Annotated in this window: 109 protein-coding genes, 4 tRNA genes and 3 pseudogenes (2 of these 116 running past the window's edge); 58 read left to right on the top strand and 58 right to left on the bottom strand. The window is 74.1% G+C overall.

Features of this window, described 5'->3' with window-relative positions; translation table 11 throughout:
• A protein-coding gene (locus COO58_RS01095) for a LuxR C-terminal-related transcriptional regulator (protein ID WP_098743473.1) crosses the window boundary here: on the bottom strand, positions 1 to 2462 show its 5' portion. The gene continues 211 nt to the left of window position 1, outside the view; only the first 2462 of its 2673 coding nucleotides appear in the window; it begins with the start codon at positions 2460 to 2462; its stop codon lies beyond the left edge, outside the window.
• 194 nt (positions 2463 to 2656) lie between these two features.
• On the opposite strand from COO58_RS01095, the gene COO58_RS01090 reads away from it, so the two are divergent.
• The 10 genes from COO58_RS01090 to COO58_RS01045 all read left to right on the top strand — a co-directional run bounded on the left by COO58_RS01090 (position 2657) and on the right by COO58_RS01045 (position 11293).
• Entirely contained in the window at positions 2657 to 4219 is a 1563-nt protein-coding gene (locus COO58_RS01090; protein ID WP_091581029.1) for a hypothetical protein, read from the top strand.
• A gap of 115 nt (positions 4220 to 4334) precedes the next feature.
• Entirely contained in the window at positions 4335 to 4625 is a 291-nt protein-coding gene (gene clpS, locus COO58_RS01085; RefSeq protein ID WP_091269570.1) for an ATP-dependent Clp protease adapter ClpS, read from the top strand.
• The gene (locus COO58_RS01080) at positions 4622 to 5125 is read left to right on the top strand and encodes a DUF2017 domain-containing protein (RefSeq protein WP_091584094.1); all 504 of its coding nucleotides are present in this window, start codon (positions 4622 to 4624) and stop codon (positions 5123 to 5125) included. The genes clpS and COO58_RS01080 overlap by 4 nt, the downstream gene beginning before the upstream one ends.
• A gap of 55 nt (positions 5126 to 5180) precedes the next feature.
• Positions 5181 to 5669, top strand: coding sequence for a Mov34/MPN/PAD-1 family protein (locus tag COO58_RS01075; RefSeq protein ID WP_091581027.1), 489 nt, complete (start codon positions 5181 to 5183; stop codon positions 5667 to 5669).
• A gap of 66 nt (positions 5670 to 5735) precedes the next feature.
• Entirely contained in the window at positions 5736 to 6080 is a 345-nt protein-coding gene (locus COO58_RS01070; protein WP_091581023.1) for a MoaD/ThiS family protein, read from the top strand.
• Positions 6081 to 6089: 9 nt separating this feature from the next.
• Positions 6090 to 7055, top strand: coding sequence for a PLP-dependent cysteine synthase family protein (locus COO58_RS01065; RefSeq protein ID WP_091581018.1), 966 nt, complete (start codon positions 6090 to 6092; stop codon positions 7053 to 7055).
• A gap of 224 nt (positions 7056 to 7279) precedes the next feature.
• The gene (locus tag COO58_RS01060; protein ID WP_091581013.1) at positions 7280 to 8026 is read left to right on the top strand and encodes an MBL fold metallo-hydrolase; all 747 of its coding nucleotides are present in this window, start codon (positions 7280 to 7282) and stop codon (positions 8024 to 8026) included.
• A 54-nt stretch (positions 8027 to 8080) separates the two neighbouring features.
• On the top strand, positions 8081 to 8809 hold the full coding sequence (gene rph, locus COO58_RS01055) for a ribonuclease PH (protein ID WP_091581009.1): 729 nt from the start codon (positions 8081 to 8083) through the stop codon (positions 8807 to 8809).
• Complete coding sequence (gene rdgB, locus COO58_RS01050; RefSeq protein ID WP_091581005.1) at positions 8806 to 9429, top strand: RdgB/HAM1 family non-canonical purine NTP pyrophosphatase; 624 nt, start codon at positions 8806 to 8808, stop codon at positions 9427 to 9429. Before rph ends, rdgB begins: the two co-directional genes overlap by 4 nt.
• A 124-nt stretch (positions 9430 to 9553) precedes the next feature.
• Positions 9554 to 11293 (top strand): hypothetical protein, encoded by a 1740-nt coding sequence (locus COO58_RS01045; protein ID WP_141561837.1) that lies wholly within the window; start codon positions 9554 to 9556, stop codon positions 11291 to 11293.
• Positions 11294 to 11297: 4 nt separating this feature from the next.
• Here the strand turns inward: COO58_RS01045 and hutH are convergent, their stop codons facing one another.
• From hutH to COO58_RS01015, 6 genes are read right to left on the bottom strand one after another with little or no spacing between them, the layout of a single operon-like run.
• Positions 11298 to 12836, bottom strand: coding sequence for a histidine ammonia-lyase (gene hutH / locus COO58_RS01040; protein WP_098743470.1), 1539 nt, complete (start codon positions 12834 to 12836; stop codon positions 11298 to 11300).
• Positions 12833 to 14029, bottom strand: a complete 1197-nt coding sequence (hutI, locus tag COO58_RS01035; RefSeq protein ID WP_098746013.1) for an imidazolonepropionase — start codon at positions 14027 to 14029, stop codon at positions 12833 to 12835. Before hutI ends, hutH begins: the two co-directional genes overlap by 4 nt.
• Entirely contained in the window at positions 14029 to 15381 is a 1353-nt protein-coding gene (locus COO58_RS01030; protein ID WP_176558844.1) for a formimidoylglutamate deiminase, read from the bottom strand. Before COO58_RS01030 ends, hutI begins: the two co-directional genes overlap by 1 nt.
• On the bottom strand, positions 15378 to 16598 hold the full coding sequence (locus tag COO58_RS01025) for an allantoate amidohydrolase (RefSeq protein ID WP_098743467.1): 1221 nt from the start codon (positions 16596 to 16598) through the stop codon (positions 15378 to 15380). Before COO58_RS01025 ends, COO58_RS01030 begins: the two co-directional genes overlap by 4 nt.
• Positions 16599 to 16609: 11 nt before the next feature.
• Positions 16610 to 18259 (bottom strand): urocanate hydratase, encoded by a 1650-nt coding sequence (gene hutU, locus COO58_RS01020; RefSeq protein WP_098743465.1) that lies wholly within the window; start codon positions 18257 to 18259, stop codon positions 16610 to 16612.
• A 12-nt stretch (positions 18260 to 18271) separates the two neighbouring features.
• A complete protein-coding gene (locus COO58_RS01015; protein ID WP_098743464.1) occupies positions 18272 to 19117 on the bottom strand; it encodes a MurR/RpiR family transcriptional regulator in 846 nt (281 codons plus the stop codon).
• Positions 19118 to 19242: 125 nt separating this feature from the next.
• Between COO58_RS01015 and COO58_RS01010 the strand changes: the two genes are divergently transcribed.
• Positions 19243 to 20424, top strand: coding sequence for a hypothetical protein (locus COO58_RS01010; protein WP_091580978.1), 1182 nt, complete (start codon positions 19243 to 19245; stop codon positions 20422 to 20424).
• Here COO58_RS01010 and COO58_RS01005 read toward each other — a convergent pair.
• Genes COO58_RS01005 through COO58_RS00975 form a run of 7 tightly spaced genes read right to left on the bottom strand, consistent with a single transcriptional unit; the run spans position 20421 to position 28376 of the window.
• Complete coding sequence (locus COO58_RS01005) at positions 20421 to 22106, bottom strand: glycosyltransferase family 39 protein (protein WP_176558713.1); 1686 nt, start codon at positions 22104 to 22106, stop codon at positions 20421 to 20423. The two genes, COO58_RS01010 and COO58_RS01005, sit on opposite strands and share 4 nt — an antisense overlap.
• Positions 22107 to 22135: 29 nt before the next feature.
• Complete coding sequence (locus COO58_RS01000; RefSeq protein WP_098743462.1) at positions 22136 to 22993, bottom strand: glycosyltransferase; 858 nt, start codon at positions 22991 to 22993, stop codon at positions 22136 to 22138.
• On the bottom strand, positions 22993 to 23919 hold the full coding sequence (locus COO58_RS00995) for a glycosyltransferase family 2 protein (protein ID WP_255292496.1): 927 nt from the start codon (positions 23917 to 23919) through the stop codon (positions 22993 to 22995). The genes COO58_RS01000 and COO58_RS00995 overlap by 1 nt, the downstream gene beginning before the upstream one ends.
• Positions 23916 to 25250: a hypothetical protein gene (locus COO58_RS00990; protein ID WP_098743461.1), complete on the bottom strand. Its 1335-nt coding sequence runs from the start codon at positions 25248 to 25250 to the stop codon at positions 23916 to 23918. The genes COO58_RS00995 and COO58_RS00990 overlap by 4 nt, the downstream gene beginning before the upstream one ends.
• A complete protein-coding gene (locus COO58_RS00985) occupies positions 25237 to 26331 on the bottom strand; it encodes a glycosyltransferase family 4 protein (RefSeq protein ID WP_098743459.1) in 1095 nt (364 codons plus the stop codon). The genes COO58_RS00990 and COO58_RS00985 overlap by 14 nt, the downstream gene beginning before the upstream one ends.
• Positions 26328 to 27179, bottom strand: coding sequence for a glycosyltransferase (locus COO58_RS00980; RefSeq protein WP_098743457.1), 852 nt, complete (start codon positions 27177 to 27179; stop codon positions 26328 to 26330). Before COO58_RS00980 ends, COO58_RS00985 begins: the two co-directional genes overlap by 4 nt.
• Positions 27180 to 27182: 3 nt before the next feature.
• Complete coding sequence (locus COO58_RS00975; RefSeq protein ID WP_245666849.1) at positions 27183 to 28376, bottom strand: hypothetical protein; 1194 nt, start codon at positions 28374 to 28376, stop codon at positions 27183 to 27185.
• Positions 28377 to 28529: 153 nt separating this feature from the next.
• Between COO58_RS00975 and COO58_RS00970 the strand changes: the two genes are divergently transcribed.
• On the top strand, positions 28530 to 29510 hold the full coding sequence (locus COO58_RS00970) for a YveK family protein (RefSeq protein WP_098743456.1): 981 nt from the start codon (positions 28530 to 28532) through the stop codon (positions 29508 to 29510).
• Here the strand turns inward: COO58_RS00970 and COO58_RS00965 are convergent.
• Positions 29456 to 30063: pseudogene (locus COO58_RS00965) on the bottom strand (dTDP-4-dehydrorhamnose 3,5-epimerase family protein). The gene COO58_RS00970 and the pseudogene COO58_RS00965 overlap by 55 nt on opposite strands.
• Positions 30060 to 30947, bottom strand: a complete 888-nt coding sequence (rfbA, locus tag COO58_RS00960; RefSeq protein ID WP_098743454.1) for a glucose-1-phosphate thymidylyltransferase RfbA — start codon at positions 30945 to 30947, stop codon at positions 30060 to 30062. The pseudogene COO58_RS00965 and the gene rfbA overlap by 4 nt, the downstream one beginning before the upstream one ends.
• 88 nt (positions 30948 to 31035) lie before the next feature.
• On the opposite strand from rfbA, the gene rfbB reads away from it, so the two are divergent.
• A complete protein-coding gene (gene rfbB, locus COO58_RS00955; RefSeq protein ID WP_098743453.1) occupies positions 31036 to 32037 on the top strand; it encodes a dTDP-glucose 4,6-dehydratase in 1002 nt (333 codons plus the stop codon).
• Positions 32034 to 32891, top strand: a complete 858-nt coding sequence (gene rfbD, locus COO58_RS00950) for a dTDP-4-dehydrorhamnose reductase (protein WP_098743451.1) — start codon at positions 32034 to 32036, stop codon at positions 32889 to 32891. The genes rfbB and rfbD overlap by 4 nt, the downstream gene beginning before the upstream one ends.
• Positions 32892 to 32904: 13 nt before the next feature.
• Here the strand turns inward: rfbD and COO58_RS00945 are convergent, their stop codons facing one another.
• Complete coding sequence (locus tag COO58_RS00945; RefSeq protein ID WP_091580942.1) at positions 32905 to 34350, bottom strand: sugar transferase; 1446 nt, start codon at positions 34348 to 34350, stop codon at positions 32905 to 32907.
• Between the two features lie 109 nt (positions 34351 to 34459).
• Positions 34460 to 35524, bottom strand: a complete 1065-nt coding sequence (locus COO58_RS00940) for an LCP family protein (RefSeq protein WP_091580939.1) — start codon at positions 35522 to 35524, stop codon at positions 34460 to 34462.
• A 177-nt stretch (positions 35525 to 35701) separates the two neighbouring features.
• On the opposite strand from COO58_RS00940, the gene COO58_RS00935 reads away from it, so the two are divergent.
• Both COO58_RS00935 and COO58_RS00930 read left to right on the top strand, forming a co-directional pair.
• The gene (locus COO58_RS00935) at positions 35702 to 35998 is read left to right on the top strand and encodes a hypothetical protein (RefSeq protein ID WP_091580936.1); all 297 of its coding nucleotides are present in this window, start codon (positions 35702 to 35704) and stop codon (positions 35996 to 35998) included.
• Positions 35999 to 36052: 54 nt separating this feature from the next.
• Entirely contained in the window at positions 36053 to 37009 is a 957-nt protein-coding gene (locus tag COO58_RS00930; RefSeq protein ID WP_098743450.1) for an expansin EXLX1 family cellulose-binding protein, read from the top strand.
• A gap of 40 nt (positions 37010 to 37049) precedes the next feature.
• On the opposite strand, the gene COO58_RS00925 is transcribed toward COO58_RS00930, so the two are convergent.
• The 6 genes from COO58_RS00925 to COO58_RS00900 all read right to left on the bottom strand — a co-directional run bounded on the left by COO58_RS00925 (position 37050) and on the right by COO58_RS00900 (position 41069).
• Complete coding sequence (locus COO58_RS00925; RefSeq protein WP_098743448.1) at positions 37050 to 37619, bottom strand: GNAT family N-acetyltransferase; 570 nt, start codon at positions 37617 to 37619, stop codon at positions 37050 to 37052.
• Between the two features lie 77 nt (positions 37620 to 37696).
• On the bottom strand, positions 37697 to 38377 hold the full coding sequence (locus tag COO58_RS00920) for a phosphotransferase (RefSeq protein ID WP_176558712.1): 681 nt from the start codon (positions 38375 to 38377) through the stop codon (positions 37697 to 37699).
• 146 nt (positions 38378 to 38523) lie between these two features.
• Positions 38524 to 38916, bottom strand: coding sequence for a type II toxin-antitoxin system VapC family toxin (locus tag COO58_RS00915; RefSeq protein ID WP_098743445.1), 393 nt, complete (start codon positions 38914 to 38916; stop codon positions 38524 to 38526).
• Positions 38913 to 39179 carry a hypothetical protein gene (locus tag COO58_RS00910; protein ID WP_091580914.1) on the bottom strand — a complete coding sequence of 89 codons (267 nt, stop codon included), beginning with the start codon at positions 39177 to 39179 and terminating at the stop codon, positions 38913 to 38915. Before COO58_RS00910 ends, COO58_RS00915 begins: the two co-directional genes overlap by 4 nt.
• An 86-nt stretch (positions 39180 to 39265) precedes the next feature.
• Positions 39266 to 40252, bottom strand: a complete 987-nt coding sequence (locus COO58_RS00905) for a zinc-dependent alcohol dehydrogenase family protein (RefSeq protein WP_098743444.1) — start codon at positions 40250 to 40252, stop codon at positions 39266 to 39268.
• A 235-nt stretch (positions 40253 to 40487) separates the two neighbouring features.
• The gene (locus COO58_RS00900) at positions 40488 to 41069 is read right to left on the bottom strand and encodes a TetR/AcrR family transcriptional regulator (protein ID WP_091580906.1); all 582 of its coding nucleotides are present in this window, start codon (positions 41067 to 41069) and stop codon (positions 40488 to 40490) included.
• 123 nt (positions 41070 to 41192) lie between these two features.
• On the opposite strand from COO58_RS00900, the gene COO58_RS00895 reads away from it, so the two are divergent.
• A complete protein-coding gene (locus tag COO58_RS00895; protein WP_091580902.1) occupies positions 41193 to 41945 on the top strand; it encodes an SDR family oxidoreductase in 753 nt (250 codons plus the stop codon).
• A gap of 70 nt (positions 41946 to 42015) precedes the next feature.
• Here the strand turns inward: COO58_RS00895 and COO58_RS00890 are convergent.
• Together COO58_RS00890 and bcp are read right to left on the bottom strand one after the other, a co-directional pair.
• A tRNA-Leu gene (locus COO58_RS00890) sits at positions 42016 to 42090 on the bottom strand.
• 91 nt (positions 42091 to 42181) lie between these two features.
• Positions 42182 to 42652 carry a thioredoxin-dependent thiol peroxidase gene (bcp, locus tag COO58_RS00885; RefSeq protein ID WP_098743442.1) on the bottom strand — a complete coding sequence of 157 codons (471 nt, stop codon included), beginning with the start codon at positions 42650 to 42652 and terminating at the stop codon, positions 42182 to 42184.
• 123 nt (positions 42653 to 42775) lie between these two features.
• Here bcp and COO58_RS00880 point away from each other — a divergent pair, with 123 nt between their 5' ends.
• The 4 genes from COO58_RS00880 to COO58_RS00865 are packed head-to-tail and all read left to right on the top strand — an operon-like array spanning position 42776 to position 45475.
• On the top strand, positions 42776 to 43495 hold the full coding sequence (locus COO58_RS00880) for an energy-coupling factor ABC transporter permease (RefSeq protein WP_091580891.1): 720 nt from the start codon (positions 42776 to 42778) through the stop codon (positions 43493 to 43495).
• On the top strand, positions 43492 to 43920 hold the full coding sequence (locus tag COO58_RS00875; RefSeq protein WP_245666847.1) for a PDGLE domain-containing protein: 429 nt from the start codon (positions 43492 to 43494) through the stop codon (positions 43918 to 43920). The genes COO58_RS00880 and COO58_RS00875 overlap by 4 nt, the downstream gene beginning before the upstream one ends.
• A 17-nt stretch (positions 43921 to 43937) precedes the next feature.
• Entirely contained in the window at positions 43938 to 44708 is a 771-nt protein-coding gene (gene cbiQ / locus COO58_RS00870) for a cobalt ECF transporter T component CbiQ (RefSeq protein WP_091580888.1), read from the top strand.
• On the top strand, positions 44705 to 45475 hold the full coding sequence (locus COO58_RS00865; RefSeq protein WP_098743440.1) for an energy-coupling factor ABC transporter ATP-binding protein: 771 nt from the start codon (positions 44705 to 44707) through the stop codon (positions 45473 to 45475). Before cbiQ ends, COO58_RS00865 begins: the two co-directional genes overlap by 4 nt.
• Positions 45476 to 45593: 118 nt before the next feature.
• Here COO58_RS00865 and COO58_RS00860 read toward each other — a convergent pair whose 3' ends face one another.
• Genes COO58_RS00860 through COO58_RS00845 form a run of 4 tightly spaced genes read right to left on the bottom strand, consistent with a single transcriptional unit; the run spans position 45594 to position 48527 of the window.
• Positions 45594 to 46682: a hypothetical protein gene (locus COO58_RS00860; protein WP_369700165.1), complete on the bottom strand. Its 1089-nt coding sequence runs from the start codon at positions 46680 to 46682 to the stop codon at positions 45594 to 45596.
• Positions 46679 to 47395 (bottom strand): thioredoxin domain-containing protein, encoded by a 717-nt coding sequence (locus tag COO58_RS00855; RefSeq protein WP_091580877.1) that lies wholly within the window; start codon positions 47393 to 47395, stop codon positions 46679 to 46681. Before COO58_RS00855 ends, COO58_RS00860 begins: the two co-directional genes overlap by 4 nt.
• Entirely contained in the window at positions 47388 to 47909 is a 522-nt protein-coding gene (locus COO58_RS00850) for a MauE/DoxX family redox-associated membrane protein (RefSeq protein WP_091580872.1), read from the bottom strand. Before COO58_RS00850 ends, COO58_RS00855 begins: the two co-directional genes overlap by 8 nt.
• A 30-nt stretch (positions 47910 to 47939) precedes the next feature.
• Complete coding sequence (locus COO58_RS00845) at positions 47940 to 48527, bottom strand: sigma-70 family RNA polymerase sigma factor (RefSeq protein ID WP_091580869.1); 588 nt, start codon at positions 48525 to 48527, stop codon at positions 47940 to 47942.
• A 221-nt stretch (positions 48528 to 48748) separates the two neighbouring features.
• Here COO58_RS00845 and COO58_RS00840 point away from each other — a divergent pair, with 221 nt between their 5' ends.
• The 3 genes and pseudogenes from COO58_RS00840 to COO58_RS30555 form a co-directional block, all read left to right on the top strand.
• Complete coding sequence (locus COO58_RS00840; RefSeq protein WP_091584073.1) at positions 48749 to 50416, top strand: copper resistance CopC/CopD family protein; 1668 nt, start codon at positions 48749 to 48751, stop codon at positions 50414 to 50416.
• 16 nt (positions 50417 to 50432) lie between these two features.
• Positions 50433 to 51161, top strand: a complete 729-nt coding sequence (locus tag COO58_RS00835) for a YcnI family protein (protein ID WP_098743439.1) — start codon at positions 50433 to 50435, stop codon at positions 51159 to 51161.
• Positions 51162 to 51817: 656 nt separating this feature from the next.
• Positions 51818 to 52090: pseudogene (locus tag COO58_RS30555) on the top strand (hypothetical protein); the annotation flags it as partial.
• A gap of 155 nt (positions 52091 to 52245) precedes the next feature.
• On the opposite strand, the gene COO58_RS00825 reads toward COO58_RS30555, so the two are convergent.
• Positions 52246 to 53505, bottom strand: coding sequence for a glycosyltransferase 87 family protein (locus COO58_RS00825; protein ID WP_098743435.1), 1260 nt, complete (start codon positions 53503 to 53505; stop codon positions 52246 to 52248).
• A gap of 73 nt (positions 53506 to 53578) precedes the next feature.
• Here COO58_RS00825 and orn point away from each other — a divergent pair, with 73 nt between their 5' ends.
• The gene (gene orn / locus COO58_RS00820; protein WP_091580855.1) at positions 53579 to 54169 is read left to right on the top strand and encodes an oligoribonuclease; all 591 of its coding nucleotides are present in this window, start codon (positions 53579 to 53581) and stop codon (positions 54167 to 54169) included.
• A gap of 90 nt (positions 54170 to 54259) precedes the next feature.
• Positions 54260 to 54335: transfer RNA gene (locus COO58_RS00815), tRNA-His, on the top strand.
• Positions 54336 to 54455: 120 nt separating this feature from the next.
• On the opposite strand, the gene COO58_RS00810 is transcribed toward COO58_RS00815, so the two are convergent.
• Both COO58_RS00810 and COO58_RS00805 read right to left on the bottom strand, forming a co-directional pair.
• Positions 54456 to 55760, bottom strand: a complete 1305-nt coding sequence (locus COO58_RS00810) for an Ig-like domain-containing protein (protein WP_091580850.1) — start codon at positions 55758 to 55760, stop codon at positions 54456 to 54458.
• Positions 55761 to 55951: 191 nt separating this feature from the next.
• Complete coding sequence (locus COO58_RS00805) at positions 55952 to 57223, bottom strand: Ig-like domain-containing protein (protein WP_091580846.1); 1272 nt, start codon at positions 57221 to 57223, stop codon at positions 55952 to 55954.
• A gap of 187 nt (positions 57224 to 57410) precedes the next feature.
• On the opposite strand from COO58_RS00805, the gene COO58_RS00800 reads away from it, so the two are divergent.
• From COO58_RS00800 to COO58_RS00790, 3 genes are all read left to right on the top strand, one after another.
• Positions 57411 to 57486 (top strand) — tRNA-Lys (locus COO58_RS00800).
• 119 nt (positions 57487 to 57605) lie between these two features.
• A complete protein-coding gene (locus COO58_RS00795) occupies positions 57606 to 60671 on the top strand; it encodes a VWD domain-containing protein (RefSeq protein WP_098743433.1) in 3066 nt (1021 codons plus the stop codon).
• A gap of 63 nt (positions 60672 to 60734) precedes the next feature.
• Positions 60735 to 60810 (top strand) — tRNA-Lys (locus COO58_RS00790).
• A 72-nt stretch (positions 60811 to 60882) separates the two neighbouring features.
• Here the strand turns inward: COO58_RS00790 and COO58_RS00785 are convergent.
• Positions 60883 to 61827, bottom strand: coding sequence for a phosphotransferase enzyme family protein (locus COO58_RS00785; protein WP_098743431.1), 945 nt, complete (start codon positions 61825 to 61827; stop codon positions 60883 to 60885).
• A gap of 239 nt (positions 61828 to 62066) precedes the next feature.
• Between COO58_RS00785 and COO58_RS00780 the strand changes: the two genes are divergently transcribed.
• Both COO58_RS00780 and COO58_RS00775 read left to right on the top strand, forming a co-directional pair.
• Positions 62067 to 62729: a pentapeptide repeat-containing protein gene (locus COO58_RS00780; RefSeq protein WP_098743429.1), complete on the top strand. Its 663-nt coding sequence runs from the start codon at positions 62067 to 62069 to the stop codon at positions 62727 to 62729.
• Positions 62730 to 62744: 15 nt separating this feature from the next.
• Positions 62745 to 63311, top strand: a pseudogene (locus COO58_RS00775) (kinase); the annotation flags it as partial.
• A gap of 93 nt (positions 63312 to 63404) precedes the next feature.
• Here COO58_RS00775 and COO58_RS00770 read toward each other — a convergent pair.
• The 3 genes from COO58_RS00770 to COO58_RS00760 all read right to left on the bottom strand — a co-directional run bounded on the left by COO58_RS00770 (position 63405) and on the right by COO58_RS00760 (position 65369).
• Positions 63405 to 64451, bottom strand: coding sequence for a hypothetical protein (locus COO58_RS00770; protein ID WP_098743426.1), 1047 nt, complete (start codon positions 64449 to 64451; stop codon positions 63405 to 63407).
• The gene (locus COO58_RS00765) at positions 64451 to 64948 is read right to left on the bottom strand and encodes a SigE family RNA polymerase sigma factor (protein WP_091580825.1); all 498 of its coding nucleotides are present in this window, start codon (positions 64946 to 64948) and stop codon (positions 64451 to 64453) included. The genes COO58_RS00770 and COO58_RS00765 overlap by 1 nt, the downstream gene beginning before the upstream one ends.
• A 64-nt stretch (positions 64949 to 65012) precedes the next feature.
• Positions 65013 to 65369 carry a VOC family protein gene (locus COO58_RS00760; protein WP_091584068.1) on the bottom strand — a complete coding sequence of 119 codons (357 nt, stop codon included), beginning with the start codon at positions 65367 to 65369 and terminating at the stop codon, positions 65013 to 65015.
• A 219-nt stretch (positions 65370 to 65588) separates the two neighbouring features.
• On the opposite strand from COO58_RS00760, the gene COO58_RS00755 reads away from it, so the two are divergent.
• Positions 65589 to 67994, top strand: coding sequence for a ricin-type beta-trefoil lectin domain protein (locus tag COO58_RS00755; protein ID WP_369700164.1), 2406 nt, complete (start codon positions 65589 to 65591; stop codon positions 67992 to 67994).
• A gap of 114 nt (positions 67995 to 68108) precedes the next feature.
• Entirely contained in the window at positions 68109 to 68846 is a 738-nt protein-coding gene (locus COO58_RS00750; RefSeq protein WP_098743424.1) for a Clp protease N-terminal domain-containing protein, read from the top strand.
• A gap of 49 nt (positions 68847 to 68895) precedes the next feature.
• On the opposite strand, the gene COO58_RS00745 is transcribed toward COO58_RS00750, so the two are convergent.
• The 4 genes from COO58_RS00745 to COO58_RS00730 all read right to left on the bottom strand — a co-directional run bounded on the left by COO58_RS00745 (position 68896) and on the right by COO58_RS00730 (position 71492).
• Positions 68896 to 69414, bottom strand: coding sequence for a hypothetical protein (locus tag COO58_RS00745; protein WP_091580819.1), 519 nt, complete (start codon positions 69412 to 69414; stop codon positions 68896 to 68898).
• Between the two features lie 102 nt (positions 69415 to 69516).
• Entirely contained in the window at positions 69517 to 69702 is a 186-nt protein-coding gene (locus COO58_RS00740; protein WP_098746004.1) for a DNA repair protein, read from the bottom strand.
• 82 nt (positions 69703 to 69784) lie between these two features.
• Positions 69785 to 70804 (bottom strand): sensor histidine kinase KdpD, encoded by a 1020-nt coding sequence (locus COO58_RS00735; RefSeq protein WP_091580816.1) that lies wholly within the window; start codon positions 70802 to 70804, stop codon positions 69785 to 69787.
• The gene (locus tag COO58_RS00730; RefSeq protein ID WP_091580812.1) at positions 70797 to 71492 is read right to left on the bottom strand and encodes a response regulator transcription factor; all 696 of its coding nucleotides are present in this window, start codon (positions 71490 to 71492) and stop codon (positions 70797 to 70799) included. Before COO58_RS00730 ends, COO58_RS00735 begins: the two co-directional genes overlap by 8 nt.
• A 116-nt stretch (positions 71493 to 71608) precedes the next feature.
• Here COO58_RS00730 and COO58_RS00725 point away from each other — a divergent pair, with 116 nt between their 5' ends.
• Complete coding sequence (locus tag COO58_RS00725) at positions 71609 to 72274, top strand: GNAT family N-acetyltransferase (RefSeq protein WP_091580808.1); 666 nt, start codon at positions 71609 to 71611, stop codon at positions 72272 to 72274.
• 193 nt (positions 72275 to 72467) lie between these two features.
• Here COO58_RS00725 and COO58_RS00720 read toward each other — a convergent pair whose 3' ends face one another.
• From COO58_RS00720 to COO58_RS00705, 4 genes are all read right to left on the bottom strand, one after another.
• Positions 72468 to 73175 carry a TetR/AcrR family transcriptional regulator gene (locus tag COO58_RS00720; protein ID WP_091580804.1) on the bottom strand — a complete coding sequence of 236 codons (708 nt, stop codon included), beginning with the start codon at positions 73173 to 73175 and terminating at the stop codon, positions 72468 to 72470.
• Positions 73108 to 73596 carry a thiol-disulfide oxidoreductase DCC family protein gene (locus tag COO58_RS00715; RefSeq protein ID WP_091580799.1) on the bottom strand — a complete coding sequence of 163 codons (489 nt, stop codon included), beginning with the start codon at positions 73594 to 73596 and terminating at the stop codon, positions 73108 to 73110. The genes COO58_RS00720 and COO58_RS00715 overlap by 68 nt, the downstream gene beginning before the upstream one ends.
• Positions 73593 to 74036 carry a hypothetical protein gene (locus COO58_RS00710; RefSeq protein WP_091580796.1) on the bottom strand — a complete coding sequence of 148 codons (444 nt, stop codon included), beginning with the start codon at positions 74034 to 74036 and terminating at the stop codon, positions 73593 to 73595. The genes COO58_RS00715 and COO58_RS00710 overlap by 4 nt, the downstream gene beginning before the upstream one ends.
• Before the next feature lie 131 nt (positions 74037 to 74167).
• Positions 74168 to 75622, bottom strand: a complete 1455-nt coding sequence (locus COO58_RS00705; RefSeq protein WP_098743422.1) for a glycoside hydrolase family 3 N-terminal domain-containing protein — start codon at positions 75620 to 75622, stop codon at positions 74168 to 74170.
• Positions 75623 to 75746: 124 nt separating this feature from the next.
• Here COO58_RS00705 and COO58_RS00700 point away from each other — a divergent pair, with 124 nt between their 5' ends.
• Positions 75747 to 76952 carry an ROK family transcriptional regulator gene (locus COO58_RS00700; protein WP_091580788.1) on the top strand — a complete coding sequence of 402 codons (1206 nt, stop codon included), beginning with the start codon at positions 75747 to 75749 and terminating at the stop codon, positions 76950 to 76952.
• An 82-nt stretch (positions 76953 to 77034) separates the two neighbouring features.
• On the opposite strand, the gene COO58_RS00695 is transcribed toward COO58_RS00700, so the two are convergent.
• Positions 77035 to 78045, bottom strand: coding sequence for an ABC transporter permease subunit (locus COO58_RS00695; protein WP_091580783.1), 1011 nt, complete (start codon positions 78043 to 78045; stop codon positions 77035 to 77037).
• Positions 78042 to 79046, bottom strand: a complete 1005-nt coding sequence (locus tag COO58_RS00690; RefSeq protein WP_091580779.1) for an ATP-binding cassette domain-containing protein — start codon at positions 79044 to 79046, stop codon at positions 78042 to 78044. Before COO58_RS00690 ends, COO58_RS00695 begins: the two co-directional genes overlap by 4 nt.
• Positions 79047 to 79179: 133 nt before the next feature.
• Here COO58_RS00690 and COO58_RS00685 point away from each other — a divergent pair, with 133 nt between their 5' ends.
• Together COO58_RS00685 and COO58_RS00680 are read left to right on the top strand one after the other, a co-directional pair.
• Complete coding sequence (locus COO58_RS00685) at positions 79180 to 80019, top strand: ABC transporter ATP-binding protein (RefSeq protein ID WP_091580776.1); 840 nt, start codon at positions 79180 to 79182, stop codon at positions 80017 to 80019.
• Positions 80020 to 80036: 17 nt separating this feature from the next.
• The gene (locus tag COO58_RS00680) at positions 80037 to 80933 is read left to right on the top strand and encodes a ribokinase (protein WP_091580774.1); all 897 of its coding nucleotides are present in this window, start codon (positions 80037 to 80039) and stop codon (positions 80931 to 80933) included.
• A gap of 45 nt (positions 80934 to 80978) precedes the next feature.
• Here COO58_RS00680 and COO58_RS00675 read toward each other — a convergent pair whose 3' ends face one another.
• Positions 80979 to 81740, bottom strand: coding sequence for a hypothetical protein (locus COO58_RS00675; RefSeq protein WP_098743420.1), 762 nt, complete (start codon positions 81738 to 81740; stop codon positions 80979 to 80981).
• A 106-nt stretch (positions 81741 to 81846) separates the two neighbouring features.
• Between COO58_RS00675 and COO58_RS31090 the strand changes: the two genes are divergently transcribed.
• Positions 81847 to 83397: an alpha/beta fold hydrolase gene (locus COO58_RS31090; RefSeq protein ID WP_098743418.1), complete on the top strand. Its 1551-nt coding sequence runs from the start codon at positions 81847 to 81849 to the stop codon at positions 83395 to 83397.
• Positions 83398 to 83431: 34 nt separating this feature from the next.
• On the opposite strand, the gene COO58_RS00665 is transcribed toward COO58_RS31090, so the two are convergent.
• From COO58_RS00665 to COO58_RS00655, 3 genes are all read right to left on the bottom strand, one after another.
• The gene (locus tag COO58_RS00665) at positions 83432 to 84343 is read right to left on the bottom strand and encodes a dienelactone hydrolase family protein (RefSeq protein WP_098743417.1); all 912 of its coding nucleotides are present in this window, start codon (positions 84341 to 84343) and stop codon (positions 83432 to 83434) included.
• A 95-nt stretch (positions 84344 to 84438) separates the two neighbouring features.
• Positions 84439 to 84804: a hypothetical protein gene (locus COO58_RS00660; protein ID WP_091580757.1), complete on the bottom strand. Its 366-nt coding sequence runs from the start codon at positions 84802 to 84804 to the stop codon at positions 84439 to 84441.
• On the bottom strand, positions 84801 to 85283 hold the full coding sequence (locus COO58_RS00655) for a DUF6232 family protein (RefSeq protein WP_091580754.1): 483 nt from the start codon (positions 85281 to 85283) through the stop codon (positions 84801 to 84803). Before COO58_RS00655 ends, COO58_RS00660 begins: the two co-directional genes overlap by 4 nt.
• Positions 85284 to 85439: 156 nt before the next feature.
• Between COO58_RS00655 and COO58_RS00650 the strand changes: the two genes are divergently transcribed.
• Entirely contained in the window at positions 85440 to 85850 is a 411-nt protein-coding gene (locus tag COO58_RS00650) for a nuclear transport factor 2 family protein (RefSeq protein ID WP_098743415.1), read from the top strand.
• Here COO58_RS00650 and COO58_RS00645 read toward each other — a convergent pair.
• On the bottom strand, positions 85796 to 86344 hold the full coding sequence (locus tag COO58_RS00645) for a DUF6232 family protein (protein WP_098743414.1): 549 nt from the start codon (positions 86342 to 86344) through the stop codon (positions 85796 to 85798). The genes COO58_RS00650 and COO58_RS00645 overlap by 55 nt on opposite strands.
• A 110-nt stretch (positions 86345 to 86454) precedes the next feature.
• Between COO58_RS00645 and COO58_RS00640 the strand changes: the two genes are divergently transcribed.
• Both COO58_RS00640 and COO58_RS00635 read left to right on the top strand, forming a co-directional pair.
• Positions 86455 to 87228, top strand: a complete 774-nt coding sequence (locus tag COO58_RS00640; protein WP_091580741.1) for an enoyl-CoA hydratase/isomerase family protein — start codon at positions 86455 to 86457, stop codon at positions 87226 to 87228.
• Between the two features lie 72 nt (positions 87229 to 87300).
• The gene (locus COO58_RS00635; RefSeq protein ID WP_098743412.1) at positions 87301 to 88923 is read left to right on the top strand and encodes an acetolactate synthase; all 1623 of its coding nucleotides are present in this window, start codon (positions 87301 to 87303) and stop codon (positions 88921 to 88923) included.
• A 46-nt stretch (positions 88924 to 88969) separates the two neighbouring features.
• Here the strand turns inward: COO58_RS00635 and COO58_RS00630 are convergent, their stop codons facing one another.
• Genes COO58_RS00630 through COO58_RS00620 form a run of 3 tightly spaced genes read right to left on the bottom strand, consistent with a single transcriptional unit; the run spans position 88970 to position 90077 of the window.
• Positions 88970 to 89368: a PLD nuclease N-terminal domain-containing protein gene (locus tag COO58_RS00630; RefSeq protein ID WP_091580732.1), complete on the bottom strand. Its 399-nt coding sequence runs from the start codon at positions 89366 to 89368 to the stop codon at positions 88970 to 88972.
• Between the two features lie 26 nt (positions 89369 to 89394).
• Positions 89395 to 89694, bottom strand: a complete 300-nt coding sequence (locus COO58_RS00625) for a DUF202 domain-containing protein (RefSeq protein WP_098743410.1) — start codon at positions 89692 to 89694, stop codon at positions 89395 to 89397.
• Positions 89691 to 90077, bottom strand: coding sequence for a YidH family protein (locus tag COO58_RS00620; RefSeq protein ID WP_098743409.1), 387 nt, complete (start codon positions 90075 to 90077; stop codon positions 89691 to 89693). Before COO58_RS00620 ends, COO58_RS00625 begins: the two co-directional genes overlap by 4 nt.
• Positions 90078 to 90118: 41 nt before the next feature.
• Here COO58_RS00620 and COO58_RS00615 point away from each other — a divergent pair, with 41 nt between their 5' ends.
• The 4 genes from COO58_RS00615 to COO58_RS00600 all read left to right on the top strand — a co-directional run bounded on the left by COO58_RS00615 (position 90119) and on the right by COO58_RS00600 (position 93264).
• A complete protein-coding gene (locus COO58_RS00615) occupies positions 90119 to 90916 on the top strand; it encodes a GNAT family N-acetyltransferase (RefSeq protein ID WP_098743407.1) in 798 nt (265 codons plus the stop codon).
• 2 nt (positions 90917 to 90918) lie between these two features.
• On the top strand, positions 90919 to 91323 hold the full coding sequence (locus COO58_RS00610) for a hypothetical protein (protein ID WP_091584054.1): 405 nt from the start codon (positions 90919 to 90921) through the stop codon (positions 91321 to 91323).
• 190 nt (positions 91324 to 91513) lie between these two features.
• Positions 91514 to 92293 carry an electron transfer flavoprotein subunit beta/FixA family protein gene (locus COO58_RS00605; RefSeq protein ID WP_091580717.1) on the top strand — a complete coding sequence of 260 codons (780 nt, stop codon included), beginning with the start codon at positions 91514 to 91516 and terminating at the stop codon, positions 92291 to 92293.
• A gap of 11 nt (positions 92294 to 92304) precedes the next feature.
• Positions 92305 to 93264, top strand: coding sequence for an electron transfer flavoprotein subunit alpha/FixB family protein (locus COO58_RS00600; protein ID WP_091580710.1), 960 nt, complete (start codon positions 92305 to 92307; stop codon positions 93262 to 93264).
• Positions 93265 to 93364: 100 nt separating this feature from the next.
• Here the strand turns inward: COO58_RS00600 and COO58_RS00595 are convergent, their stop codons facing one another.
• Together COO58_RS00595 and COO58_RS00590 are read right to left on the bottom strand one after the other, a co-directional pair.
• A complete protein-coding gene (locus COO58_RS00595) occupies positions 93365 to 94135 on the bottom strand; it encodes an anti-sigma factor (RefSeq protein WP_098743406.1) in 771 nt (256 codons plus the stop codon).
• On the bottom strand, positions 94089 to 94694 hold the full coding sequence (locus COO58_RS00590) for an RNA polymerase sigma factor (RefSeq protein ID WP_091580702.1): 606 nt from the start codon (positions 94692 to 94694) through the stop codon (positions 94089 to 94091). Before COO58_RS00590 ends, COO58_RS00595 begins: the two co-directional genes overlap by 47 nt.
• 240 nt (positions 94695 to 94934) lie before the next feature.
• On the opposite strand from COO58_RS00590, the gene COO58_RS00585 reads away from it, so the two are divergent.
• The 7 genes from COO58_RS00585 to COO58_RS00555 all read left to right on the top strand — a co-directional run bounded on the left by COO58_RS00585 (position 94935) and on the right by COO58_RS00555 (position 101792).
• Complete coding sequence (locus COO58_RS00585) at positions 94935 to 95765, top strand: DUF4397 domain-containing protein (protein WP_091580697.1); 831 nt, start codon at positions 94935 to 94937, stop codon at positions 95763 to 95765.
• A complete protein-coding gene (locus tag COO58_RS00580) occupies positions 95762 to 96433 on the top strand; it encodes a class F sortase (protein WP_098743404.1) in 672 nt (223 codons plus the stop codon). The genes COO58_RS00585 and COO58_RS00580 overlap by 4 nt, the downstream gene beginning before the upstream one ends.
• A gap of 86 nt (positions 96434 to 96519) precedes the next feature.
• A complete protein-coding gene (locus COO58_RS00575; RefSeq protein ID WP_091580688.1) occupies positions 96520 to 97695 on the top strand; it encodes a cysteine desulfurase family protein in 1176 nt (391 codons plus the stop codon).
• Positions 97696 to 97732: 37 nt separating this feature from the next.
• Entirely contained in the window at positions 97733 to 98806 is a 1074-nt protein-coding gene (mnmA, locus tag COO58_RS00570) for a tRNA 2-thiouridine(34) synthase MnmA (protein ID WP_218012331.1), read from the top strand.
• A 536-nt stretch (positions 98807 to 99342) separates the two neighbouring features.
• Entirely contained in the window at positions 99343 to 100347 is a 1005-nt protein-coding gene (locus COO58_RS00565; protein WP_098743402.1) for a methionine synthase, read from the top strand.
• Positions 100348 to 100383: 36 nt separating this feature from the next.
• On the top strand, positions 100384 to 100752 hold the full coding sequence (locus COO58_RS00560; RefSeq protein WP_172967842.1) for a VOC family protein: 369 nt from the start codon (positions 100384 to 100386) through the stop codon (positions 100750 to 100752).
• Between the two features lie 26 nt (positions 100753 to 100778).
• Positions 100779 to 101792 carry an ADP-ribosylglycohydrolase family protein gene (locus COO58_RS00555; RefSeq protein WP_098743401.1) on the top strand — a complete coding sequence of 338 codons (1014 nt, stop codon included), beginning with the start codon at positions 100779 to 100781 and terminating at the stop codon, positions 101790 to 101792.
• Positions 101793 to 101811: 19 nt separating this feature from the next.
• Here COO58_RS00555 and COO58_RS00550 read toward each other — a convergent pair whose 3' ends face one another.
• Complete coding sequence (locus COO58_RS00550) at positions 101812 to 102345, bottom strand: type II toxin-antitoxin system PemK/MazF family toxin (RefSeq protein ID WP_098743400.1); 534 nt, start codon at positions 102343 to 102345, stop codon at positions 101812 to 101814.
• A 191-nt stretch (positions 102346 to 102536) separates the two neighbouring features.
• On the opposite strand from COO58_RS00550, the gene ligA reads away from it, so the two are divergent.
• From ligA to COO58_RS00520, 6 genes are all read left to right on the top strand, one after another.
• Entirely contained in the window at positions 102537 to 104690 is a 2154-nt protein-coding gene (gene ligA, locus COO58_RS00545) for an NAD-dependent DNA ligase LigA (RefSeq protein WP_369700163.1), read from the top strand.
• A gap of 150 nt (positions 104691 to 104840) precedes the next feature.
• Positions 104841 to 107423: a bifunctional diguanylate cyclase/phosphodiesterase gene (locus COO58_RS00540; protein WP_098743398.1), complete on the top strand. Its 2583-nt coding sequence runs from the start codon at positions 104841 to 104843 to the stop codon at positions 107421 to 107423.
• A gap of 104 nt (positions 107424 to 107527) precedes the next feature.
• The gene (gene gatC / locus COO58_RS00535) at positions 107528 to 107833 is read left to right on the top strand and encodes an Asp-tRNA(Asn)/Glu-tRNA(Gln) amidotransferase subunit GatC (protein WP_091580658.1); all 306 of its coding nucleotides are present in this window, start codon (positions 107528 to 107530) and stop codon (positions 107831 to 107833) included.
• A complete protein-coding gene (gatA, locus tag COO58_RS00530; RefSeq protein ID WP_098743397.1) occupies positions 107830 to 109305 on the top strand; it encodes an Asp-tRNA(Asn)/Glu-tRNA(Gln) amidotransferase subunit GatA in 1476 nt (491 codons plus the stop codon). Before gatC ends, gatA begins: the two co-directional genes overlap by 4 nt.
• 11 nt (positions 109306 to 109316) lie before the next feature.
• On the top strand, positions 109317 to 110813 hold the full coding sequence (gene gatB, locus COO58_RS00525) for an Asp-tRNA(Asn)/Glu-tRNA(Gln) amidotransferase subunit GatB (protein WP_091580649.1): 1497 nt from the start codon (positions 109317 to 109319) through the stop codon (positions 110811 to 110813).
• 111 nt (positions 110814 to 110924) lie between these two features.
• Positions 110925 to 111289 carry the 5' portion of a pyruvate dehydrogenase gene (locus tag COO58_RS00520; RefSeq protein ID WP_098743395.1) on the top strand. The gene runs 1993 nt beyond the window's last position, so the window shows 365 of its 2358 coding nt (coding positions 1-365); the start codon lies at positions 110925 to 110927; the stop codon falls past the right edge of the window.

The raw sequence follows: 111289 nt of genomic DNA, 5'->3' as shown, positions 1-111289 counted from the left end.
CGGAGCATGCGCAGCGCCGGGGTGGAGATCTCGTCGCAGCGGCGCAGCAGGTCGGCGAGGCGCTCCCGGACCGGCCCGGTCGCTCCGGCGCGCCCGTCCCGCATCCGGTGCAGCGCCATCGCGGTCGCCTCGGCGGCGTAGACGACCAGATCGCGGGCGGCGAAGCCGTCGGCCACCGCGAGCAGGTCGTCGGGGGAGCCGTCGAGCGCGGCCCGGCCGTAGCGGGCGACCAGCGGCGGCAGCACGCCGTCCACCTGTTCGGAGAGCTCCGCGAGGCGCTGCGCCACGGTGCGCTGGCCGCCGTCGGTGCAGGTCGGTCCGACCGGCGCGGCGGCCTGGTCGAACCGGACCAGGTCGAGCAGGACGAGCAGCTCGTGCCCGGCCAGCCCGTCCTCGCGCAGCCGGTCGGCCAGCGCGCAGAGGTGCTTGGTGGCCGCCGGCAGGTCGCCGACCGCCGCCTGCGCCGCGCCCCGGGCCTGCTCCAGCCACGGGTAGAGGACGGCCATCCCGGGCGCGTGCGTCCGGTCCGCCTCGGCCATCGCCTCGGCCGCGTGCGCCGCGTCCCCGCGCAACGCCGCCGCCTGGGCGCGTTCGGCGTGCGCCAGGCCGGCGTACACCCGGCTGGTGGCGAGCACCGCGCAGGCGCCCAGGCTGGTCTTGAGCGCGTCGTCGCCGCGTCCGCGCAGGCGGGCCGCGTACGCCTGGAGGATGGCCAGGTAGCCGGTGCCGAGCCGGAAGTCGCCGGCACCGGCCAGGTCGGCGAACTCGTCCGCGACGATCGCGTCGATGCCGGCCAGGTCGCCGGAGAGCGCCAGCCGGGTGCCCCGGGCCAGCTCCATGGCGAGTTGGAGGTAGGGCATGTCGGACCGCCAGCACGCGGCCTCGGCCTGCACCCGGGCGATCGCGGTGGCGCTGCGGCGGTACTGCCCCTGGGCCGCCTGAAGGTGGGCGAGCGTGCAGCGGGCCAGCTCGCGGGCCGCCATCGGGGCGGCCGGACGGTCGAGCACCTCCTGGGCCAGCCGCACCGCGACGTCGACGTCGAGCCGGTGCAGCCGCATGATGGCCTCGAAGGCGCGGACCCGGGCCCGGTCGGCCGGGTCGGACAGCTCCTCGCCGCGGGCGGCGATCTCCTCCACCGTGGACTCCCGGTTGAGGCCCCAGTAGCTGACCATGCCCCGGACGGTCAGCCAACGGCTCCGTCGGCGATCGTCGTGGATCTCGCCGGCGACCTGGTCGAGCACCCCGATCGCCTCGTCCGGCCGGTCGCCGAACATGAGGATGGTGGCGAGCAGCTCGGCGGCGTCGGTGCCGCCGCCGGCCTCCAGCGCGGCGCGGGCCAGCCGGGTGGCCAGCGGCACGTCGTACCGGCCGAAGGCCTGCACGGCCGCGTCGAGGAGCAGCGCCACGTCCTGGGCCGTGCCCGAGTCGAGCCGCCACACCGCGACCCGCAGCAGGTCGTCCCGTCGGCGCTTGCCGACCCGCTCCAGCAGCCCGGCCAGGGTGGCCTGGAGCCGCCGGGTGCGGCTGACCGGGCACTGCCGGCGCATCACCTCGCCGTAGAGCGGGTGGGCCAGGCGGACGTTGAGCCGCCGGTCGTCGCGGACCATGGTGATGAGCCCGCGTTCCTCGGCCGTCTCCACGTCGGTCGGATCGACCGCCTGCTCGAGCAGGTGCAGGCCGAGCGGCTCGCCGAACGCGACCAGCTCGACCACGGCCCGGACGCCGGGGGTGAGCTGACCGATCCGGGTGTCGATCAGGTCGGTGAGGCTGGGGGCCAGCTCCAGCCGGCCGGTCCACTTCCAGATCCCGTACGTGCTCTTCAGCTCGTCATCGGCGGCCAGCACCAGCTCGCGCAGCAGCAGCGGGTTGCCGGCGGAGAGCCGGAACAGGCGCTCGGAGGAGCCGGCGTCGACCGGGCCGCCCAGGATCGCGGCGAGCAGCCCGGTGGTCTCGCTCGGGCCGAGCGGCCCCAGCTCGACCAGGTCGACCAGGTCGTCGGTCCACAGGGCGCGGATCGGCAGCGGGATCTGCTCCCCGTTGCGCAGCGTCCCGATCACGGTGGCGTTCTCGGACCGGGCGACCAGGTGCACCAGCGCCGCCGAGGGCGGGTCGAGCAGGTGCGCGTCGTCGATGGCCAGCACGATGGGCCGGCCGGCGGCCTGTTCCTGGAGCACGTCCACGGCCCAGCGCAGGATCCCGGCGGGGGAGAGGCCCTGCGGTTGCGCGGCCGGGAGCACCTGGACCAGCCCGCCGAACGGCAGCGCGGCGGTGGTCGCGCTGGCCGCGACGGACCAGATGGCGTGACGTTCGGGCGAGAGCGCGGCCACCCCCTCCCGCAGCAACCGGCTCTTGCCGACGCCGGCGTCGCCGCTGAAGAGCAGTCCGCGCCCCTCCGGGCCACCGACCGCCGACAACAGACGGTTGAGTTCATCCGTTCGGCCGACGAACTCCCACCTACTCATCGGTGCAGCATATCGATGGTGTTCCGTCCGCGCGCAGACCGTCACGCAGTGAAGTTGAGTAATCTGTTCATTACCCGTGAGTACCGGATGTGTTCGGTGTCGGATCCCTGACACACGTACTCTTCCGGCATCCCCTGCGACCAGGGGATTCGACCGCGACCGGCCCCCCGGTCGCCTGACCGGGAGGCCGCCTGATGAAGCCGGGTCCACTCCCCTCGGTCGACGTGCCCGAAACAGGAGGCCCGGCCGAGCCGCCCCGGTGCGCCCCGCTGCCGACCCGGGTCGGGGTGACCGAGCCGGGGCCGGACGAGCCGATGGCGGTGGTCGTCGCCGGTCCGGCGGGCGCCGGACGACGCGAGCTGATCGCCGGCCTGCTCGGGCTGGACGCCGGGACGCTCACCGTGCCCGCCGGCAGCCACCTGCTGGTCAACCACGCCAAGGTCGCCACCCGGGCCGCGTACGTCCCGGGCTACCGCCAGCCGCACTCCTACGGCGCCGACCCGCTCGCCGCCGGCCCGGCGCTCGCCCGGCCGCCGCGCCGGGTCGAGCTGAGCCTGCCCGACCCGCTGCTGCGGCACTTCTCGGTGCTCGACACGCCGGACACCGGCGCCCTCGGCGTGGCCGGTGGCCGGGTGCTGCTGGACGCCGTGGGCCGGGCCGGCGCGCTGCTCTTCACGATCTCCGCCGACCAGGCGTTCAGTGCGGCCGAGCTGCACCTGCTGGCCGAGGTGGCGCGGGCCCGGGTCGCGGTCTTCTTCGCGGTCACCCCCGGCGTGACCGGCTGGGCGGCGCCGGCGGACGGCGCGGCGGTGGAGGACACGGGGGCGTCCGTCCCGTCGGCCGGCCGGACCGGCCCGCCCGGCCCCGCCGGTCGGCTCGACCCGGTGGCGGTCTCGATCGCGGCCCACCGCGCCGCGCTGCTGGCCGCGGTGCCCGCTCTCGCCCCGGCCCGGTGGTTCCCGGCCCGCCGGGCGGAGCTGCCGAACCTGCGCCGGGCCCTGGTCGGCTGGGCCGCCGACGAGGGGCTGCGCCGGGCCAGCGCCCGGCCGCCGGAGCCGCCCGGCGCGCACGGCCGGGTGCCGGTGGTGGCCGGGGTCGAGCCCGCCGAGCTGACCGACCGGATCGACCGCCAGGCCCGCTCCTGCGCCCAGCGGATCCGCCAGCACCTCGCCCTGGAGCTGGCCAACATCCACCTGCGGGTGGTGCAGGAGATCGTCTTCGGGGTCGGCTGCGCCGGTCTGCCGCAGCTGCTCGACCGCGAGCTGGAGGCGCTGTCGCTGCTCGCCACGGCCCAGTGCGACGAGGCGGTGCGGGGCATCGTCGACGACGCCGCCGCCCGGGTCTTCGGCGCGCCACTCGCCGAGGGCGTGCGCCGGCGGATCGACCACGCCGTGCGCTGGGGCCTGGCCGACCACCCGGACAGCCGGGAGCTGGACCGGGTGCTCCTGGTCACCAGCACGGCCGGGGTGGCCGGGCTGACCGGCACCGGCGCGCTCGACGCGCTGGCCGGCCTGCCCGGGGCGGAGCGCGACGAGGTGCTGCCGCCGATCGGCGTGGCGCTCAACGGCGGCTGTTGGCAGCACTGGCGGTCACCGGGCAACGACGACCCGGGCGCCGCCCGCTCCTGGGCCCAGCGGGCCCTGCGCGAGGTCGAGCTGGAACTGTCCCGCGAGGTGTCCCGCCGCTTCGAGGTGATCCGTCTCTCGCTGAGCGCGGTGCTCACCGATGCTGTCGACCACGGCATCCTGCTTGCCTGAGAACAGGGGCGCCGCGGGGGCGGCCGGGCCGACGTTCGCGGCCCGGGCGGGTGATCCCGACCGCCGCGCCGTTCCAGTTCATCGGTTCCCCGGATCCGGTGGCACGATGGGGGGCATGGCGGCTCCACAGGTTGCGCCGGTCGAGACGCCGGACACCGAAGAGGTGCCGGTCTCCGACCGGCCGTGGGTGACCATCGTCTGGGACGATCCGGTCAACCTGATGACGTACGTGACCTGGGTTTTCCAGAAGCTCTTCGGGTACAGCAGGGAGAAGGCGGAGCAGCTCATGCTGGACGTGCACCACAAGGGCAAGGCGGTGGTCTCCAGCGGGGCCCGGGAGCGGATGGAGCACGACGCGTCGCAGTTGCACGCGTACGGGTTGTGGGCGACGGTGGACCGCTCATGAGCATGTTCCGCCGCCGGGGCGACCGCTACGTGGCGACGTTCGCCGTCGACGAGGTGCGCGTGCTGCGCAAGGTCGCCTCCGAGGTGGTCGGGCTGCTGACCGACGGCTTCGACCACGGTGACCCGGTGGTCGGCCGGCTGTTCCCCGAGGTCTATCCGGAGGACGCGGCCGGCACGGCCGAGTTCCGCCGCTACACCGAGGGCGACCTCAAGACCGCCAAGATCGACCAGGCCGGCGCGATCCTGGCCGCGTTGCCCGACGGCGACGCCGGGGGCGAGGTGCGGCTGGACGCGGAGGCGGCCGAGGCGTGGCTGCGCGCGCTCAACGACGCCCGGCTGGCGATGGGCGTCCGGCTGGAGATCAAGGACGGCACCGACCTGGGCGAGGAGCTCGACGACGCGGTCGCGGCGGACCCGGCCTCGTCCCGGGTGTTCCAACTGTCGGTCTACGCCTATCTCGGATATCTGCAGGAGTCCCTGCTCAACGCGCTCATCGACTGAGCCGTGACGGTCGCCACCTCGCCGCCCGGGACGGCCAGGCGCTAGGCTGGGCAGCGTGCTGAGCATCGACCGGTCGATCATCGACGCGATCGTCGCCCACGCGCGTCGGGACCACCCGGACGAGGCGTGCGGCGTGGTCGCCGGTCCCGCCGGCAGCGACACCCCGACCCGGCACATCCCGATGGACAACGCCGCCCGCTCGATGACCTTCTACGAGTTCGACTCGATGGAGCAGTTGCGGGTCTGGCGCGAGATGGACGACCGCGACGAGGAGCCGGTCGTCATCTACCACTCGCACACCGCCACGGAGGCCTACCCGTCCCGCACGGACGTCTCCTTCGCCGGTGAGCCGGGAGCGCACTACCTGCTCGTCTCGACCCGTGAGTCCGACACCGAGGAGATCCGCTCCTTCCGGATCGTCGACGGCGTGGTCACCGAGGAGCCGGTCGAGATCGTGGATGCCGCCGTGGACCCGCACGCCGTCCAGTCCTACATGTTCGGGCAGAGCCCGGCGACGGTCGACTACGAGTGTTCCGGCCGCTGACCCCAGCGCCGGCACATCTTCCCTGTCCGTCACCTGGCACGACCCGAACGAGGAGCACGAGACACCATGGCCATCGAGGTTCGCATCCCCACCATCCTGCGCAGCTACACCGGCGGCGCGAAGGTCGTCGAGGGCAGCGGTGACACGCTCGCCGACCTGCTCACCGACCTGGACTCCCGGCACGCCGGCCTGCGGGCCCGGCTGGTCACCGACGCCGGGGCGCTGCACCGGTTCGTCAACGTCTACGTCAACGACGAGGACGTCCGCTTCCTGGGCGCGCTCGACGCCAAGCTCAACGACGGCGACAGCGTGACCATCCTGCCGGCCGTGGCCGGCGGCGCGTTCGGCTTCGCCGCGGCGGCGGCCATCGCCTCGCACGCGGTCGCGGCGCGCGCCACCGCCGCCCGCTAGGGGGTCGGCATGGCGCGGTACGACAGTCTGCTCGACGCCTCCGGCGGCACGCCGCTGGTCGGGCTGCCGCGGCTCTCGCCGACGGTGCCCGACGGCGCGCCGCCGGTGCGGCTCTGGGCCAAGCTGGAGGACCGGAACCCGACCGGCAGCATCAAGGACCGCGCGGCCCTGTTCATGGTCCGCGCGGCCGAGGAGGCCGGCCGGCTCCGCCCCGGCGACACCATCCTGGAGCCGACCAGCGGCAACACCGGCATCTCGCTGGCCATGGTGGCGAAGCTGCGGGGCTACCGGCTGGTGTGCGTGATGCCGGAGAACGTCTCGACCGAGCGGGTGCAACTGCTCCGGATGTACGGCGCGGAGATCATCTTCTCGCCGGCCGCCGGCGGCTCGAACCAGGCCGTCGCCACCGCCAAGCAGATCGCGTCCGACCACCCGGACTGGGTGATGCTCTACCAGTACGGCAACGAGGCGAACGCCCGGGCGCACTACGAGACGACCGGGCCGGAGCTGCTGCACGACCTGCCGGGCATCACCCACTTCGTGGCCGGGCTGGGCACCACCGGCACGCTCATGGGCACCGGCCGCTACCTGCGGGAGAAGGTCGACGGGATCCAGGTCGTGGCGGCCGAGCCGCGCTACGGCGAGCTGGTCTACGGCCTGCGCAACATCGACGAGGGCTACGTGCCCGAGCTGTACGACGCCGGGGTGCTGTCCCGGCGGTTCTCGGTCGGCACCCGGGACGCGGTGCTGCGGACCCGTCAGCTGGTCGAGGTCGAGGGGATCTTCGCCGGGTTCTCGACCGGCGCGATCCTGCACGCCGCGCTCGCCGTGGCGCACGAGGCGGTCCGCGACGGCCGCCGTGCCGACGTGGCCTTCGTGGTCTGCGACGGCGGCTGGAAATACCTGTCGACCGGGGCGTACGGCGGCACCCTCGCGGACGCCGAGGACGCCCTGGAGGGTCAGCTCTGGGCCTGACGGCCCGACGATCGGTCCGGTCGGCGACTGTCGCCGGCCGGACCGTCGTCATCTCCCGGGACCAGACGTGTACGGGTGTCACGTTGATGACAACTTCCGGCAGATGATTCTTGCCCGACCGGGCCGACGCGTAGGCTGCGCAGCGTGGCGAGCGCGTCGGTAGAGATCAACGGCGGGGCGACTTCCGACGCGTCGACTACCCACCGTGAGATCGAGGCAACCGGATGCGACTGACCGTCCTCGGCTGCGCGGGCAGCTTCCCCGGGCCCGAGTCCCCCTGCTCCGCCTACCTCCTGGAGGCCGACGGTTTCCGGCTCCTGATCGACTTCGGGGTGGGTTCGCTCTCCACGCTCCAGCGCTACGTCGGGCTGCACGCCCCGGACGCCGTCCTCCTCACCCACCTGCACTGCGACCACATGTTCGACGCGGTGTCCTACGTGGTGGTGCGCCGGTACGCGCCGGACGGCCCGTACCCGCCTCTGCCGATGTACGCCCCCTCCGGCGCGCCGGACCGGCTGGCCAGCGCGTACGGGCAGGAGGAGGGCTCGGTGGAGGACGTCTACCAGTTCTACGGCCTGCAGCCGGGCACGTTCCCGATCGGCCCGTTCACCGTCACCGTCGACCGGATGAACCACCCGGTCGAGACGTACGGGGTGCGGCTGGAGCACGGTGGCCGGGTGTTCTGCTACTCCGCCGACACCGCGCCCTGCGAGGCGCTGCTGCGGCTGGCCCAGGACGCCGACGTGTTCCTCTGCGAGGCCAGCTACATGGACGGCGTGGACAACCCGCCGGACCTGCACCTGACCGGCCGGGAGGCCGGCGAGGCGGCCACCAAGGCGGGGGTGGGCCGGCTGCTGCTCACCCACCTCGTCCCCGCGTGGGGCAGCGAGTCGCACACGGTGGAGTCGGCGGCCGGGGCGTTCGCCGGGCCGCTCGAGGTGGTCCGGGCGGGCGCCAGCTACGACATCTGACCGGCCGGCGGCACCCGCGGGCGGGGCGGTCACCGCACCGCATAGGGTGCAGGCATGGCGCGACCTGACGGGCGGCGGCCCGACCAACTCCGACCGGTGACGCTGACCCGGGGCTGGAGCACCCACCCGGAGGGCTCGGTGCTCGTCGAGTTCGGCGCGACCCGGGTGCTCTGCACGGCCAGCGTCACCGAGGGCGTGCCGCGCTGGCGCAAGGGCTCCGGGCTGGGTTGGGTGACCGCCGAGTACGCGATGCTGCCCCGCGCCACCAACACCCGCTCCGACCGGGAGAGCGTCCGGGGGAAGGTCGGCGGGCGCACCCACGAGATCTCCCGGTTGATCGGCCGCAGCCTGCGTGCCTGCGTCGACCTGAAGGCGTTGGGCGAGAACTCCGTGGTGCTCGACTGCGACGTGCTCCAGGCCGACGGCGGCACCCGCACCGCCGCGATCACCGGCGCGTACGTCGCCCTGTACGACGCGGTGACCTGGCTGGCCGAGCGCAAGGCGCTCACCGGCAAGGTGGAGAAGGTGATGCACCGCTCGGTGTCCGCGGTGAGCGTCGGTGTGATCGGCGGCGAGCCGATGCTCGACCTCTGCTATGCCGAGGACGTGACCGCCGAGGTCGACATGAACGTGGTCTGCACCGGCGCCGGCGACTTCGTCGAGGTGCAGGGCACGGGCGAGGCCGGCGTCTTCGCCCGCGACCAGCTCGACGCGCTGCTCGACCTGGGCGTGGCGGGCTGCCTGGAACTGGCCGACGCGCAGCGGAAGGCGCTGAACCTGTGACCGACAACAAGGTGCTCCTGGCCACCCGTAACCGCAAGAAGCTCGTCGAGTTGCAGCGGATCCTGGACGGCGCGCTCGGCGCCCACCGGATCGCCCTGCTCGGCCTCGACGACGTGGAGGAATATCCGGAGCTGCCGGAGACCGGCCTGACGTTCGGCGAGAACGCGCTGATCAAGGCCCGGGAGGGCTGCCGGCGCACCGGCCTGCCGACCATCGCCGACGACTCCGGCATCGCGGTGGACGCGCTCAACGGCATGCCCGGGGTGTTCAGCGCCCGCTGGTCCGGCGGGCACGGCGACGACCGCGCCAACCTCCAGCTCCTGCTGGACCAGGTGGCCGACGTGCCGGACGAGCACCGGGGCGCGGCCTTCGTCTGCACGGTGGCGCTGGTGCTGCCGGGCGGCAAGGAGCACCTGGTCGACGGCCGGCAGCCGGGCCGGCTGCTGCGCGCGCCGCGCGGCGAGGGCGGGTTCGGCTACGACCCGATCTTCCTGGGTGACGGGCAGGAGCGGACCAACGCCGAGCTGACGCCCGAGGAGAAGGACGCGGTCAGCCACCGCGGCAAGGCGCTGCGCGAGCTGGCCAAGCTGGTCGCCAAGGTGCTCCCCGCAACCGGCTGAGGGCGGCGACGGCGGCGGAATCGACGGCCGTCGGGCCGCGTCCGGTTGCGGACGGGTGACCCCGGCCATACCGTCGGTGCAGGCCCGTCCCGAGCGTCGGGCCCTTCTCGACGGGGGAAGCGCCATGCTCGTTCGTCCACTGTGTCGTGTCCTGCCGGTGGTCCTGGTGGTGGGGGCGTCGGTCGCCGTCGGCGCCGCGCCGGCCGCCGCGACCACGTCGCCCGCGCTCGGCGTCGGCGACATTCGGCTGATGGAGCCGATCGGCGGTGCGCCCGACGCCCGCGCCGCGGTGCCGGTGGTGCTGGACCGGCCGGCGACCGCGCCGGTCACCTTCGCCTGGGCGGTCCGGGCCGGCACGGCGGACGGCGCCGACCTGGTGCTCGGGTCCGGCACCGGCACGATCGCGGCCGGCCAGCAGGCCACGTCCGTCCCGGTGCAGGTGCGCGGGGACGGCGTGACGGAGACGCTCGACCAGGTCGCCACCGTCGAGGTCAGCGCCGTCGCGGGCGCCGGCGTCGAGCGTGCGGTGGGGCGGGTCGTGATCCGGGACGCCGTCTTCGACGGCGTGCCCGCCGGGTTCGTGATCGGCGACGTCACGGTTCCCGAACCGGACTCCGGATCCGTCCGGGTCGCGGTGCCGGTCACGCTTCCGGTGCCGGCGAAGAAGTCCACCTCCCTCACCTGGGAGCTGCGCTCGCAGTACACCGCGCGGACCGGCGAGGACGTGGCCGCTGCCGGCGGCACGCTCACCCTCCCGGGCAGCACCACCTCCGGTTCCATCCCGCTGACCGTCCAGGGTGACGTGTCGCCGGAGCCGCTGGAGACCCTGCTGCTCAAACCGCTGTCGGCGGGCAACGCGCAGATCGGCGACCCGTGGGGTCAGGTCCGGATCCTCCGGGACGACGCCGACGACATACCGCTGCCGTGGACGGCACCGGAGCCGGTGCTGTCCGGGCCGGCCACCGCCGTCTACCTGGAGAGCAGCATCGGCGACTGGGCCGGCCAGGGGATCAGCACGTACGACACCCTGGCCACCGCCGGGGTCAAGGTCGTGGAGAGCGACGGGGAGCTACGGGTGGATCTCGACGGCGACCGGGACGCCTCCCTGCGCCTGACCACCAGTGGTGACCGGGTCAGCCCGATCGTCGCCGGCGCCTGGACGGTGCACGGCTACCAGTACGGCGTGCCGGGCTTCGACGCCGGGCGTGCGGGGACCAGTTGCAGCAGCCCGGACGCGACTGCCACCTTCGTGCTGGAGGACGTGGCCCGGGGCGGGGACGGCACGCTGGACCGGTTCGTCCTGCGCTTCGAGCAGTTCTGCCCCGACTCGCTGGACCCGACGCGGGGCTTCGTCCGCTACCAGCGGGACGATGCCACCGTGCCGGCTCCCGCGAAGGATCCCTCGACCTATCCGTGGCAGCCGCCCGCCGGTGCGGTGCCGGCCGCCGGCAACTGGCTCTATCTGGCCTCCGCCCCGGGCGAGTTCGTCGGGCAGGGCCAGACGCGGCTGCTGGCGGTGGACACCGCCGCCCGGGCGGACTGGTCGGCGGCCGGGGTGCGGTTGAGCTTCGGCGACGGTTACAGCGAGACCTGGAACTTCCTCGCGGGTCAGCCCGGATGGGCTCCCGTCTGGCAGCCGGGTTGGTACCCCGTCGGCTACGGCGCCGCCGGCAACCCCGTCAAGGCCGCCCTGTCGGTGAGCGGAAACGGTCGCGCCTGCAACAAGGTCACCGGCGACCTGGTGGTGGACACCGCCACCCACGACGCCGACGGTGCCCTCACCGCACTGACTCTGCGCTTCACGCAGCTCTGTGACGACGACCCGGATCCGCTGCGCGGGATGCTGCGGTGGAGCCGGGCCTGACCGGTCAGCCGAGCGGGCCGACCTCGCGTTCGATCGCGGCCCGCAGCGCCGGCCCGCGCACCACCTCGCGCGCCGCCTCCATCAGCGGGGCGAGGAACACGTCCGGCCCCGGCTCGCCGATCGCCCCGCCGAGCGCGGCCAGCGCCGCCCGGCCCGCCGGCGACGGCTCCAGCGGCGCCCGCAGCTGAAGTCCGCGTACGGCGGCCAGCAGCTCCACCGCGAGCAGGCTGGTCAGGTTGTCCAGCACGGTGCGCAGCTTCTTGGTGGCCGCCCAGCCCATCGAGACGTGGTCCTCCTGCATGCCGCTGGTGGGCAGCGAGTCGACCGAGGCGGGGGCGGCCAGCCGGCGGTTCTCCGCCACGATGCCGGCGGCGGTGTACTGGGCGATCATCAGCCCGGAGTTCACCCCTGCGTCGGGGGAGAGGAACGCCGGCAGGTCCCGGTTGCGGGCCACGTCGAGCAGCCGGTCCACCCGCCGTTCGGCGATCGCGCCCACCTCGGCGGCGGCGATGGCCAGGTAGTCGGCGGCGAAGCCGAGCGGCGCGCCGTGGAAGTTGCCCGTCGACTCGACCCGCCCGTCGGGCAGCACGACCGGGTTGTCCACCACGGACAGCAGCTCCCGGCCGGCGACCACCTCGACGAAGTCGAGCGTGTCCCGGGCCGCGCCGGCCACCTGCGGGGCACAGCGCATCGAGTACGCGTCCTGCACCGCGTGGGCCAGGTCGTCGCGGTGCGAGTCCATCACCGCCGAACCCTGCAGCAGCCGGTGGATGTTCGCCGCCGACGCGGCCTGCCCGGGGTGCGGGCGGATGGCGTGCAGCTCGGGCAGGAACGGCCGCTCCGAGCCGAGCATCGCCTCGATGGCCAGCGCGGCGGTGACGTCGGCCATGGCGAACAGGTGCCGGGCGTCGCGGACGGCCAGCAGCAGCATGCCGAGCATACCGTCGGTGCCGTTGATCAGCGCCAGTCCCTCCTTGGCGGCCAGCGACACCGGCGCCAGCCCGACCCGGCGCAGCGCGTCCGCGGCGGGGATCCGGTCGCCGGCCGGACCGAGCACCCAGCCCTCGCCGAGCAGCACCAGCGCGCAGTGCGCCAGCGGCGCGAGGTCACCCGACGCGCCGAGCGAGCCGTGCTCCGGCACCCAGGGCGTGACCTCGTGGTTGAGCAGGTCCACCAGCGCCTCGGCGACCAGCGGGCGGACGCCGGAGCGGCCCAGCGCGAGCGAGCGCACCCGCAGCAGCATCATGGCCCGCACCACCTCGCGGGGCATCGGCGCGCCCACGCCGGCCGCGTGCGAGCGGATCAGCGCGTGCTGCAACTCGGCCCGCCGCTCCGGGGCGACGAACGTGTTGGCCAGCGCCCCGAACCCGGTGGAGACGCCGTACACCGGGCGGCCGGCGGCCTCGATGCCGTCCACGATGGACCGGCTGGTCGCCATGGCCTCGGTGGCGGCCGGGTCGAGCACGACCTTGGCGGTGCCGCGGGCGACCGCGAGCACGTCGGCGGGGGTGATCCCGGTGGACAGGATGGTCACGGTGGTCATCGCGGCACTCCGTTGTGCAGAACCTGGCGGATCAGTGGCACACCCGGCCGGTAGGCCAGGTGCAGGTGGGTGGGGGCGTCGAGGATCATCAGGTCGGCCCGGGCCCCGGGGGTCAGCCGGCCCACGTCGGTGCGGCGCAGCGCCGCCGCCCCACCGGCGGTCGCGGCCCACACCGCCTCCGCCGGGGTCATCCGCATCTCGCGTACGGCGAGCGCGACGCAGAACGGCATCGACGAGGTGTACGACGAGCCGGGGTTGCAGTCGGTGGCCAGCGCCACGGTGACGCCGGCGTCGAGCAGCCGGCGCGCGTCCGGGTAGGGCGAGCGGGTGGAGAACTCCGCCCCGGGCAGCAGCGTGGCGACCGTGTTGGTCGGCGGCCCGGAGAGCCACTCGACGGTGGTCGAACCGGCGAGCGCGTCGATGTCGGCGTCGGTCAGGTGGGTGCAGTGGTCCACGCTGGCCGCGCCCAGTTCCACCCCGAGTTGGACGCCCGGCCCCGGGCCGAGCTGGTTGGCGTGCAGCCGCACGCCCAGACCGGCCGCCTGCCCGCAGGCGAGGATCGCCCGGGCGTGGTCGGCGTCGAACGCGCCCCGTTCGCAGAACACGTCGATCCAGCGGGCGTACGGCGCGGCGGCGGCCAGCATCGGGCCGCAGACCAGGCCCACGTAGTCGTCCGGGCGGTCGGCGTACTCGGCGGGGACCACGTGCGCGCCGAGGAACGTGGTGTCCTCGGTGAACTCGGCGGCGATCCGCAGCGAGCGGGCCTCCTCGGCGACGCTCAGGCCGTACCCGCTCTTGATCTCGACGGTGGTGGTGCCCTGCCGCAGCATCTCCGCGCGCAGCCGGCGCACGGTGGCGCGCAGGTCGTCGTCGGAGGCGGCGCGGGTGGCGCCGACGGTGGTCCGGATGCCGCCGCCGGTGTAGGGCTCGCCGGCCATCCGGGCGGCGAACTCGGCGGCCCGGTCACCGGCGAAGACCAGGTGGGCGTGGCTGTCCACGAAGCCGGGCAGCACGGCCGCGCCGTCGGCGTCGATCCGCCGGTCGGCGGCGGGCGCGTAGCGGGCCGGCCCGACCCAGGCCACCTCGCCGTCCTCGATCAGCAGGGCGGCGTCGCGGCGGACGCCCAGCGGGTCGCCGCCCCGCCCGTCGTTGGTGACCAGTTCGCCGATGTGGTCCACCAGCAGGCTGCCGATCACGACAACACCGCCGCGATCGAGTCGCGCAACTCGGTGGGGACGTCGACGGTCAGGTGCCGGCCGTCGGCCACCACGGTCCGGCCGTCCACCACGACGTGCGTCACGTCGGCGGCGGTGGCGGCGAAGAACACGCCGACCGGCGGCACGCCGGCCGTGCGGGCGCTGTCCAGCCGTACCGTCACCAGGTCGGCCCGGTCGCCGACGGCGAGCCGGCCGGCGTCGCCCCAGCCGAGCGCGGCGTGCCCGCCCACGGTGGCGGCGGTGACCAGGTCGGCGGCGCTGAAGTGCCCCCGTTTCCGGGTGCGCAGCCGCTCGTCCAGCTCCACCGCGCGGGCCTCCTCGAACAGGTCCACCACGGCGTGGCTGTCGCTGCCCAGGCTGAGCGGGCTGCCCGCCTCGGCCATCCGGCGGGCCGGGCCGATCCCGTCGGCCAGGTCCCGCTCGGTGGTGGGGCAGAGGCAGACGCCGGTGCGACTGTCGCCGAGCAGCGCCACGTCGGCGGCGGTCGGGTGGGTGGCGTGCACGGCGGTGGTGTGCCGGCCGAGCACGCCGTGTTCGGCGAGCAGCCGGGTCGGGGTGCAGCCGTGCACGGCCCGGCAGGCGTCGTTCTCGGCCGGCTGCTCGGACAGGTGCACGTGCAGCGGCAGCCCGTGCCGGTCGGCCCAGCCGGCCACGGTGGCGAGCTGCTCGGCGGGCACCGCGCGGACCGAGTGGATCGCCGCGCCGAGCCGGACGTGCTCGTCGGCCGGGCGGAACGCGTCGACCCGCTCCGCCCAGCGCAACGCGTCGCCGTCGCCGAACCGGCGCTGCGGGCCGACCAGCTCCGCGCCGTCCACCCCGGCGGTCAGGTACGCGGCGTCGAGCACGGTGAGCCGGATGCCGGCGTGCGCGGCGGCCTCGACCAGCGCGGCGGACATCGCGTTCGGGTCGTCGTACGGGGTGCCGCCGGGGCCGTGGTGCAGGTAGTGGAACTCGCCCACGCAGGTGATCCCGGCGAGCGCCATCTCCGCGTACGCGGCCCGGGCCAACGCGAGGTAGGAGTCGGGGTCGAGCCGGGCGGCGACCGAGTACATGAGGTCCCGCCAGGACCAGAAGTCGCCGCGCCCGTCGTGGGTGCGCCCGCGCAGCGCCCGGTGGAACGCGTGCGAGTGGGCGTCGGCCAGCCCGGGCAGGGTCAGCCCGGGCAGCCGGGTGGCGTCGCCGAGCACCTCCACCCCGGCGGCCGGCGACCCGCCGCCGGTCAGCGGGGTGACGGCGGTGAGCCGCCCGTCCGTCGCCTCGATCAGCACGTCCGGGGTGGGCTCGGCGTGGTCGGGCAGCCAGGCGTACTCGGCCAGCCAGCGGGTCAACGGCATGCCAGCTCCTCCAGCACCCGGGCCAGGGCGGCGACCCCGGCGGCGCAGTCGGCGTCGGTGGCGGACTCGGCGGGGGAGTGCGACACCCCGGTCGGGTTGCGCACGAACAACATCGCGGTGGGCAGGTGCGCCGCCAGCACCCCCGCGTCGTGGCCGGCGCCGGTGGGCAGCACCGGCGCGTCGAGCAGCGTGACCAGCCGCCCGGCCAGCCCACCGTCGAACGCCACGAGCGGGGTCGCCGACTCCTGTGTGCAGGTCAGCGCGGTGCCGTCCCGGCCGGCCCGCTCGGCGGCCTTGGTCCGTACCGCCTCGACCAGACCGTACAGCGTGTCCGCCTCGGCCGCCCGGGCGTCCAGCCAGCCGGTGACCCGCGACGGGACGGCGTTGGTGGCGTTCGGCTCGACCGACACCCGGCCGACGGTGGCGTGCGCGCCGCGCAGCCGGGCCTCCTTGTTCGCGGCGAGCACGGTGAACGCGTAGGTGAGCATCGGGTCGCGGCGGTCGGCCATCCGGGTCGTACCCGCGTGGTTGCCCTCGCCGGTGAAGTCGAACCGCCACCGGCCGTGCGGCCAGATCGCGGAGGCCACCGCGACCGGCGTGTCCGCGTCGACCAGGGCGCGGCCCTGCTCGACGTGCAGCTCGACGAAGGCCGCGAAGCGGCCGAGCAGCGCCGGGTCGGCGCCCGCCGGCCGGTCGCCCAGCGCGTCGGCGAAGCTCACCCCGGCGTGGTCGCGCAGCCCGGCCGCGCGGTCGACGTCGATCTCGCCGGTGAGCAGCCTCGACCCCAGGCAGGGTACGCCGAACCGCGCGCCCTCCTCCTCGACGAACGCGGCCACCACCACCGGCCGGACCGGGGTGACGCCGGCGGCCCGCAGCTCGTCCACGGCGAGCAACGCGCTGACGATGCCGAGCGGCCCGTCGTACGCCCCGCCGTGCGGCACCGAGTCGAAGTGGCTGCCGGTGAGCACCGCGTCGCCGGCCGTCGGGTCGCCCCACCAGGCGAACATGTTGCCGTTGCCGTCCTCGGACACGGGCATGCCGCGCCGGTCGGCCTGGTCCCGGAACCAGGCGCGCAGGGTGAGTTCCGGCTCGGTCAGCGCGTAGCGCAGGTAGCCGCCGCTGCCGGCGTCCCGCCCGATCGGCGCGATCTCGTCCCACAGCTCCCGGAACCGGTGAGGAAGGGACCCTTTCCATGCAGGATGCGTTAACAAGGGGCCCCTCCTTACGCCTCGGCCATGGGGACGCGCACGCCGGTGCGCGCGGCGACCTCGCGGGCGTCGTCGTAGCCGGCGTCGACGTGCCGGATCACGCCCATCGCCGGGTCGTTGGTGAGCACCCGCTCGATCTTCTGCCCGGCCAGCTCGGTGCCGTCGGCCACGCAGACCTGGCCGGCGTGGATGGAGCGGCCGATCCCCACGCCGCCGCCGTGGTGGATGGACACCCAGGACGCGCCGCTGGCGGTGTTGACCAGCGCGTTGAGCAGCGGCCAGTCGGCGATCGCGTCGGAGCCGTCGGCCATCGCCTCGGTCTCCCGGTAGGGGCTGGCCACGCTGCCGCAGTCCAGGTGGTCCCGGCCGATCACCACCGGCGCGCTCAGCTCACCGGACGCGACCATCTCGTTGAACCGCACCCCGGCCCGGTCCCGTTCGCCGTAGCCGAGCCAGCAGATCCGCGCCGGCAGGCCCTGGAACGCGACCCGCTCGCCGGCCATCCGGATCCACCGGGCCAGGGAGTCGTTCTCCGGGAACAGGTCGAGGATGGCCCGGTCGGTGGCGGCGATGTCCTTCGGGTCGCCGGAGAGCGCGGCCCAGCGGAACGGGCCCTTGCCCTCGCAGAACAGCGGCCGGATGTACGCCGGCACGAAGCCGGGGAAGTCGAACGCCCGCTCGTACCCGCCGAGCTTCGCCTCGCCCCGGATCGAGTTGCCGTAGTCGAAGACCTCCGCGCCGGCGTCGAGGAAGCCGACCATCGCCTCGACGTGCCGGGCCATGGAGGCCCGCGCCCGGTCGGTGAACTCGGCCGGCTTGGCCGCCGCGTAGTCCCGCGCGTCGGCCAGATCCACCCCCTCCGGCACGTACGACAGCGGGTCGTGCGCGCTGGTCTGGTCGGTCACGACGTCGATCGCGACGCCCCGGCGCAGCAGTTCGGGGAAGACGGTGGCGGCGTTGCCGACCACACCGACGCTCAGCGCCCGCCGGTCCCGCTTCGCGGCGAGGGCCCGCTCGACCGCGTCGTCCAGCGAGTCGGCGATCTCGTCCAGGTAGCGGTCGTGCGCCCGCCGCTCCAACCGGGTCCGGTCCACGTCCACGACCAGGCAGGCGCCGCCGTTCATGGTGACCGCGAGCGGCTGCGCCCCGCCCATCCCGCCGCAGCCGGCGGTGAGCGTCAGCGTGCCGGCGAGCGACCCGCCGAACCGCTTGGCGGCGACCGCGGCGAACGTCTCGTAGGTGCCCTGGAGGATGCCCTGGGTGCCGATGTAGATCCAGGAGCCGGCGGTCATCTGCCCGTACATGGTCAGGCCGAGCGATTCGAGGCGGCGGAACTCCGGCCAGGTGGCCCAGTCGCCGACCAGGTTGGAGTTGGCCAGCAGCACCCGGGGCGCCCACTCGTGCGTGCGCATCACCCCGACCGGGCGTCCCGACTGCACCAGCATGGTCTCGTCCTCGCGCAGCTCGGTGAGCGTCCGCACCAGCGCGTGGTACGACGGCCAGTCCCGGGCCGCCTTCCCGGTGCCGCCGTAGACGACCAGGTCCTCCGGGCGCTCGGCCACCTCCGGGTCGAGGTTGTTCATCAGCATCCGCAGGGCGGCCTCCTGCGGCCACCCCTTCGCGGTGCGCGTGGTGCCCCGGGCGGCGCGGACGGGCTGGTGCATCTCGTACTCCTCTCAGCCGAGGAACAACTGGCGGCGGGCGGCGGACGACTCGAACGCCTCGAGTCGGGTCTGGGTCTCGGCCGGTGCGGCGTCGCAGATCGCCTGGAGCACCACCATGGCCAGGGTCATCGGTGCGGTGTGCAGGTCGAAGACCAGATCGGCGCCGACGGCGGCCGGCAGCACCACGTCGGCGTGGTCGGCCGCGGGGCTCACCGGGGAGTCGGTGATCGCCATCACGGTCAGCCCGGCGTCGGCGGCCTCGCGGAGCGCGTCCAGCGTCTCCCGGGGGTAGCGGGGCAGCACGAAGGCGAGCAGCGCGGTGGCGCCGGCCGCGACCGCCTGGTCGAGGCGGTCGGCGAGCAGGCTGCCGCCGTCGTCGAGGACCCGCACGTCCGGGTGCACCTTGGCGGCGAAGTACGCGAAGTACGCGGCCAGCGGCGCGCCGGCGCGCAGCCCGAGCACCGGCAGCGGGCGGCTGGCGGCGAGCATCCGGCCCACCCCGGCGATCCGGTCGGCGTCGGCCAGTTGGGCGGCGAGTCGGTCGAGGTTCTCCATCTCGGCGTGCACGGCCCGTTGCAGGGCGTTCCCGGCGGCCGGGTCCGTCGCGCCGGCGGCGGTCAGCTCCCGCAGCCGGCGGCGCAGCGCCGGATAGCCGTCGTGCCCGAGCGCCATGGCGAACCGGGTGACCGAGGGCTGGCTGACCCCGGCCAGCTCGGCCACCTCCGCCGCGGACAGGTACGCCGCCGCGCCCGCGTGCCGCACCAGGCAGTGCGCGATGCGGCGCTGGGTCGGGGTGAGGCGGACGCCGTGGAAGAGGTCGAGCAGGCGGTCGGGGCTGGACGCGCCGCTTTCATTCACGGGCTGACTCTATGCATGAAAACTTTCACCGCGCAAGGCCGCGCCGCCCACCATCCGACCGCAGGGCGGACCCGCGAGCGTGCTCTCTGTACTATCCGCACGGCGGGTGAGCAGAGGAGTGGGGCATGCAGCCGGAAGGTCCGTACAGGTTCACCGAGGTGCTGGGCGAGTGCCAGGTCGGCAGGGCCTGGGCTGCGCTCGACGGGCAGGACCGGCCGGTGACCGTGGCGACGCTCGACGGGGCGGCGGCCGGCGACCAGCGGTGGCGTGAGGCCTTCACCAACGCCGCCAACGTGCTGGCGCAGACGCCGGGCGGTCACCGCTACGTCAACGCCGACTTCACCGCGGGCCAGCCCTGGGTGGCCTATCCGTCCGAGGAGGACGGCGCCGCCGAGCGGCTGTTCGGCTCCCTCGGTATGGACTACCAGCGCACCGCCACGGCCGAGATCCTCCCGCCGCCGCCCCCGGTCTCGGCGCCGCCGCAGCCGGTCTCGTCCCCGCCCCAGCTGCCGTGGAGCCCGCAGCCGTGGGCGATGGCGCCCCAGCAGCCGGTCTCCGGTGCGCCGTCGTCCGGCGCGCCGGTGTCACCCGGCATGCCGGTCCCGGTCATCCCCGCCCAGGCCACCGCTCCCGACCCGCTCGCCTCGACCGGCGGCCCCCGGATCGCCCCGGTGGCGCGTCCGCCGCGCAGCCGGACCGGTCTCTGGATCGGCGGCGTGGTGATGGCCGCGGTGCTGGCCGGCGGCGCCGGGCTGCTCGCCGGCGGGGCGCTGGCCGACGGCGACGAGCCGTCCACCCCCTCGGCGAGTGCCTCCCCGGCGCTCTACGAGGCCACCCAGCTCTCGCTGAACAAGGCGAAGTTCGACGCCGAGCTGATGCCGCTCGCCGAGCCCTGGCTCGGCGAGGTGGGTGGGTGCGCGATCAACACCGAGAAGAGCGGCCCGGCGCTCGCCGACGGCGAGAAGCAGCACGTCTTCTGCCGCTACCTGGGCGTGTCACTGCACTTCGCGGCGTATGAGTCGGCCGAGAAGAAGGAGGCCGCCCGGGCCTTCCGCCAGCAGATGGGCATCATCGGCCGTGCGCTCGCCCCGGGCATGCGGGAGGCCGCGCAGGCCACCGGCGGGGTCAGCGGCGCCACCGGCAACTACGTCGAGTACGCCGGCAACGGCCAGGACGGCCGCCCGGTCTGCGGCATCTGGTGGGGCCGGGACGACAAGGTCGCCGCGATCTACATGGAGACCCCGTGCGGGGCGGGCCTCGGCGGCAACTGGGACGCGCTCCGCGACCTCTGGCAGCGGCACAGCTAACGGACGGCCGCGCCGTTCGGCGGCGGCACCAGGCACACGTCGGTCCCCTTGGTGGCGCCGGCGACCAGGTCGAAGCGGACCACCCGGGCACCGCCGAACGGCCGCTCGGCGACGGCGACGCCACCGCCGCCGAGCCGGACGATGACGTCCCGGTTCGCCACGTCGGCCCAGTCGGTCGCCTGGAAGAGCCAGACCCGCGAGCGTCCCGCCAGCAGTGTCGACACCGTCCTCCCCGGACAGCCGCCGGGGCCGGCCGCCACCACGTACGCGTCCGCCGGGGGCCCGTACCAGGACTGGGCGTTCCACGAGACGGTGGTGGCCAGCACCAGGTCGCCCGGACGCCGTTGGGCGTCCAGATAGTCGAGCGCGGTGCGGTAGTCGGCCGCGTTGGCGCCGCCGCCCTGGGCGAAGGCCCGCGCCGGATGCACCGTCGCCACCAACACGGTGGCCAGCTGCGGCACCGCCAGGGCCAGCAGCAGCACCACCCCGACCACCCAGCGGACGCGAGCTGGCATCCCGGCCCGGACCTCCGGCGGCGCGGCGGCCAGCGCGGCGAGCACCAGGCAGGCCGGCACCGCGTAGAGCGCCAGGCGGCCGTTGAACGGGTAGACCGACACCGCCGCCCCGGCGAGCCCGGCCGCGAGCGGAGTGAGCAGGACCAGCACCGCGACGGCGGAGAGCCGGCGCAGGCCCGCGGCCGCGCCGAGCACCAGCAGCGGTACGACGACGAACGCGGACCAGGCCACGAACGGCACCGTCGCCAGGCTGCGGTAGGTCGCGACGATCCAGTCCACGGTGGCCGGCAGGTCGGTCAAGGGGTGGGCCGGATAGATCGACTTACCCTGCCAGTAGGCGGCGAGCTGCTGGTCCGCCAGCCCGGGCGCCAGGAACAGGACGTAGACCACCAGCGCCACCGCGGCCCAGGCCGGCGCCGGGGCGAGGAACCGACCCAGGTCCCGCCACCGCTGGGCCGGCAGTCGGCCCGGCCGGGTCAGCGTCCGCGCGACCAGCAGCACGCCGAGCGTGCCGGCGACCGGGATGGACAGCGTGCTGAAGACGGCCGCGACCGCCGCGACGGACCAGAACAGGGCCGCACCGGCCCAGCTCGGCACACCCTGGGACAGCAGCAGCGCCAGCCCGACCACCAGCGTCACGAAGAAGGCCTCGGCGCTGTACTGCTTCAGCTCGTTCGAGTAGCCGATCAGGAACGGGGCGACCGCGACGAGCAGCAGCGCCGTCAGTCCGGCCAGCGGCGGCAGGAGTCGTCGCCCGATCCCGGCCACCAGCGGCAGCAGCGCCAGCCCGAACAGCAGCGGGACGAGCCGCAGGGACCGTTCGGAGTCGCCGAGGTGCTCGAGGGAGAACCGTTCCAGCCACAGCCAACCGGGCGGCGCCGACTGGCTGAACGCCAGCGGCTGCAACAGGTCCAGGTAGCCACGCTCGCGCACGTTGTGCGCCACGTACAGCTCGTCGCTCCAGAAACTGCGCGCGAAGCCCCACTGCCGGATCCGCAGCCCGGCGCCGAAGGCCACGAGCAGGCCGGCGACCGGCCAGTAGGGCGACCGGCTGACCCGGTCCCACCCGGAGGCGGCGAACGCCGCCGGTCGGGGCGCCGTCGCCGGCGCCGGTGACCCGGGCGCCACCGCGGGGGGGAACGCCGGCAGCGGGCGTGTCACGGACACGGCGAGACCGTATCAAAGCAGCGTTCGCGTCAGCGGCCCCGCGCGCCCGGCCCCGCGCCCTCCGGCGGATCGGCCACGGTGGACGGCACCAGCGACCCGATCATCCGTGCCGCCCGCTGGTGCCGGCGGGCCGGACGCGGTAGGCCCACCAGGAACTCGGGGAACATGCCGAAGAAGGTCCGGGCGCTGCGCAGCTCCAGCGTGTGTGCCCGCGACCAGCGCAACGAGTTCGTCGCCCGGGCCCAGTGGTGGGTCCACCGCACGTCGCCGAGCAGCGCGACCGGCAGCCCGTGCCGCCAGGCGCGCAGACCCAGCTCGTGGTCCTCGTAGTAGAGGAAGAACCGCTCGTTCCACCCGCCCAGCGCGGTCACGTCCGTGGTCCGGCCCGCCACCGCGGCCCCCATCAGCCAGGCGACGTGGACCACCTCGCCGGGACCGGCCGCCATCCGGTAGGACGCGTGCAGGCGGGACAGCGGCCACACCCTGCGGTTGCCCAGCTTCGCGGTGGCGTACGGGAATCCGCGACCGTTCGCCTGCGGCGTGCCGTCGGCGCCGAGCAGTTGCGGCCCGACCAGTCCGCCGTGCGTGTCCAGGTGCCGGGCCAGCGCGTCCAGGCCAGCCGGGCGCACCTCCAGGTCCGGGTTGGCGAACAACACGTAGCGGCCCGCCGCCTGGCGCAGCGCCACGTTGTTGGCACGGGAGAAGCCGACGTTCTCCGGCAACCGGATCACCCGCGCGCCCAGCTCCTCGGCGACGGCCGCCGAGTCGTCGGCGGAGGCGTTGTCGACCACCAGCCACTCGTACGGCTTCCCGCCGGACCAGCAGCGACGCAGCGTCTCCGCCGAGTTGTAGGTGACCGTCACCACGGTCCACACCGGTCCCGCCATCACGCCCTCCGAGCGGTCAGGTAGCCGAGCAGCGACCCGAAACCGAACCGGCGGCCGGTCCACCGCCGCCGCGCCCCCGGCCCTTCGACCAGTCCGCGCCCGACGCCCCGCAGGAACGGCCGCAGCAGGCCCTGTCGGACCCGGCGGGCGGCCAACGCGACGTGCGCCAGCGCGAGCACCGGCACCGCGACCAGCAGCAACGGCCAGGTGAACGTGCGCGCCGCCACCAGCAGCCGGTTGCGTGCCAGCAGGAAGGCCCGGAACCCCTGCAACCGGTCGTCGCCGTCCACGCTGTGCCCGCCGGCGTGCCGCAGCACCAGGTCCAGCCCGCGCGTGCGCAGACCGGCGGCGTAGAGCCGGAACGCCAGGTCGGCGTCCTCACCCCAGGCGAACAGGTGCTCGCAGAATCCGCCGAACCGGCGGTACAGCGCGGTCGGGAAGACCGCCGCCCCGCCGGACGGGCCCAGCGGCGCCCGGGCCACCGTCGCCGGGCGGTCGATGAAGAGCGACACCGGGTTCAGGTCGATGCCGACGTACTCGCCGCCGTGCATGGCGAGGCCGACCGCGAGCGGGGTGTCCGGGTGCTCGGCCGCGGCGGCACAGATCCGGGCCAGCGCGTCGTCGGATAGCCACACGTCCGGGTTCAGCAGCAGGACGTGGCTCGTGCCGACCGCCTCCACCGCCCGGTTGCACCCGGCGGCGAAGCCCGGGTTGCCGTCGTCGGGCAGGTGGGCGTAGCGGTCGGCGGGCAGCTGGGCGGCGACGACGTCGGCGCACCCGTCGGTCGGCCAGTTGTCCGCGAAGACGAATCGCACCGGCAGGTCGCCGGCACTGCGTACCCAGGTCGGCAGCGTCTCGGCCAGCATGCCGGCGGACCGGTACAGGACCGTGACCACCGTCAGCCCGTCGAACGACGTCCCGCTCACGCCGCGGTCCTCCCCAGCCGGTGCAGGATCCACAGACCGGGCACCAGGCTCAGCCAGGTCGGATAGATCAACGGATACAGCTCGTAGACGCCGAACAGGGCGAAGTAGACGACGAAGGCCCTGGCCAACTGCCCGGCCGGAGCCGCCGAGAACTCGAACCACCGTTCCGTCGCGCCGACCGCCAGGCCGAGCGCGAGCAGGAAGAACACCGCGCCGAGCGGCCCGTAGTCGAGCAGCGGGATGGCCACGAAAGTCGCGGTGTTCATCAGGTACGGCTGGCTGAGCTGTGAGGTCAACCCGTACAGGTCCGCCTTGCCGACGATCGGTTCGACCCGGGAGCCGAGGAACGTCAGCGAGTATGTGCCGTACCGGGGGTCCAGGTGCTCCCGCTGCGACCAGACCCGGCCGAACGTCTCGGTGGAGGAACTGAGGGACAGGTCGAGCGAGCCGGCGCTGCTGGTCAACGCGTTGCTGCCGTAACGGGCCCGGAACTCGGTCTCGAACGCGCCGGTGCCGGCCATGGTGCGCTGCCCACCGAGGAACACCGCCGCGCCGAGCGCCACGGCGCCGATCAGGAGCACCACCGGCGTCCGCGCGGCCAGGAACCTCGCGGCCCGCCCCCGGGTACGCCGCACCGACAGCGCGGCGATCAGCGCCGGCGCGATGCCCACCAGCACCGAGTTCTTGCTCGCGCCGAGCGCGGCGCCGACGGTGAAGACCGCCGTGAGCGCGTAGTAGACCGGCAGCGCCCGCCGCTGCCCGGACAGCGCCCGCAGCAGCGAGATGCCCATCCCGAGCGTCCACGCCTCGGAGAGCAGACCGATGACCAGGTTGGACTGTTCGCGGAGTACCTGCCGGGCAGCGTCCGGGTTGTCGGCGAGCAGCGGCGGCACGGTGCCCCGGAAACGGACCGCCGCGGTCGCCGCCGCGACACCGAGCAGCACGAGCAGGTAGGTCAGCAGGCGCCGCTCGGACGGCCAGGTCAGCTCCGGCCGGGCCCGCGCGCCGACGTCGTCCTGCCGATCGACCAACCGCCGCCCGGCCGCCCAGGCCAGCAGGAAGACGGTCACGTAGCCGGCCAGCACCGGCAGCACCCCGCGACCGGCCCAGGAGTCGTACGGGCCGGGCAGCACGCGCACGGCGGTCAGCGCGGCGGTCCAGACGGCGGCGCACGCGGCCAACGCCCACATCCGGCTACGCGCGGCCAGCAGCGCGCCGACGGCCAGCGCGATCGTGACCGCGATCCCGGCGTCCCAGGTCGACACGAGCAGGACCACCCCGAGCGCGAACGGGATCCCGACCGACCAGAGCCGTCGCTCAGCGGGTGTCATGGGCCACCGCTCGGTAGAGGTCGATCCAGGTGTCCACACAGCCGGCGAAGGAGTGCCGGGCGGTGTACTCCCGGGCCAGTGCGTGGCGTCGCTCGTCCCACGCGCCCGGCTGGGTGGCCGTGCGTACCGCGGAGGCCAACGCCGGCGCGGTCAGCTCGGCCCGGTAGGCGAGCACGCCGTCGCCGGCCGCGGTGACCTCGGCCAGACCGCCGACCCCGGAGTGCACCACGGGCACGCCGAGCGACATCGCCTCCAGCGCGCTGCGCCCGAACGCCTCCACCCGGGACGGCACCAGCAGGCAGTGCACCCTCCGGAGGAAGTCGGCCGCGTCCACCCGGCCGATCAGGTGCAGGTTGGGCCGTGCGGCCAGCCGCGTGGTGCCGGCGCCGGCGACGAGGAACTCGACGTCGGGCAGTGCGGTCGCCACGTCGGGGAGCAGGTCGGCCCCCTTCTCCCGTTCCAGCCGGCCGAGGAAGCCGACGCGGACCGGACCGTCCGGCGCGGGGTCCGGTCCGTCGGCCGCGTCCGGCCAGATCGCGGGGAGCGGGTTCGGGATCACGTGCACATCCCGGACCTTCCCGCGTACCCGAAGTTCCCGCGCCTCGAAGGCGGAGACCGCCACGGTCGCGTGCGGCCGGAGCCGACGCAGCATCAGGTCGGTGCTGATGTTGGCCTGCACCGCGGCCCTGGCCCGCAGCGACCCGGCCGCGTCGCGGTACTGCCAGAGGCTGTTGTGCAACGTCACCACCAGCGGGGTGCGCCGGCCGCGCAGACCCAGCCCGGCGCGGGCGTGCATCGCGGCGGAGAGGAGGTGCGCGCTCACCACGTCCGGCCGCAGCTCGTCGACGAGCGCCCGGATCCGTCGCGCGTAGTCGAGGTCGACCCGCCTGGCGGCGCCGAGCGGCAGCCACCGCACGCCCGCCGCCCGCAACGCCTCCGCCACCTCGTCGTCCGGGGTGGCGGCCACCACCTCGACACCCCGGGCGGCCAGCGCCGGCAGCATCTCGACCAGGAAGCGCTCCGCGCCGCCGAGCTGCCGCCGGCCGGAACCCCCCGTGGTGCAGACGAACAGCACCCTCATCGGGCACCCATGCCCTCGAGGGCGCCCCGCGCGACCGCCCGCCGGGCCGCGCCGCCGCCGACGGCGGCGCGCGCGAGCACCCCGACGGTGTACGCGGAACAGGCGACCGTGCCACGCCAGCCGGCCAGTTCGCGGCTGGCCCGGATGAACTCCCGGGTCTGCCGTCGGGCGATCTCCTCCGCGGCCCACCGGCGCTTCGCGCTCGCGTCGTCCTCGTGCGTGACCACGGCCTCCGGCAGGTACGCCAGGCGCAGCCCCAGCCGACGCACGGCCCAGCACAGTCGCAGGTCCTCGGAGTAGAAGAACGACGACTCGTCCACCCCGCCGATCCGGTCCAGCGTCTCCCGCCGGATCGCCACGAACGGCCCGGAGAGCCAGTCCCCCCGCTCCGGCGGGGCCACGATCCGCAGCTTCGGGAAGACGAGGCTGAGCCCGGTGGCGTGGGCCATCCCGGTGCCCACGGTCAGGAACCGGCCGGCGGCGGTCTGGTCCCGACCGGTGGCGTCCAGCACCTTCGGGAACGCCGCGCCGACCGTCGGGTCGTCGAGCGAGGCGGTCAACCGCTCGATCGCGCCCGGCCGTACCAGGATGTCGTTGTTGGACAGGACCACCCGGGAGCGGGTGCTGTGCCGGACGCCGAGGTTCATGCCCCGGGCGTAGCCGAGGTTCGTCTCCGACCGGACGTACCGGGCGCCGGTCTCGGCGCACATGGCCCGCAGCGCTTCGCTGATCGCGGTGGCGCTGCCGTTGTCGACGACGACGGCTTCCACGCCGGCCGGCAACGAACGGACACAGCCGTCGGTGCGCTCGAAGTCTTCCCAGGTCAGAACAACGATTGAGACGTCCACCGCTTAGGCCATCCGATTGACGAGTGCCGGCGTGGACCGGTGCAGGCGCTGTCGTGTCCGGAGCGCGTACACGAAGTAGGCGACCGACGAGGCGACCGCCGCGCCGACGGCGCCGGCCCACGGGATGAGGAGAACGTACAGCACGACCGACACGGACATGGTGACGAGGGCGACGGCCGTGGTCGCCCCCTCGCCGCTGCGCTTGAGCAGCGCCGCGCTCCACGTCTTGCCGGCCGACAGCGCCAGTGTCCCGGGCAGCAGGAGCAGCCCGAAGACCCATGCGTTCCGGTAGTCCGGGGACAGCACCCCGAGGACCGCCAGGCCGACGACGGCGAGCGCGGCGATCGGGAACGCACCCTTGACGACCTCGCGACCGTGGTCACCGACGGCGGCCGGGTCGCGTTCGGCCAGGATCCGCTGCGCCCGCACCACGGCGCCCGACTGCGCGAACTCCAGCGCCGCCACGGCCAGCGCGAACACGCCGAGCGGACCCGCGCCGGCGAACCGGGCCACCAGCACCTGACCCAACCGGTACGTCAGCATCTGCGCGCACACTCCGACATGCAGGCGGCCCACCGCGAGCAGGTCCGCCCGGTACTCCTGTCGCCCGGCCGTTGCCGCCGCCACCGGCCCGGACCGCCGCGCCCAGGCCAGTACCGCCACGCCCAGCACGGCCGCGGTGCCGACCTGCACCCCCAGCCACAGCTCGCTCCACAGTCCACCGTCGAGCCGCCGGCCCAGCCAGAGCAGCCCGTAGCCCGCCACCAGCACCGCGCCGCCGAGGGCACGCATGGCGTAGACGAACCAGAACCGGCGCAGCCGCAGACCCAGCGAGGCGGCGGTGTTGAAGACGGTGAGGGCGCAGCCGGCCGCGATGGCCACCGGGTGGCTGCCCAGACCGGCCGCCGTGGTCAGCGCCGCCGCCGCGAGCGCCGTGAGACCGAGTGACACGGCGAGAATGCCGGCGATCCACCCCCGGCCCCGGGACATGATCCAGCCGGCCGGGCGGGAGAGCAGGAAGGTGTCGACGGAGAGACCGCCGAGCGCGGCACCCACCGTGGCGCTCACCATGTTCGCGGCGAGTTCCCCCCGCTCCGCCGCCGGCAGGGTCACCGACACCAGCGCGGCGAGCCCGGTCAGGCCGAGGGCGACGAGGTAGAGACGCTCGGGGGAGACGAGACGCCGCGCCAGGTCCACCACGGTCCTCCCCCAGGATGCGCGGATGTGCGGGCACGACGAGTCCACGTCGCCGGCCTGTTCTACCCGACCGGAGCGGCCCTCCGCAATCGCCGGCGACCGGGGTACGGCTCGGGCCGGCCGGTTCCGGGCCGACCGGTAGGCTCACGCCTCGTGGACCTGGCCCGCTACCGCGACGTGATCGGCCGGCGGTGGACGATCGTGGTGGCGCTCGCGTTGCTGGGCGGCGTCGTCACCGGAGTTCCGGCCGCGCGCCGGGACCCCGTCTACCGCGCCGAGACGCAGCTGCTCGTCACGTTCGCGGCCGAGGGAGCCGCCCCGCCGCAGCCCCGCCCGTCCGCGCCGGAGGCCGGCCGGCTCATGCAACGGCGGGTGAAGACGTACGCCACCATGATGAACACGCCCCGGCTCACCCGCCCGGTGATCGACTCACTCCGCCTGCCGTACACCACCGACGACCTCGCCACGCGCGTCGTGGCGTCGTCCACGGTGGACGCGCTGGCGATCGACGTGGCCGTCACCGACCGGTCGGGTACGACGGCCGCGGCGATCGCCGACGCGCTCGCCACCGAGCTGCAACGGATCGCCCGGCGTGACCTGCCCCCCGCCGGGCTGGGGCTGAAGGCCCAGGTCGCCGTGGTCCGGCCCGCCGTCGCGCCGCAGCGCCCGGAACCGGTGTGGTGGCCGCTGCACACGCTCGGCGGCGCGTTCGGCGGGCTCGCGATCGGCCTCGGGGTCGCGCTGGTGCTCGGCTACCGCCGCGCCGGCACGCCGGTCGGCGCGGATCTGCGTACCGTCTGGGCGGCGGTGCGGCGGCGTCCGGTCGCTTCCGGGCCGGACGTGCACGGGCCGGACGTGGACGGACCGGACGTGGACGGACCGGACGTGAACGGGCCGGACGTGAACGGGCCGGACGTGAACGGGCCGGAGTCGGACGGGCCGGAGCCGGACGGCGATGCCGACGACTTCCCGCCCGGCGTCGACCCGTCGGCGTCCGACGGCGACCGGCCCGACCCGGTTCGGCCGACGCCCGGCGGAGCGTCCGTGGCCACCTCGCCGCCGCCCGGCGAGGAGCCGGATCAGGACGACGGGCGGGTGGCCAGCCCGGCGGTGAAGGCGCGGCAGGTGCCGTAGTCGGGCAGCAGGCCCGCGTCGCGTGCCTCGGCCAGGCTGGGCGCGGCCGCGTCCCGGTCGGAGAGCAGCGGTGTCCCCGCCGGCCAGTCGATCGCCAGTTCCGGGTCGAGGGGGTGCACGGCACGCTCGATGGTCGGGTTGTAGGTGGTGGAGCAGAGATAGCTCAGCGTGGCGTCGTCGGTCAGCGCGCAGAAGCCGTGCCCCAGGCCCTCGCCGAGATAGACCGCCCGCCGGTCGACGTCGTCCAGGCGCACCGCCTCCCACCGGCCGAAGGTCGGCGAGCCCACCCGGACGTCCACGATCACGTCGACGACGGCCCCGCGTACGCAGGTCACGTACTTCGCCTGGCCGGGCGGTACGTCGGCGAAGTGGATGCCGCGCACCACCCCCGCGCGGAGACCGAGAGGTTGCCCTGCGCCAGCCGCAGCGGGTGCCCGACCGCGTCGGCGAGGTGGTCGAACCGGTACCACTCCAGGAACAATCCGCGGGAGTCGCCGTGTTGCCGGGGCGTGATCTCCCAGGCGCCCTCGATGCCCAACGGCCGGACCTTCACGAGCCGCTCCCCACGGTCGACCCCTCGGCCAGCAGCCCGAGCAGGTATTCGCCGTATCCACTGCGGGTCAGCGGGTGGGCCAGCGTCCGCAGCCGGTCGTCGTCGATCAGGCCGGACCGCCAGACCACCTCCTCGACGCAGCCGATCTTCATGCCCTGCCGTTCCTCGATCACCCGGACGAACTCGGCGGCCTGCATCATCGAGGTGAACGTGCCGGTGTCCAGCCAGGCCGTGCCCCGGTCCAGCACGGTTACCGACAGCTCGCCCCACTCGCGGTAGGTCTCGTTCACCGCCGTGATCTCCAACTCGCCCCGGGTGCTGGGGGTGAGCTTGCGGGCGATGTCGACCACCCGGTTGTCGTAGAAGTAGAGGCCGGGCACCGCGTACCGGGACCGGGGCCGGGCCGGCTTCTCCTCGATCGACAGCACCCGGCCGGCCGCGTCGAACTCCACCACGCCGTAGTCGCCCGGGTTGGCGACCGGATAGGCGAAGACGCGGGCGCCGGCCGGGTCGCCGTGCTGCGCGAGCTGCCGGCCGAGCCCGACGCCGTGGAAGATGTTGTCGCCCAGGATCAGGGCGACCGCCTCGTCGCCGATGAAGTCCGCGCCGAGCAGGAACGCCTGCGCGATGCCCTCCGGGCGGGCCTGCTCGGCGTACTCCAGCCGCAGTCCCCACTGGGCGCCGTCGCCGAGCAGCCGCTCGAACTGGGCCCGGTCGTCCGGCGTCGTGATGATCAGAATGTCCCGCACGCCGGCCATCACCAGCGTGGAGAGCGGGTAGTAGACCATCGGCTTGTCGAACACCGGCATCAGTTGCTTGGACACGGCCCGGGTGATCGGCCAGAGCCGGGAGCCGGTGCCGCCGGCGAGCAGGATTCCACGCACCCGCGGAGGGTACCGGTCACGGCGCGTCGCGCGGGTGCCCGTCGTCGGCCCCGGCCTGCGCCGCGGCTTCGCGTAGACTCCCGGTCCCGTGAGGATCCTCGTCACCGGCGGCGCCGGCTTCATCGGGTCGGAGTACGTGCGGATGCTGCTGGGCGTGCCCGGCGGCGACGCGGCCGGGGTGGCGGACCTGGCGCCCGCCGGGGTGACCGTGCTGGACAAGCTCACCTACTCCGGCAACCCGGCCAACCTCGCGCCGGTGCGCGACGACCCCCGGCTGCGCTTCGTGCAGGGCGACATCTGCGACCCGGTGACGGTCGACGCGGTGGTGCCCGGGCACGACGTGCTCGTCCACTTCGCCGCCGAGTCGCACGTGGACCGGTCCATCACCGGGGCCGCGCCGTTCGTCACCACCAACGTGCTGGGCACCCAGACCCTGCTCGACGCCGCGCTGCGCCACGGGACCCGGCGCTTCGTGCACGTCTCCACCGACGAGGTCTACGGCTCGATCGACTCCGGCTCCTGGACCGAGGACTGGCCGCTGGCGCCGAACTCCCCGTACTCGGCCTCGAAGGCCGGCTCGGACCTGCTGGCGCTGGCCTACCACCGCACCCACGGCCTGGACGTGGTGGTCACCCGCTGCTCCAACAACTACGGGCCCTACCAGTACCCGGAGAAGGTCGTCCCGCTCTTCGTCACCAACCTGCTCGACGGCGGCACCGTGCCGCTCTACGGCGACGGCGGCAACGTCCGGGACTGGCTGCACGTGCACGACCACTGCCGGGGCATCGCGCTGGTGCAGGAGAAGGGGCGGGCCGGCGAGGTCTACCACATCGGCGGCGGCACCGAGCTGACCAACCGGGACCTCACCGCCCGGCTGCTCGCCGCGTGCGGCGCCGACTGGGACCGGGTCGTGCCGGTGACCGACCGCAAGGGCCACGACCGCCGCTACTCGCTGGACATCACCAGGATCAACACAGAGCTGGGGTACGCCCCGAGCATCGACCTCGACCGGGGCCTGGCGGAGACGGTGCGGTGGTACCGGGACAACCGGGCCTGGTGGGAGCCGCTGAAGACGGCGACCCGCGGGTGAGCCGGCTGCTCGTCACCGGCGCGGGCGGGATGCTCGGACGGGACCTGCTGGCCGTGCTGCGCACCCGCCCGGACCTCACCGTCACCGCCGCCACCCGCGCCGACCTCGACGTCACCGACGAGCGGGCGGTGCGGGCGGCGGTCGCCGGCCACGACGTGGTGCTCAACGCCGCGGCGTGGACCGATGTGGACGGCGCCGAGACCCGGGAGCCGGCGGCCACGGCGGTCAACGGCGCGGCGGTCGCCCACCTGGCCCGGGCCTGCGCCCTGGCCGGGGCCCGGATGGTGCACGTCTCCACCGACTACGTGTTCCCCGGCGACGCCACCGAGCCCTACCCGGAGGACGCGCCGACCGGCCCGGTGAACGCGTACGGGCGCGGCAAGCTCGCCGGTGAGCGGGCGGTGGCCCGGCTGCTGCCGGAGACCGGGTACGTGGTGCGCACCGCCTGGCTCTACAGCACCTCGGGCCGCAACTTCGTCACCACCGTGCTGCGGCTGGCCGCCGAGCGCGACCACCTCGACGTGGTCGACGACCAACGGGGGCAGCCGACCTGGTCGTACCGGCTCGCCGAGCGGCTCGTCGCGCTGGCCGACGCGGCGCTGGCCGGCGACGCGGCGCCGGGGACCTACCACGGCACCGCCGCCGGCGAGACCACCTGGTACGGGCTGGCCCGCGCGGTGTTCGCCCTGCGCGGCCTGGACCCGGACCGGATCCGCCCGACCATCAGCGACCGTTTCCCGCGCCCGGCGCCCCGTCCCCGCTACAGCGTGCTGGCCCACGGCCGGTGGGCCGCCGCGAAGCTGCCGCCACCGGGGCAGTGGCACGCCGACCTGACCGAGGCGCTGGCTCACTGACCGCCGTCGGGCCTCAGCGACCGCCGCCCCGGAAGACCTCCGCCACGGTACGCAGAACGATCTTGATGTCGAGCCAGAGCGACCAGTTCTCCACGTAGTAGTTGTCGAACCGGGCGCGGTCCGAGATCGGCGTGTCCCCGCGCAGGCCGCTGACCTGTGCCAGGCCGGTGAGCCCCACCGGGACGCGGTGGCGCATCGCGTAGGTGGGGTACTCCACGGAGAACTTCTCCACGAAGTAGGGCCGCTCGGGCCGTGGCCCCACCACGCTCATCTCGCCGCGCAGGATGTTCCACAGCTGGGGCAGCTCGTCCAGCGAGGTGCGCCGCAGGAACCGGCCGATCGGTCCGACCCGCCGGTCGTGCGCGATCGACCAGGTGGTCTGCGACTCGTGCTCGTCGGCGGGACGCATGGTGCGGAACTTGACGACCTGGAACGGCTCGCCGTAGCGGCCGATCCGCTCCTGCCGGAAGAAGATCCCGCGCCCGCCGTCGAGGAACGTGGCGAGCGCGCAGAGCAGCAGCAGCGGGCTCAGCAGGATCAGCGCGACCACCGCGAAGAGCACGTCGGAGGCGCGCTTGACCCACCACCGTGGACCGCTCAGCGTGGTGTCGCCGATCTTGACGATCGGGATGGCCCCGATGTGGTCCGGGTGGCCGCCCTGGGACCGGGAGCCCCACAGCCGCGGCACCGCCCACAGGTCGCAGCGGGAACTCGCCGGTCGGAGCAGCGCCTCCATCAGGTCGGACTCGGAGCAGTCCGGGTCGGCGATGACCAGGACCTCGCACTCCACCATCGTGACCAGCTTCTCGACGTCGTCGATGGTCCCGATGAGCGGCAGCGCGCCCAGGCGCGGCCGCGACGGCGCGTCCACCGCGCCCACGAACCGCAGCCCGTACTGCGGGTAGCGGCGCAGCAGCCGGGCGAGTTCCGCGCCGATCGGGCCGCCGCCGACGACGATCGCGTTGTGCTCCACCCAGCGCCGCCGCCGGGCGAGCAGCACGATCCGCGAGTTGACCGCCCGGCCGATCACCACCAGCCCGGCGGAGAGCGCGAGGCCGCGCATGAAACCGCCGAGGTAGACCACCGAGTCGTGGCGCAGCGCGGCGATGATGGCCACCACCGCGCCGGCGGCGAGCAGGCGCCCGCCGAGACTGGGCAGCTCGTCCAGGATGCTGATGTGCCGGCGGGGTCGGTAGAGCCCGCCGGTGGCGAGCAGCCCTACGGTGAGCGCCGCGTTGGACAGCGTCCCGCGCCAGTAGTCCTGGGTCAGCAGCAGCGGTGCGAGCAGCGCGGCGACGTCGATGGGCGCGGTCACCATCCAGGCCCGCAACCGCCGGGTACGCGTCGAGGCCCGGGTGCCGGCGTACGGCAGCACCGTGGTCGTGTCCATACTGCCGGTCATCGATGTGACGCCCGGCGGCTGCGCGGCCGGATGCTCGTACGCCGGTAGGCGTGGCATGGTGGATCCTCCCCCGTGACGCCCCGGTCCTCTGCCGACAGACCCGGGGCGATCGCAGGATATGAGCGGCCCCGCCCGCCCGCCAGAGCCGCCACGGCAGTTCGACGTCCTACTTTCCGCTGACCGCCAGGATGTCCGGGACCGAGTCCCGGCGGACCGCGTCGAACAACGTCTTCGACCGGACCGGGTCCGGGAACACCACGCTCTCGCTGCCGACCCGGCCCGTCCCCTTCACCGGGCAGGTGAAGAACGTCAGGTTGCCGCTGCGCAGGCCACGCATTTCCATCGCCAGGTCCACCAGGGACAGTGACTTGTCGACCGCCACGGAGTTCGACGTGGCCCGGACGAACGAGTTGAGCTTGGCCGGGTTGGTCAGCACGCCGCCGGAGGCCGCCTTGTCCAGGATCGCCTTGATCACCTGCTGCTGGTGGCGGATGCGCGCGAAGTCGCCGTCCGGGAAGGCGTGCCGCTCCCGCGCGTAGTCCAGCGCGGCGGCGCCGTCCATGGTCTGCCGGCCCTGCTTGAAGGTCCGGGTGCCGATCAGCGAGTACTTCGTGGTGAAGCCCTTCTCCACGTCGATCTCGACGCCGCCGAGCGCGTCGATGATCTCCTTGAAGGCGGCGAAGTCCACCATGGCCACGTTGTCGACCCGGACCCCGCTGAACTTCTCCACGGTCTGCACCATCAGCGGCACGCCGCCCCAGGCGTACGCGGCGTTGATCTTCGCGTCGCGACCGCCCCGGCCCTCCCTGGACTTCGGCACCGCCGTCCAGGTGTCCCGGGGAATCGAGATGAGCTGTGCGCTGGACCGGTCCTTCGGCAGGTGGGCCAGGATGATGGTGTCGCTGCGCGACCCGCCGGTGCTCTCCGGATCGCGGGAGTCGCTGCCCAGGATCATGATGTTCATCGCGCCCTTGGCCGCGACCGGCGGCCGGGACGCCTCGGGCACGCCTTCGAACGCGTCCACCCGTTCGATCGACTTGTCGACCGACCGGTAGTAGAGCCCGCCGGCCAGGGCGCCACCCCCACCCAGCAGCACGACGACGAGCAGCAGGATCAGCGCGATCCGCAGGCCCCGGCGACGCCGGGGCGTCTTCTCCTCCGGGCCGTCCGGCTCCACGTCGGACGTCGCGGGGTGGGTGTCGGAACCGGCGAGGGGCTGGCGATCGGACATGCCCGGGATGCTACTGATTCGCGTTCCGCCGCGGTGACCCTCATCCGGACGGCCGATGCCCACCGGCCCGGCCGGCCCGGCGCTCCCCACCGGACCGACGTCGCCCCGGGCGGGCCTTGTCGCCGGACCGTGGAGGATAGATGATGGCCGAAACGAGACGTCGACCGAGGAGTCGAGATGCAGGTGATCCACCAGCCACGGGTGGCGTGGGACACCGCCCGGGTGATCGGCGGCGCGTTCCACGACGACCGGCTGTTCGACTGGCTCCGGCACGAGTTCGACGCCCTGTTCGGCGCCGCCGCCGGGGAGGCGCTCGCGGAGAGTCGCGAGCGGGTCCGCCACGCCGGTGACGCCCGAGTGTCGGTCGAGACCGGCCTGTGGCGGGTCCGGCTGGAGGACGCGTTGCGGCAGCGCCCGGAGTTCGCTGGCGACCTCGCCGGGATCACCTCGGTCGCCCGCGCCCACCGGCCTTAGCTTTCGCTTAGCCCGCTTGTCCGCCGACCGGCCGGTCCGGCAGCATCGACCGGCGTGACCGACGGCAGCGCGCCCCACCCACCGATCCCCGCCGGCGCCGAGCGCCCGCCCGCCGTGCCCGGCCGCCGCCGTGCCCCGGCCCGGGCCCGCCGCCGGCTCGCCGCGGCCGGCCTGGCCGCGCTCGCCGCCGTGGTCGCGGTGACCCTCGCGGTACGCGGCGGCGCCGCCCCCGCCTGCGCCGCCCCGCCGGTCGGTGCCGCCCCGCACACCGGGAAGGCCACCTTCTACGACTCGAAGGGCGCCGGCGGCAACTGCTCCCGGCCCGCCGCGCCCACCAACCGGCTCTACGTCGCGCTTGGCCCGAGCGAGTACGCGGCCGGCGCGTCCTGCGGCGGCTTCCTCGACGTCACCGGCCCGCGCGGCACCGTCCGGGTGCTCGTCATGGACCAGTGCCCGGAGTGCGCGCCCGGTCACCTCGACCTCTCCGCCGAGGCGTTCGCCCGGATCGCCGACCCCGTGCAGGGTGTCGTCCGGGTCACCTACCGGGCGGTGGTTGACCCGGCGCTGCCCGGCCCGCTCACCTTCCGGATCAAGGAAGGCGCCTCCCAGTGGTGGTTCGCCGTCCTCGTCGGCGACCACGGCAACCCGCTGCGCTCGGTCGAGGTCCGGCAGAACGGGTCGTGGCGGGCGGCGGACCGGGAGGACTACAACTACTGGCTGATCCCCTCCGGCGCCGGCCCCGGCCCGTACACGATCCGGGTCACCGACGTGTACGGCCACCGCGCGACCGCCACCGGCATCCGGATGGCGCCGGGTCAGGTGCAGCGCAGCACGGTCCGGATGTACGGCGCGGGTGCCGTCACGACCACCCGGCCGGCGAAGCCGTCCCGCTCCCCGTCCGTCCGCCCCACCAGCGCGTCCCCGTCTCCGCCCCCGTCATCCCCGTCCGCGCCCACCCCATCCACGCCCACGCCCGTCGTGGAGGCCGCCGCCCCTGGCGCGTGCGCCTGACCTTCGTCGATCACGGAGTTGTGGCGCCTCGGATGTCGGATCAGTGGACTTTGTCAGGTGCCACGACTGCATGATCGACGGATCCGGGGCGCGCGGGGAGGTCGAGCCACATGAGGATCTCGTCACGGGAGTCGGTGGGGGACAGGCGGAGCGCGGCGGGCAGGCGACCGATCTCCCGGTAGCCGAGGCGCCGGTAGAAGCGGTCCAGGCCGAGACCGTCGCGGACGGTCACGTGCAACGCCTCCACGCCCAGGGCGCGGGCGACCCGCTCGGCCTCGCGCATCAACGCCGCGCCGTGGCCGCGTCCCTGGGTGTCGGGGTGCACCATGACCCGCTTGAGCACCCGCCAGTGCGTCTTCAGGTGGAACCGGTTGTCCACCACCACCAGGACGGCGACGAGCCGCTCGCCCTCGTAGCCGACCAGCAGCCGGTCCGGCCCGTCGGCGACCTCGGCGAGCGTCGACTCGGCGACCGGCCGCACCTCGGCCTCGGTGACCGGGGCGACGAAGCCGACCGCGCCGCCGGCGTTGGTCACGTCCACCCACAGGTCGACGAGCTGTTCGCACAGGTCAGGCGTGAGGTCGGGGTCGAGTACGAAGCGCAGGTCCACGTCGCCATCCTGCGGGACGGCACCCGTGGATCGGGGTAGTTCGTGATCCTCGCGACAGGCCTTCGTGGCGCCGACGGTCACCGGCTGAGGTGGGACCGCACGGAGTGCAGCCATCTGAGCTCGCGGGAGACGTGTTCGAGCGCCTCGGCGGCTTCCGCCGCGTCCACGGGAGCGTGCTTGATCCGCTCGGCGGTGAGCAGCCGGCTCTGTTGCAGCGCGGCCACCATGACGGACCGGTCGACAGGGCCGTACGCGCCGACGAACAGCCACAGGCGTGCGGCGATGTCCGGTACGGGGTCGAACCCGGCGGCGCGGAGCTGTTCCGGCGGCGCGAGCGGCACGAACTCCCACGCCGCCGCGGCCAGGTCGACCAGGGGATCGACCGGGCCGGCGGCGTCCCAGTCGATGAATCCGACCGGCACGCCGCTCCGGTAGACGGTGTTCCACGGCCCGAGATCGCCGTGCGAGACGAGCTCACCCTGCCGCGGGGGATGCGGGACGAAGCGATACTCCGTGCTGGTCGGTCGGAAGCCACGCGCGGCGTCGTGGAGTTGACGCACCAGAGCCGCGGTGGCGACCAGGGCGGCCTCGGACCGGGCGTAGGCCGGCAGCCGCTGCACCGTCCCCGGCCGCCAGTCCGGGTCGACCGGCACGTCGCCGTCGATGAAGGTGAGGACCTCGCGGTGTCCTTCGAGTCCGAGGAACCGCGGCGCCCCGTCGAATCCCGCAGCCTCCAGGTGCCGTAGGTATTCGTGCACGGCTCCGGACCAGGGGCCGGTGGGCCGTAGGACCTGTCCTCCGCGTCGGCCGATGCCCTGCGTCATCCGGCCCGCCTGAAGCGGGACCTCACTCCCGGGAAAGGGCCGCTCAGGACTCACCCGGGAAGGATAGGCGTCGACCATGGTCAGAGGCGGCGGATGACCAGCCCTGGCTTGACGTCCGCGGCGGCCGAAAGATGCGCGATGTCCTCCGGATCGCTGGTGAAGACGATCGCGCCGTACGCCAGAGCAATGGTGACGACGCTGGCGTTGACCACGTCACGGGTGCCGGCCTTCCCGCACAGGACGCCCGCCGACTTCGACAGTTCAAGGCCGACCGGGACGACCTCACAGCTGTGCAGGAACCGGCCGAGCTGCACCTGACGGCGTGCGTCGCGCCACGCCTGGCCGACCACGACGGAGGGGATGATCAGGCGTCGCCCCTCTTCGAGAGCCAGGTGGTGGATCGCCCAGATCCGCCGATCGTTGCTGTCGATGGCGAGCAGAACCCCGGCGTCGTAGACATAGGGGATGTTCACGCGGCTGCCTGACCAGGCGCGCTGAGCGCCTGAGCGTCGGCGGCGGCCATCTCCGCGCGCGCCGCAGCAATCTCCTCCACGGTGAACGCACCGTGTTCGGCTTGCCAGTCGGCGACCAGTCGCCGCCCGACCCGCCGCCGCAGCTCACTCTCCGCCGCGCTGGCGACCAGCCGTGACAGTGGGATGCCATCTTCCCGGGCCGCCGTGCCAAGCGCCTCCACCAACTCCTCGGGGAGGGTAACCGTGACCTTCTTCACCGCCATACATGCACCATACCCTGATATGGCGCCTCATGCGGCTCCTCCAGGCTGCCGCCACCGGTCTGCCGTCAATGTCCCGCCCGGGTCCATCAGGCCTCGACGTCAACGACGACCTTGCCCGCCCCGGCGCCCCGGGCGACCAGTTCGTGCGCCTCTGCGACGGTGTCGAGGGTGAAGCGGCGCGGGTCGAGTCGTGGACGCAGCGCGCCGGCGTCGGCAAGTGCGGCGCCCTCGCGCAGGATCTCCCCATGATGTTCCCGGCCCTGTCCGGTCAGCATGGGCAGCAGGGTGAACACTCCGGAGTAGGTCGCCCCGCGGAACGACAGCGGTGCGAGGGAGTGCGACCCCCACCCCAGCGCGCTGACGACGTGTCCCTCATAGGTGCGCACCGCCGCGAACGAGGCGTCCAGCGTCGGGCCGCCCACGGTGTCGACGACGATGTCGAACCCCTGACCCGCGGTGTGGGTCCCGACGTACTCCTCGACGCCGCTGACGCGGTAGTCGATGGGCACCGCGCCCAGGCTCCGGATGACCTCGATGCTCGACGAACTGCCCGTCGCGTACACCTCGGCGCCGCGGGCGCGGGCGAGTTGGATCGCGACGTACCCGACGCCGCCGGCGCCGCCGTGCACCAGCACCTTCTGCCCGGCGCTGACCCCGGCCCGGTCGACCAGCCCCTCCCAGGCGGTGATCAGGGCCAGCGGCAGCGCGGCGGCCTCGCGCATGGAGAGCACCCCCGGCTTGCGCGCCAGCAGCCGGCAGTCCACGGCGGCGTACTCCGCCAGCGAGCCCTGCAGATCGGCCACGCCACCGGTGAGTCCGTACACCTCGTCGCCGGGCTGGAAGCTCGTGACGTCCGGACCCACGGCGACGACCACCCCGGCGAGGTCGAGGCCGAGCACCGCCGGCGGACGGACTCGGGCGTGCGGAGCCTGGCCAGCCTGGATCTTGGTGTCCAGCGGATTGACGCCGCTGGCGACGATGCGCACGAGCACCTGGCCGGCGCCGGCGGTGGGCAGGTCGATCTCGTCGACCCGCAGGGGCGAAGCGAACTCCCGCAGTACCACGGCCCGCATGATCAATCAAACCTTCCTGTCGTGGGAACGCCGGGCGCGGAAGGCCCCGCTCCAGCCCGCTTCGTGGCAGCTGATCGGGAGGCCCGGCCTGGAGCCCTAAGCAGGTCGACATGCCCGATTCAAGCCGGCTCGGAGAATTTCTCCGGGCCTACCGCGGTCGGGTGGACCCGAAAGAGGTCGGACTGTCCGGGTGTGGCGGCCGGCGGGTGCTGGGGCTGCGCGGACGGGATTCCCGCTACGTTGCGGGTCGTCGCAGCGCGTCCATGACGAGGTCGAGCAGGTGGCTGCTGCGGGTCTCGAAGTTCTCGTCCGGACTGATGCGCCAGAGGAAGCCAACCAGCAGCAGGAGATCGTCGGCGGTCACGTCGGCGCGGACGTCGCCGGCCTGCTGGCAGGCGCGCAGCAACGTGCCCATGGCGTCGACGACCGGGTCGTACCCCTCGGTGGCGAGCTGCTCCCTGGTGGAGCTGTTCAAGGCGCCGGCCAGGCCGTGCTTGATCCTGCCGTAGCTGCCCAGTTCGTCGAGCCATCGCCGTAGCGCGGCGAGCGGAGGGTTGCCGGCGGCCAGCCGGGGCGCGGCGTCGACGAGGTCCTGGACGTCGCGTCGGTGTACCGCCAGGACGAGCGCTTCCCGGTTGGGAAAGTTGCGGTACAGGGTGCCCTGACCGATGCCGGCGAGCTTGGCTATCGACTGCATCGAGGCGTCGGGGTCCTGCTCCAGGGCGGTGCGCGCGGTGTCGAGGATTCGGGTCCTGTTGCGCTCGGCATCGGTCCGCCGACTCGGTGCTTTCGACCGGTCACCGGTGCTGCGATCCATGTCACTCCTGTTCACTGGCGAAGTGGACATGTGTCCGCTAACGTCGAGGGCATGCGGACACCTGTCCGCTTAGGGCTCCATCCTAGCCACCGGCATCCGCCCCCAGGAGTGGAGAACGACACCATGACAGACACAGGCAAGACAGGTATCCGGAACAAGGTCGTCGCCGTCACCGGCGCCAGCAGCGGAGTCGGCCGCACCGCCGCGCTGGCCCTGGCCGCTCGCGGGGCGACGGTCGTCCTCGGCGCCCGGCGGAGCGACCGCGTCGAGCGGCTCGCCGGTGAGATCCGTGAACGCGGCGGCCGCGCCCTCGCCCTGGCGACCGACGTGCGGCGGCGCGACGACCTGGTCCGAATGGTCGACGCGGCGGTCACCGAATTCGGCCAGCTCGACGTTCTGGTCAACAACGCCGGCATCGGCCCGATCTCTCCGCTGGACGCCCTGCGCGTCGATGAGTGGGACGACATGATCGACGTCAACCTGCGCGGTGTACTGCACGGCATCGCCGCTGCGCTGCCGGTCTTCCGCCGCCAGGGGTCTGGACACCTGGTGACGGTGGCGTCCACCGCCGCGTACCGCACCGTTCCCGGGCAGGCGGTGTACTCCGCGACGAAGACTGCCGTGCGAACGGTCTGCGAAGGGCTGCGGCAGGAGGTCGGCGACACGGTACGCGTCACCGTCGTCTCCCCGGGCTTCGTCCACACCGACTTCGTCCACGCGGTCGCCGACCCCGACACCCGCGCCGCGCTGTTGGCCAGCCGCGACGCCATGGCGCTGGATCCCGCGGCGATCGCGGACGCCATCGCGTACGCGGTCGCCCAGCCGGATCAGGTCGACGTCAACGAGATCGTGGTACGGCCCACCGCGCAGCGGTGACGGCAGAGGCGGTGGGGCGTCGCGGATCGACGTCCCACCGCCGTCCGGCTTCCCGGCCACGTCTAAGGGGTGGGGCCGGCGGGACTCGAACCCGCACTGGTGCGGACCTAAACCGCATGCCTCCTGCCAATTGGGCTACGGCCCCATCACCGTGCACACCGGTGTCACGGCCCAAGGATCGTAAACCACGGCCGGAGCCGCGGCCGTCGGCGCACGGCCGTCCTCGCCGAGGGCTGTCAGTCGAGCCCGAGGTCCCGGCGCAGCTTGGCGACGTGGCCGGTGGCCTTGACGTTGTAGAACGCGTGCGCGACCCGGCCCTCCTCGTCCACCACGAACGTGGAGCGGATCACGCCGGTGACTGTGCGGCCGTACATCTGCTTCTCGCCGTACGCGCCGTACGCGGTCAGCACCGCCTTGTCCTCGTCGGCGACCAGGGGGAACGTGATGGCGTCGCGGTCGCGGAACTTGGCCAGCTTGGCCGGCTTGTCCGGCGAGATGCCCACCACCTCGTAGCCGGCGGACTGCAGCGAGGCGAGCGAGTCGCGGAAGTCGCACGCCTGCTTCGTGCAGCCGGGCGTCATGGCGGCCGGGTACGCGTACAGGATGACCTTGCGGCCGCGCAGGTCGGTCAGGGAGAGGGTCCCGCCGTCGTCGGTGGGGAGGGTGAACTCGGGGGCGGGGTCGCCGGGCTTCAGGCGGTCGGTCATGGCGGTGACGATACCGCCGCGCCCGGGTCGGTGACCGACGGCGACACCCGGTCGACCGTGATGATCACCATGCCTTGTTGCAAGGGATTGGCAACAACCCCCTGCCGGAAATAGGCTCATCTCGTGGAAACCCTGGCGATGCACATCTCCAACGGGATCATCGACGGTCCCGTCGCCGCGATCTTCGCGGCCTTCGCGCTCGCCGCGCTCACGTTCTGCGTGCTGCGCGGCCGGGCCGACCTCGACGACCGGCTGGCGCCGATGGCCGGTCTGGTGGCGGCGTTCATCTTCGCCGTGCAGATGCTCAACTTCCCGATCTTCACCGCCGGGGTGAGCGGCCACCTGCTCGGCGGCGCGCTCGCCGCGCTGCTGGTCGGCCCCTGGGTCGGTGCCCTCTGCGTGGCCGTGGTGCTGGTCGTGCAGGCCCTGGTCTTCGGCGACGGCGGGGTGGCCATGCTCGGCCTCAACATCACCAACATGGCGATCCTCGGCACCGCCGCCGCCTACCTGCTGATCGCGCTGCTGCTGCGGGTCCTGCCGCGTACGCCCGCCGGGCTGGCGGTCACCGCGTTCGTCTCCGCGCTGGTCAGCGTCGTGGTCGCGTCCCAGGGCTTCGTGCTGCAGTACTGGCTGGGTGGCACCACCGACCTCGGTGGCAACCTCGGCGGGCTGGCCGGCACGATGGCCGTCGCCCACCTGCTGATCGGCATCGGCGAGGGCCTGATCACCGCGACCACCGTGGTCACCGTCGCCAAGGTCCGCCCCGACCTGGTCTATGCGCTGCGCGCCCTCAAGCCGGCCGTGCCGGCTCCCGCCGTCCCGGTCGCCGGAGGTGCCCGATGAGCAAGCGTCCCTGGCCGTTCCTCCTCGGTGGCCTGCTGGTGGCGCTGCTGCTGGCCGGCGTGGTCAGCAACTACGCCTCGTCGCACCCGGACGGGCTCGACTCGTCGCTGCTCAAGGGCTGCACGGTGAACGCCGACGACGAGATCACCGGCGGCAGTTGCCCGGCCCAGCAGGCCAAGGACCACGAGCTGGCGGACAGCCCGCTGGCCGACTACGGCGTACGTGGGATCGGCAACGACTTCCTCTCCACCGGCCTGTCCGGCGTGCTCGGTGTGCTGCTCACCTTCGCGGTCGGCGGCGGCCTGTTCTGGCTGGCCCGCCGTCGCGGTCCGGCCCGCGCCACCGCGACCGGCCCGACCACCGACGCCGCGGACCCGGTGGGCGCCACCGCGACCGGTACGCCCCGGTCCACCGACGGCCGCTGAGCCGGGGAGGTCGACGAATGGGCGCCGGGCACGCGCACGTGCTCTACCGCGAGTCCGGCTCGCCGGTGCACCGCCTCCCGCCGGAGGTGAAGATCGCCGCCATGGTGCTGTTCACCGTGGCGGTGGTCGCCACCCCGCGGGAGGCGTACTGGGCGTTCGGCGGATACGCGCTGCTGGTCGCCGCGGTGGCGGCGCTGGCCCGGGTCGGCCCGCGCTGGCTGCTCGGGCGGGCGCTGATCGAGCTGCCGTTCGTGCTGTTCGCGTTCGCGCTGCCGTTCCTCGGCACGGGGGAGCGGGTCGAGGTGGCCGGGCTCGGCCTCTCCGTCGACGGGCTGCACGGCGCGTTCAACATCCTGGCCAAGGGCACGCTCGGCGTCCTCGCGTCACTCCTGCTGGCGGCGACCACGACGACACGTGACCTGATCCTGGGCCTGGACCGGCTGCGCTGCCCGCAGATCCTCACCCAGATCGCCACGTTCATGCTGCGCTACCTGGAGGTGCTGGTCGGGGAGGCCCGGCGGATGCGGGTGGCCCGGGTGTCCCGGGGCGACGACCCGCGCTTCCTGTGGCAGTTGCGCGGCTTCGCGGCCGGGGTCGGCGCGCTGTTCCTGCGCGCCTTCGAGCGGGGCGAGCGGGTCTACCTGGCGATGGTCTCCCGCGGCTACACCGGCCGGATGCCGGCGGTCTGGCAGGGGGCCGGGGCGGCCACCGCCGGGCAGTGGGCGGTGGGCGCGACGGTGCCGGTGATCGCGGCCTCCATCGCCGCCGCCGCGCTCGTCCTGCAATGATCGGGTACGTGCAGCAGCCGCCCTCCCTGGACGTCAGTGGCGTCCGGTACGCGTATCCGGACGGTCACGTCGCCCTGCACGGGGTGGACCTGACCGTGCCGCGCGGCGACCGGGTGGCGCTGCTCGGGCCGAACGGCGCCGGCAAGACCACGCTGGTGCTGCACCTCAACGGCATCCTCACCCCGACCGAGGGGACGGTGGCGGTCGGCGGCCTGACGGTGACCCGCGACCGGGACACCCTCGCCGAGGTCCGCCGCCGGGTCGGCATCGTCTTCCAGGACCCGGACGACCAGCTCTTCCTGCCCACGGTGGCGGAGGATGTCGCGTTCGGCCCGGCCAACCTGGGTCTGCGCGGGGCCGAGCTGGCGGAACGGGTCGACGAGGCGCTCGCGGCGGTGGGCATGGCCGAGCACCGGGACCGGGCGCCGCACCACCTGTCGTTCGGGCAGCGGCGCCGGGTGGCGGTGGCCACCGTGCTGGCCATGCGCCCGGAGATCCTGGTGCTGGACGAGCCGTCGTCGAACCTCGACCCGGCGGCCCGCCGGGAGCTGGCGGAGATCCTGCGCGGCCTGCCGGTGACGCTGCTGATGGTCACCCACGACCTGCCGTACGCGGCCGAGCTGTGTCCCCGCGCGGTGATCCTGGACGGCGGCCGCATCGTCGCCGACGCCCCCACCGCAGACGTCCTCTCCGACGCAACGCTGCTGTCCGCACACCGCCTCGAACTCCCCCACGGCTTCGCCCCCACCTCCCCCCGCTCGCCCTGACCCCACCGACCTCGGCGATCTTGCACTTCGGGCCTCGGCACAACGGACAAAAGCCGAACTCGTGGGGCCGCAACTGCAAGATCGCCGCCGCGGGGGCGCCAGGGGGCGCGAGGGCGGGTCAGGGGGCGCGGGTCAGGTGGGGGTGGGGGGCGGTGCGGGCGGCGGTGCGGAGGCGGAGCAGACCGGCGGCGACCGCACCGGCGCCCGTGGCCAGGGCCACGGCGACCAGGACGCGCACCAGTCCTGCGGGGCCGGCGGCCGGGGGGACCGAGCGGGACAGCACGGCCAGGTTCGACACCCCGGCGAACAGGGTGAGGCACGCGCCGGCCAGCGCCAGCGTGAAGTCGGCGGCCGGTCGGCGGGCCAGCGCGTAGCCGCCGGCGGCGAGCGCGCCGAGGCCGGTGAGCAGCGTCCACACCTGGCCGGTGACCAGCTCGGCGAGCAGGCCGCCGAACCCGGGGCCGCCGGTGTCGAGCGCGCGGCCGACGGTGAGCGTCACGGCCGCCACCCCGCCGAGGGCGAGCAGGCCGCCCACCGCGCGCAGCGCACGTACGCCGGCGGTCGTGCTGCCGGGCACCAGCCCGGCCGCGCCGATCACCAGGAAACCGAGGGTGGCGGCCACCCACCAGGGGTACGGGTCGGGCGGCGGCACCCAGTCCAGCGTCCCGCGTACCTCGATCGGTTCGGTCCCGGCGCGCAGCGGCACCACCCAGTCGCGGACCCGCTGCTCCCGGTCGGGGGCGGCGGCGACGGCGGCCGGTGGGACGTCCCCGCGCCACAGCGTGCGCTGGTCGTGCCAGCGGGCGGTGGGTCCGTCGTCGATCCGCCGCCAGTCCGGCGGGGCGGCCGGGTCCGCCTCGGCCGGCAGTCGGGTCTCCGCGGCCAGCGTCCGGTTCAGCCAGGTGGCCGGCGAGCGCCTGTTCTCGAACACGCCGCCGGGGCCGATCCGCAGGTAGGGCTCGCCGGAGTAGCCGAGCACGGTCACGTCGGCGCCGGTGCGGTTGGTCAGCTCCAGCCGCGCGCCGGCCTCGACCATCCGGGCGGTCAGCCCGGGCCGGTCCGGGCTGACGCCGGTGACCGCGCCCCGGTAGTCGGTGCCGTCGGGGGCGTCCGCGCCGTGCGCGGCGGCCGGTGCGGCGAGCGCGAGCAGGGCGGTGGCCGCGACGGCGACCACCAGCCCGGCCCGGCGCAGCGGTGCGGGGATCACTTCCCGGCCGCCTCCACGGCCGCCTTGATCCCGTCCGGGCTCTTGTCCTGCACCTCGCTGCCGTTGACCTTGATGGTCGGGGTGCCGGTCACGCCGGACTTGCTCGCCTCGTCGGTCACGTGCTCGGTCCACGACGTGTAGGTGCCGTCGTTCACGCAGGAGGCGAAGTCGTCCCGGTTCAGACCGACGCCCGCGCCGATGTCGATCAGCTCGTCGTTGCTGAGCCCGGCGCTGCCCTCCGGCGGCTGCTTGGCGAAGAGCTGGTCGGTGAACTCGCGGAACTTGCCGCCCTTCGCGGCGCAGCCGGAGGCGGCCGAGGAGCGGGTGGAGTATTCGGTGGTGGAGAAGCGGTTGAGGAAGGCGACCGGGTGGAAGACCACCGTCGCCTTGCCCTCGCTGACGAGCTGGTTGATGGTTGCGCCGTTGACCTGCTGGAACTGCTTGCAGACCGGGCAGAGGTAGTCCTCGTACAGGTCGATGGTGACCGGGCCGCTGCCCTCGACGATGCCGGTGCCGGCGTCGTTGGCGCCGGGCGGCGCGGTGAATTCGTCGGACTTCTGCGAGGAGTAGACGGCCCAGCCGATGCCGCCGGCGATGACCAGCACCAGTACCGCGGCGATGGTGGTGAAGAGGGTGCGCTTGCGCCGCTTCTCCCGGGCGATCTGCTCGCGCACCACCCGTGACGCGTCCTTGCGTCCCTTGCGACTACTCATCCTCGTCCTCCACGATGTCGCCCGCGAGCCAGCCGTCCACCGAGAACGGGGTGCGGGGCCAGATCAGCAGGAATCCGGCCAGTAGCAGGAATCCCAGGTCCCGGAGGATCTCCGGGAGGTAGCTCGGTGTCTCGCCGGCGCCGAGCTGGCCACCGCTGCCGAAGCACCCGCAGTCGATGGCCAGACCGCGCGCCCAGGCCGAGGCGATGCCGACGATGAAGACCACCAGCAGCGCGGCGGAGACACCGGCGCTGACCCGGGTGGCCAACCCGACGAGCAGCAGCAGACCCAGGGCCAGCTCCACGAACGGCAGCGCCGCGCCGATCACCGTGGCCAGGTCGTACGGCATCACCTGGTAGGCGTTCACGGCCCGACCGGAGGCGGCCAGGTCACCGACCTTGGTGCCACCGGCGATCAGCCAGACGGCGGCCAGCCCGAGGCGGGCCGCCACGCCGAGCCAGGGCCGCAGGGCCCGCCAGCGGTCGGCCCGGGTGGGGGAGGGGGTCACAGTCATTCGTCGTCCGGGAGGCATGAAAGGTTCCCGCTATCCGGCCAGCGTGTCGCCGACGGCGCCGACCAGCTCGTCGCGGGCCCGCGCGACCCGGGAGCGGATGGTGCCCACCGGCACCCCCTCCACGTCGGCGGCCTCGGCGTAGGACAGGCCGAGCAGCTGGGTGAGCACGAACGCGGAGCGCCGCTCGGCGGGCAGCCGGCGGACCAGGTCGGCGGCGCCCAGCTGGCCGGCCGGGTCCGGACCGGGCCGGTCGGTGGCCGCCTGGGCGGCGAGCCGTTCGTCGAGCCGGCGGCGGCGCACCACGGTCCGCAGGTGGTCGGCGCAGGCCCGGCGGGCGATGCCGAGCAGCCAGGTGCGTGCGGTGGACCGACCCTCGAAGCCGGGCAGCGCCCGGAACGCCCGCAGGTAGGTCTCCTGGGTCAGGTCGTCCGCGCTGTCCGGGTCGACCAGGGCGGCGGCGAAGCGCCAGACCTCGGCCTGGGTGGCCCGGACGAAGGCGGCCTGGGCGGCCGGGTCGCCGTGCCGCGCGGCCAGCGCCCACCCGGTGGCCGTGTCCCGCGCAGCCTCGGACCCCGGCTCGGGGTGGTCGGCGGCGGTGTCGCGCGGGGCGGGGATCACGACAGACGAGGTTACGCGGCGTACCTGTGGGTGACAGGGTCCTTCGGCCCATTCCGTGGTCCCGCACACGCCGGGAACTTTTTCCGTCCGTCCACCGACTACCCCCTCATGACCTCCGACCAGGTTCCGGTGGCGCGCGTCACCGCACCGATCGGGCGCCGCGGCGCGCCCGGCGGAGGTCGGCTCGCCGGGCCCGCCACGGTTCGGGAACCATGGCGGTCATGACTGCTGCCGTACGCCGCCCGCCCGGGGTCGTCGCCGCCCGCTCCGGGACCGTCGCCGGGCTGCTGCTCCTCCTGGTCACCCTGCTGCTCGCCCCGGCCACGCCGGCCAGCGCCCACGCGGTGCTGGTGAGCAGCAGCCCTGCCGCGTCCGCCGTGGTGCCCGAGGCGCCCGCCCAGGTGGTGATCACCTTCAGCGAGGGCGTCCGGAAGGTGCCCGGCAAGGTCCGGGTGATCGCGCCGGACGGCTCCCGGGCCGACCGGGGTGAGCCGACGTTCCAGGGCGCCGAGGTCACCATCCCGGTGGACCCGTCCGGCGCGCGCGGCACCTACCTGGTGAGCTACCGGGTGATCTCGGCGGACAGCCACCCGGTCTCCGGCGCGTTCACCTACTCGGTCGGCGCGCCGTCGGAGCCGCCGACCGACACCGGCTCGGACAACCGGGCGAACCCGGTGACGGAGAACGCGGTCAAGGTGGCGAAGTACGTCGGCTACGTGGGCCTGCTGCTGCTGGTCGGCCCGGCCCTGGTGCTGGCCGCGCTCTGGCCGCGCCGGCTGTCCCGCCGGGGCCCGGCGCGGCTGGCCTGGACCGGGCTCGGCGTGCTGGCCGCGGCCACCGTGGCCGAGTTGTGGCTCCAGGTGCCCTACACCAACGGCGGCGGGCTGTTCGACGTCACCGGGGCCGGCCTGGGCGACGTGCTGGGCAGCGCCTACGGCACCACCCACCTGGTCCGGCTGGGCCTGCTGGCGGCGGCGGCGTTCCTGCTCCGCCCGCTGTTCGCCGGTCCGGTCGGCCGCACCGACGGGATCATCCTGGCCGTCCTCGGCGGTGCGGCGTTGTTCACCTGGCCGCTCGCCGGTCACGCCGCCGCCTCCCCGGCGCCGGCCGTCTCGGTGGTGGTGGACGCCGTGCACCTGGGCGGGATGGCGGTCTGGCTGGGCGGTCTGGTGATGCTGGCGGTCTTCCTGCTGCGCCGCGCCGACGAGCGCGAGCTGGACGCCATCCTGCCGATCTGGTCCCGCTGGGCCGCGTTGGCGGTGGCCGCGCTGCTGCTGGCCGGCACCGTGCAGGGTCTGATCGAGGTGGCCAGCCCAACGGCACTGGTCGACACCACCTACGGGCGGCTGCTGCTCGCCAAGATCGTGCTGTTCGCGTTGGTGATCGGCGTGGCCGCGTACTCCCGGGCGCTGGTGCGCCGGCGGGTCGCCGCCGGCCGGCCGGGTTCGATGCGGCGGGCCGTGGTGGCCGAGCTGGCGATCACCGCGGTGGTGCTGGGCCTGTCCGCGACGCTGGTGCAGACCACCCCGGCGCGGACCGCGGCCGCCGACGTGGCGGGCGCGCCGGCCGGCTACTTCTCCACCACGCTGAGCAGCCCGATCTACTCGCTCCAGGTGGAGCTGGACCCGGCCGAGAGCGGCAACAACTCGCTGCACCTCTACGCCTACACGACCGACAACCGGCCGCAGCCGGTGCAGGAGTGGAAGGTCACCGCGGCGTTGCCGTCGGCCGGGATCGAGCCGATCACGGTGCCGCTGCTGCCGCTGAGCGACAACCACGCCACCGGCGAGGTCAACCTGCCGGCCCGGGGCGACTGGCAGCTCCGCTTCACCGTCCGCACGTCCGACATCGACCAGGCCACGGTGACCGCCACCGTGCCGATCAAGTAACGGAAGGTTCCCTCTGATGATCCGTCTCCGGCGTCCCGCGACCGCCGCCGCGCTGACTCTCGCCGCTGTCACCACCGCCGTCCTCGGCCTGGCCGGGCCGGCCTCGGCGCACGTCACAGTCAACCCGAAGGAGGGTACGCAGGGCGGCTACGGTCGGTTCGCGTTCCGGGTGCCGAACGAGAGCGACACGGCGTCGACGGTCAAGGTCGAGGTGAACCTGCCGGCGAACGCGCCGGTGGGTTCCGTCTCGACCATGCCGGTGCCGGGCTGGACGGTGGCGGTGGAGAAGCGCAAGGTCGACCCGCCGATCGAGGTGCACGGCAGCCAGCTCACCGAGGCGGTCTCCAAGCTCACCTTCACCGCGGCGCAGGGCGGCGGCGTCAAGCCGGGCGAGTTCCAGGAGTTCCCGGTGTCGATGGGGCCGCTGCCGCAGGTGGACACCATGGTGTTCAAGGTGCTGCAGACCTACTCCGACGGCAACGTCTCCCGCTGGATCGAGGAGCCGACGCCGGGCGCGGAGGAGCCGGAGAACCCGGCCCCGGTGCTCACGCTGGCCGCCGCGGCGTCCGCGTCCCCCGGCGCGAGCGCGCCGGCGGCCGCCGCCGCGGACGACGACGATGACGACGACGACTCGGGCGCGGGTACCGCGCTCGGGGTCGCCGGCCTCGTCGCCGGCCTGGCCGGCCTGGTCCTCGGCGGGCTGGCGTTCGCGCGTACCCGGCGGGAGCCCACCGAGACGTCCTGAGCACGGCGACAGTCACCGGCCCGGCGGATCGTGTCCGCCGGGCCGGTTGCCGTCCCGGGGTGGGTGCGGCGGATATCCGCAGATCGCGCCACCGGCGTCGGTAAGGTCGGCCGGGTAGTTGGCTACCGAGAGGGACGACGCGAATGCGTTTCGTACGCACGATCGCCGGCATGCTGGCACTGGCAGTGGGGGTCGCGGTGCTGGTGGCGGGCGCCGGGCTCGGGATCGCCGCGCGGCACGCGGACCCGGACGGCGGCTTCTCCGCCCGCTTCGAGCCGGTCCGCACGCCCGCCCGCGCGGTGGTGGTCACCGATGTGGACGCGATGCTCCGTGCCGACCTCCCGATCGTCCGGACCGGGCAGGCCCGGCTGCGCCTCACCGCGCGGGACGCCGGCGGTCCGGCGTTCCTCGGCCTCGCCCCGACCGACCAGGTGCGACGGTGGCTGGCCGACGTCCCGCACAGCACCGTGCGACGCGTCGCGGTGACCCGGGGCCCGCTCCCGGTCGGTCTCGACCCGGCCACCGTTGGCGTCGCCGACGCCGTCCCGCTCGGCCAGCCCTTCTGGGTACGCCAGGGCGTCGGCTCGCTGGAGTGGAGCCCGGCCGACTTCGCCGACCGGTCGCTGAGCCTGGTGGTGATGCGCTCGGACGGCGCGGCCGGGCTCGACCTGGAGATGTGGGGCGAGGCGCGGGCCGGCTGGTTCCCCGGGGTGGTGTGGGCGCTGCTGGCCGGCGGGACGCTGCTGGTGGTCCTTGCCGCGGTGCTGTTGCTGCGCCCGAGCCGGCCGCGCGAGGTCGTCTTCGTGGTCGAGCCGGACCAGGTTCCGGTGCTGGCCGGGCGGCTCGGGGTCAGCTCGTTGAGCGGGCTGGGCCGGCAGCCGGCCCCGCCGCCACTGCCCCGGCGGCAACTGGTCGCCGTCGGCGCGCCGCCGGCCGAGGAGTGAGCCCTGGACGGCGGATGGCCCTCCGCGCTGCCGACGCGGAGGGCCACCGTCACCGGGGGAATTCGGTGCTACCTGGGAGAAACCTGAGGTAGTTGGGACAAGATTAGCGCCGAACCGGCCCAGACGCGAGGTCTGTCCGGTCAGTCCGAATTTTCGGATGCGTCGTCGCGGCCCCGGCGGATCGGCAGCACCGCGAGCAGCAGCAGGCTGAGCAGCACGTAGAGATTGCGGACGACGAAGTCGACCGGATCGTCCGTGTGCACGATCGCGGTGCCCCAGTCCTGGAACGTCACCAACCCGTACACGATCGGCAGGCCGACGCCGGCGGCCAGCGCGAGCAGGCCGCCGCGACGGCGCGCCCCGGCGGGCGTCGCCGGATCGGCGTCCAGCGCCGCGTCGACGAGCACCACCACGGCGGGGACGAACCAGTACAGATGGTGGATCCAGGTGATCGGGCTGACCAGCCCGCCCACCAGGCCGGTCAGCGTGAGACCCACCAGCGCGTCCCCCGCCCGGGCCGCGCGCGCGGCCCGCCACAGGCCGAATCCGGCCACCACCAGCACGAGCAGCAGCCACGGCAGCCGGTCCGGCTCGGCCGACGCGCTCAGGCGGCTGAGCAGTCCGAACAGGGACTGGTTGCCGGTGTAGTCGGTGCGGCCCACCCGGTCGGTGGTCCACAGCTCGTGGGTCCAGAACCGCCACGAGTCGCCCGGCACGACCGCGGCGGCCAGCAGCGTGGCCGCCGCTGCGGTCGCCGTCGCCACCGCCGCCGCCCGCCACCGCCGGGTGGCCAGCAGGTAGAGCACGAATATGCCGGGGAAGAGCTTGAGCGCCGCCGCCAGTCCCACGCCCACGCCGGCCCAGCGCCGCCCCTGCGGTACGGCGAACAGCAGGTCGGCCAGGACCAGCACCACGAGCAGCATGTTGATCTGCCCGAGCGTGAGCGTCTCCCGGGTGCTCTCCACCGCCAGCACCAGCAGCACGGCGACGGTCAGGCCGAACCCGCGCGGCAGGTCGTGCCGCCGCAGTACCGGCAGCACCAGCCAGCCTGTGGTCACCACCACGGCAACCGCGGTCAGCACCGCGAAGGTGGCGATCGCCACCCCGAGCCGCAGGTACGAGAACGGCGCCAGGAGCAACGCGGCGAGCGGCGGATAGGTGAAGTAGAGCTCGCCCTGCACCCGGTCCGGCTGGACGTAGTCGTAGAGCGGGTGCCCGGCCGCCCACCAGTCCATCGCCGACATGTAGATCTTCTGGTCGAAGTAGTCGTGGCGCAGGTTGCGCAGGTAGAGCGCCGGCAGGATCGCGACCAGCGCCAGCACGGCGACCACCCGCCGGGCCGTGCGTCCGCCCGCGTCGTCCTGGGAGACGGCGGGCGGGGCGACGGATTCGGCTGGCACGGGGAAACCCTAGCGGTCCACCTGGCCCCCGGTGCCGAGGCGCGGGCGGGTCGGCGGCGCGTAGTCTGTCCCGGTGGCTGATCTTCTCGTCTGGATCGACTGTGAGATGACCGGGCTGGACCTGCGTCGGGACGCCCTCATCGAGGTCGCCGCGCTCGTCACCGACCCGGACCTGAACGTGCTCGGCGAAGGCGTCGACGTGGTGATCCACGCCGACGACGCGGCGCTGGAGGGCATGCCGGAGATCGTGCGGACCATGCACGCCAAGTCCGGCCTGACCGAGGAGGTACGCCGCTCCACGGTCACCCTGGCCGAGGCCGAGGACATGGTGCTCGACTACGTGACCAGCTATGTGAAGGATCCGCGTACCGCGCCGCTGTGCGGCAACTCGATCGCCACCGACCGTGGCTTCCTGGCCCGGGACATGACCCGGCTCGACGCCCACCTGCACTACCGGATGATCGACGTCTCGTCGATCAAGGAGCTGTGCCGGCGCTGGTACCCCCGGGTGTACTTCGGCCAGCCGCAGAAGGGCCTGGCCCACCGGGCGCTGGCCGACATCCGGGAGAGCATCCGCGAGCTGGAGTACTACCGGCGGACCGTGTTCGTGCCGCTGCCGGGGCCGGACGTGGAGACCGCGAAGGCGATCGCCGCGCAGCTCTGACGCCCGGGCCGAACCCGGTGGACGGGGTCGGCCGGGGTGTGGCTATTATTAGTCCGCGCACCGCCCGGGTCGACCGGAGCGGCGAGCATGGTGGCTGTAGCTCAGTTGGCAGAGCACCGGGTTGTGGTCCCGGTTGTCGTGGGTTCAATTCCCATCAGTCACCCCAGTGCCGAAGCCCCCTCCTCCGGGAGGGGGCTTCGTCGTGTGCGGGGACCGGCGGGGCCACACCCCCGGAAACGGCGAGCGGCCCGCCCCGGGTCGGGGACGGGCCGCTCGGCGGCGTCGGTCAGGCGGTCGGCTGCGGGCTCGGCGTCTCGGCGGACGGGCTGGTGTCGTCGCCCGGCTCCGCCGGCGGCTCGTACGGCAGGGCGCTGCCCTTGACGTACTCGTCCCAGCTCATGTTCCAGTCGGTCCAGCCGTTGCCGTTCTGGAGCTTGCGCTCGGTGCCCTTGACCGTGATCGGGTCACCGATGCGGGTGTTGGCGAACAGCCAGTTGCCGTCCTTCATCGAGACGTTGACGCAGCCGTGCGACACGTTCGTGCGGCCCTGCACGCCCTCGGACCAGGGCGCGGCGTGGATGAACTCGCCGCCCCAGGTGAGCCGCTGGGCGTAGTCGATCTCGGTGCGGTAGCCCTCCTCCGGGCCCAGCTCCTCCATCGTGTCGAAGACGGTGTGGCGGAGCTTCTCGATCACCACCATCGTGCCGCTGGACGACGGGGTGCTCTTCTTGCCCAGGCTGACCAGGATCGTCTTGACCGCCTTGCCGTCCTTGGTGACGGTCATCCGCTTGGTGCGGTTGTCCACGGTCATCACGAACGCCGGGCCGATCTTGACGTCGACGGTGAGGTCGGAGCGGCCGTACCAGCCGTCGCCGAGCGGCAGCCCGCCCGCCTGCACCTTGTAGGAGACCGTGCTGTTGGCCTTCCAGAACGTCTTGGGCCGGTAGCGCACCTCGGTGGGGCTCACCCAGTGCCAGACGCCCTCCTGGGCCGGCTTGGCGGTGACCGTCATCCGGCGCTGCATGTCGTCCCGGTAGTCCTCCGGGATCGCCCGGCCGAACTTCACGATCAGCGGCATGCCCACGCCGACGACCTGGTTGTCACCGAGGAAGCTGCTGACCCGGATCTGCTTGGACGGCTTGGCCATGGTGGTGAACGTGCTGGTGGCGGTGGCCGCCTTGCCGTCGTCGCCGGTCGCGGTCACGGTCGCGGTGTAGGTCTGCCCGTAGTCCAGGGCGCCGGCGGGCAGCCAGCTCTTCCCGTCCGCCGCCATCTCGCCCTCGACGGCCTTGCCGGTCGAGTCCTTCACCTCGACGCTGGTCTCCTGCGCCTCGGTGGTGGTGAAGGTGACGGCGGTGGAGGCGGGGACGTCCTTGGCGTCGGCGGCCGGCTCGCTGATGGTGGCCGCCGCCTTCGGGGCCTTCTCGCCGCCGTCGCCGCCGCCCTGCCAGCTCGACGACCCGTCGTCGCCGCCACCGGTGCAGGCGGAGGTCAGGGCCATGGCGGCGGCGAGCACCACGGCCGCGAGCGCGCGGCGCCCGCCGCGCCGGGCGGTTCCGCCCCGGATCAGTTCGTCCTGGCCAGCTCGCATGTTTCCCTCACAAGTGTGATGCCCGGTCCCCATCGTCTCTGGTCAGACGCACCGGAACGGTGACCCGTTGCCGGGAGTGAAGCGGAACACCCTGGCGACGGTGTAACGATTCTGTTGTCACCCGGCGCTGACCTCGGGGAGCCGTCTCCGGCTGGCCGCGCGCGACGGTGCGTCCGACCACGTTACGCCGGTCAGAACGGCTCCGGCTGCCCGCCCTTCGGCACCGGCAGGGCGCTGCCCTCGACGAAGCGCGACCAGCTCATGCTCCACGCCGTCCACCCGTTGCCCGGGGCCAGCTGCCGCTCGGTGCCCTTCACCGTGATCGGATCACCGATCAGCGTCTTGCCGAACAGCCACCGACCGTCCGCCATCGACACGTTGACACAGCCGTGTGACACGTTCCGGCGTCCCTGCACCCCCTCCGACCACGGGGCCGCGTGGATGTACTCGCCGCCCCAGGTGAGCCGCTGGGCAAAGTCGATCTTCGTCACGTACTGGTTGTTCGGGTCCGGCTCGTCCCGGGTGTCGAAGACGGTCGACTCCTTCTTCTCCATCACCACCATGGTGCCGCTGGAGGACGGGGTGCTCTTCTTGCCCAGGCTCACCGGCAGCGTGCGGATCACCGCGCCGTTCTCGGAGACGGTCATCCGCTTGGTCGCGTTGTCGACCGACATCTCGAACGCCCGGCCGATCTTGGCGGTGGCGCTCCGGTCGATGTTGCCGTACTTCCCGTTGCTCAGCGGGATCCCGGCCAGCGCCAGCCGGACGGTGAGCGTGGTGCCGGTCTTCCAGTACTCCGGGGCGCGGTAGTAGGCCTGGGTGCCGTTGCCGACCCAGTGCCAGGCGCCCGGCTGCGGCGGGTCGGTCTGCACGAACATCCGCTTCTGCACCGCGGCCCGGTCCTTCTTCGGGATGCCGGGGGAGAACTCGGCGACCACGGGCATGGCCACACCGTAGGTCTTGTCGCTGAACAGGTAGAGGCCGGAGCCGATCATGGACTTGGGCTTGGCCATCGTGGTGAACGTGCTGGTGCCCTGGTGGGGCGCGCCGTCCTTGCCGGTCCCGGTGACCGTGGCGGTGTACTTGGTGGCGTACTTCAGCGCGGTGGACGGCACCCAGCTGGAGCCGTCGCGTCGCATCCGCCCGGCGACGGTGGCGCCGTCGGCGGTGGTGAGCACGACCTTCGACACCGTGCCCCCGCCCGGGATCCGGGCGCTGATCTCGCTGCTGACCGGCCGTCCGGTCGCCCCGTCGGCGGGGCTCACGGTCAGCGGCGGCGCCGCGTCGGCGGCGTCGCTCGGCGCGGCGCTCGGATCCGGCGCGCTCGACGAGACCCCGCCGACCTGCTGCTGGCCGGGCACGAACGCCGGCTTCTCCTCGTCGCCGCCGCACCCGGTCAGTGCCAGCGACGCCGTGAGGACCAGGGCGCCCACCATCGCCCCGGCCCGCGCGAACCTGCCCATGCCCACCCCTGTCGTAGCGTGCCTGGCGGACATCGTGCCCCATCGACGCCATCGGACCCGCCCCGGTACCGTGCCGGTCGGGTGTTTTGGGCATTTTTGCCGGTTAAGCTCGACCGAAGGGTGGAGCCCGGTATCGGATTGGGACCCGCCTCAGCGGGCATGCTAAGGTTCTTCCCGTTGTCAGCGAGCGCCGCTAGCTCAACTGGCAGAGCAGCGGACTCTTAATCCGCGGGTTCGGGGTTCGAGTCCCTGGCGGCGCACCAACGAGCAGGTCCCGATCTGATCATCAGGTCGGGACTTCTTCGTCTCCCGCGACGAGCAGGAACGACCGGTCCCCGACAGAGCACGGGAATCCGCCCGCTCCGCCCCTACAGTCCCCACCATGAGGTGGACGGCGCGACTCGCGACAGCGCTCCCCGTACTGGTGACCGCCCTGGTGGCCGGGGCCGTGGGCGCCGCCGCGGCGCCCGCCGACGGCGGCCTCGGCCTGGCCCTGCGGCCGGGCGCTGCGGACTACCGCGCCGGCGACCAGGTCCGCCTGGACCTCACCGTCACCAACGCCACCGGTGCGGCCTGCGCGCTGCCCACCCGCGCCGTCGGCACGGTCCAGGTGACCGGGGTACGCCGGGACGGGCGCGACGTCACCCCGGCGCTGGCCCGCAGCTTCCACGACGACGGCATCGGGGCCGCCGCGACCGCCGGCCTGACCACGGTGGAGCCGGGCGCGACCGGCACCGTCACCCTCACCGGCGTCCGTCTGTCCGGCGGCGACGTCGCGCTCCGCTCGGTGGCGGCCACCTCGGACGGCGGCGGCCTGGACACGCTCTGGCCGGTCGGCGCCCCCGGCCGGTACGAGGTCACGGCCGGCTACGTGACAGTCCCGATCACGGGCGCGACGAACCTCTGCCCGGGCGCGACAGCGCTGCGGACCGCGACCTTCACCGTCGGCGACGGGCCCGGCCCCGGCCGGCGCTGGCTCTGGCCGGCCCTCGGCGCGCTGCTGCTGGCGCTGCTCGTCGCCGCGCTGGTCGTCCTGTTCCTGCGCCGCCGCCGTCGGCCGACCGCCGCCGCGGCGGTCCTGCTGCTCGTGGCGGTCGGCGCGCTGGTCGGCGGCGGGTCCCGCCCGGCGCGGGCCGACTACTCGGTCGACCCGACCGCCGGCGTGCCGATCCCCGGCGTCGACTTCCAGGCCCTCGTCGACGGCTGCCTGGCCGGGTTCGCGCAGCCCGGCGGCGACCCGTCCGGCCTGCTGCCCCGGCTCACGGACAAGAAGAGCCCCCGGGTGCGGATCATCCCCACGCCGGGCGGCTCCGGCGCGTTCGAGACGCCGGAGAGCAGCGACGGCAAGGGGTCGTCCACGGTCACCTGGAACCCGACCTCCACCGACCCGTACGGCGACGGCGTGGCCCGGGACCCCTGCGCCGCGCTCTACCACGAGCTGAACCACGCCGACGACATCTCCCGGGGCGCGGTCCCGCAGGGCGACTGCGGGAGCACCAAGATCCGCACCGCCGAGGTGAAGGCCACGCTCGCGGAGAACCGCTACCGGGCGGCGAAGGGCCTGCCGCCGCGCCAGGAGTACGACGGGAAGCCACTGCCGAAGAGCCTCGACGAGTGCAAGAAGCCGGCGAAGAAGACACCCCCGCCGAAGGGGCCGGTCAAGCTCTGCGAGGACGGGGCGGACTGCGGCGGCAGCAACGGCGACCCGCACCTGGTCACCTTCGACCGGGTCGCCTACGACTTCCAGGCCGTCGGCGAGTTCACCCTCGTCGCCTCGACCGCCGGCGACCCGCTGGAGGTGCAGGTCCGGCAGGCGCCGATGGCCGGTACGCGGACCGCCTCGGTCAACTCCGCGGTCGCGTTCCGGCTCGGCGACCACCGGGTCGCGCTCACCCTCACCGACGGCGGCACCCGCGTGCACGTCGACGGCGCGCCGTCGGCCACGCCGCCGGAGCGCACCGACCTGCCCGGCGGCGGCAGCCTCACCCGCCGCCCGTCCGACACCGGCCCCACCGACGGGTACGACCTGGCGTGGCCGGACGGATCCGCCGCCGCGGTGGACCAGATCGGCCGCTACGGCTACCGGGTGCTGGTCCGGCTCGCCGACGGCCGGGCCGGGAAGGTGCGCGGCCTGCTCGGTGACTTCGACGGCGACCCCGCCGACGACATCGCACCCGCCTCCGGTGCCCCGCTGACCCAGCCGGTGCCGTTCGGGAAGCTCTACCCCGCGTACGCGGACAGCTGGCGGATCACCGCCGACCGCTCGCTGTTCCCCTACGCCGACGGCGAGAACACCGCCACCTTCACCGACCGGGCCTTCCCCGAGCGGGAGGTGACCGTCGGCGACCTCGACCCGGCCCGCCGCGCGTCCGCCGAGCAGGTCTGCCGCTGGGCCGGCATCACCTCACCGGCGCAGCTCGCCGAGTGCGTCTTCGACGTCGCCGTCAGCGGGCGACCCGAGTTCGCCGTGGCCGGCGCCACCACCGAGCGGGTCGTCCCGCCGGCCGGCACGCCCATCACCGCCGTGCCCGTCGCCACCGCCAGTCTGACCCCCGGCGGCGAGCCGCTGACGTTCCCCGGCCGCGCCGGCGACGCCGTCTTCGTCGACGTCACCGCGCCCGGCATGGCCGACCGCTGCTCGCCGTACCTGCTCGTCGCCCCGGACGGGCGGGAGACCGCGAGCGGCTGCGTCATCAGAGGCGTCGGGTACGTCGACCGCGTCGACCTCACCACCACCGGCACGTACGCGCTGCGCGTCACCGCCGCCCCCGGCGACACCGGCCGCGCCGCCGTCCGGGTCTACGTGGCGAAGGACAGCGGCGGCACGCTGCAACCCAACGGCCCGGCGGTGACCGCCTCGATCGGGCAGCCCGGCGCCCGGGCCCGCTACCGGTTCACCGGCGCCGAGGGGGAGCGGGTCTACGTCGAGGTGCCCGAGAGCACGCTGACCGACCAGTGCTCGCCGCTGGAGCTGCGCGACGCCGGCGGGCAATTGCTGCGCAGCGGCTGCGTGATCAACGGCGTCGGCGAGGTCGACGGCACCGTCCTGCCCGCCGACGGCACGTACACCGTGGTCGTCGACCCGGTGGAACGCGGCACCGGCACCGCCACCCTGCGCCTGGTCACCGGCCGCGACCGGAACGCGACGGTCGCGCTCGGCGGGCCGCCGGTGGTCGCCGTCGTGGACCGGCCCGGCGCGGTCACCGGCTACCGGTTCACCGCCCCGGCCGGCGCCTCGGTGACGGTGACCGCGACCGCTGCGACCCTGCCCGACCAGTGCGGCGTGCTGGTGCTGCGCGCCCCGGACGGCGGCACGCTCGCCACCGGCTGCGTGATCAACGGGGCCGGCGACATCGCGTCGACAGTGCTGCCGTCCTCCGGCACGTACACGCTGCTGGTCGACCCGTCCGGGGCCGCGACGGGGCAGGTCACGCTGGCGGTGCGGTGAGGCCACCCCTGCCGTTCGGGGGCGGCGCGGGGGCGTGCTAACGTCTCGTCCCGTTGTCGGTGAGCGCCGCTAGCTCAACTGGCAGAGCAGCGGACTCTTAATCCGCGGGTTCGGGGTTCGAGTCCCTGGCGGCGCACCAACGAGCAAGGCCCTGACCTGGTGGTTCACACCGGGTCGGGGCCTTCTACGTGTCCGCTGGTGGGGGGTGGTGTCAGCCGGACAAGGGCGGTACCGCACCGGTCCGGCGGGCGAGCAGCGGAGAACGCCTGCGGGCATGGGTGAACTGCCATTCCAGGTTCGGCGCTTCGCTCGTCAGGGAGGGGACGCGGTAGTGAGCGGCCAGCGCGTCCTTGACGCCGAGGAACAACCACGCCCAGTAGGTCGGCTGCACGAGGTGCCACTCGACCTCCGACAGCGCCCGCACCTCGTCGTACCCTCGCAGCACGTCGTCCTGGTAGCCGCGCCACGAGAGCGCGAAGTCGGCCACCTGGAACGTGTGATGGGTGGCCTCGAAGTCGAGCAGGCCGGTCAGCCGCCCGTCGTCGAACAGCAGGTTCCACGGCGTGAAGTCGCCATGGATGACGCTGCGCGGCGCGTCCAGGTCAGGATGGTCGGTGAACCACGACACCGCGGCTTCGTGGCAGCGCCGCAGCACGCCACCCTGGACCGGGTTCGCTGCCTCGTGGCACCGCAGCAGGCGCTCCAACTCGGGGTCGGCGACGACGTCGGCGGGTGCGTGGAAGCCGCCCCGCTGATCGCCGATGCCGGTGGCCGCCGCGCTCGCGTGGAACTCCGCCAGCAACCGTCCCCGGGCGCGCCGTTCGGCTGGCTGGTCCTGCGCGGCCGGCGACGCGGAACGGCCGGGCAGCCGGCGGAACAGCACCCACGCGCCGCGCGGGCGGGTCAGCGGCTCCTCGATTGGTTCCGGCGTGGGCCAGCCCAGGCTGCGCACCGCGGCAGCGACCCGCAACGCGTAGCGCCAGTCGGGAAAGGTCGCGTCGTCGAAGAACTTCACGATCAGCTCGGCACCGCCTCTCGTGGCCGCCCAGGTGCCGCTCACCCGGTCCGCCAGCACCGGCCCGGGCGTCAGCCGCCAACCCGCGCACACCTCGGGGTCGATCACCGCAGCTGTCCGCGGACGCGCCGCACCGATCACCGTGCCCCCTCCGCCTTCGACATCCGTCCGCCTCCGACCGGTGCGTCGTCATCAGAGTGACGAATCAGTCCATCGGCATCGTACGGATCTACGGCATCACGCTGCTGCCGTAGATCGCGCGGCTCGCGCCGTGCTCGGTACGACCGTGCGCGAGGCCCGCGAGACGGCGTGGTGAGTGCCGGTACGCGAGTTGGCACCGACAGGCGTGCCCACCCCGCGCCCACACAGGTTGAGGACACATGCGTACCACCACGATCGGCGACGTGAAGGTCCTGCTGCCGGACCTCGAACCGGACGACCTCGACACCACCACGGACCTGACCGACGGCCTCACCGAGGCCCTCGTCGAGGGTGCCGCGTGGCGCGGCGTCGACCTTGCGGGCGCCTCCGTTCGGAGCAGCCTGATCAGCGGCGTGGACCTGAGCGGGTGCACCTGGGAAGCGGGCGGCCTCTACGGCTGCGAGGTGACCGGCGCGGACTTCTCGGGCGCCCACCTGACCGGCCTCACCATCGAACGGTGTGCGATCACCGGCTCCCGATTCACCGGCGCCAGGCTCACCGACGTACGCCTCAAGGACGTCCTGTTCGACGGCTGCCGGTTCGACTACGCCACCCTCCAGCGCGTCGCCGCCGCCGGTTCGGTCGCCTTCACCGACTGCACTCTCGCCAACGGCGCGTGGTCTTCCTGCCGACTGCCACGCATCGCGCTGCGGTCATGTGACCTCGCCGGTCTGGAACTGGACTCCTGTCACCTCGACGGGACCGACCTGCGGGGCAGTCGTCTCCAGGGCCTCAAGACGCCGCTGGACAACCTGCGCGGCGTCACCCTCGGCGAGGACCAGCTTCCTGACCTCACCCGGCTGACCATCGCCGCCCTCGGCCTCACCGTGCGCAAAGATTGAAGCTGAGGAGGCGTCGTGGTCGCTCAACCCACCGGAAGCCCGGACACGATCCTCGTCTGCGTCCGGGGCAACTCCGGCTCGGGCAAGAGCAGCATCGCCCGGGAGCTGCGCCGCCGGCACGGCCGGGGCTGCGCCCTGGTGGAGCAGGACTACCTGCGCCGCATCGTGCTGAGAGAACGGGACAAGCCCGGCGGCGTGGCCCCGGCGTTGATCGCGCAGACCGTACGGTTCGCGTTGAACCACGGCTACCACGTCGTGCTGGAGGGCATCCTGCACACCGGCCGGCACCGGAGCATGCTCACGGCGCTGCGGGACGGCCACCGGGGGCGGTCGCTGTTCTGCTACCTCGACGTGTCCCTGCCCGAGACCCTGCGCCGGCACCTCACGCGCCCACAGGCCGGTGAGTTCACCGCCGAGCAGATGCGCGGCTGGTACGCCGCCCACGACGTCCTGGGCTGGTCGGACGAACTCGTCCTGCCCGAGAGCACCGGGCTGGACGAGGCCGTCGAGGCGATCGCGGCGGCTGCCGGGCTGCCCCAGACCGGACGCGACGACGACCCGCTTCCGCGCCCTGCCGTCCCCGTGGCGCAGCAGCGTGCCGATCACGGACGCCCGGCGGGGACGGCCGGGCCTCGCGCGGAAGCCGCAGCGGACGTCCGCCGGCGACCCTGATCGTCACCAGGACGTCGGACGGGCGAGGTCGCGGGCCGGTTGGTATCCGCCGAGAACGGCCAGGCCGTCCGCCTCGGTGTAGCCGCGTCCCCAGCCCTTGAGGAACGCCTCGACGAAGCACGGCTCGACCCGCATCTCCAGCACGTCGCTGCCCTGCCGGCGCGCCCGGTAGGGCCCGGCGACGAGGTCGCCGGCCCGAGACCCGTTGCCCGGCGCGGGTTGGGCCCGGACCGTCAGCCAGCGGCCGGATCCGTCGCCGACCACGAGTGAACCTTCGTGGAAGGGATCACGCGCGGAACGGCCGAGCGTGACCGAGCACTCCAGCAGCCGCGCCCCGGCCGGCAGCGACCGCAGCCGGAACGGCACGACGCAGCGGTGGGCGCCGTCGAACCGGACCCGACTCGCCGCGCCCGTCGCCGCGTCGCGGCCGGCCGCGTAGATGTCGAGCTGGGCCCAGAGGCCGTCGGCCGGTTGCCACCGGACGAACCACAGCTGGCGGTCGCCGGACGGGTCGTACCAGGCGACTCCCGGTCGGCCCTCGACGCGCACGTCCGTCCGTTGCTGGGGTCGTCCCGCCGACGACAGCGTCTGCTGCAGCCCGTCCAGCGTCGCGGCGCTGCGGGCCAGCGCGAACCGGGCGTGACCGGTCGGGCCCCGGAACTCGGCGCTCTCGACGCCGCGTCCCGTGCTCCACGTGGCGTACTCCGCATCCTCGACCAGGGTGGGGGCCGCGAAGTGCACCACACCGGGGTCGGCGCCGACCACCTCGGGACGCGCGACGGCGCCGGGCCGGCCCGGCGCGTCCGGCAGCGCCAGCGCCGCGGACGTCAGGGGCGCGGTGTCCGGCGCCCTGCCGGTGGGCACCACCATGACCACTGCGGCGAGCGCGGCGCAGGCCGCCGCCGCGCCGCCGACGATCAGACCCTGGCGGCGCAGTCGCAGGTGACGACCGCGGCGGCGGGCGTGCTCCACGATCGGCGTCGGATCGACGTCGCCGCCCGCCCGGTGCCGGAGCATCGCGGCAAGGCGCTGATCGAGGTCGGTGGACATCACATTCCTCCCGTCCGTGCGGGCGCCGGTGCGTCCTGGCGCTTCCGCAGCGCCTGGAGAGCCCGCCTGGCATGCGTGCGCACCGTGCCGGTCGAACACTGCAGGATCTCGGCGATCGCCGCGTCGTCGAGATCCTCGTAGTAGCGCAGCACGATCACGGTGCGCTGTTTGACCGGCAGGTCACGGACGAGCCGCCACAACGCGTCGCGTTCCACGACGCCGGCGGCCTCGTCCGCCCCGCCGACCCGATCGATCGCCGTGTCGGTGGAGATCTCCCGCCTGCTCCGTCGGCGCCACCACGAGCGGTTCGCGTTGACCAGCATCCGGTGGACGTACGCGTCGGGCTGATCCGTCCGGGAGATGCGCCCCCAGTGGGCGTACGCCTTCGCGAGGACGTCCTGGACCAGGTCCTCCGCACGGTGCTCGTCACCGGTCAGCAACCGGGCGAGCCGCACCAGCGCCGCGGTGCGCGCGAACGCGTACTCCTCGAACGTCACCCCCTATTAACGCCGGCGGTCGGCCGTCCCGTAGACAGCATGTCCGGGATTTTCGTGCCCGGGGTCAGTCGCGATACTCGACGAGGCAGAACTCGTGGCCCTCCGGGTCGGTCATCACGACGACGACCCCCTCGTCGTGGTCGTGCCGCTCGCCGGTGAACCCACCGCCGAGCCTCGTCACTGTCGCCATCGCCTCGTCGAGGTCGTCGACCGTGACGTCGAGGTGGATCCGGACCTTCCCGACGCTAGGCCCGGGCACCGGCTGGAACACCAGCCTCGGTTGGGGGTCGCCGCGCTCACCGAGGTAGACCCAGCCTTCCTGCGACGCGCCGGCCTCGCGGCCGAGCAGGACGCTCCAGAACCGGGCGACCCGCTCGGGGTCGACGCAGTCGACGGTGACACCGGACCAGACATTCGCCACCCACTGACCCTGCCAGACATCACCACCACCCACCACCACCGTCGATCATGAGGTTGACGGCGATGTGGATCTCAGATCGTGCCGCCAACTTCATGATCGACCGTCGTGCCGCGCGGGCAGCGCCCGTGTCGTTGACCGTCGATTGGTGTGAACGTTAACATCGCTGAAACGTATCGAAGTGTGACGATCAATGTCGAGGGAGTCGGGGAGGCGAGCCAGGTGGACGACAGAGTGGGTCGACGAGGCGGGGCGTGGCGGACGGCGGCGTCGGCGGCGGTGGTCGCGGTGGTGGCGGCGGCAGCCGTGCTCACCGGGCACGCCGAGCCGGCGCGCGCGGCGACCGCCATCACCGTCAACGGCGCGTCCGGCGGGCGCACGTTCGACGGCGTCGGCGCGGTCAGCGGCGGCGGCGGCAACAGCCGACTGCTGATCGACTATCCGGAGCCGCAGCGCAGCGATCTCCTCGACTACCTGTTCGAACCGGGCTACGGGGCCGCCATGCAACTGCTCAAGGTGGAGATCGGCGGCGACACCAACTCCACCTCCGGCGCCGAGCCCAGCCACGAGCACACCCGCGGCAGCATCAACTGCAACCGGGGCTACGAGTGGTGGCTGATGGAGCAGGCCAGGACGCGCAACCCGAGCATCGCGCTGGCCGGGCTGGCCTGGGGCGCGCCGGGCTGGATCGGCAACGGCAACTTCTGGTCCACCGACTCGATCGACTACCTGGTGGCCTGGCTGGACTGCGCGGCCACGCACGGGCTGACCATCTCCTACCTCGGCGGGTGGAACGAGAAGGGCTACAACGCCACCTGGTACAAGAACCTGCGCGCCGCGCTCAACGCCCGTGGCTACGGCGCCGTGAAGATCGTCGCCTCGGACGACTTCGGGTGGGCCGCCGCCGACGAGTCGCTCCGCGACCCGGCGTTCGCCAACGCCGTGCAGGTCTTCGGCAGCCACTACGTCTGCGGCTACCGCAGCGCCCAGAGCAGTTGCCCCAGCTCCGCCAACGCGATCTCGACCGGCAAGCAGCTGTGGGCGAGCGAGAACGGCTCCGACGACTACAACGCCGGCGCGGCGGCGCTCGCCCGGGGCGTCAACCGGGGATACCTCGACGGCAGGATGACCGGCTACATCAACTGGCCGGCCATCGCCGCCATCACCCCGAACATCCCGTGGGCGACCACCGGCGTGGCGGTGGCCCAGCAGCCGTGGTCCGGCGCGTACTCCATCGGCCGCAGCGCGTGGGTGATGGCGCAGACCACGCAGTTCACCGCCCCGGGCTGGCGCTATCTCGACGGATCCAGCGGCTACCTCGGCGGCAACCGCAACAACGGCAGCTACGTCTCGCTGAGGTCGCCGAGCACCAGCGACTGGAGCACCGTCGTCGAGACCATGGACGCCGGCGCGGCGCAGACGCTCGACCTCACGGTCACCGGCGGGCTGTCCACCGGGGTGGTGCGGGTGTGGTCGACGAACGTCCGGTCCAGCAACCCCGCCGACCACTTCGTCCGCGGCGGCGACATCACCCCGGTCGGCGGGCGCTTCTCGCTCACCGTCCAGCCCGGCCACGTCTACAGCATCACCACCACCAGCGGGCAGGGTAAGGGCACGGCGACCAGCCCGGCGGCGGGCACCCTGCGGCTGCCGTACGCCGACACCTTCGACAGCTACGCCACCGGCCGGCAGGCCCGCTACCTGATGGACCAGCAGGGCTCGTTCGAGATCGCCGGGTGCGCCGCCGGCCGCGCCGGGCGGTGCGTACGCCAGATGTCGGACCAGGCGCCGATCTACTGGACCTCCGGCCAGGCCGAGCCGTACGCCCTGCTCGGCGACCTGAGCTGGCGCAACTACACCGTGTCCTCGGACGTCCTGCTGGAGAAGCCCGGCTACGTCCAGCTCGTCGCGCGCGCCAACACCTACAACCACCAGGGCCCGCAGAACCTCAACGGCTACTACTTCCGGGTCACCGACGGCGGCGCCTGGTCCATCCGGAGCAACAACACCAGCGGCAACTGGCGCACGCTGGCCAGCGGCGCAACGTCGGCCCTGGGCACCGGCCGCTGGCACACCCTGGCGCTGAAGCTGGACGGCAGCACCCTCACCGCGTCCGTCGACGGCGCCGCGGTCGGCTCGGTGTCGGACTCGACCTGGGTCGCCGGTCAGATCGGGTACGGCACCGGCCAGGGTGTCACCGCCCAGTTCGACAACCTGTCGATCACCCCCGGTGACGGTTCCGGCAGCCCGACGGGGGAGATCCGCAGCGCGAGCGCCAACCGGTGCCTGGACGTCAACGGCGCCAGCCAGGCCGACGGCGCGGTGGTGCAGATCTGGGACTGCAACGGCGGGGCGAACCAGCGGTGGACGCTCGGCGCGAACAACCAGCTCACCGTCTACGGCAACAAGTGCCTGGACGTGCCGGGCACCGCGTCGGGCAGCCGCGCGCGGATCATGAGTTGCACCGGCGGCGGCAACCAGCAGTGGCGGGTCAACGCCGACGGCACGATCGTCGGCGTCGCCTCGGGCCTCTGCCTGGACGTCAACGGCCAGGGCACCGCCAACGGCACCGCGGTCCAGATCTGGACCTGCAACGGCGGCAGCAACCAGCAGTGGGTCCGCGGCTGACCCTCGCGAGGTGTCGATCATGAGGTTGGCGGCCCGGATGGGCGACGTCAACCTCATGATCGTCCCGTCAACCTGAGGTTGACGCGGGGGTGCGCGTCAACCTATGGTTGACGCATGGATGAGACCGAACCGCTCGCGATGAGCCACCCGGTGCGCCTCGACGAGCTGATCGAGGGCATCAAGAAGACCCGTTCCAACGCACTCGACCAGCTCGCCGACGCGGTCCTGGTCGCCGACCACCTGGGCGACGTCGCCGACCACCTGATCGGGCACTTCGTCGACCAGGCGCGCCGTTCCGGCGCCTCGTGGACGGAGATCGGCCGCAGCATGGGGGTGAGCAAGCAGGCCGCCCAGAAGCGTTCCGCCGCCAAGGTGGAGACCGCCGCCGCGCTCGACCCGAGCGCCGGGTTCGGCCGGTTCACGCCGCGCGCCCGCAACGTGGTGATGGCCTCGCAGGAGGAGGCGCGGGCCGCCGGCAACGCCGAGATCACCCCGGGGCACGTCGCGCTCGGGCTGCTCGCCGAGCCGGACGGGCTGGCGGCCGCGTTGATCGTGGCGAAGGGCGTACCCCTGGAGATGTTCCGGGAGGCCGTCGCCGCGACGCTGCCGGCGAAGGCCGACCAGGTCCCGGACCTGATCCCCTACGACGCACGCGCCAAGAAGGTGCTGGAGCTGACGTTCCGGGAGGCGCTGCGGATGGGGCACAACTACATCGGCACGGAGCACATCCTGCTCGCCCTGCTCGAGGAGGAGGGCGACGGGGGCGTGCTCGGCGGGCTCGGCCTGCGCAAGGACGCGATGGAGTCCGCGGTGGAGGGCGCGCTGGCGGAGCTGACGCGCAAGCGGGCCTGACCCGGCGTCGGGCACGTGTCACGGGGGCACGTGCCCGACGCGCGATCAGTCAGTCGGCGGTGGGGAAGCCGTAGCGGGCGGCGTGCTCCGGGTCGGCGGGGTCGACCTGGCGGATGCCGGCGTCGGCGAGTCGCTTGTTCACCTCGTCGAGGCGGTCCCGGACCAGCCGGGCCTCCTCCTCGGTGACCCGGCCACGGTGCGGCCGGCCGGCGTGCTCGATGGTGCCGTAGTCGATCTTCTCGGCGGTCCGCCGGGCCTTCGGCGGCTTCACCCGCTCGGCGGTACGCAGGAGCTGCGCCATCGGCACGTCGGTGGCCATCGCGTCGAACTCGCTGGCGGTCAGCACCACCCGGCGCGGCTCACCGCCGCCGTGCCGGTCGTGGATCTCCACCACGGCCACGTCCAGCGCCGCGTCGTCGATGCTCTCCACGTCGACCGGGGTGGCGTCCAGTTGCACGGGCCCGGCGACCAGGTCCGGGTGCTCCAGCACGACGACCTTGACCACCTCGTCGTCGGGGGACAGCACCTGGCCGGTGAAGTCGGAGACGTGGATCGTCTTCTTGCCCATGCGCGGAGCTTCTCCTGTCGTAGCCGGAAATCGGACCACAAGACGCTACCGCACAGGTGTGCGAAGCCCCGGACCTCCGCCGTCCGGTGTGTCGCGGCCCGCTCAGCGGGTCGTGAGGCCGCGCCAGGCGGAGCTGTCGGCGGGCTGGGTGTTCAGCTCGGCCCAGGAGAGTCCCCGGTCGCGGGCCTCGCGGTAACCCGGCTGCGCCGGGAACCGCCCGGCGGAGTCGGCGACCCGCCAGCTCTGCTCCGCGTCCTGCTGGAATCGGTCATTCGGATGATTCGGCATGACCACTACCGTCCCAGAGAAACTTGTCCATGTATGGAAATGAATATGACGCAGGATCGATGCGTGCGGTTCCGTCGGGGCGTCAGATTCCTGCAGCCGGCAGGCGGACCACGAATCGGCATCCGTCGCTGACGTTCTGCACCTCTACCCGCCCGCCGTGCGCCTCAACCAACCCGCGCACGATCGCCAGACCGAGGCCGCCGGATCCGCCCGGCTCGACCGCCGGGGTACGGGCCGGCTCGCCGCGGAACGCCACGTCGAAGACCCGGGACAGGTCGCCCTCCGGGATGCCGCCGCAGGTGTCGGCGACGGCCAGCCAGGCCGTGTCGACCTCGCACCCGGCGTCCACCCGTACCGTGCCGTCCTCCGGGGTGTAGCGGATCGCGTTGAGCAGCAGGTTGCCCACCACCCGGGCCAGCTCCCGCTCGCTGGCGGTGACCGTCGGCCAGCCCGCCTCGGGGGCGACGAGCCGGATCCGCCGCGCCGCCGCGAGCGGGGCCGCCCCGGCCAGCGCGTCCGAGACCACGTCGCCGAGCGGCACCGCGGACATCGACAGCCGCAGCGCGCCCGCGTTGATCCGGGACAGCTCGAACAGGTCGTCGACCAGTCGGGTCATCCGGTCGGTCTCGACCCGGATCCGGCGGTGGTACTCGGCCACCGTGGCCGGGTCGCCGACCACCCCGTCCTCCAGCGCCTCGGCCATCGCGCGCAGGCCGGCCAGCGGCGTACGCAGGTCGTGCGAGACCCAGGCGACCAGGTCGCGCCGGCCCTTTTCGATCCGTCGCTCCCGTTCCCGCGCCTGGTCGGCCCAGACCGCGGCGGCGGCCAGCCGGCGGCCGAACAGCCAGCCCACCGCCAGGCTCACCACGCCGCCGGCGGCCACGGTGGCCAGCACCACCTGGAGGTCGTGCGGGGAGAGGAACATGGCCTGGGCGACCCCGGCCACCCCGGCGGCCACCGCGCCGACCGTCATGGCCAGCAGCACCGAGATGTGCACCGTGATCGACCGGCCGCGCAGCAGCCGCAACGTCACCGCGCCGACCAGCCCGACGGCGAGCGCGGCGGCCAGCGCCACGCCGAAGATCAGCGCGAGGTCACGCATCGGCCGGCTCGTACCGGTAGCCGACGCCCCAGACCGTGACGATGCGGCGGGGTCGCGCCGGGTCGTCCTCGATCTTCTCCCGCAGCCGCCGCACGTGCACGGTCACCGTCGACTGGTCGCCGAAGCTCCAGCCCCACACCCGGTCCAGCAGCTCGGCCCGGCGGAACGCGCGGGCCGGATGCCGCATCAGGTGGGCCAGCAGGTCGAACTCGCGCAACGTGAGGGTCAGCTCGCGGCCGTGCAGGCGGGCCACCCGGGGGCCGGTCTCCACCTCCAGGCCGCCGTCGGCGAGCAGCTCCGGCGGCGCGGCGGCCGGCTCCCCGCCGGCCCGGCGCAGCACCGAGCGGACCCGCAGCACCAGCTCCCGCGGGGAGAACGGCTTGCCCAGGTAGTCGTCCGCGCCCAGTTGCAGGCCGAGGATCCGGTCGGCCTCGTCGCCGCGCGCGGTGAGCATGACGATGGGTACGCCGTCCGGCCGCTCCCGCAGCCGCCGGCACACCTCCAGCCCGTCCAGCACGGGCAGCATCAGGTCCAGCACCACCAGGTGCGGCGGGCGGCGGGCCACGGTGTCCAGGGCCGCCGACCCGTCGCCGACGTGCTCGACCTCGTAGCCGGCGTGCTCCAGGTAGCGGCAGACCACGTCCGCGACCGTCCGGTCGTCGTCCACCACCAGCACCCGCTGCGCCACCGCGCACCTCCCGCGTACGGAGAGGCCAGCGTAGCCACGGGCGGGAGCGTGAGCCATTGCCAGGTTCTTACGGTGTGCACGGTTCGGAGCGGGTCCGGCGGGCGTACCGTGATCATGTGCTCGACCGACGGCTCTTCCTGCATCTGGCGACCTGGTTGGGGCAGTGGCCGGCGGCACCGGGATGGCACGTGGTCCGCTCCTACCGTCGCGCCCGCCCGGCCTGGGACGGTCGGCTGCGCCCGGCGATCGGGGTCGCGGTGGACGGCAGCGCGGTCCTCTCCGTGGCGCCGGAGCGGGTGGAGGCGGTCCGGGCGCTGATCCGCGGGCGTCCGCGCGACGAGTGGCTGCCCGCGTTGCCGGCGACGGTGGGCACGCCGGAGTTCACCACGCAGGCCGGGGCCTTCCGGTGGTGCACCGACCCGGCGCCGCTGCCGGACGTGGGGGAGTGGCTGCCGCCGACGGTGCCCGGCGCGCCGCCCTGGCTGCGCCTGTTCGACCGGGAGGTGCTGGTGGTCCGGGACGACGACGGCGCGTACCTGGCCGGGGTGGGGATCAAGCGGCACGACGCGTACGGGCACGAGTTGGCGGTCGGCACGACGAAGGCGGCCCGGGGGCGCGGGCTGGCCCGACGGCTGGTCGCCCAGGCGGCCCGGCGGGTGTTGGACGAGGGCGCGATCCCCACCTACCTGCACGACGCGGACAACCACGCCTCCGCCCGGGTGGCCGAGGCGGCCGGGTTCCCGGACCGGGGGTGGACCTCGTTCGGCGTCTTCCCGCACTGAGCCCGACCGCGCGCGACGTGGGCGCGGACCGTGGATCCCGGGCCGGATCCACGGTCCGCTGCCTCTCCCCCCAGGTCCCGACCCTGGTAACGCTATGTGTGCGAATGGGTGGCGGGCAAGGGACGTGGCGGCGGTTGACCCTGTCCGGTTACGGACTTGACCTGCGAACTCCCGTCGGGCGGGACCGCCGGGCTCAGTGACGCAGCGTGTGGATCACGCTGAGCGCCTGCCGGGTGACCGGTCGCAGCACCCGCAGGCGGGACAGCCCGACGAGCCGGTCGACCAGCGGCACCACGCCGTCGATGAGCTGGCGGGTCTTGACCTGCCCGGGCGAGCGGTCGTGCACCCAGTAGAGCACCACGCCCATGTAGCCGAGCCAGAGCAGTTCCGGCAGCGACTCCCGCAGTTCGTCGTCGAGCTTGGCGGTGGAGCCCGCGAGCACCTCGCGGAAGAGCGACACCGACGCCTCGCGGGGGGCGGACGACTCGGTGGAGAAGGGGCTGAGCGGCGAGGTGGGCTCCGCGGCGGTCTTGAAGAACGTGCCGGCGAACGAGTGGTACGGGCTCAGCACGTCCACGCCGGCGTGGAGCACCCCGGCCAGTCGCGGGGCGAAGTCCCGTTCCCGGGCGAGCACCGGGGCGGCGGCCTCCCGGTGCTCCTGCTGGGTTTCCGCGTAGAACTCCTGGATCAGGTGTTCCTTCGAGCCGAAGTAGTAGTAGGCGTTGCCCACCGCCACGCCGGCCTCCTGGGCCACCGCCCGCATGGTGGTGCGTGCGTACCCCCGCTCGCGGAACAGCCGCAGGGCGGTGTCCAGGATCAGCCGGCGGGTCTGCTCACCCCGGGCGGTCGACCCGGTGCTCGGGCCGCCCGCAGCGGTCGTCGGCGCACTCTGCTCGGTCATCGTCGTCACCGTATCCCGGTTCCCGGATCCGCTCGCGGACCGCGGCGGCGGCCGCCACCACCCGCCGGGCCAGCGGCAGCAGGTGCGGGCGGGCCAGTCGTTCGGCCGTGCGGCGGTGCTCGGCCAGCGCCCACAGGCAGGCGAACCAGGCGCCGTCGCCGGTGTAGACCGCGCCGGTGTCGGCCACCACGGTCAGGTCCCGCAGCGTGGCGTCGTGGTCCAGCCCGGGGAGGCGCCGCCGGGCCTCCGCCGACCCGGCCGGCACGAACTCCAGCGGTACGAGCTGGGCGCGCGAGGCCAGCCACCGTCGGGCGGCCCGGCACAGTGGGCAGTCCGCGTCGTAGAGGACGGTGAACCCGCGGATCCCACCGGCCCCGTGCCCGGTGGGATCCGACGGGTGCCCGCCCGGGGCGGACGTCACCGGGCCGGCGGGATCGGCCCCGCCGGCGGAACGGGGTGCGGGCCGCCCTGGGGCGGGAGCACGGCGACCGGAGGCAGCGGCGGGTGGGTCGCCTGCTGCCGCAGCCGGCCGCGCCGGTAGCGGCCGAGCGCGAACACGTTGAAGAAGTGCAGCGCGCCCAGGACCAGCAGCACCAGCCCCACCTTGAGCGAGAGCTGCTCCAGCGCCTGGCTGGCGTCGCCGACCGGGCCGGACTCCTTCATGGCCACCGTGACGTAGCCCAGGTTGAGCAGGTAGAAGCCGACCACCAGCAGGCTGTTGACCGCGTCGGCCAGCCGGCTGTCGGCGAACACGTCCTGCAGGAACACCAGCCCGTTGCGGGAGAGCGCCCGCGCCACCCAGATGGTCAGGCCGATGCTCACCGCGAGGTAGGTCAGGTACATCCAGACCTTCACGTCCATCCCCCGTCGCCTCTCTTGAACGCGTTCAAATTGATGTCGCGCCGAGCGTACGACGTTTCTTGAACGTGTTCAAGTCCGGAGCGCGCGCCGGCCCGCCGTCGCGGACGGCGGGCCGGGTCGGGCGGTACGGATCAGTCGGTCAGGCCGAGCACCTTCGCGGCGGCACGGCCGTTGGCGTGGCTGGCGCCGTAGGTGGCGACGAAGGCGCGCGCCCCGGCCGGCCGCCAGGCGGCGGGCCAACCCATCTCCACCACCGTCACCGGGTGCGTGGCGGCCAGCGCCTCGACCAGCTCCCGTGCTCCGGGCAGCCGGTGCAGGTGGCGCCCGACCAGCACGACCGGCCGGTCCCCGGCGAGCGCGCGCAGCTCGGCCGGGTCGGTCTCCCCGGCCACCGCGCGGGCCTGCGCCACGTCGGCGGGCAGGTGCGGCCCGAGACCCCACGGCACCCGTCCCTCGGCGATCGTGGAGGTCGCGTGCACCTGCACCACCAGCGGCGCGCCCGCGGCGGTCAGGTCGCCCTCGACGTGCACCGCCCGCAGCGCGGCGGCGTAGCCCAGGTCGGCGGCGACCGGCGCGTGCCCGTCGGCCGGGCCGGTCCAGGCGGCGAGCGCGGCGGTGCGGCCGGCGGCCTCCTCGACCCGGGCCCGGTCCAGCCGGCCGTCGCCGATCCCCGCGACGATCTCCGCGGCGACCAGCTCGACCAGGGCGGCGTCGACCTTCGCGCCGATGCAGAGCAGGTCGGCGCCGGCGGCCAGCGCCCGGACCGCGGCCGGACCCACCCCGCCGGCGGCCAGCGCGGCGCCCTTCATCTCCAGCGCGTCGGTGATCACCGCGCCGGTGAAGCCGTACTCGTCGCGCAGCAGGTCGACCAGCACGGCCCGGCTGAATGTGGCCGGACCGTCGCCGGTCAGCGCCGGGACCCGGATGTGCGCGGTCATCACGGCCCGGACGCCGGCGTCGACCACGGCGGCGAACGGCGGCAGGTCGCGCTCGCGCAGCACGGCCGGCGGCACGTCGACGGTGGGCAGCTCGTGGTGGGAGTCGGCGACCGTGGCGCCGTGCCCGGGGAAGTGCTTGGCGCAGGCGGCGACGCCCGCCGACTGGAGGCCGGCCACGGCGGCGGCCGAGTGGACCGCCACCCGCTTCGGGTCCGCGCCGAACGACCGGGTGCCGATCACCGGGTTCTCGTCGGCGGTGTTCACGTCCACCGTCGGAGCCAGGTCGAGGGTGAGGCCGAGCGCGGCCAGCTCGCCGCCGATCGCCGCGTAGACCTGGCGGGTGAGGTCGGGGTCGTCCACCGCGCCGAGCGCCGCGTTGCCCGGGTAGGGGCTGCCGGTGGCGTGGGCCAGCCGGGTGACGTCCCCACCCTCCTCGTCGATCGCGAGGATCACGTCGGGGCGGCCGGCGCGCAGCGCCGCGGTGGACGCCGCCACCTGGGCCGGGTCGTGGATGTTGGTGCCGAACAGGGTGTGCCCGGCGAGCCCGTCGGCGAGCAGGTCGACCGCCCAGTCCGGCGGGACCGGGCCGGCGTAGGCGGCCAGCAACGTGCCCAGCGCGAGCCGACGGAGTCCTGGATCGAGCCCCACGAGTATCCCCTTTCCCTGCCGGGTCGTCCGACCTCTCCGGACCGGGGTGGCCGATACGCTAACGGGCACCCTTCGGCAGGCGTTTTATGGTTAGAAACTTTACGGAAAAATTGAGGACGTTGGCATGAGTGCGACCCGGCTGCCCGGCACCCCCCGACTGTTGCGGGCGCTCAACGACCGAGCGGCGCTCGAACTGCTGCTCGAACGCGGGCCGCTGACCCGGGCCCGGATCGGCGAGCTGACCGGGCTGTCCAAGGTCACCGCCTCCCAGCTCGTCGAGCGGCTGGAGGAGCGCGGGCTGGTCGCCCGGGTCGGTGAGCAGGCCGGCGGGCGGGGCCCGAACGCCCAGCTCTACGCGGTGCGACCGGGCAGCGCGTACGTGGTCGGCGTGGACGTCGGCGCCGAGCGGGTGGTGGCGGCCTGCGCCGACATCACCGGCGCGGTGGTCGGCCGGGTCGAGCAGTCCACCAGGGACACCGACGACCCGGTCGGCGTGGTGCACAACGCCGTGGTCCGGGCGGCCAGCAGCGCCGGGGCGGAGCTGTCCGCCGTCCGGCGCGTGGTGCTCGGCACCCCCGGCCTGGTCGACCCGCAGACCGGTGACATCACGTTCGCGTTCAACCTGCCGCGCTGGCACAGCGGCCTGCTCGCCGCGCTCCGCGAGGACCTGGACACGCCGGTCGTCTTCGAGAACGACGTGAACCTGGCCGCGGTCGCCGAGGCGCAGTCGGGCGCGGCCCAGGGCACCGCCGACTTCGTGCTGGTCTGGGTGGACGCGGGTGTCGGCCTGGCGATCATGCTGGGCGGCCGCCTGCACCACGGCAGCAGCGGCGCGGCCGGCGAGATCGGCTACCTGCCGGTGCCCGGCGCGCCGATCCCACGGGACGTGTCGAAGCGTGCCAAGCCGGCGTTCCAGCAGCTCGCCGGTGCCGACGCGGTCCGCGCGGTGGCCGCCGAGCACGGCTTCGCCACGGCGGACGCGGTGGAGCAGGGCGTCGCGGCGGCCCGGGCCGCCGAGGCGGTACGCGCCGCCGTCGCCGCCGGCGCCGACGGTGGCCCGGTGCTGGACGAGCTGGCCCGCCGGCTCGCGCTCGGGGTGGCGAGCACCTGCGTGGTGCTCGACCCGCCGCTGGTGGTGCTCGCCGGCGCGGTCGGGCAGGCGGGCGGGTCGGCGCTGGCCGAGCGGGTGCAGCACGAGGTCGCCGCGATCACGCTGGTCCGGCCCCGGGTGGTGACCACCGGGCTGACCGAGGAGCCGATCCTGCGCGGCGCGCTGCGTACCGCGCTGGACGCGGTCCGGGACGAGGTGTTCGGCTCGACGGTCGGCTGACCGCGTGCACCCTGGCGCCATGTGAAGGAATCCTTCATCATGGCGCCAGGGTTCGCAAGGAGTTGCCGGGGTGGGGCCGTGCTCAGATCAGGTCGCGCCGGCGGAACACGGTGAACGCGGCGGCCACCAGCGCGGCGGTGAGCCCGAGCAGGACCACCATGCCCGACACCCAGGTCAGCGTGTACGAGCCGTCGCAGAAGCCGGAGATCCCGGTGCTGCACGCGTTGCCGTCCCAGAACCGCACCTCGCCGTTGAGCCAGGCGGCCAGGTAGCTGGAGAGCATGAACCGGTCCGGGCGGCCGACCTCCAGGATCTGGAACACCAGCCGCGCGCCCAGCTCCCACACCACCACGTACGCGGCGACCGTGCCGAGCGCCGCCGAGGTGTGCCGGCCCAGCGTCGCGACGGCGAACCCGAGTGCCGCGGTGGCCAGCACCAGCACCAGCCCGCGCGCCCAGATCGCGCCGAGCGTCACCCAGAAGTCGCCGCCCGTCCGGCCGGTCAGCCCGGACGCCTGCCCGATCAACCAGAACGACCCCAGGTATGCCACCGACGCCAGCACCGAGAGCGCGAGCAGCCCGCCCAGCAGCGTGCCGAGCTTCGCGGCCAGCACGGTCGGCCGTCGTGGCCGCCACAGCAGCAGGTTGACCACGCCGCCCGAGTTCAGGTCCGCCCCGATGTACGAGGCGCCGACCAGGAACCCGAACAGCGCGAGGAACGCGATCAGGAAGAACAGCAGCGGCTCGGCCTCCTTGGCGAACACGAAGACGCCGCTGAGGTAGTCGGAGGCGGTCGGTAACGTGTCGGACTGGGCCGGGTCGATCTGGGCGCAGTCGCGCGGCAGGTAGTCGTTCTCGTCGGCGGTGAGCGTGCCCGCCTTGATCCGCAGGCAGCGGTCGTGCGCCAGCTCCAGCCGCCGTACCTCCTCCGCGGCCTGCGCCTGGGCCCGGCCCAGCTCCGCCCCGGTCGGGCGGTGCGAGCCGCCCAGCGTGGTCACCACCGTCACCGCGAAGGCGGCCGCCAGCAGCACCACCATGAGTTGCACGAAGCGCCGGGCGGCGAGCCGCTCCAGCTCGGCACGGACCAGGTTCACGCGTCCACCTCCCGGCTCTCCCGGACGTCCAGGTCGATCACTCCGTCGTTCGGCGGCGCGCCGTCCACCTGCCGCGGCACCGCGACGTGCTCGTGCCCACCGGTGAGCTCCAGGAAGACGCTCTCCAGGTCGGGGCGGAGCGGGATCAGCTCGCGCACCCACAGGCCCTGCTCGCCCAGCGTGCGGCTGATCACCTCGGGGTCGACCACGCCGGTCACCACGAGGTGGTCCGGTCCGGCGGTGACCGTCAGCCCGGCCCGGCCCAGCAACTGCTCGGCCTGCTCCACGTCGGCCACCCGGACCTGCCACTGGTGCTGGTCGAAGCCGGCCAGCACCTCGTCCACCCGCCCGTACGCGACCCGTCGCCCCCGGCTGACGATCGTCACGTGGTCGCAGATCAGCTGGATCTCGGCCAGGATGTGGCTGGACAGCAGCACGGTCACCCCGGCCGCGGCGAGCGACCGGGTGAGATCGCGCATCTCCCGGATGCCGGCCGGGTCCAGCCCGTTCGCCGGCTCGTCCAGGATCAGCAGCTCCGGGCGCTTCAACAGGGCGGAGGCGACGGCCAGCCGCTGCTTCATGCCCAGCGAGTAGCCCTTGACCCGCTCGTCGCCCCGGTCCCGCAGGCCGACCTGCTCCAACACCTCGTCCACCCGGCTGGTGGGCACCCCACCGGCCACGGCCAGCAGCCGCAGCGTCCGGTGCGCGGTGAAGTTGCCGAAGAACTGCGGGCTCTCCACGATCGCGCCGACCCGGCCGGCCACCTCGGCGAGTCGTTCGGGGGACCGGACGCCCAGCACCTGCATCGAGCCGGAGTCCGGCCGGACCAGCCCGAGCAGCGCCCGCAACGTGGTCGTCTTCCCGGAGCCGTTCGGCCCCAGGAAGCCATGCACCTGGCCCGCCTCGACCAGCATGTCGAAGTCGTCGACGGCGACCCGCCGCCCCTGGCGCACGGTGTGGAACGTCTTGCGCAGACCGGCGATCTCGATGACCGCGCTCATCCGCGTGCCTCCCGGCAGGGGTGGGGCATGGGTCGTCCTTCCGGATGCGGTGACCAACGACACGGCGCCCCACCCTATGGCGGCGGCCCCGCCCGTGGGGGGCGCCGGGCCGGGTGCGTGATTGGATGGGGCGGTGACTGGTGACCTGATCCCCGGCGCCCCGGGCGCCCCCGCCCCCTCGACCGTGGACGCGGATCTGGTGGTCAGCCTCGACGGGGTGGGCGTGACGCGCTCTGGCACCGCGCTGGTGCACGACGTCGACTGGCGGGTCGAGCTGGACGAACGATGGGTGCTGCTCGGCCCGAACGGCGCCGGCAAGACCACCCTGCTCAACCTGGCCGCCGGCCGGCTGCACCCGAGCAGCGGCGTCGCGCACGTGCTCGGCGAGCGCATCGGCCGCACCGACGTCAACGAGCTGCGGACCCGGATCGGCCTCTCCACCGCCACCCTCGCCGAGCGGATCCCCGCCGAGGAGCGGGTCGTCGACGTGGTCGTGACCGCCGCCTGGTCGGTGGTCGGCCGCTGGCGGGAGAGCTACGACCGCACCGACGAGGCGCGCGCCGCCGCGCTGCTGAGCCAGCTCGGCGTCGGCCACCTCGCCGACCGCGCCTACGGCACGCTCTCCGAGGGCGAGCGCAAGCGCGTGCAGATCGCCCGCGCGCTGATGACCGACCCGGAGTTGCTGCTGCTGGACGAGCCCGCCGCCGGGCTCGACCTGGGCGGGCGGGAGGACCTGGTCGCCCGGCTCGCCGAGCTGGCGTACGACCCGGACGCGCCGGCCATGGTCCTGGTCACCCACCACGTCGAGGAGATCCCGCCGGGCTTCACGCACGCCTTGCTGCTGCGCGAGGGCACGGTGGTGGCGCAGGGTCTGCTCGCCGACGTGCTCACCGCCGACAACCTGTCGAAGACCTTCGGCCTGCCGCTGGTCGTCTCGCGGTCCGGCGACCGCTGGACCGCGCGCGCCGCCTGAGCGGACGGGACCCCGTCGTGCAGCAGACCCGGATCGCCGTCGTCGGCAGCGCCAACATGGACCTGGTCGGCACCGCCGCCGCGCTGCCCCGGCCGGGCGAGACCGTGCTCGGCAGCGAGTTCGTCATGCTGCCCGGCGGCAAGGGCGCCAACCAGGCGGTGGCCGCCGTGCGCGCCGGCGCGTCCTGCGTCTTCCTGGGCGCGATCGGGTCGGACGCGTTCGGGGTCACCCTTCGGGCCCGGATGACCGCGGCCGGCGTGGACACCGGTCACCTGCGGGTGATGTACGGCCCGTCCGGCGTCGCCCTGGTCATGGTCGGCGGCGCGGGGGAGAACGCCATCCTGGTCACCCCCGGCGCGAACGAGGCGTTCACCGCGCCGACCGAGGACGAGCTGACCGCCGTACGCGAGGCGGACGTGCTGGTCGCGCAGCTCGAGGTGCCGGTCGAGACGGTGACCGAGGCGGCGCTCGCGGCCCGTGCCGCCGGCACCCGGGTGGTGCTCAACGCGGCGCCGGCCCGGCCGCTGCCGGCCGACCTGCTGGCCGCGACCGACCTGCTGGTGGTCAACGAGCCCGAGGCGCAGGCGCTGACCGGTCGGGGCCGGGACGCGCCGGCCGCGCTGCTCGACCTGGTGCCCCGGGCGGTGCTCACGCTCGGCGGCGACGGCGCGTGGTACGTCGACCGGGACCGCCCGGCGGTGCACGTGCCGGCGGTGCCGGTGGAGGTGGTCGACTCCACCGCCGCCGGGGACGCGTTCACGGCCGCGCTCGCCGTCGCCTGGGGCGAGGGGCGGGACCTGGTCGAGGCCGTGCGGTGGGCGGCCGCGGCCGGGGCGGCCTGTGTCCGCAAGCTCGGCGCCTCGGTGGCGCTGCCGCACCGCGCGGAGATCGACGCGCTGTTCGCCGGGCGTTAACAAGGGCCCCTTCCACTACCGGAGGCGTTAAGAGGGGGCCCTTCCTTACACCCCCTCGGCGCGCTCGCCGCGCCGGCGCAGCATGCCGAGCCCGGGGATGCCGGCCACCGCGAGCTTGAGGTCACGGGTGACGTCGAGCAGGTCGTGCAGGTCCGGGCCGACCCGGTCCAGCGTGGCCAGGATCGGCAGCACGTCCGAGGTGAGGTGCTCCTTGAGCTTCGGCAGCTCGTCGACCAGCCGGATCGCGGCGGTCACCTCCTCCGGGCTGAGCTGCTCCACGAAGCGGGCCGCCATCGGCGCCGCGCGGCGCAGCGTCGACTCGTACGCCGCGAGCAGCTCGGTCGCGGTGCCGGCGGCCTGCTCGGCGGTGGCCACCGTGCCGGCCGCCCGGCCCGCCACCGTGTCCGCCTCGGCCACCACGACGGCCGCCGCCCGGGCCACCCGGTCGGCCTCGCCCACCACGGTCGCTGCCGCGCCCGAGACCCGCTCGGCCTCGCCGACCACCACGGCGGCCGCGGCGGCCACCTCGGTCGCGGTGTCGATCGCCCCGGTCGCGGCGGCGCTGATGACGCCCACCTCGCGCACCGCGGCCTCGGCGTCGGTGAGCACCCGGTCGGTCCGGTCGAGCGTCCCCTCGATCCGGTCGACCACGCCGTTGATCCGGCGCACCAGCGCCTCCACCTCGTCGAGCACGGCGAAGGCGCGGGCGGGTACGGCGGCGAACGCGGCGGCCGAACCGAGCGCCTGGTCGAGGGCGGAGCGGGTGAGGCCGACGACGGCGCCGGGCCGGGGAAGTGGGATCGCCATGCCGACCAGTGTGCGTCGCCCCGGCCAGTCACGCCGGGTGAGGACGGAGCGGCGCACGTCACGCCGGCCCCTCCCGGCCGGGGCCCGGGACGCGTAGGGTGCCGGCATGCCCGACCCCGGCCCGGCTCCGCGGCGTCTCCTCGCGTTCGGCGCGGTCGCGCTGCTCGCCGTCGTCCTCGGCGCTCTGCTGCTGGTCCACGCGGACGCCGGCCTGGACACCCGGCGGGCGACCGTCGCCGGGGTGCCGCTCACCGAGGTCCGGGCGACCGGCGGGGACGACGGTCCCCGGCCCGGGGTGGTGATCGCGCACGGGTTCGCCGGCTCGGCCCGGCTGATGCGGCCGCTGGCCGACTCGGTGGCCCGGCACGGCGGGGTCGCCGTGCTGCTCGATTTCGCCGGGCACGGCGCCAACCCGTCCCGGCTGCCCGGCGCGGGCCGGGACGACCAGCGGGCGCGGGCGCTCCTGCGGCACGACCTGGACGTCGCCGTCGGGTGGCTGCGGAGCCGGCCCGGCGTGGACCCGGACCGGGTCGTCCTGGTCGGACACTCGATGGGCGCCGGCGCGGTCACCCGTTACGCGGTCGACCACCCGGAACTCACCCGCACCGTGGCGATCTCGCTGCCCGACGCCGGGGACGTGCCGGCGGGCTGGTCGGGCAACCTGACGCTGGTGGTCGGCGGGCTGGAGTTCCCCGACTTCCGCCGCGCCGCCGACCAGGCGGCACGCGGCGGCCCGCCGGGATCGCGGCAGCGGGTGGTGGCGCCCGGCACCGAACACATCTCGGTGCTCTTCGCGCCGCGCACCCACGCCGCGGTGGTGGCCGCGATCCCCGGCCGTCCGGGTGGCCCGCCACCCGCGCCGCTGACCCGCCTGGCCGGCGCCGGCCTGCTCCTGCTCGGCCTGGGGCTGGGCTTCGTGCCGCTGGCCGCGGTGCTGCTGCGACGCCCGCCGGCCCCGGTGACCGCCGGCCCGCCCGCTCCGATCGCCCCCGGGGTCGCGCGCCCGCCCGCCCCGGTCGCGCCCGGGGCCGCGCGCCCGGGCGCCGCGTGGCCGGGCCGGTGGCTCGTCGTGGCGGTGGGGGCGGCCGGGCTCGGTGCGGTGCTCGCCGCCCCGCTGCCGACCGCCCGGCTGCCGCTCGCGGTGGGTGGGCATGTCGCCGTGTTCCTGCTGCTCACCGGCGGGCTGCTGGTGGCGGCCCAGCGCTGGTTGCGCCCGGCGACCCGGGCCGTCGGCCGGGCGGGGCGAGCCGTCGGGGTGGCCGCGGCGCTCGTCGGGTACGCGGTGCTCGCCGTCGCGCTGCCGCTGCACCTCGGGTTCACCTCGGCCACGCCGGTCGGCGCCCGCTGGTGGCTGCTGCCGGTGGTGCTGCTCTGCTGCCTGGCCTTCCTGCTCGGCGCCGAGCTGGTCGCCGACGGCCGGGGCGGCCGGTACGCGGTGGTCGGCGGGCTCGGCGTGGTGGTCCTGGCCGCGGCGGCGGTGACCGGCCTGGCCCCCGGGTTCGTGCTGCTGGTGGTGCCGCTCTTCGCGGCGCTGGTGGCCTGGCAGGCGGCCTGGGCGGGGGTGCTGCGCCGGCGGGGCGCGCCGTGGTGGCTGCCGGCGCTGGTCGGCGCGGTGCTGCTGGCCTGGCCGATCGCCACCACGCTGCCGCTGGCCTGAGCCGGGGCGGGACCGCCCGCCCCGGCCCGGTCGCTCAGCGCACGCCCTCGAAGACCACCTGCGGATCGGTTTGGGCCGGGGTGCCCCAGACCGCGTCGTTGTAGGCCGCGTCGCCGGCCAGGTGGCGCAGGAACCACTCGGTGAGCAGCCGTCGGGTCAGCTGGAGCTGGACCGTCCGGCTGATCGAGCCGCTGTCGCAGAAGAGCGAGCCGCTGTCCATGAAGCCGCAGTGCGAGCCGCCCCTGACGGTCCGGAGCTGCTTGGTCGGTGGCTTGGCGGCGTAGATCGGGCGCTGGTGGTCGGCCGGTGGCGCGATGCCGTCGCGGTCGCCGGCGATCAGCTGCACCGGGACGGTGACGCCGGCCGCGGCCGACACGGCGGAGGGGTTGGTCTCGGCGGCGGCCAGGTTCGCCACCGTCACGACGCGCGGGTTGCGGGCGGCGGCCAGGATGCTCGCCCCGCCGCCCATGGAGTGCCCGGACAGGCCCAGCCGGTCGACGGCGACGTGCCCGGCGAACCGGGAGCCGGCCGTGGTGTCCTGGGCCACGGTCCAGGTCAGGGCCGCGTTCAGGTCGTCGGCGAAGGCGCTGTGGCTGGGCGACAGGCCGCCCTGCGAGGTCGGGGCGACGACGATGAACCCCCAGGTCGACAGGTGGGACAGCGTCGAGGAGTACTTCGACACCGACTGGAGGAAGCCGTGGCCGAACGCGATCGCCGGGAACCGGCCGGCGGCGACCGGCTGACCCTTGCCGGCGGCGGTGGCCGGGTAGGTGATCCGGGCCGAGAAGGAGCGGCCGGACGCGCTGACGGTGGCGTCGACGTAGCCGGCCGCGTACGGGCCGGGCGCGGACGGGTCGGCCGACGCCGCGCCGGCGGCGTGGACGCCGCTCGCCGGCACGGTCAGGCTGAGCGCCGCCGCGACCGCGACGGTGAGTCTCCGCAACATGGCACCCTCCTGCTGAGCGATGGACATGAATGTCCACTCAGGAGAGCAGGGTCGGCGGCCGGGGGTAACACCCCGGTTGGTCAATAACCGCTGTGTTATGACCGGGCGACCCGCAGCGCCCACCAGATCAGCGGCGCCTGCATCGGCACCCGGCCGTAGGCGATCGCCCGCTGCGCCGGCCGGCGTCGCCGCCAGTCCCAGGCCATCTGCGCGTTCGCCGGCAGCACCGCGGCGAACAGGGCCGCCGCGGCCAGCCCGCCGCGCCGCCGGGTGGCCGGATGCGCCACCGCCGCCGCCACGGCCAGCTCGGCCACCCCGGAGGCGTACGTCCAGAAGCGGGCCGGCCCGGGCAGGGCGCGCGGCACGATCGGGTCGTAGAAGCCGGGGCGGGCGAAGTGCGTGACGCCCGCGGCGGCGAGCAGCCCGGCGAGCGCGACGGCCTCGCCGCGACGGTGGGTCATCGTCGGTCTCCCTGCTGTTCGACGGCGCGCTGCACGGCCCGGTAGATCTGCCCGAACCGTAGCGCGTCCGGCGTACGCACCAGCATCGACTCCCGGCCGTGGTGCTGCACCCACAGTTCGTGCACCCGGTTGCCCCGCTCGTAGGAACGGTCCAGCCAGCCGAGCGGCACCTCCAGGAACGGGGTGAGCGCCAGGCCGCCGACCACGAACGCGGCCAGGATGATCAGGGCCAGCTGCCACTCGCCCCGGTCCTGCGCCGCCCATGCCAGCGAGAGCACGCAGACCAGCGCCACCAACGGGGGCAGCGAGAGCAGCAGGACCAGCACCCCGCGCCCGAGCACCCGGCCCCGGACCGCCAGCGTGGTCGCGCCGCGGGCGTGCCAGACGTACGTGACGTCGGCGAGCGCGACCACCTGTCCACCAGCGTGGATGGCCTCCGAGGTGACCTGTACCGCGTCGTCCCGGTAATAGAGGGTCATAAATCAGCGTAACCGTCCGGTCCGCACTCGTGATCGACTCGATCTCGCCGAAGTGGCGGTATCGGAGCGGGTCCGTTCACGCCACCTCGGCGAAGTGGAGTGGATCAAGAGGGATGGGGCGAGCGGGGAGGATGTCGAAGCGTTAGCGTGCCGGGCATGACGGATCGGGACGAGCGGGCGCGCAACGTCGAGGTGGTGCGGCGTTACCTGCGCACGTTCGTCACCAAGGACCTCGCCGAGCTGGCCGAGGTGGTGCACGAGGACGTGCAGATCTACGGGTCGGGCACCCGCGTGCGCGGCCGGCGGTATGCCGAGGCCGCCGTCTCCTCGCCCGGCCTGACCGTGCTCGACCAGGAGATCCTGGAGATCTTCGCGGCGGAGGACCGGGTGGTGGTGTCGTTGGCGCAGACCTACCGACGGGACGCGACCGGGGCGACCACGGTGCAGAGCGCCTGCAAGATATACCGGCTGGCCGGCGGGCGGATCGTGCAGTTCTGGGGCGAGCAGGACACCTACGGTCTGCTGCGCGGTCTCGGGCTGCTGCCGGACGAGCCGATCACGTTCTGACCGGGAGCGGTCCGGCCGGGAGCGGTCCGGCCAGGGCCGGCGGGCACGTGCTCCATGGCCCGCTGCACCGCGCGGTAGATCTGCCCGAAGCGCAGCGCGTCGCCGGTGCGCAGCAGTCGCACCGGGCGGCCGTGCCAGCGGGCCCACATCTCCAGTTGGCGGCTGCCCCGCACGTACGAGCGGTCCAGGTGCTCGAAGAGCACGTCCGCGAGCGGGCCGACGGCGAGGCCGACGAGCACCGAGGCGCCGACGATCGCGATGGTGACCACGGCGGAGCGGTGCAGCCAGACGGCCAGCCCGATGCCGAGCAGGGCGGCCACCAGCGGGCCGGCGAGCGCCGCCCCGATCGCGCCCCGCCCGGCGAGCACCCGCCACGAGCGGTCGCCGCGCCGGTGCCACACCATGGTCAGCTCGGCCAGCGGGTAGCTGCGCCCGTCCACCCGTACCGTCGTGGACGTGACCTGGACCGACCGGTCGTCGTAGTAGGTGATCATGGCCTCACTCCCGGTGGCCGGCGACCCGGAGCCGTCGACACCACACTGTCTACCCCAACGATCCGGGTCGTAAGGTTGGCACGCTACTTCGACGCGGAAGTGAGGGCAGCGTGGGCGAGTTCGTCAGGCTGGAAGTGAAGGACGGCATCGGCACCATCCGGCTGGAGCGGCCGCCGATGAACGCGCTCAACACCCAGGTGCAGGAGGAGTTGCGCGCCGCGGCGTCGGCCGCCACCGCCGACGCCGAGGTCCGCGCCGTCATCGTGTACGGCGGGGAGAAGGTCTTCGCCGCCGGCGCGGACATCAAGGAGATGGCGGACATGTCCTACGTGGACATGGCCGAGCGGGCTGCCGACCTCTCCAGCGCGCTGGGCGCGATCGCCCGGATCCCCAAGCCGGTCGTCGCCGCGATCACCGGGTACGCGCTCGGCGGCGGCTGCGAGCTGGCGCTGGCCTGCGACTGGCGGATCGTCGCCGCCGACGCCAAGCTCGGCCAGCCGGAGATCAAGCTCGGCATCATCCCGGGTGCCGGTGGCACCCAGCGGCTGGCCCGGCTGGTCGGTCCGGCCCGCGCCAAGGATCTGATCATGACCGGGCGGATGGTCGACGCCGAGGAGGCGCTGCGCATCGGCCTGGCCGACAAGGTCGTTCCGGCCGCCGAGGTCTACGAGGCTGCCGTCGCCTACGTCAAGCCGTTCCTGACCGGGCCGGTGCAGGCGCTGCGCGCGGCGAAGGTGGCGGTCGACGGCGGTCTGGACATGGACCTCACCTCCGGCCTGGCCTGGGAGAGCCAGCTCTTCGCGGCGCTGTTCGCCACCGACGACCGGCGCGAGGGCATGGCGGCGTTCGTGGAGAAGCGCAAGCCGGGCTTCACCGGCCGCTGACGCGAGAGCTGTTCACATCCACGCTACCGGCCAGTAGCGTGTGACTCCGGTCGGGCGACGAAGGGGAGTGGCATGACGGAACACCTCGAGGGGCACGGCGGCGAGCTGGCGCTCGCGGCGTTGCGCGCGCACGGCGTACGGGAGATGTTCACGCTCTCCGGCGGGCACGTCTTCCCGCTCTACGACGCCGCGCACAAGGCGGGTTTCCCCCTCTACGACGTCCGGCACGAGCAGTCCGCCGTGTTCGCCGCCGAGGCGGTGGCCAAGCTCCAGCGCCGCCCCGGCCTGGCCGTGCTCACCGCCGGCCCCGGCGTCACCAACGGCGTCTCCGGGCTGACCAGCGCGTTCTTCAACGCCTCACCGGTGCTGGTGATGGGCGGGCGGGCGCCGCAGTTCCGCTGGGGCTCCGGCAGCCTCCAGGAGATGGACCACCTGCCGCTGGTCGCCCCGGTGACCAAGCACGCCGAGACGGTGTTCAGCGCCGACGACATCCCGCGGGCCGTCTCCGCGGCGCTGACCACCGCGCTCACCCCGCACCGTGGCCCGGTCTTCCTGGACTTCCCGCTGGAGGCGGTCTTCTCGGTCGGCGACGCCGAGCTGCCGGCGGTCACCGCGCCGGCGCCGATCGAGCCCGACCCGGACGAGGTGGCCAGGGCGGCCGGCCTGATCGCCGGCGCGTCCCGGCCGGTGATCATCGCCGGCTCGGACGTGTACGCCGGGGACGCCGTCGAGGCGCTGCGCGCCGCCGCCGAGTCCCTCCAGGTGCCGGTGTTCACCAACGGCATGGGTCGGGGCGCGCTGCCGCCGACGCACCCGCTCGCCTTCGCCAAGGCCCGCCGGGTCGCGCTCAAGGGCGCCGACGTGGTCGTCGTGGTCGGCACGCCGCTGGACTTCCGGCTCTCCTTCGGCGACTTCGGCGACGCCACGGTGGTGCACGTGGTGGACGCGCCCAGCCAGCGCGCCGCGCACGTGCAGCCGGCCGCCGCGCCCGCCGGTGACCTGCGGCTGATCCTCGGCGCCTTCGCCGACCACACCGGCGACCGGGCCGACCACGCCGACTGGATCGCCGAGCTGCGCACCGCCGAGGACGCGGCGAAGGCCCGCGACGGCGAGGAGATGGCCGCCGAGACCGACCCGATCCGGCCGGCCCGGATCTACGGCGAGCTGCGCAAGGTGCTCGCCCCGGACGCCATCACCATCGGCGACGGCGGCGACTTCGTCTCGTACGCGGGCAAGTACCTGGAGCCCGCCCAGCCCGGCACGTGGCTCGACCCCGGCCCGTACGGCTGCCTCGGCACCGGCATGGGCTACGCGATGGGCGCCCGGGTCAGCCACCCGGACCGGCAGATCTGCGTGCTGATGGGCGACGGCGCGGCCGGCTTCTCGCTGATGGACGTGGAGTCGCTGGCCCGGCAGCGGCTGCCGGTGGTGATCGTGGTCGGCAACAACGGCATCTGGGGCCTGGAGAAGCACCCGATGCGGGCCATGTACGGCTACGACGTCGCCGCCGACCTCCAGCCCGGCCTGCGCTACGACAAGGTGGTCGAGGCGCTGGGCGGCGCGGGCGAGACGGTGGAGAAGGCCGCCGACCTCGGGCCGGCGCTGGGCCGCGCGTTCGACGCCGGCGTGCCGTACCTGGTCAACGTGCTGACCGACCCGACGGACGCGTACCCCCGCTCGTCGAACCTGGCCTGAGCGCGACGGCCGCTCGCCGGGTGACCGGCGGGCGGCCCGGGCCGGATCAGACCTCCGGGCGGTCCCGGTCGTCCGGCCGGTCGCGCAGCTCCTGCTCGCGGCGGCGCAGGTCCTCCTCCCAGCGGCGGAGGCGTTCCTGGTCCTCGTCGCGGGAGCGCTTGTCGAGCGAGGCGAGGAAGTCAGGGTCGTCGTCCGGCGCGAGCGGGCGGCGGGCCGGGGCGGCCGGACTCCCGGCACCGAGGACGCCGGCCGACCCGGCCGGGCGCTCGCGGCCGGCGACGAACCAGGCGATCGAGCCGATCAGCGGGAAGAAGAGGATCACCAGCACCCACACCATCCGGGGCAGCGCCTTGACCTGCCCGTCCTCGGCGGAGAGGCAGCTGATCAGCGCGCAGACGGCGAGCACGATCTGGGCCAGGAAGAGCAGCACGTAGAGGCGGGCCATGCCCCATGATGGCGCACCCGGGTGGGTCAGTGCACCCCACCGAGCACGTGTGCGACGCCGAGCAGCGCCAGCCCGGCCGCGCCGAGCGCGGTCAGCGGCACCGACCAGCGGGCGAGCCGGCGCGGCCCGGCGCCGGTGGCCCGACGCCAGTCCGCCAGCAGCACGGTCAGCCAGACCACGACCGCCGCGCCGCCCAGCGCCGCGTCGACGACCCGGCCGGTGAACGCCGGCCGGAGCTGGAGCAGCAGCACGGCGGTCAGCGTGAGCAGCGTCCGCCGCCAGGCCAGCCGGGTGCGTTCCGGCTGAAGCCCGGGATCCCGGGTCACCCCGCACCCCGCAGCAGCACCGCGACCACCAGGGCCAGCGCGCCGAGCGCGACGACCAGGGAGAGCACGGCCGGGAAGCGGGAGGCCGGCAGCTCCTCGCCCAGTCGCATGGCCCGTTCGGTGCGGGCCCAGTGGTCCACCGCCCGGATCGACACGGTCGCGCCGAGCAGCAGCAACGCGACGGCGAGGATCTCCCGCAGGTGGACCAGCGGCAGCGGCGGGAGGAACTGGGCGGCGGCCAGCCCGCCGGCGACCAGCGCCAGCCCGGTCCGCAGCCAGGCCAGGAACGTCCGCTCGTTGGCCAGCGAGAAACGGTAGTCCGGCGGGCTGCCCACCGAGCGCAGCTCGCGCGGGTCGAACCAGCGCCTGATCGACTCCCACACGCCGTCGATTATCCGCTTTGCCCCACGCCTAGCCTGAGGGGATGACCGATCTTGACGCGCGCGGTCTGCGCGACGCCTACGACAGCCAGATCCGCCCGGAGCTGCCCGACCCGCTGCCCGCCGGGGTGAGCGTGGACCGGGACGGGCCGCTGTTCCGGGTCCTCGGCCTGGACCAGCGCGGCTTCATCACCTACCGGACGCTGGACGGCCTGGCCGGCGCCGAGCTGGACGCGCTGATCGCGCGCCAGGTCGAGTTCTTCCGCGCCCGGGGCGAGGCGGTCGAGTGGAAGCTCGCCGGCCACGACGAGCCGGCCGACCTCGCCGACCGGCTGTGCGCCGCCGGCTTCGTCCCGGAGGACCTGGAGACCGTCGTGGTCGGACCGGTGGCGCCGCTCGCCGCCGCCGTCCCCGTGCTCCCCGAGGGGGTACGCCTGCGCGAGGTCACCGGGCGGGCCGACCTGGAGCGGATCGCCGCCATGGAGGAGGAGGTCTGGCACGACGACCGGAGCCACCTCGTCCACGCGCTGGCCCGGGAGATCGAGGCCGACCCGCAGTCGATCACGATCGTGGTGGCCGAGGCGGGCGAGACGGTGGTCAGCGCCGGCTGGATCCGCTACCAGGCGGGCACCGGGTTCGCCAGCCTCTGGGGCGGCTCGACGTTGCCGCAGTGGCGGAAGAAGGGCATCTACCGGGCGCTCGTCGCGTACCGGGCGCGGCTGGCGCAGCAGCGCGGCAAGACGCTGGTGCAGGTGGACTGCTCGCCGGACAGCCGACCCATCCTGGAGCGGCTCGGGCTCGTTGCGGTCACCACCACCACGCCCTACGTCTACACTCCGTGATCATGGACCGGTTGACGGCGGACGAGCAGCTCACCCTGAAGACCGGCGCGTTCGGCGCCGTCTTCCTGGTCTCCAACGCCGTGCCCGGGGTGCTGGCCATGGTGCGGGAGAGCATCGCCGCCTCCGGCGCGCTGGCCGACGTCGGCGGCGTGGTCAAGGAGGCGTTGACCACCGGGCCACTGCCGCAGCTGCCCCGGGACTCCGCGTTGGAGGTCGAGTCCGTCGTGCTGCCCGCGCTGGGTCGGTCGGTGGAGATCCTGCGGGCCAAGTCGCCGGGGGACGTCGAGGCGTACCGGTCGGTGGTGCTGGCCGCGGCGGACCGGGTGGCCGAGGCGCACCGGGGGGTCGAGCCGGCCGAGGCCGCGGCCATCGACAAGATCAGGCGGGCGCTGGCCGAGCCGGTCTGAGGGGCCGGTCCGCGCGCGGTGAGCTGCGTCACTCCGGGCCCCCGGGGTGGCGATGCTACTTGCGGGTAACATTGGCCCGTGGGCAAGTGCACAGCACCCTGCGGTTGACCGACCGTTAAGTCACGCGGGAGGCTGCGCCCGTGACCGGGCGAGTGATCGCTACACCAAACAGGAGGGTCGTCGAAGCGCGATGAACATCGTCGTACTCGTCAAGCAGGTGCCCGATTCGGGCGCGGACCGCAACCTGCGTTCAGACGACAACACCGTCGACCGCGGTTCGGCGAACAACGTCATCAACGAGATGGACGAGTACGCCATCGAGGAGGCGTTGAAGATCAAGGAGGCGCACGGCGGCGAGGTCACCATCCTGACCATGGGTCCGGACCGGGCGACCGAGTCGATCCGCAAGGCGCTCTCCATGGGGCCGGACAAGGCCGTCCACGTCGTCGACGACGCGCTGCACGGCTCCTGCGCCGTGGCCACCTCGAAGGTGCTCGCGGCCGCCCTCGGGCAGCTCAACGCCGACCTGGTCATCTGCGGCGCCGAGTCGACCGACGGTCGGGTCCAGGTCATGCCGCACATGATCGCCGAGCGGCTGGGCGTCGCCGCCCTCACCGGCGCGCGCAAGCTCACCGTCGACGGCTCGACCCTGACCGCCGAGCGGCAGACCGAGGAGGGCTACGAGGTGGTCACCGCCTCGACCCCGGCCGTCGTGTCCGTCTGGGACACCATCAACGAGCCGCGCTACCCGTCCTTCAAGGGCATCATGGCCGCCAAGAAGAAGCCGGTGCAGACGCTCTCCCTGGGCGACCTGGGCGTGGCCCCGGCCGAGGTGGGCTTCGACGGCGCCACCAGCGCCGTGGTAGAGCACTCGAAGCGCCCGCCGCGCTCCGGCGGCGAGAAGATCACCGACGAGGGCGAGGGCGGCGTCAAGCTGGTCGAGTTCCTCGCCACCGAGAAGTTCGTGTGAGAGGTCTGGACATGTCTGAGGTTCTCGTCGTCGTCGAAGCCACCAAGGAATTCGGCGTCAAGAAGGTCACCCTGGAGATGCTCACCCTCGCCCGCGAGCTGGGCACGCCGAGCGCGGTCGTGCTCGGCGGCGCCGGCGCCGCCGAGGCGCTGAGCGCCAAGCTGGGCGAGTACGGCGCGGAGAAGATCTACGCGGCCGAGGGCGAGGAGATCGACGGCTTCCTGGTGGCGCCGAAGGCCACCGTGGTCGCCGAGCTGGTCAAGCGCGTGCAGCCGGCCGCCGTGCTGCTCGCCTCGTCGCAGGAGGGCAAGGAGATCGCCGCCCGCCTCGCGGTCAAGCTGGACAACGGCATCCTGACCGACGTGGTCGCCCTGGACGCCGACGGCACCGCGACCCAGGTCGCGTTCGCCGGCTCCACCATCGTCAAGTCCAAGGTCACCAAGGGCCTGCCGCTGGTCACCGTCCGGCCCAACTCGCTCAACCCGACCCCGGCCGCGGCCACCCCGGCCGTCGAGCAGCTCACCGTGTCGGTCACCGACGCGGACAAGCTGGCCAAGGTCGTCGAGCGGGTCGCCGAGCAGAAGGGCTCCCGCCCGGAGCTGACCGAGGCGTCGGTGGTCGTCTCCGGCGGTCGCGGCGTCGGCAACGCCGACAACTTCAAGCTGGTCGAGGAGCTGGCCGACCTGCTCGGCGGCGCGGTCGGCGCGTCCCGCGCGGCGGTCGACTCCGGCTTCTACCCGCACCAGTTCCAGGTCGGCCAGACCGGCAAGACCGTCTCCCCGCAGCTCTACGTCGCGCTCGGCATCTCCGGCGCGATCCAGCACCGGGCCGGCATGCAGACCTCGAAGACCATCGTCGCGGTGAACAAGGACGCCGAGGCGCCGATCTTCGAGCTGGCCGACTACGGCGTGGTCGGTGACCTGTTCAAGATCGTGCCGCAGGCTGCCGAGGAGATCCGCAAGCGTAAGTGACCGCTGGTCACGAACGAAGGCCGCCGCCCGGTGCACCGGGCGGCGGCCTTCTTCTTTCGGGAGCTGATCGGCGGGCCGGGGAGCTGAGCCGGCCCGCCGATCAGCCCGTCAGGGTGCCCCTCAACAGGCTGTCGCCGGAGTGGCGGGTGTTGTTGTCGTACTGCTCGGCGCTGATGTCGACCACCGAGTAGGTGCGCAGGTCGACGTTCGGAGGGATGGGCAGCAGCGCGTCCCCCGATCCGTTGCTCAGCGTACCCACCGAGAACATCTCCATCGTCCGGGGATCGATCAGCCAGACCTCGTAGTACCCCGGAACGTTCGGGAGATTCGCCACGTGCAGGTGCAACTGGTTGTCCCCGAGCACCCGGGCGTCGCCGGAGGCGTCCTTCGGGGTCGCCCCGAACGCGGCCAGCGGCGCGCTGGCCAGCACCGTCGGCTGCGGCGTGGGTTCGTCGCCGCCGGTGCCGAGCACCGCGACCGTGCCCGCCACACCGATCACCGCGGCGGCGGTGGCGGTGACCGCGGTGGTCGCCCAGCCCGGCCAGCGCCGCCCCCGACGCCGACGTGCCGTGGTGACCGGACGATCCTGCACCGCGACCTGCTCGCCGGCGCGCGGCGGACGCCGGTCGGCCAACGTGGGCAGCTCCTCGGCGGCCCGGATCTCCGCGACGATGCCCTGCCAGACGTGCTCCGGCGGGTCGGGCAGGTCGGTCAGGCCCTGGGTGCCGGCGCCCAGCCCGGCGACGTGCTGGAGCGTCTCCAGCTCCCCCCGGCAGTGCCCGCAGGTGTCGAGATGGGTGGCTTCACCGTCGGCCGCCTCGCTCTCACCGAGCGCCAGAAAGACCAGCCGGTCGTGGTCCAGGTGCTGCACCGTCCACCTCCCATCTGCGCTTCAGGCTCTGCATGCCGCGCCGGATATGGCTCTTGACCGTGCCGAGCGGCACTCCGGTCACGGTCGCGATCTGCTGGTGTGTCAGGTCGTCGTAGAAAGCCAGCTCCAGCATCCGACGCTGCTCGTCGGGGAGCCGGGCCAGCTCGTCGGCGACCACCAGCCGGTCGACCACCGTGTCGGGGTCGGGGCCGGTGGAGACCGGCTCGGGCAGTTGCCTGACGGTCTCGACCACCCGGGTCTCCCGGGCCGAGGCCCGGATCCGGTCGATCACCTTGCGCCGCCCGATGCCGAGCAGCCAGCCGATGAGTGATCCCTTCGCCGGGTCGAACGTCTCCCGGCCGAGCCAGGCGGCCACGAAGGTCGCCTGCGTCACGTCCTCGGCGTCGCTCCGGTTGACCAGCGTCGTGGTGGCCAGGTGCAGCACCGCTCGGCCGTACCGGTCGTACGCCTCTCGCAGGGCGGCCTCGTCGCCGTCGCGGAACCGCGTCGCGAGGTCGTCCTCGCCGGGCGGTTCGGGGCCCTGCCTGGCCGCCGTCACCGGGCGGCTCGCCTTCCGTGGGGCATGCCCGACTGTAACTCCCACAGTCACCGCCCCACGCTCCCGGTCTGTCCGTCACGACGCTCGTCACCTTCTCTTCGTCGCCGAGGGGGTCGACGGATGCGTCCGGGAGGAAGAAAAGAAATCGGATCCGGGGCGCATCCGGGGGTGCGGGAGCCGGCGTAACCCGTTCTGCAAGCCAGGCCTGACGAATCAGTACCAACTACCAGGAGGCAGACAATGCAGCTCGCCATGTTCCGTCGGGTCGCCGCGGGCGGCGCGGTGGCCGCCCTCACCTTCGCCGGTGTCGGCGCCGCCACCATGAGCCCGGCCTACGCCGCCTCGTCGAAGGTCTCCGTGGTGCACGGCATCCCGGACACCCCGGTCGACGTGTACGTCAACGGCAAGAAGACGCTGGACAACTTCAAGCCCGGCGACGTGGCCGGCCCGCTGACCCTGCCCGAGGGGGAGTACGACATCGCCCTGACCAAGCCCGGTGAGGCGATCGACAAGGCGATCCTCAAGGTCGACGACGCCGAGGTGCCGGGCGGGGCGAACATCAGCCTCGCCGCCCACCTGAGCGCCGACGGCAAGCCGCAGATCACCCCGTTCGTCAACGACGTGTCCAAGGTGGGCGCCGGCAAGGCCCGGCTGATCGTCCGGCACACCGCCGCCGCGCCGGCCGTCGACGTGCGGGCCGGTGGCAAGCCGGTCTTCGAGGGCCTGACCAACCCGAAGGAGGCCAAGGCCGACGTGGCCGCCGGCTCCGTGAAGGCGGACGTGGTGCTCGCCGGCACCGACACCGTCGCCATCGGCCCGGCCGACCTGAACCTCAAGGAGGGCACGGCCACCATCGTCTACGCGATCGGCTCCGCCGACGCCAAGAACCTGGACCTGGTCGCGCAGACCATCAGCGGTCTGCACTCGGCGCCGGGCGGCGTGCCCAGCGGCACCGGCGGTCAGGCCGGCACCGGCGTGGACACCTGGTGGTACGTGCTGGCCGGCGCCGGCGTGCTGCTGCTGGTCGGCGGCGGGGCGCGGGTGGCCACCGCCCGGGCCGGTCGCCGGTGACGGTGCGCAACCGCGGGGCGCTGGCGGCGATGGCCGCCGGCGCCGCCGCGCTCTCCGTCGCGGCCCTGGTGGCCTGCGGTTCGCAACCCGCCGAGGACGTCGGGGCCGACGAGGCGGCGGCCCTGGCCAGCTCCACGCCCGCCCCGTCGGCCACGCCCACGGCGGCCGGGGACGCGTCGGTGCCGGTGAACGCCGGTACCCTCCCGGCGGACGGCACGACAGTGCCCCCGGTCCGGCTGAGCATCCCGCCGATCAAGGTCACCGCCACGGTGAACCCGGTCGGCATCAACGACCGCACGAACGAGTTCGAGGTGCCGCCGAGCGTGGACCAGGTCGGCTGGTACCGCTACGGCCCGGGCCTGGAGTCCGGCGCCGGTTCGGTGGTCATCGCCGGGCACGTGGACAGCGCCGAACAGGGCAAGGGAGCGTTCTTCCGGCTGCGTGAGCTGGACCGGGGAGACACGCTCACCGCCACCGGCTCGGACGGCGAGGAGCGCCGCTACCGGGTGGTGGCCCGGGAGGAGTACACGAAGACGAAGATTCCGCTGGACCGGTACTTCGCCCGGGACGGCAGTCCGCGTCTCACGCTGATCACCTGCGGCGGTCCGTTCGACCCGAAGACCCGGCACTACCGGGACAACATCGTCGTCACCGCGGTCCCCTCATGAGGAGTCGGACCACCTGTCCCACCGCGGTGCGGGACGGGTGGTCCGGCCCCCGGTGGCGCGCCCACCGGCCGTTAGGCTGAACGGTGATGGCATACCTGGATCACGCGGCGACGACCCCGATGCTCGACGAGGCACTCGAGGCGTACGTCGCCACCGCCCGCGAGGTGGGCAACGCGTCGTCGCTGCACGCGGCGGGCCGCCGTGCCCGACGGCGGGTGGAGGAGTCCCGGGAGCGGGTGGCCGCCGCGCTCGGCGCCCGCCCCTCCGAGGTGATCTTCACCGGCGGTGGCACGGAGAGCGACAACCTCGCCGTGAAGGGCATCTTCTGGGCCCGGCGGGCCGACCGGGCCGAGCGGGTCCGGGTGGTCTCCAGCGCGGTCGAGCACCACGCCGTGCTCGACGCGGTCGACTGGCTGGTCGCGCACGAGGGCGCGCAGGTCGGCTGGCTGCCGGTGGACGCCGCCGGGCGGCTCGACCCGGAGCGGCTGGGGGCCGAGCTGGCCGAGCACGGCGACCGCGTGGCGGTGGTCACGGCGATGTGGGCGAACAACGAGGTGGGCACCGTCCAGCCGGTGGCCGAGCTGGCCGCGGTCGCCGCCGCGCGCGGGGTGCCGTTCCACACCGACGCGATCCAGGCGGTCGGGCAGGTTCCGGTCGACTTCGCCGCGAGCGGCGTGTCCGCGCTCACCGTGACCGGGCACAAGCTGGGCGGCCCGGCCGGCGTCGGCGCGCTGCTGCTGGCCCGCGACGTCGCCGCCACCCCGCTGCTGCACGGCGGCGGCCAGGAGCGCGACGTGCGCTCCGGCACCCTGGACACGGCCGGCATCGTCGCGTTCGCGGTCGCCGTCGAGGCCGCGGTCAAGAACCAGCAGGAGTACGCGGCCCGGATCGCCGCGCTCCGCGACGAGCTGGTCGAGCGGGTCCGCCGGGCGGTCCCCGAGGTGGTCTTCAACGGCGACCCGGCCGACCGGCTCCCCGGCAACGCGCACTTCTCCTTCCCCGGCTGCGAGGGCGACGCGTTGCTGCTGCTCCTCGACGCCCAGGGCATCGCCTGCTCGACCGGGTCGGCCTGCTCGGCCGGCGTGGCCCAGCCCTCGCACGTGCTGCTGGCCATGGGCGCCGACGACGACCGGGCCCGGTCCTCGCTGCGGTTCACGCTGGGGCACACCAGCACCGGCGCCGACGTGGACGCGCTGATCGCCGCGCTGCCGGCCGCCGTGGAGCGGGCCCGCCGCGCGGCCGCCCTCCGTACGCCCCGCTGACCCGGATACCCTCGGTGAGGACGAGGGGAGTGGGCCGGTGAGGGTTCTGGCGGCGATGTCGGGCGGAGTGGACTCCGCCGTGGCGGCGGCGCGGGCGGTGGAGGCCGGGCACGACGTGACCGGGGTGCACCTGGCGCTGGCCCGCAACCCGCAGACCTACCGCACCGGCGCGCGGGGGTGCTGCACGCTGGAGGACTCCCGGGACGCCCGGCGGGCCGCCGACGTGCTGGGCATCCCGTTCTACGTGTGGGACATGGCGGACCGGTTCCACGACGACGTGGTCGACGACTTCGTCGCCGAGTACGCGGCCGGCCGTACCCCGAACCCGTGCCTGCGTTGCAACGAGAAGATCAAGTTCGCCGCGGTGCTGGACCGGGCCGTGGCCCTGGGCTTCGACGCCGTGGTCACCGGCCACCACGCCCGGCTGGGCCCGGACGGACTGCTGCGGCGCAGCGTCGACGCGGCCAAGGACCAGTCGTACGTCCTCGCGGTGCTGACCCGCGCGCAGCTCGACCGGTCGGTCTTCCCGCTGGGCGACTCGACCAAGGCCGAGGTCCGCGCGGAGGCGGCCCGGCGCGGCCTCGCCGTCGCCGACAAGCCGGACTCGCACGACATCTGCTTCATCGCCGACGGCGACACCCGCGGCTTCCTGGCCGAGCGGCTGGGCGAGGCCCCCGGCCAGGTCGTGGACGCGCTCACCGGCGCGGTGGTGGGCAGCCACAGCGGCGCCTACCAGTACACCGTCGGACAGCGGCGCGGGCTGCACCTGGACCGGCCGGCGCCGGACGGCCGGCCGCGCTACGTGCTCTCCATCACCCCGACGACCAACACGGTGACCGTCGGCCCGGCCGAGGCGCTGGAGGTCTCCTCGGTGCGTGCCCTGCGGCCGGTCTGGACCGGCGGGCCGCGCCCGGACGGGCCGATCGAGTGCGAGGTGCAGTTGCGGGCGCACGGCGACGTGGTCCCGGCCGCCGTCTCGGTGGACGCCGACGGCCTGCGCGCGTCGCTGCGTCGCCCGGTCCGCGGGGTCGCCGCCGGTCAGGCCATCGTGGCCTACCGGCCGGACCCGGCCGGCGACGTGGTCCTCGGCTCCGCCACCATCACCGCCTGACCGCGGTCCCCGGGCGGCGGGTCCCCGGCGGCGGGCCCCTGGCCGCGGGTCCCTGGCCGCGTGGGTCCTGGCCGCCGGACCCTGGCCGCGTGGACCCGGCCGCGACGGGCCGGGCCAGCCGGGGGCGGGAGCGCGCCCCCGGAGCTGGCCGTCGAGGTTGACGCCCGCCGCCGTGCCGATCTGCTCCGCCCAGGTCGCCCGGGTCGCCCGGGTCGCCCGGGTCGCCCGGGTCGCTCCGGCAGGCCGTCGGCGTGCCCGACGGTCGCCTTTCGAGCTGATAGCGCAGACGACTCAACCGCCGCGCGGGCCCGCTGAGTCGTTCCTGATATCAGCTCGAAAGCGTGCTCCGAGCGACCATCCGCCGCCGGTCCCGCGCGGACGGGGGCGGGCAGTGCCCGATGTGTGGGGACGGTGCGTCCACGTGCCGCGTGACCGGTGCAGGCTGCCAGATCGCGCCGTCGTGGCGGGCGAGGGGGCGTCGGCCCCGGGCCCGCGTCCCCCCGCGCCCGGCCGGAGGCAGCGGATAGGCTGCGGCGGTGACTGAGCAGGCGTGGCCCTGGCCCACCGGCGCGGCGACCGGGATCGGTTCGCTGCCCGGCACCGACATCGCCGAGGCGCAGCGGATCGTGCTCGGTGAGCTGCCGGCACTGCCGCACCTGCCGGAGCTGCCCGCCCGGGGCCCCGGCGCGGACCTGCTCGGGCGCACCGCCGGCCTGCTGGTCGAGCTTCCGGTCGAGCTCTACGCGGCCCGCTGGCGGATCGCCCCGCGCCCCGGCCGCGACCTGCGCCGGGCCCGGGACCTGATGGAACGCGACCTCGACCAGCTCGCCGAGCAGGCCGAGGAGTACGCCGGTCCGGTCAAGGTCCAGGCCGCCGGCCCGTTCACCCTGGCCGCCGCGCTGGAGCTGCCGATCGGCGGTCGGCTGCTGCGCGACCCCGGCGCGGTACGCGACCTCGCCGGCTCACTGGGCGAGGGGCTGCGGGGGCACGTCGCGGCGGTGGCCCGGCGGCTGCCCCGCGCCTCGGTGCTGCTCCAGCTCGACGAGCCGTCCCTGCCGGCGGTGCTGGCCGGCCGCGTGCCCACCGAGAGCGGGCTCGGCACCCACCGTCCGGTGGAGGGCGAGGTGGCCCGGGCGCTGCTGGGTGGCGTGATCGAGGCGGCCGGGGCGCCCACGCTGGTGCACTGCTGTGCGCCGGACGTGCCACTGGAGCTGATCCGCTCCGCCGGGGCGGTCGGCGTCGCCCTCGACCTGTCGCTGCTCACCGACCTGGACCCGCTCGGCGAGGCGATCGACGCCGGGCTCGGGCTGCTCGCCGGCGCCGCGCCGACGCTGCCGCCGGCCGGTGGGCGGGCGCCCACGTCCGCCGAGGTGGCCGCCCGGGTCCGCCGGGTCTGGGACCAGCTCGGCTTCCCCCGTCGCCGGCTCGCCGAGCAGGTGGTGGTCACCCCCGCGTGCGGCCTGGCCGGCGCGACCCCGGCGTACGCCCGCGCGGTGCTGGCCGCCTGCCGGGACGCCGGGCGGCGGCTCGCCGAGGAGTGACGTTTCCCGTCGTACCCCGGGGGCAGGATGACCGGCATGATCGGACGACTGCGTTCCACGGTGATCGACTGCCCTGACCCGCGTGCGTTGGCCGGCTTCTACGCCGAGCTGCTCGGCCTGCCGGTGATCGAGGAGAGTTCCGAGGGCGACGACTGGGTGGTGCTCGGCGGCCCGCCCGGGCACCAGCCCCGCCTCGCCTTCCAGAAGGCGCTCGACCTGCGCGCCCCGGCGTGGCCCGACCCGGAGCGTCCGCAGCAGTTCCACCTGGACGTGACCGTTGACGACATCGAGGCGGCCGAGAAGGCGGCGCTGGCGCTCGGGGCGCGGCGGCTGCGCGGCGAGGGTGACGGCTGGCGGGTCTACGCCGATCCGGCCGGCCACCCGTTCTGCCTCTGCTGGGACTGACCGGCCCGGGTTTGCGCGGTCGGGGCATGATCGCCACCGTGACCGCCTCCACCCCCCGCCGCGCCGCCGGGTCGCTCTTCGGCCTGGCCTACGGCGACGCCCTGGGCAAGCCGACCGAGTTCCTCACCGTCACCGAGATCGTCCGGCGCTACGGCCCGGCCGGTCCGCGCGAGCTGGAGGGTGACCCGGCGCTGGTCACTGACGACACCCAGATGGCGCTGGCGGTCGCCTGGGCGGTGCATGACGCGCCGGCCCTCACCGCCGAGGCGGTGGAGCCGTTGCTGCGGCAGCGCTTCCTCGACTGGGCGGCCAGCCCGGAGAACAACCGCGCCCCCGGCATGACGTGCCTGCGAGCCTGTGCCGAGCTGGACCGGGGCACCCGCTGGCAGGAGGCCACCGTGGCCGGCTCGAAGGGCTGCGGGGCGAACATGCGGGTCACCCCGGTCGGGCTGCTCGACGTCGATCTCGACACCCTCGCCGGGCTGGCGCAGTTCCAGGCCGGCCTCACCCACGGCCACCCGACCGCCCTGGCGGCGAGCGAGCTGACCGCGTACGCGGTCCGGCTGCTGCGCGACGGCGCGGCGCTGCCCGAGCTGCCCGGCCTGCTCACCGACCGGGCCCACGAGCAGCGCACGGTCTACCGGGACGACTGGCTCGGCGACCTGTGGCAGCGTCCGGGTGAGCGCAGCGCGGCCGAGTTCGCGGCCCGGGGCTGGGACGACTGCCTGCGGGTGCTGGGTCGGCTGGAGGCGGCGCTGGCCCGCCCCGACGACGGCGGCGACCCGTGCCGGCTCACCGGCGAGGGGTGGATCGCCGAGGAGGCGCTCGCCACCGCGCTGCTCTGCGCGCTGCGGCACCCCGACGACCCGGTCGGCGCGCTGGCCCGGGGCGCCACCACCGCCGGCGACTCGGACTCCATCGCCGCGCTGGCCGGCGCGTTCGTCGGGGCCGCGCACGGGATGGCGGCCTGGCCGGCCGGGTGGGCCGACCGGATCGAGTACGCCGACCAGCTCGGCGCGCTCGCCGGCGCGCTCGACTGAGCGGCCGTCGTCCCCCGGCTCAGGCGGCCAGGTGGGGGAGCCGGCGGACGCCGCGCCAGAGGTCGGGGTCGCAGGTGCCGGCGCGGTCGGCGAACGCGTCCAGCGGCACCGGGATCGGCTCGCTGACGTCGAGGAAGCTGTCGTGGTCCGCGCCCGGGTCCCAGCTGCGGGTCGGGATCGGCAGGTGGTCGTCCCGGTCCGACTTGTCCTGGCTGGTGATCTTCAGGACGTCGGCGTCCCGGCCGTCGACCCGCAGCACCAGGCAGGGGCGCACCTTCGAACCGGTCCCGTCCGCGTAGGGCACGTCGGCCCACCAGATCTCGCCGGGCCGGGGCCGGTCTCCGGCCGGCGCGCCGCCGTCGCGCGGCCTCGGCGGCGCGCCGGTCCGGCCGCCCCGGGGACCACGCTCGGGCCGCCCGGTGCCCGGGCGACGTCGGTCGGCCGACCGGGTACGCGGGCCGGTCCCGGTGGACCGGCGGCGCCACTCGCTCCACAGCCAGCCGGCGGCCACGCAGACCACGATCACCAGTGCCCAGATCAGCCCGTCGCGCATCCGTACCCCGCCTTCCGTCCGTTCCGGCCCAGCGCCGCCGCCGCGATCGTCGCACGGCCGGGGCCGGCCCGCCCGATGGCGCGACGCGCGCCGGGTCCGCGCCGGGTCGCCTGGTCAGCGCGGGTGGCCGGACGGTTGTCACCCCCGACCGCTACGGTGCGGGGGTAGCACGAGCACGGGAGGTCGACAGCGTGTCCGAAGACGGCGGCGTGTCCGAAGAAGCGGTTCCCTCGGCGGTCGACGCCGCCCAGGAGGCGGCGGCGGGCGCCGAGCCGACCCCGGAGGCCCGGGAGCGGCACGCCCTGCTGAGCCAGGAGCTCACCGAGCACCAGTACCGCTACTACGTGCTGGACGCGCCGACCGTCACCGACGCGGAGTTCGACAGGCAGCTGCGTGAGCTGGAGGCGCTGGAGGCCGAATACCCGGCGCTGCGCACCCCCGACTCGCCCACCCAGCGGGTCGGTGGCACCTTCTCCACCGACTTCACCCCGGTCACCCACGCCGAACGGATGCTCTCGCTCGACAACGCCTTCGCCGACGAGGAGCTGGCCGCCTGGGCCGAGCGGGTCGAGCGCGACGCCGGTGGCCCGGTGCCCTACCTGTGCGAGCTGAAGGTCGACGGGCTGGCCATCAACCTGACCTACGAGAAGGGCCGGCTGGTGCGCGCCGCCACCCGGGGCGACGGGCGCACCGGCGAGGACGTCACCGCCAACGTGCGCAGCATCAAGGGTGTGCCGGCCCGGCTGACCCCGTCCGACGACTTCCCCGACGTGCCGGAACTGATCGAGGTGCGCGGCGAGATCTACTTCCCGGTGGCCGCGTTCGCCGACCTCAACGCGAGCCTGGTCGAGCAGGGCAAGGCCCCGTTCGCCAACCCGCGCAACGCCGCCGCCGGCAGCCTCCGGCAGAAGGACCCGCGGGTCACCGCCTCCCGCCCGCTGCGCCTGGTGGTGCACGGCATCGGCGCGCGCAAGGGCTTCCAGCCCGCGGCCCAGTCCGAGTCCTACGCCGCGCTGCGGGCGTGGGGGCTGCCCACCAGCGACCGCTGGCGGGTGGTGCCCGACCTGGCCGGCGTGGCGGAATACATCGCCTGGTACGCCGAGCACCGGCACGACGTCGAGCACGAGATCGACGGCGTGGTGGTCAAGGTCGACCCGGTCTCCATCCAGGGGCGCCTCGGCTCGACCAGCCGCGCGCCGCGCTGGGCGATCGCCTTCAAATACCCGCCGGAGGAGGTCAACACCACGCTGCTCGACATCGACGTCAACGTCGGGCGCACCGGGCGGGTCACCCCGTTCGCCGTCCTGGAGCCGGTCCGGGTGGCCGGCTCCACAGTCGCGCTGGCCACGCTGCACAACGCCCGCGAGGTCGAGCGCAAGGGCGTGCTCATCGGCGACACGGTGGTGCTGCGCAAGGCCGGCGACGTGATCCCCGAGGTGCTCGGCCCGGTGGTCGAGCTGCGGCCGCCCGACGCCCGCCCGTTCGTCATGCCGACCACCTGCCCGGCCTGCGGCACGCCACTCGCGCCGGCCAAGGAGAGCGACGTCGACATCCGCTGCCCCAACTCCCGCAGCTGCCCGGCGCAACTGCGGGAACGGGTCTTCCACCTGGCCGGCCGCGGGGCGTTCGACATCGAGGTGCTCGGCTACAAGGGCGCGGCCGCGCTGCTCGACGCCGGGATCATCGCCGACGAGGGCGACCTGTTCGGTCTCGACGCCGAGCAGTTGAGCCGCTCGCCGTTCTTCGTCAACAAGGACGGCAGCCTCGGCAGCAACGCCACCAAGCTGCTCGACAACCTCGCGGTGGCGCGGGAGCGCGACCTGTGGCGGGTGCTGGTGGCGCTCTCCATCCGGCACGTCGGCCCGACCGCGGCCCAGGCGTTGGCCCGGCACTTCCGCTCGATCCCGGCGATCGAGGAGGCGTCCGAGGAAGAGCTGTCCTCGGTGGACGGCGTCGGCCCGACCATCGCGGCCAGCCTGAAGGAGTGGTTCGCCGTCGACTGGCACCGCGACGTGGTCCGCAAGTGGGCCGAGGCGGGCGTCCGGATGGCCGAGGAGGCCGGCGACGAGGGCCCGCGACCGCTCGACGGGGTGACCGTGGTGGTCACCGGCACGCTGGCCGGATTCAGCCGCGACCAGGCCGCCGAGGCGATCCAGAGCCGGGGCGGCAAGGTGACCGGATCGGTCTCCAAGAAGACCGGTTTCGTGGTGGTCGGCGACAACCCCGGGTCCAAGGCCGACAAGGCGGCCACCCTGAAGCTGCCGATCCTCGACGAGGACGGGTTCCGGGTGCTGCTGGAGTCCGGCCCCGAGGCGGCCCGCGCGGTGGCCCGGGTGGAGGACTGACCCCGGCCCTGGCGACGGCTGCGCCGTATACCAACTTAATTACGACTACGACCGATTCGTGACTGTCGTGTCGGGGAAATCGACCCGGAGGGCGTTTCATTGGCGTACGGCGCGTGACCGCGCGTGCCGATGCCGCTTCCGGGAGGTGCGATGGAGAACGGCGACCCGCGCAACTCCGTCCCGCCCGGGCGGACCGGGCCGTTCTTCGGCTTCGTCGCCGGCGTCGGCGTGCTCGCCCTGCTCGTCTCGGTCGGGCCGCTCGTCGCGCTCCCCGACCGGCTGACCGAGCTGCCGGCCGCATTCTGGACCATGGCGGCGCTCGCCGTCGCCTGCGACGCCCGACCGTTCGTCCCGCCCGGCCGGCGGCAGACCTCGGCGGTCTTCCCATCGACCTGCTTCACCTTCGCCATCCTGCTCGGCTGGGGGCTCGGCCCGGCCGTCGCGGTGCAGGCCGTCGCGGTGGCCGTCTCCGGCTGGCGCCTCGGCTACGCCCCCTGGCGCACCGCCTTCAACGCCGCCCAGTACGCCTGCGCGCTCGCCGCCGCGTACGCCGTCACCCGGCTCGGCCCGGGTGAGCTGTTCGGCGGCGGTCGGCTGCACTGGACCGACGTGGCAGCGGTGGGTGGCGCCACGGTGGCCTGGTTCGTGGTCAACTACGGCCTGGTCACCACCGCCATCCGGCTGCGCTTCGGCGACCGGTGGTGGCCCAGCGTCCGGCACGGGCTGGCCTATGAGCTGCTCTCCACCGGCTCGCTGCTGCTGCTCGCGCCGGTGCTGGTGGCCGCCGCCCGGGCCAGCGCGGCGCTGATCCCGCTGGTGCTGGTTCCGCTGTTCGCGGTCTACCGGATGGCCCGGCTCTCCGCCGAGCGGGAACAGCTCGCCGACGTGGACCCGCTCACCGGGCTGCCCAACCGCAAGGCGCTGCTCACCGAGGTGGCCGAGCAGGTGCACCTGCACGCCGAACGGGCCGCCCGTGGCGAGCCGGCCGCCCACCTGGCCCTGCTGCTGCTCGACCTCGACCGGTTCAAGCACGTCAACGACGCGCTCGGGCACGCGGTCGGCGACCGACTGCTGGTCGAGGTGAGCGCCCGCCTGATCGACGTGGTCGGCGAACGGGACCTGGTGGCACGCCTCGGCGGGGACGAGTTCGCCATCGTCGTACCCCGGCTGGCCGGCCTCGACGAGGCCCGCGAGCGGGCCGACCGGGTGGTCGCCGCGCTCGCCGAGCCGGTGCCGCTGGACGGGCTGCCGTTGGACGTGGGCGGCTCCATCGGCGTCGCGCTCTTCCCCGACCACGGCGAGGACTTCGCCACCCTGATGCGGCACGCCGACGTCGCGATGTACGACGCCAAGCACCGCAACGACACCGTCGCGGTCTACGCGCCGGAGTCCGACCACAACTCGGCGGAACGGTTGAGTCTCCTGGCCGACCTGCGCCGGGTGCTGGAGTCGCCGCCGGCCGGGGAGCCGGTCGGCGTACGCGGGGGTGACGGCGCGGTGCTGGCGCCGGACCTGCCCGCCGCCCGACCGGCGCACGACGGCCGGCCGGCCCCCGACGCGCGGCCGGGCCGCGACGACGGCCGGGGCGGGGTCCGGCCCGGCGGTGGATCGGCCCGGTGGCGGCTGCGGCGCCGCCGGGAACGCGTGGAGACGCGGCCCGGCGACGAGCTGATCGAGCAGATCCTCACCGGCGCCGACCCGACCCGCCGCCGCGGTGCCCGGGCCGGCACGCCCGCCGGCTCGGCGGCCCGGGCCGGCGGTGACGCCACCTCGGCCGGGACCACGGCCGAGGTCCCACCGCCCGCCCACGCGGCGACGGCCACGGAGACGGCGCCCGCCGCCCGGGCCGCCCACGCCACCGAGGCCGTCGTGACGTCCGGGGGCACACCGACCGGGCCCGCCACCACCGACCGGCCCGCGGTGCGCGAGGCGGACGACCCGGGTGAGATCACCATGTACTACCAGCCGCAGATCGCCATCGCGACCGGCGAGGTGGTCGGCGTCGAGGCGCTGCTGCGGTGGCGGCACCCGCGCCGCGGGATGGTCGACCCGGGTGAGCTGATCCAGGTCGCCGAGCAGAGCGCGGTCATGCGGCTGCTCACCCGGCGGGTGGTGGACGACGTGGTGGAGCAGCTCGCCAAGTGGTCCGCGGCCGGGCTCACGCTGCGCGCCGCGCTCAACGTCAGCGTCCGGGACCTGCACACCGGCGAGATCGCCGACCAGATCGCCGACCGGCTGGCCCGCTACGGCGTGCCGCCGGCGCGGCTCCAGGTGGAGATCACCGAGGGGGCGTTGATGGCCGACCCCCGGCGGGTGCTGGCCAGCATCACCCAGTTGCACCGGATCGGGGTCGGCATCGCCCTGGACGACTTCGGCACCGGCTACTCCTCGTTGCAGCACCTGCGCCGGCTGCCGCTGTCCGAGGTGAAGGTGGACCGGTCGTTCGTGCTGGGGATGGCCGACGACCCGGACGACGCGGCGATCGTCCGCTCGATGATCGAGCTGGCCGGCGCGCTCGGGCTGCGGGTGGTGGCCGAGGGCGTGGAGGACGAGCGCACCTGGCGGCTGCTGCACGCCGCCGGTTGCGACGTGGCGCAGGGCTGGTTCCACGCCCGGCCGATGCCGGCGGAGGAGTTGGCCGCCTGGCTGTCGCGTTACCGCCCGGTGCGTCCGGCGGTCGCCGAGGCGGGCGGCCGGGGCGGCCCGGAGGGGGAGTCGAAGGCGTCGTCGTGAGCGCGGGACAATAGACTCGCTCCGGTCACCGCGCGTCATCGCTCAGTCGTCGCGCGCGGCCGGCACACCTAGACGTCTCAGGACAGCCACGAAGGGGGCACCCGATGGCCGCCATCTCCCGCGAGGAGGTCGCGCACCTCGCGCGACTGTCGCGGCTCGCCGTCACCGAGGAGGAGCTGGACACCTTCGCCGGTCAGCTGGACGTGATCCTCCAGTCGGTCGCGCAGGTCGGCGAGGTCGCCGCGGCGGACATCCCGCCGACGTCCCACTCGGTGCCGCTGACCAACGTGCTCCGCGAGGACGTGGTGACGCCGAGTCTGACCCCGCAGGAGGTGCTGTCGGGCGCGCCCGACGCCGAGGAGCAGCGGTTCCGCGTCCCGCGGATCCTGGACGAGGATGTGGCATCGTGACCGACCTGACCAAGCTCAGCGCCGTCGACCTCGCCGGTCTGGTGGCCAGCGGCGAGACCTCCGCGGTCGAGGTCACCCGGGCCCACCTGGACCGGATCGGCGCGGTCGACGACCGGGTGCACGCCTTCCTGCACGTCGACACCGAGGGGGCGCTGGCCGCCGCGCGGGCCGTGGACGAGCGTCGGGCCGCCGGCGAGGAGCTGGGCCCGCTGGCCGGCGTGCCGGTCGCGGTGAAGGACGTGCTCACCACCAAGGGCGTGCCCACCACCGTCGGGTCGAAGATCCTGGAGGGCTGGCGCCCGCCCTACGACTCGACGATCGTCGAGCGGCTGCGCGCCGCCGGCACGGTGATGCTCGGCAAGACCAACATGGACGAGTTCGCCATGGGCTCCTCCACCGAATACTCCGCGTACGGCCCGACCCGCAACCCGTGGGACCTGGAGCGGATCCCCGGCGGCTCCGGCGGCGGCAGCGCCGCGGCGCTGGCCGCGTACGAGGCGCCGCTGTCGATCGGCTCGGACACCGGCGGTTCGATCCGCCAGCCCGGCGCGGTCACCGGCACCGTCGGTGCCAAGCCCACCTACGGCGGCACCTCCCGGTACGGCCTGGTCGCGTTCTCCTCGTCGCTGGACACGCCCGGCCCGTGCGCCCGCAACGTGCTCGACGCCGCGCTGCTGCACCAGGTGATCGGCGGCCACGACCCGCGCGACTCCACCTCGATCCCGGCCCCGGTGCCGGACGTGGTGGGCGCGGCCCGGTTGGGCGCGAGCGGTGACCTGACCGGCGTGCGGCTCGGTGTGGTCACCGAGTTCACCGGCGAGGGCGCCGAGCCGGGCGTGATGGCCGCGTTCCGCGAGTCGGTGGAGGCCCTGGCCAAGCTGGGCGCGGAGATCGTGGAGATCTCCTGCCCGCACTTCGGGTACGCGCTGCCGGCCTACTACCTGATCGCGCCGAGCGAGTGCTCCTCCAACCTGGCCCGGTTCGACGGCGTCCGGTTCGGCCTGCGGGTCGGCGACGACGGCAACCGGTCCCTGGAGGAGGTCATGTCGCTGACCCGGGAGGCCGGCTTCGGCCCGGAGGTCAAGCGCCGCATCATGATCGGCACGTACGCCCTCTCCTCGGGTTACTACGACGCCTACTACGGCCAGGCGCAGAAGGTCCGCACCCTGATCACCCGCGACTTCACCGCCGCGTTCGAGCAGGTGGACGCGCTGATCTCGCCGACCACGCCGTTCGTGGCGTTCCCGATCGGGGCCCGCACGTCCGACCCCTACCAGATGTACCTGGCCGACCTGTTCACCATTCCGACGAACCTGTACGGCGGCCCGGCGATCTCGGTCCCGTGCGGTCTGTCCGACGGGCTCCCGGTCGGCCTGCAGATCATGGCCCCGACCATGGCCGACGACCGGATGTACCGGGTCGCCGCCGCGCTGGAGTCGACGGTCGGCACGTTCACCCCACCGGCACTGTGAGGCAGGAGCAGATGACGACGACACTGCCCGCGTACGACGAGGTCGTGGCGCGCTGGGAACCGGTGATCGGCCTGGAGACCCACGTCGAGCTGGGCACGAACACCAAGATGTGGTGCGGCTGCCCGACCGACTTCGGCGGCGAGCCGAACACCCGGGTCTGCCCGGTCTGCCTGGGCCTGCCCGGTTCGCTGCCGGTGGCCAACAAGGCCGCCATCGAGGCGACGATCCGGATCGGTCTGGCGCTCAACTGCTCGATCGCCGAGTGGTGCCGGTTCGCCCGGAAGAACTACTTCTACCCGGACATGCCGAAGAACTTCCAGATCAGCCAGTACGACGAGCCGCTCTGCTTCGACGGCTACCTGGACGTCGAGGTCAACGGCGAGCTGGTGCGCATCGGCATCGAGCGGGTGCACCTGGAGGAGGACACCGGCAAGACGCTGCACGTCGGCGGCGCCACCGGCCGGATCCACGGCGCCACCGAGTCGCTCGTCGACTACAACCGGGCCGGCATCCCGCTGGTCGAGATCGTCACCAAGCCGATCCCGGGCACCGGCGCGCTCGCGCCGGAGGTCGCCCGCGCGTACGTCGCCGAGCTGCGCGACGTGATCCGCTCCCTGGGCGTCTCCGACGTCCGGATGGAGGAGGGCTCGCTGCGCTGCGACGTCAACACCTCGCTGAACCTGCCGGGCGAGGAGTGGGGCACGCGCACCGAGACCAAGAACGTCAACTCGCTGCGCTCGGTCGAGCGGGCGGTCCGCTCGGAGATGCTGCGCCAGGCGTCCGTGCTGGACGCGGGGGGCCGGATCACCCAGGAGACCCGGCATTTCCACGAGGACACCGGCGACACCACCCCGGGCCGGTCCAAGGAGACCGCCACCGACTACCGGTACTTCCCGGAGCCGGACCTGGTGCCGCTCGCGCCGGACACCGCCTGGGTGGCCGAGCTGAAGGCCGCCCTGCCGGAGCTGCCGCGGCTGCGCCGCAAGCGGATCCAGCAGGACTGGGGCCTGTCGGACCTGGACATGCAGTCGGTGGTCAACGCGGGCGCGGTCGAGCTGATCGAGGCGACCGTGGCCGCCGGCGCCACCCCGGCCGCCGCCCGCAAGTGGTGGCTGGGTGAGCTGTCCCGCCGCGCCAACGAGACCGGCGTGGAGCTGGCCGACGTCGGGGCCACCCCGGCGCAGGTCGCCGAGCTCCAGGGCCTGGTCGACGCGGGCAAGCTCAACGACAAGCTGGCCCGTACGGTGCTGGAGGGCGTGGTGGCCGGCGAGGGTTCGCCGACCGAGATCATGACCAACCGCAACCTGGAGGTCGTCTCGGACACCGGCGCGCTCACCGCCGCCGTGGACGAGGCGATCGCGGCCAACCCCGACGTCGCCGACAAGATCCGCAGCGGCAAGGTCGCAGCGGCCGGCGCGCTGGTCGGCGCGGTCATGAAGACCACCCGCGGCCAGGCGGACGCGAAGACCGTCCGCGAGCTGATCCTGGAGCGCCTCGGCGCCGCCTGACGTGCAAGGAAGGGCCCCTTCTTAACGCCTGGTGCATAAGAAGGGGCCCTTCCTAACGCCTCACCCCCACACCGCAGTGGGCGTCAACGGCGACGCCCGGATGGAGTCACCGTGAACCAGCACGACCTCGACGTCCTCGACGAGATCCAGCGCCGGGTACTCTGGCTCGCCACCCGCATCGTCGATGCCGCCAACCACGACCGGGACACCGGCGACGGGGTGAAGGTCGGCGGCCACCAGGCGTCCAGCGCCTCGCTGGTCACCGCGATGACCACGCTCTGGTTCGAGCACCTGGACGCCGAGGACCGGGTCGCGGTGAAGCCGCACGCCTCGCCGGTGTTCCACGCCATCCAGTACCTGCTCGGCAACCTCGACCGGTCCTACCTGCCGAAGCTGCGGGCGCGCGGCGGCCTCCAGTCGTACCCGTCGCGCACCAAGGACCCGGATGAGGTGGACTTCTCCACCGGCTCGGTCGG

Source organism: Micromonospora sp. WMMA1996, from assembly GCF_002573675.1.
GTDB lineage: Bacteria > Actinomycetota > Actinomycetes > Mycobacteriales > Micromonosporaceae > Micromonospora > Micromonospora sediminicola.
This window is presented reverse-complemented; position numbering and strand designations above follow the sequence as displayed.

What these genes read in the sequence shown, in the direction of transcription:
- cbiQ (WP_091580888.1), top strand. Translation starts at nt 43,938, where the DNA reads ATGGGCGCCGGGCACGCGCACGTGCTCTACCGCGAGTCCGGCTCGCCG.
- COO58_RS00675 (WP_098743420.1), bottom strand. Translation starts at nt 81,740, where the DNA reads ATGGCGATCCCACTTCCCCGGCCCGGCGCCGTCGTCGGCCTCACCCGC.
- COO58_RS00635 (WP_098743412.1), top strand. Translation starts at nt 87,301, where the DNA reads ATGACGGAACACCTCGAGGGGCACGGCGGCGAGCTGGCGCTCGCGGCG.
- hutH (WP_098743470.1), bottom strand. Translation starts at nt 12,836, where the DNA reads ATGACCACCGTGACCATCCTGTCCACCGGGATCACCCCCGCCGACGTG.
- COO58_RS00990 (WP_098743461.1), bottom strand. Translation starts at nt 25,250, where the DNA reads ATGACACCCGCTGAGCGACGGCTCTGGTCGGTCGGGATCCCGTTCGCG.
- COO58_RS00935 (WP_091580936.1), top strand. Translation starts at nt 35,702, where the DNA reads ATGCAGGTGATCCACCAGCCACGGGTGGCGTGGGACACCGCCCGGGTG.
- COO58_RS00660 (WP_091580757.1), bottom strand. Translation starts at nt 84,804, where the DNA reads ATGACCCACCGTCGCGGCGAGGCCGTCGCGCTCGCCGGGCTGCTCGCC.
- clpS (WP_091269570.1), top strand. Translation starts at nt 4,335, where the DNA reads ATGGCGGCTCCACAGGTTGCGCCGGTCGAGACGCCGGACACCGAAGAG.
- COO58_RS00600 (WP_091580710.1), top strand. Translation starts at nt 92,305, where the DNA reads ATGTCTGAGGTTCTCGTCGTCGTCGAAGCCACCAAGGAATTCGGCGTC.
- COO58_RS00630 (WP_091580732.1), bottom strand. Translation starts at nt 89,368, where the DNA reads ATGGCCCGCCTCTACGTGCTGCTCTTCCTGGCCCAGATCGTGCTCGCC.
- COO58_RS00745 (WP_091580819.1), bottom strand. Translation starts at nt 69,414, where the DNA reads ATGGGCAAGAAGACGATCCACGTCTCCGACTTCACCGGCCAGGTGCTG.
- COO58_RS00550 (WP_098743400.1), bottom strand. Translation starts at nt 102,345, where the DNA reads ATGCGCGACGGGCTGATCTGGGCACTGGTGATCGTGGTCTGCGTGGCC.
- COO58_RS00735 (WP_091580816.1), bottom strand. Translation starts at nt 70,804, where the DNA reads ATGCGTGACCTCGCGCTGATCTTCGGCGTGGCGCTGGCCGCCGCGCTC.
- COO58_RS01070 (WP_091581023.1), top strand. Translation starts at nt 5,736, where the DNA reads ATGGCCATCGAGGTTCGCATCCCCACCATCCTGCGCAGCTACACCGGC.
- COO58_RS00585 (WP_091580697.1), top strand. Translation starts at nt 94,935, where the DNA reads ATGCAGCTCGCCATGTTCCGTCGGGTCGCCGCGGGCGGCGCGGTGGCC.
- COO58_RS01065 (WP_091581018.1), top strand. Translation starts at nt 6,090, where the DNA reads ATGGCGCGGTACGACAGTCTGCTCGACGCCTCCGGCGGCACGCCGCTG.
- COO58_RS01045 (WP_141561837.1), top strand. Translation starts at nt 9,554, where the DNA reads ATGCTCGTTCGTCCACTGTGTCGTGTCCTGCCGGTGGTCCTGGTGGTG.
- COO58_RS00655 (WP_091580754.1), bottom strand. Translation starts at nt 85,283, where the DNA reads ATGACCCTCTATTACCGGGACGACGCGGTACAGGTCACCTCGGAGGCC.
- COO58_RS00865 (WP_098743440.1), top strand. Translation starts at nt 44,705, where the DNA reads ATGATCGGGTACGTGCAGCAGCCGCCCTCCCTGGACGTCAGTGGCGTC.
- COO58_RS00810 (WP_091580850.1), bottom strand. Translation starts at nt 55,760, where the DNA reads ATGCGAGCTGGCCAGGACGAACTGATCCGGGGCGGAACCGCCCGGCGC.
- COO58_RS00770 (WP_098743426.1), bottom strand. Translation starts at nt 64,451, where the DNA reads ATGTCCACCGACCTCGATCAGCGCCTTGCCGCGATGCTCCGGCACCGG.
- COO58_RS00805 (WP_091580846.1), bottom strand. Translation starts at nt 57,223, where the DNA reads ATGGGCAGGTTCGCGCGGGCCGGGGCGATGGTGGGCGCCCTGGTCCTC.
- COO58_RS00780 (WP_098743429.1), top strand. Translation starts at nt 62,067, where the DNA reads ATGCGTACCACCACGATCGGCGACGTGAAGGTCCTGCTGCCGGACCTC.
- COO58_RS00645 (WP_098743414.1), bottom strand. Translation starts at nt 86,344, where the DNA reads ATGATCACCTACTACGACGACCGGTCGGTCCAGGTCACGTCCACGACG.
- COO58_RS00835 (WP_098743439.1), top strand. Translation starts at nt 50,433, where the DNA reads ATGATCCGTCTCCGGCGTCCCGCGACCGCCGCCGCGCTGACTCTCGCC.
- COO58_RS00940 (WP_091580939.1), bottom strand. Translation starts at nt 35,524, where the DNA reads ATGTCCGATCGCCAGCCCCTCGCCGGTTCCGACACCCACCCCGCGACG.
- COO58_RS00605 (WP_091580717.1), top strand. Translation starts at nt 91,514, where the DNA reads ATGAACATCGTCGTACTCGTCAAGCAGGTGCCCGATTCGGGCGCGGAC.
- COO58_RS01090 (WP_091581029.1), top strand. Translation starts at nt 2,657, where the DNA reads ATGAAGCCGGGTCCACTCCCCTCGGTCGACGTGCCCGAAACAGGAGGC.
- hutU (WP_098743465.1), bottom strand. Translation starts at nt 18,259, where the DNA reads ATGCACCAGCCCGTCCGCGCCGCCCGGGGCACCACGCGCACCGCGAAG.
- COO58_RS00945 (WP_091580942.1), bottom strand. Translation starts at nt 34,350, where the DNA reads ATGCCACGCCTACCGGCGTACGAGCATCCGGCCGCGCAGCCGCCGGGC.
- COO58_RS00555 (WP_098743401.1), top strand. Translation starts at nt 100,779, where the DNA reads ATGATCGCCACCGTGACCGCCTCCACCCCCCGCCGCGCCGCCGGGTCG.
- COO58_RS00855 (WP_091580877.1), bottom strand. Translation starts at nt 47,395, where the DNA reads ATGAGTAGTCGCAAGGGACGCAAGGACGCGTCACGGGTGGTGCGCGAG.
- COO58_RS00540 (WP_098743398.1), top strand. Translation starts at nt 104,841, where the DNA reads ATGGAGAACGGCGACCCGCGCAACTCCGTCCCGCCCGGGCGGACCGGG.
- COO58_RS00665 (WP_098743417.1), bottom strand. Translation starts at nt 84,343, where the DNA reads ATGTTGCGGAGACTCACCGTCGCGGTCGCGGCGGCGCTCAGCCTGACC.
- COO58_RS00650 (WP_098743415.1), top strand. Translation starts at nt 85,440, where the DNA reads ATGACGGATCGGGACGAGCGGGCGCGCAACGTCGAGGTGGTGCGGCGT.
- COO58_RS00720 (WP_091580804.1), bottom strand. Translation starts at nt 73,175, where the DNA reads ATGACCGAGCAGAGTGCGCCGACGACCGCTGCGGGCGGCCCGAGCACC.
- gatC (WP_091580658.1), top strand. Translation starts at nt 107,528, where the DNA reads ATGGCCGCCATCTCCCGCGAGGAGGTCGCGCACCTCGCGCGACTGTCG.
- COO58_RS00900 (WP_091580906.1), bottom strand. Translation starts at nt 41,069, where the DNA reads ATGGATCGCAGCACCGGTGACCGGTCGAAAGCACCGAGTCGGCGGACC.
- COO58_RS00560 (WP_172967842.1), top strand. Translation starts at nt 100,384, where the DNA reads ATGATCGGACGACTGCGTTCCACGGTGATCGACTGCCCTGACCCGCGT.
- COO58_RS00700 (WP_091580788.1), top strand. Translation starts at nt 75,747, where the DNA reads ATGAGTGCGACCCGGCTGCCCGGCACCCCCCGACTGTTGCGGGCGCTC.
- COO58_RS00850 (WP_091580872.1), bottom strand. Translation starts at nt 47,909, where the DNA reads ATGACTGTGACCCCCTCCCCCACCCGGGCCGACCGCTGGCGGGCCCTG.
- COO58_RS00710 (WP_091580796.1), bottom strand. Translation starts at nt 74,036, where the DNA reads ATGGACGTGAAGGTCTGGATGTACCTGACCTACCTCGCGGTGAGCATC.
- bcp (WP_098743442.1), bottom strand. Translation starts at nt 42,652, where the DNA reads ATGACCGACCGCCTGAAGCCCGGCGACCCCGCCCCCGAGTTCACCCTC.
- gatB (WP_091580649.1), top strand. Translation starts at nt 109,317, where the DNA reads ATGACGACGACACTGCCCGCGTACGACGAGGTCGTGGCGCGCTGGGAA.
- COO58_RS00610 (WP_091584054.1), top strand. Translation starts at nt 90,919, where the DNA reads ATGGACCGGTTGACGGCGGACGAGCAGCTCACCCTGAAGACCGGCGCG.
- COO58_RS00740 (WP_098746004.1), bottom strand. Translation starts at nt 69,702, where the DNA reads ATGCCGAATCATCCGAATGACCGATTCCAGCAGGACGCGGAGCAGAGC.
- COO58_RS00985 (WP_098743459.1), bottom strand. Translation starts at nt 26,331, where the DNA reads ATGAGGGTGCTGTTCGTCTGCACCACGGGGGGTTCCGGCCGGCGGCAG.
- COO58_RS00840 (WP_091584073.1), top strand. Translation starts at nt 48,749, where the DNA reads ATGACTGCTGCCGTACGCCGCCCGCCCGGGGTCGTCGCCGCCCGCTCC.
- COO58_RS31090 (WP_098743418.1), top strand. Translation starts at nt 81,847, where the DNA reads ATGCCCGACCCCGGCCCGGCTCCGCGGCGTCTCCTCGCGTTCGGCGCG.
- COO58_RS00615 (WP_098743407.1), top strand. Translation starts at nt 90,119, where the DNA reads ATGACCGATCTTGACGCGCGCGGTCTGCGCGACGCCTACGACAGCCAG.
- COO58_RS01010 (WP_091580978.1), top strand. Translation starts at nt 19,243, where the DNA reads ATGCAGCCGGAAGGTCCGTACAGGTTCACCGAGGTGCTGGGCGAGTGC.
- COO58_RS00910 (WP_091580914.1), bottom strand. Translation starts at nt 39,179, where the DNA reads ATGGCGGTGAAGAAGGTCACGGTTACCCTCCCCGAGGAGTTGGTGGAG.
- COO58_RS00750 (WP_098743424.1), top strand. Translation starts at nt 68,109, where the DNA reads ATGGATGAGACCGAACCGCTCGCGATGAGCCACCCGGTGCGCCTCGAC.
- COO58_RS00875 (WP_245666847.1), top strand. Translation starts at nt 43,492, where the DNA reads ATGAGCAAGCGTCCCTGGCCGTTCCTCCTCGGTGGCCTGCTGGTGGCG.
- COO58_RS00895 (WP_091580902.1), top strand. Translation starts at nt 41,193, where the DNA reads ATGACAGACACAGGCAAGACAGGTATCCGGAACAAGGTCGTCGCCGTC.
- COO58_RS00575 (WP_091580688.1), top strand. Translation starts at nt 96,520, where the DNA reads ATGGCATACCTGGATCACGCGGCGACGACCCCGATGCTCGACGAGGCA.
- rph (WP_091581009.1), top strand. Translation starts at nt 8,081, where the DNA reads ATGGCGCGACCTGACGGGCGGCGGCCCGACCAACTCCGACCGGTGACG.
- COO58_RS00905 (WP_098743444.1), bottom strand. Translation starts at nt 40,252, where the DNA reads ATGCGGGCCGTGGTACTGCGGGAGTTCGCTTCGCCCCTGCGGGTCGAC.
- COO58_RS01060 (WP_091581013.1), top strand. Translation starts at nt 7,280, where the DNA reads ATGCGACTGACCGTCCTCGGCTGCGCGGGCAGCTTCCCCGGGCCCGAG.
- COO58_RS01080 (WP_091584094.1), top strand. Translation starts at nt 4,622, where the DNA reads ATGAGCATGTTCCGCCGCCGGGGCGACCGCTACGTGGCGACGTTCGCC.
- COO58_RS00690 (WP_091580779.1), bottom strand. Translation starts at nt 79,046, where the DNA reads ATGAGCGCGGTCATCGAGATCGCCGGTCTGCGCAAGACGTTCCACACC.
- COO58_RS01000 (WP_098743462.1), bottom strand. Translation starts at nt 22,993, where the DNA reads ATGGCGGGACCGGTGTGGACCGTGGTGACGGTCACCTACAACTCGGCG.
- COO58_RS00795 (WP_098743433.1), top strand. Translation starts at nt 57,606, where the DNA reads ATGAGGTGGACGGCGCGACTCGCGACAGCGCTCCCCGTACTGGTGACC.